Annotated in this window: 91 protein-coding genes, 2 tRNA genes and 1 pseudogene (1 of these 94 running past the window's edge); 32 read left to right on the forward strand and 62 right to left on the reverse strand. The window is 67.7% G+C overall.

Annotated elements, in window-relative coordinates; translation table 11 throughout:
- From ftsY to RMCN_RS16215, 17 genes are all read right to left on the reverse strand, one after another.
- A protein-coding gene (gene ftsY, locus RMCN_RS16135) for a signal recognition particle-docking protein FtsY (protein ID WP_201028851.1) crosses the window boundary here: on the reverse strand, window positions 1–1,134 show its 5' portion. It extends 225 nt beyond the left edge of the window; only the first 1,134 of its 1,359 coding nucleotides appear in the window; the start codon lies at window positions 1,132–1,134; its stop codon lies beyond the left edge, outside the window.
- Between the two features lie 64 nt (window positions 1,135–1,198).
- Entirely contained in the window at window positions 1,199–2,425 is a 1,227-nt protein-coding gene (locus tag RMCN_RS16140; RefSeq protein ID WP_067390887.1) for a glycosyltransferase, read from the reverse strand.
- Window positions 2,426–2,427: 2 nt separating this feature from the next.
- Window positions 2,428–5,616 (reverse strand): ATP-binding protein, encoded by a 3,189-nt coding sequence (locus tag RMCN_RS16145; protein ID WP_067390890.1) that lies wholly within the window; start codon window positions 5,614–5,616, stop codon window positions 2,428–2,430.
- 75 nt (window positions 5,617–5,691) lie between these two features.
- Window positions 5,692–9,279: a chromosome segregation protein SMC gene (gene smc, locus RMCN_RS16150; RefSeq protein WP_201028841.1), complete on the reverse strand. Its 3,588-nt coding sequence runs from the start codon at window positions 9,277–9,279 to the stop codon at window positions 5,692–5,694.
- Window positions 9,280–9,305: 26 nt separating this feature from the next.
- Window positions 9,306–9,590, reverse strand: coding sequence for an acylphosphatase (locus RMCN_RS16155; protein WP_064351211.1), 285 nt, complete (start codon window positions 9,588–9,590; stop codon window positions 9,306–9,308).
- Entirely contained in the window at window positions 9,574–9,990 is a 417-nt protein-coding gene (locus RMCN_RS16160; RefSeq protein WP_067390897.1) for an OsmC family protein, read from the reverse strand. The genes RMCN_RS16155 and RMCN_RS16160 overlap by 17 nt, the downstream gene beginning before the upstream one ends.
- Window positions 9,991–10,069: 79 nt before the next feature.
- The gene (gene mutM, locus RMCN_RS16165) at window positions 10,070–10,927 is read right to left on the reverse strand and encodes a DNA-formamidopyrimidine glycosylase (protein ID WP_067390900.1); all 858 of its coding nucleotides are present in this window, start codon (window positions 10,925–10,927) and stop codon (window positions 10,070–10,072) included.
- Complete coding sequence (gene rnc, locus RMCN_RS16170) at window positions 10,920–11,618, reverse strand: ribonuclease III (protein ID WP_064414826.1); 699 nt, start codon at window positions 11,616–11,618, stop codon at window positions 10,920–10,922. The genes mutM and rnc overlap by 8 nt, the downstream gene beginning before the upstream one ends.
- A complete protein-coding gene (locus RMCN_RS16175) occupies window positions 11,611–12,213 on the reverse strand; it encodes a YceD family protein (protein WP_067390903.1) in 603 nt (200 codons plus the stop codon). The genes rnc and RMCN_RS16175 overlap by 8 nt, the downstream gene beginning before the upstream one ends.
- Window positions 12,214–12,257: 44 nt before the next feature.
- Complete coding sequence (gene sepIVA, locus RMCN_RS16180) at window positions 12,258–12,995, reverse strand: cell division protein SepIVA (RefSeq protein ID WP_064351119.1); 738 nt, start codon at window positions 12,993–12,995, stop codon at window positions 12,258–12,260.
- A 340-nt stretch (window positions 12,996–13,335) separates the two neighbouring features.
- Complete coding sequence (locus RMCN_RS16185) at window positions 13,336–13,902, reverse strand: hemerythrin domain-containing protein (RefSeq protein ID WP_064402771.1); 567 nt, start codon at window positions 13,900–13,902, stop codon at window positions 13,336–13,338.
- 83 nt (window positions 13,903–13,985) lie between these two features.
- Window positions 13,986–14,465, reverse strand: a complete 480-nt coding sequence (coaD, locus tag RMCN_RS16190; protein WP_067390906.1) for a pantetheine-phosphate adenylyltransferase — start codon at window positions 14,463–14,465, stop codon at window positions 13,986–13,988.
- Between the two features lie 11 nt (window positions 14,466–14,476).
- Complete coding sequence (rsmD, locus tag RMCN_RS16195) at window positions 14,477–15,055, reverse strand: 16S rRNA (guanine(966)-N(2))-methyltransferase RsmD (RefSeq protein WP_067391225.1); 579 nt, start codon at window positions 15,053–15,055, stop codon at window positions 14,477–14,479.
- The gene (locus tag RMCN_RS16200; protein ID WP_064416711.1) at window positions 15,052–18,447 is read right to left on the reverse strand and encodes a pyruvate carboxylase; all 3,396 of its coding nucleotides are present in this window, start codon (window positions 18,445–18,447) and stop codon (window positions 15,052–15,054) included. Before RMCN_RS16200 ends, rsmD begins: the two co-directional genes overlap by 4 nt.
- 35 nt (window positions 18,448–18,482) lie before the next feature.
- The gene (locus RMCN_RS16205) at window positions 18,483–19,115 is read right to left on the reverse strand and encodes a vitamin K epoxide reductase family protein (protein ID WP_064414822.1); all 633 of its coding nucleotides are present in this window, start codon (window positions 19,113–19,115) and stop codon (window positions 18,483–18,485) included.
- Window positions 19,112–19,888 (reverse strand): DsbA family protein, encoded by a 777-nt coding sequence (locus RMCN_RS16210; RefSeq protein ID WP_064414821.1) that lies wholly within the window; start codon window positions 19,886–19,888, stop codon window positions 19,112–19,114. Before RMCN_RS16210 ends, RMCN_RS16205 begins: the two co-directional genes overlap by 4 nt.
- 35 nt (window positions 19,889–19,923) lie before the next feature.
- Complete coding sequence (locus RMCN_RS16215) at window positions 19,924–21,012, reverse strand: alpha/beta hydrolase (RefSeq protein WP_064414820.1); 1,089 nt, start codon at window positions 21,010–21,012, stop codon at window positions 19,924–19,926.
- Between RMCN_RS16215 and RMCN_RS16220 the strand changes: the two genes are divergently transcribed.
- A complete protein-coding gene (locus RMCN_RS16220; protein WP_067390909.1) occupies window positions 21,011–21,841 on the forward strand; it encodes an aldo/keto reductase in 831 nt (276 codons plus the stop codon). The genes RMCN_RS16215 and RMCN_RS16220 overlap by 2 nt on opposite strands.
- Window positions 21,842–21,846: 5 nt before the next feature.
- Window positions 21,847–22,698, forward strand: coding sequence for an aldo/keto reductase (locus tag RMCN_RS16225; RefSeq protein WP_064414818.1), 852 nt, complete (start codon window positions 21,847–21,849; stop codon window positions 22,696–22,698).
- 13 nt (window positions 22,699–22,711) lie between these two features.
- Here the strand turns inward: RMCN_RS16225 and RMCN_RS16230 are convergent, their stop codons facing one another.
- The 3 genes from RMCN_RS16230 to RMCN_RS16240 are packed head-to-tail and all read right to left on the reverse strand — an operon-like array spanning window position 22,712 to window position 27,305.
- The gene (locus tag RMCN_RS16230; RefSeq protein ID WP_064414817.1) at window positions 22,712–23,419 is read right to left on the reverse strand and encodes an HNH endonuclease family protein; all 708 of its coding nucleotides are present in this window, start codon (window positions 23,417–23,419) and stop codon (window positions 22,712–22,714) included.
- On the reverse strand, window positions 23,416–25,668 hold the full coding sequence (gene recG / locus RMCN_RS16235; protein WP_067390912.1) for an ATP-dependent DNA helicase RecG: 2,253 nt from the start codon (window positions 25,666–25,668) through the stop codon (window positions 23,416–23,418). The genes RMCN_RS16230 and recG overlap by 4 nt, the downstream gene beginning before the upstream one ends.
- A 2-nt stretch (window positions 25,669–25,670) precedes the next feature.
- Window positions 25,671–27,305 (reverse strand): fatty acid kinase ATP-binding subunit FakA, encoded by a 1,635-nt coding sequence (locus RMCN_RS16240; protein WP_064414815.1) that lies wholly within the window; start codon window positions 27,303–27,305, stop codon window positions 25,671–25,673.
- Window positions 27,306–27,552: 247 nt separating this feature from the next.
- On the opposite strand from RMCN_RS16240, the gene rpmB reads away from it, so the two are divergent.
- Window positions 27,553–27,747, forward strand: a complete 195-nt coding sequence (gene rpmB / locus RMCN_RS16245) for a 50S ribosomal protein L28 (protein ID WP_064351131.1) — start codon at window positions 27,553–27,555, stop codon at window positions 27,745–27,747.
- A 44-nt stretch (window positions 27,748–27,791) separates the two neighbouring features.
- The gene (locus tag RMCN_RS16250) at window positions 27,792–28,127 is read left to right on the forward strand and encodes a hypothetical protein (RefSeq protein ID WP_064414814.1); all 336 of its coding nucleotides are present in this window, start codon (window positions 27,792–27,794) and stop codon (window positions 28,125–28,127) included.
- A 2-nt stretch (window positions 28,128–28,129) separates the two neighbouring features.
- Here RMCN_RS16250 and RMCN_RS16255 read toward each other — a convergent pair whose 3' ends face one another.
- From RMCN_RS16255 to RMCN_RS16265, 3 genes are read right to left on the reverse strand one after another with little or no spacing between them, the layout of a single operon-like run.
- Window positions 28,130–28,813, reverse strand: a complete 684-nt coding sequence (locus tag RMCN_RS16255) for a uracil-DNA glycosylase (RefSeq protein WP_067390915.1) — start codon at window positions 28,811–28,813, stop codon at window positions 28,130–28,132.
- Window positions 28,810–29,100 carry a DUF1330 domain-containing protein gene (locus tag RMCN_RS16260; RefSeq protein WP_067390918.1) on the reverse strand — a complete coding sequence of 97 codons (291 nt, stop codon included), beginning with the start codon at window positions 29,098–29,100 and terminating at the stop codon, window positions 28,810–28,812. Before RMCN_RS16260 ends, RMCN_RS16255 begins: the two co-directional genes overlap by 4 nt.
- A gap of 15 nt (window positions 29,101–29,115) precedes the next feature.
- Window positions 29,116–30,069 carry a thiamine-phosphate kinase gene (locus tag RMCN_RS16265; RefSeq protein WP_067391228.1) on the reverse strand — a complete coding sequence of 318 codons (954 nt, stop codon included), beginning with the start codon at window positions 30,067–30,069 and terminating at the stop codon, window positions 29,116–29,118.
- 119 nt (window positions 30,070–30,188) lie between these two features.
- On the opposite strand from RMCN_RS16265, the gene RMCN_RS16270 reads away from it, so the two are divergent.
- Both RMCN_RS16270 and RMCN_RS16275 read left to right on the forward strand, forming a co-directional pair.
- On the forward strand, window positions 30,189–30,431 hold the full coding sequence (locus tag RMCN_RS16270) for an Lrp/AsnC family transcriptional regulator (protein ID WP_067391232.1): 243 nt from the start codon (window positions 30,189–30,191) through the stop codon (window positions 30,429–30,431).
- Between the two features lie 9 nt (window positions 30,432–30,440).
- Window positions 30,441–31,004 (forward strand): DUF3515 domain-containing protein, encoded by a 564-nt coding sequence (locus tag RMCN_RS16275; RefSeq protein WP_067390921.1) that lies wholly within the window; start codon window positions 30,441–30,443, stop codon window positions 31,002–31,004.
- Window positions 31,005–31,053: 49 nt separating this feature from the next.
- Here the strand turns inward: RMCN_RS16275 and RMCN_RS16280 are convergent, their stop codons facing one another.
- The 3 genes from RMCN_RS16280 to RMCN_RS16290 form a co-directional block, all read right to left on the reverse strand.
- Window positions 31,054–32,208: a D-alanine--D-alanine ligase family protein gene (locus RMCN_RS16280; RefSeq protein WP_067390924.1), complete on the reverse strand. Its 1,155-nt coding sequence runs from the start codon at window positions 32,206–32,208 to the stop codon at window positions 31,054–31,056.
- Between the two features lie 62 nt (window positions 32,209–32,270).
- Window positions 32,271–33,374, reverse strand: coding sequence for a cystathionine gamma-lyase (locus RMCN_RS16285; RefSeq protein WP_067391235.1), 1,104 nt, complete (start codon window positions 33,372–33,374; stop codon window positions 32,271–32,273).
- Between the two features lie 2 nt (window positions 33,375–33,376).
- Window positions 33,377–34,375: an NAD(P)H-dependent glycerol-3-phosphate dehydrogenase gene (locus RMCN_RS16290; RefSeq protein WP_067390926.1), complete on the reverse strand. Its 999-nt coding sequence runs from the start codon at window positions 34,373–34,375 to the stop codon at window positions 33,377–33,379.
- 44 nt (window positions 34,376–34,419) lie between these two features.
- Here RMCN_RS16290 and cofC point away from each other — a divergent pair, with 44 nt between their 5' ends.
- From cofC to mutT1, 3 genes are all read left to right on the forward strand, one after another.
- Window positions 34,420–35,064, forward strand: coding sequence for a 2-phospho-L-lactate guanylyltransferase (gene cofC, locus RMCN_RS16295; RefSeq protein ID WP_067390930.1), 645 nt, complete (start codon window positions 34,420–34,422; stop codon window positions 35,062–35,064).
- 54 nt (window positions 35,065–35,118) lie between these two features.
- Window positions 35,119–37,308, forward strand: a complete 2,190-nt coding sequence (locus RMCN_RS16300; RefSeq protein ID WP_064414807.1) for an RNA degradosome polyphosphate kinase — start codon at window positions 35,119–35,121, stop codon at window positions 37,306–37,308.
- 78 nt (window positions 37,309–37,386) lie between these two features.
- The gene (gene mutT1, locus RMCN_RS16305; protein WP_067390933.1) at window positions 37,387–38,310 is read left to right on the forward strand and encodes an 8-oxo-(d)GTP phosphatase MutT1; all 924 of its coding nucleotides are present in this window, start codon (window positions 37,387–37,389) and stop codon (window positions 38,308–38,310) included.
- Between the two features lie 127 nt (window positions 38,311–38,437).
- On the opposite strand, the gene RMCN_RS16310 is transcribed toward mutT1, so the two are convergent.
- The 3 genes from RMCN_RS16310 to leuC form a co-directional block, all read right to left on the reverse strand.
- Window positions 38,438–39,070, reverse strand: coding sequence for an HU family DNA-binding protein (locus RMCN_RS16310; protein WP_064414805.1), 633 nt, complete (start codon window positions 39,068–39,070; stop codon window positions 38,438–38,440).
- Between the two features lie 189 nt (window positions 39,071–39,259).
- On the reverse strand, window positions 39,260–39,856 hold the full coding sequence (gene leuD, locus RMCN_RS16315; RefSeq protein ID WP_067390936.1) for a 3-isopropylmalate dehydratase small subunit: 597 nt from the start codon (window positions 39,854–39,856) through the stop codon (window positions 39,260–39,262).
- 14 nt (window positions 39,857–39,870) lie between these two features.
- Window positions 39,871–41,331 carry a 3-isopropylmalate dehydratase large subunit gene (gene leuC, locus RMCN_RS16320; protein ID WP_067390939.1) on the reverse strand — a complete coding sequence of 487 codons (1,461 nt, stop codon included), beginning with the start codon at window positions 41,329–41,331 and terminating at the stop codon, window positions 39,871–39,873.
- Between the two features lie 38 nt (window positions 41,332–41,369).
- Between leuC and RMCN_RS16325 the strand changes: the two genes are divergently transcribed.
- Window positions 41,370–42,071, forward strand: coding sequence for an IclR family transcriptional regulator (locus RMCN_RS16325; RefSeq protein ID WP_064414803.1), 702 nt, complete (start codon window positions 41,370–41,372; stop codon window positions 42,069–42,071).
- 33 nt (window positions 42,072–42,104) lie between these two features.
- On the opposite strand, the gene RMCN_RS16330 is transcribed toward RMCN_RS16325, so the two are convergent.
- The 4 genes from RMCN_RS16330 to RMCN_RS16345 form a co-directional block, all read right to left on the reverse strand.
- A tRNA-Glu gene (locus RMCN_RS16330) sits at window positions 42,105–42,177 on the reverse strand.
- Window positions 42,178–42,239: 62 nt separating this feature from the next.
- Window positions 42,240–42,314 (reverse strand) — tRNA-Gln (locus RMCN_RS16335).
- A gap of 118 nt (window positions 42,315–42,432) precedes the next feature.
- Window positions 42,433–43,908: a glutamate--tRNA ligase gene (gene gltX, locus RMCN_RS16340; RefSeq protein ID WP_067390942.1), complete on the reverse strand. Its 1,476-nt coding sequence runs from the start codon at window positions 43,906–43,908 to the stop codon at window positions 42,433–42,435.
- On the reverse strand, window positions 43,908–44,717 hold the full coding sequence (locus RMCN_RS16345) for a fumarylacetoacetate hydrolase family protein (protein ID WP_067390945.1): 810 nt from the start codon (window positions 44,715–44,717) through the stop codon (window positions 43,908–43,910). The genes gltX and RMCN_RS16345 overlap by 1 nt, the downstream gene beginning before the upstream one ends.
- A 116-nt stretch (window positions 44,718–44,833) precedes the next feature.
- On the opposite strand from RMCN_RS16345, the gene RMCN_RS16350 reads away from it, so the two are divergent.
- Window positions 44,834–46,039 (forward strand): MFS transporter, encoded by a 1,206-nt coding sequence (locus RMCN_RS16350; RefSeq protein ID WP_067390950.1) that lies wholly within the window; start codon window positions 44,834–44,836, stop codon window positions 46,037–46,039.
- 333 nt (window positions 46,040–46,372) lie between these two features.
- On the opposite strand, the gene RMCN_RS16355 is transcribed toward RMCN_RS16350, so the two are convergent.
- Together RMCN_RS16355 and serA are read right to left on the reverse strand one after the other, a co-directional pair.
- Window positions 46,373–47,383: a 3-isopropylmalate dehydrogenase gene (locus RMCN_RS16355; RefSeq protein WP_067390953.1), complete on the reverse strand. Its 1,011-nt coding sequence runs from the start codon at window positions 47,381–47,383 to the stop codon at window positions 46,373–46,375.
- Window positions 47,384–47,391: 8 nt separating this feature from the next.
- A complete protein-coding gene (serA, locus tag RMCN_RS16360; protein ID WP_067390956.1) occupies window positions 47,392–48,978 on the reverse strand; it encodes a phosphoglycerate dehydrogenase in 1,587 nt (528 codons plus the stop codon).
- A gap of 78 nt (window positions 48,979–49,056) precedes the next feature.
- On the opposite strand from serA, the gene RMCN_RS16365 reads away from it, so the two are divergent.
- The 10 genes from RMCN_RS16365 to RMCN_RS16410 all read left to right on the forward strand — a co-directional run bounded on the left by RMCN_RS16365 (window position 49,057) and on the right by RMCN_RS16410 (window position 58,358).
- Window positions 49,057–50,487: a phytoene desaturase family protein gene (locus RMCN_RS16365; RefSeq protein WP_067390959.1), complete on the forward strand. Its 1,431-nt coding sequence runs from the start codon at window positions 49,057–49,059 to the stop codon at window positions 50,485–50,487.
- A gap of 193 nt (window positions 50,488–50,680) precedes the next feature.
- The gene (locus RMCN_RS16370) at window positions 50,681–51,745 is read left to right on the forward strand and encodes a polyprenyl synthetase family protein (RefSeq protein ID WP_067390962.1); all 1,065 of its coding nucleotides are present in this window, start codon (window positions 50,681–50,683) and stop codon (window positions 51,743–51,745) included.
- Window positions 51,745–53,253: a phytoene desaturase family protein gene (gene crtI / locus RMCN_RS16375; protein ID WP_067390965.1), complete on the forward strand. Its 1,509-nt coding sequence runs from the start codon at window positions 51,745–51,747 to the stop codon at window positions 53,251–53,253. Before RMCN_RS16370 ends, crtI begins: the two co-directional genes overlap by 1 nt.
- Complete coding sequence (locus RMCN_RS16380; RefSeq protein WP_067390969.1) at window positions 53,250–54,197, forward strand: phytoene/squalene synthase family protein; 948 nt, start codon at window positions 53,250–53,252, stop codon at window positions 54,195–54,197. Before crtI ends, RMCN_RS16380 begins: the two co-directional genes overlap by 4 nt.
- A 2-nt stretch (window positions 54,198–54,199) precedes the next feature.
- Window positions 54,200–54,544, forward strand: a complete 345-nt coding sequence (locus RMCN_RS16385; protein ID WP_067390972.1) for a lycopene cyclase domain-containing protein — start codon at window positions 54,200–54,202, stop codon at window positions 54,542–54,544.
- A complete protein-coding gene (locus RMCN_RS16390; protein WP_067390976.1) occupies window positions 54,541–54,870 on the forward strand; it encodes a lycopene cyclase domain-containing protein in 330 nt (109 codons plus the stop codon). The genes RMCN_RS16385 and RMCN_RS16390 overlap by 4 nt, the downstream gene beginning before the upstream one ends.
- Complete coding sequence (locus RMCN_RS16395; RefSeq protein WP_234787674.1) at window positions 54,867–55,598, forward strand: class I SAM-dependent methyltransferase; 732 nt, start codon at window positions 54,867–54,869, stop codon at window positions 55,596–55,598. The genes RMCN_RS16390 and RMCN_RS16395 overlap by 4 nt, the downstream gene beginning before the upstream one ends.
- Complete coding sequence (locus RMCN_RS16400) at window positions 55,595–57,106, forward strand: FAD-dependent oxidoreductase (protein WP_067390979.1); 1,512 nt, start codon at window positions 55,595–55,597, stop codon at window positions 57,104–57,106. The genes RMCN_RS16395 and RMCN_RS16400 overlap by 4 nt, the downstream gene beginning before the upstream one ends.
- The gene (locus RMCN_RS16405; protein WP_067390982.1) at window positions 57,103–58,110 is read left to right on the forward strand and encodes a Rieske (2Fe-2S) protein; all 1,008 of its coding nucleotides are present in this window, start codon (window positions 57,103–57,105) and stop codon (window positions 58,108–58,110) included. The genes RMCN_RS16400 and RMCN_RS16405 overlap by 4 nt, the downstream gene beginning before the upstream one ends.
- Window positions 58,111–58,148: 38 nt before the next feature.
- Entirely contained in the window at window positions 58,149–58,358 is a 210-nt protein-coding gene (locus RMCN_RS16410; RefSeq protein WP_067390985.1) for a hypervirulence associated TUDOR domain-containing protein, read from the forward strand.
- Window positions 58,359–58,400: 42 nt separating this feature from the next.
- On the opposite strand, the gene idi is transcribed toward RMCN_RS16410, so the two are convergent.
- Together idi and RMCN_RS16420 are read right to left on the reverse strand one after the other, a co-directional pair.
- The gene (gene idi, locus RMCN_RS16415) at window positions 58,401–58,964 is read right to left on the reverse strand and encodes an isopentenyl-diphosphate Delta-isomerase (RefSeq protein WP_067390988.1); all 564 of its coding nucleotides are present in this window, start codon (window positions 58,962–58,964) and stop codon (window positions 58,401–58,403) included.
- A 65-nt stretch (window positions 58,965–59,029) separates the two neighbouring features.
- A complete protein-coding gene (locus RMCN_RS16420) occupies window positions 59,030–59,863 on the reverse strand; it encodes a MerR family transcriptional regulator (RefSeq protein WP_067390991.1) in 834 nt (277 codons plus the stop codon).
- A 132-nt stretch (window positions 59,864–59,995) separates the two neighbouring features.
- Between RMCN_RS16420 and RMCN_RS16425 the strand changes: the two genes are divergently transcribed.
- The gene (locus RMCN_RS16425; RefSeq protein WP_067390994.1) at window positions 59,996–60,421 is read left to right on the forward strand and encodes a hypothetical protein; all 426 of its coding nucleotides are present in this window, start codon (window positions 59,996–59,998) and stop codon (window positions 60,419–60,421) included.
- A gap of 61 nt (window positions 60,422–60,482) precedes the next feature.
- On the opposite strand, the gene ilvC is transcribed toward RMCN_RS16425, so the two are convergent.
- The 3 genes from ilvC to RMCN_RS16440 form a co-directional block, all read right to left on the reverse strand.
- A complete protein-coding gene (ilvC, locus tag RMCN_RS16430; RefSeq protein WP_174523747.1) occupies window positions 60,483–61,484 on the reverse strand; it encodes a ketol-acid reductoisomerase in 1,002 nt (333 codons plus the stop codon).
- Between the two features lie 86 nt (window positions 61,485–61,570).
- A complete protein-coding gene (gene ilvN / locus RMCN_RS16435; RefSeq protein WP_064351164.1) occupies window positions 61,571–62,080 on the reverse strand; it encodes an acetolactate synthase small subunit in 510 nt (169 codons plus the stop codon).
- Window positions 62,080–63,948, reverse strand: coding sequence for an acetolactate synthase large subunit (locus RMCN_RS16440; RefSeq protein WP_067390997.1), 1,869 nt, complete (start codon window positions 63,946–63,948; stop codon window positions 62,080–62,082). The genes ilvN and RMCN_RS16440 overlap by 1 nt, the downstream gene beginning before the upstream one ends.
- A 258-nt stretch (window positions 63,949–64,206) precedes the next feature.
- On the opposite strand from RMCN_RS16440, the gene RMCN_RS16445 reads away from it, so the two are divergent.
- The gene (locus tag RMCN_RS16445) at window positions 64,207–64,602 is read left to right on the forward strand and encodes a PH domain-containing protein (protein ID WP_409366053.1); all 396 of its coding nucleotides are present in this window, start codon (window positions 64,207–64,209) and stop codon (window positions 64,600–64,602) included.
- On the opposite strand, the gene RMCN_RS16450 is transcribed toward RMCN_RS16445, so the two are convergent.
- On the reverse strand, window positions 64,599–65,426 hold the full coding sequence (locus RMCN_RS16450; protein ID WP_067391244.1) for a DoxX family protein: 828 nt from the start codon (window positions 65,424–65,426) through the stop codon (window positions 64,599–64,601). The genes RMCN_RS16445 and RMCN_RS16450 overlap by 4 nt on opposite strands.
- 139 nt (window positions 65,427–65,565) lie before the next feature.
- Here RMCN_RS16450 and RMCN_RS16455 point away from each other — a divergent pair, with 139 nt between their 5' ends.
- Window positions 65,566–66,687 (forward strand): PQQ-dependent sugar dehydrogenase, encoded by a 1,122-nt coding sequence (locus RMCN_RS16455; RefSeq protein ID WP_067391000.1) that lies wholly within the window; start codon window positions 65,566–65,568, stop codon window positions 66,685–66,687.
- A 21-nt stretch (window positions 66,688–66,708) separates the two neighbouring features.
- Here RMCN_RS16455 and RMCN_RS16460 read toward each other — a convergent pair whose 3' ends face one another.
- Together RMCN_RS16460 and RMCN_RS16465 are read right to left on the reverse strand one after the other, a co-directional pair.
- Window positions 66,709–67,026, reverse strand: a complete 318-nt coding sequence (locus RMCN_RS16460; RefSeq protein WP_067391003.1) for a DMT family transporter — start codon at window positions 67,024–67,026, stop codon at window positions 66,709–66,711.
- 6 nt (window positions 67,027–67,032) lie between these two features.
- The gene (locus RMCN_RS16465; protein WP_067391006.1) at window positions 67,033–67,773 is read right to left on the reverse strand and encodes an SDR family NAD(P)-dependent oxidoreductase; all 741 of its coding nucleotides are present in this window, start codon (window positions 67,771–67,773) and stop codon (window positions 67,033–67,035) included.
- Between the two features lie 99 nt (window positions 67,774–67,872).
- On the opposite strand from RMCN_RS16465, the gene RMCN_RS16470 reads away from it, so the two are divergent.
- Window positions 67,873–68,478 (forward strand): TetR/AcrR family transcriptional regulator, encoded by a 606-nt coding sequence (locus tag RMCN_RS16470; RefSeq protein WP_067391009.1) that lies wholly within the window; start codon window positions 67,873–67,875, stop codon window positions 68,476–68,478.
- 73 nt (window positions 68,479–68,551) lie between these two features.
- Here the strand turns inward: RMCN_RS16470 and gatB are convergent, their stop codons facing one another.
- The 4 genes from gatB to gatC all read right to left on the reverse strand — a co-directional run bounded on the left by gatB (window position 68,552) and on the right by gatC (window position 72,965).
- On the reverse strand, window positions 68,552–70,054 hold the full coding sequence (gene gatB, locus RMCN_RS16475) for an Asp-tRNA(Asn)/Glu-tRNA(Gln) amidotransferase subunit GatB (RefSeq protein ID WP_067391012.1): 1,503 nt from the start codon (window positions 70,052–70,054) through the stop codon (window positions 68,552–68,554).
- Window positions 70,055–70,077: 23 nt separating this feature from the next.
- Window positions 70,078–71,109: an ATP-dependent 6-phosphofructokinase gene (locus RMCN_RS16480; RefSeq protein WP_064414780.1), complete on the reverse strand. Its 1,032-nt coding sequence runs from the start codon at window positions 71,107–71,109 to the stop codon at window positions 70,078–70,080.
- 78 nt (window positions 71,110–71,187) lie between these two features.
- A complete protein-coding gene (gene gatA, locus RMCN_RS16485) occupies window positions 71,188–72,651 on the reverse strand; it encodes an Asp-tRNA(Asn)/Glu-tRNA(Gln) amidotransferase subunit GatA (protein WP_067391247.1) in 1,464 nt (487 codons plus the stop codon).
- Window positions 72,652–72,665: 14 nt separating this feature from the next.
- On the reverse strand, window positions 72,666–72,965 hold the full coding sequence (gene gatC, locus RMCN_RS16490) for an Asp-tRNA(Asn)/Glu-tRNA(Gln) amidotransferase subunit GatC (protein ID WP_064414778.1): 300 nt from the start codon (window positions 72,963–72,965) through the stop codon (window positions 72,666–72,668).
- A gap of 80 nt (window positions 72,966–73,045) precedes the next feature.
- On the opposite strand from gatC, the gene RMCN_RS16495 reads away from it, so the two are divergent.
- A complete protein-coding gene (locus tag RMCN_RS16495) occupies window positions 73,046–73,702 on the forward strand; it encodes an ACT domain-containing protein (protein ID WP_067391250.1) in 657 nt (218 codons plus the stop codon).
- 34 nt (window positions 73,703–73,736) lie between these two features.
- Here the strand turns inward: RMCN_RS16495 and RMCN_RS16500 are convergent, their stop codons facing one another.
- Entirely contained in the window at window positions 73,737–73,991 is a 255-nt protein-coding gene (locus tag RMCN_RS16500; protein WP_064351170.1) for a metallothionein, read from the reverse strand.
- 80 nt (window positions 73,992–74,071) lie between these two features.
- The gene (ligA, locus tag RMCN_RS16505) at window positions 74,072–76,183 is read right to left on the reverse strand and encodes an NAD-dependent DNA ligase LigA (RefSeq protein WP_067391015.1); all 2,112 of its coding nucleotides are present in this window, start codon (window positions 76,181–76,183) and stop codon (window positions 74,072–74,074) included.
- A 52-nt stretch (window positions 76,184–76,235) separates the two neighbouring features.
- Here ligA and RMCN_RS16510 point away from each other — a divergent pair, with 52 nt between their 5' ends.
- Window positions 76,236–76,640 (forward strand): MmcQ/YjbR family DNA-binding protein, encoded by a 405-nt coding sequence (locus tag RMCN_RS16510; RefSeq protein WP_067391018.1) that lies wholly within the window; start codon window positions 76,236–76,238, stop codon window positions 76,638–76,640.
- A gap of 37 nt (window positions 76,641–76,677) precedes the next feature.
- Window positions 76,678–78,279, forward strand: coding sequence for a 4-coumarate--CoA ligase family protein (locus tag RMCN_RS16515; protein WP_067391021.1), 1,602 nt, complete (start codon window positions 76,678–76,680; stop codon window positions 78,277–78,279).
- Window positions 78,280–78,282: 3 nt separating this feature from the next.
- On the opposite strand, the gene RMCN_RS16520 is transcribed toward RMCN_RS16515, so the two are convergent.
- From RMCN_RS16520 to RMCN_RS16535, 4 genes are all read right to left on the reverse strand, one after another.
- On the reverse strand, window positions 78,283–79,149 hold the full coding sequence (locus tag RMCN_RS16520; RefSeq protein WP_067391024.1) for a hypothetical protein: 867 nt from the start codon (window positions 79,147–79,149) through the stop codon (window positions 78,283–78,285).
- Window positions 79,150–79,273: 124 nt separating this feature from the next.
- Complete coding sequence (locus tag RMCN_RS16525) at window positions 79,274–79,606, reverse strand: ArsR/SmtB family transcription factor (RefSeq protein WP_067391026.1); 333 nt, start codon at window positions 79,604–79,606, stop codon at window positions 79,274–79,276.
- Window positions 79,603–80,097 (reverse strand): SRPBCC family protein, encoded by a 495-nt coding sequence (locus RMCN_RS16530; RefSeq protein ID WP_067391030.1) that lies wholly within the window; start codon window positions 80,095–80,097, stop codon window positions 79,603–79,605. Before RMCN_RS16530 ends, RMCN_RS16525 begins: the two co-directional genes overlap by 4 nt.
- A gap of 153 nt (window positions 80,098–80,250) precedes the next feature.
- Entirely contained in the window at window positions 80,251–81,261 is a 1,011-nt protein-coding gene (locus RMCN_RS16535) for a uroporphyrinogen decarboxylase/cobalamine-independent methonine synthase family protein (protein WP_067391032.1), read from the reverse strand.
- A 60-nt stretch (window positions 81,262–81,321) separates the two neighbouring features.
- On the opposite strand from RMCN_RS16535, the gene RMCN_RS16540 reads away from it, so the two are divergent.
- Entirely contained in the window at window positions 81,322–81,966 is a 645-nt protein-coding gene (locus RMCN_RS16540) for a sensor domain-containing protein (RefSeq protein ID WP_067391035.1), read from the forward strand.
- Here the strand turns inward: RMCN_RS16540 and mnmA are convergent, their stop codons facing one another.
- The 8 genes from mnmA to RMCN_RS16580 all read right to left on the reverse strand — a co-directional run bounded on the left by mnmA (window position 81,967) and on the right by RMCN_RS16580 (window position 89,445).
- On the reverse strand, window positions 81,967–83,034 hold the full coding sequence (gene mnmA, locus RMCN_RS16545; RefSeq protein WP_067391038.1) for a tRNA 2-thiouridine(34) synthase MnmA: 1,068 nt from the start codon (window positions 83,032–83,034) through the stop codon (window positions 81,967–81,969).
- A complete protein-coding gene (locus RMCN_RS16550; RefSeq protein WP_067391041.1) occupies window positions 83,034–84,230 on the reverse strand; it encodes a cysteine desulfurase family protein in 1,197 nt (398 codons plus the stop codon). The genes mnmA and RMCN_RS16550 overlap by 1 nt, the downstream gene beginning before the upstream one ends.
- A gap of 44 nt (window positions 84,231–84,274) precedes the next feature.
- Window positions 84,275–85,099, reverse strand: a complete 825-nt coding sequence (locus RMCN_RS16555; RefSeq protein ID WP_067391044.1) for a lysophospholipid acyltransferase family protein — start codon at window positions 85,097–85,099, stop codon at window positions 84,275–84,277.
- Window positions 85,096–85,947, reverse strand: a complete 852-nt coding sequence (locus tag RMCN_RS16560) for a GNAT family N-acetyltransferase (RefSeq protein WP_067391047.1) — start codon at window positions 85,945–85,947, stop codon at window positions 85,096–85,098. Before RMCN_RS16560 ends, RMCN_RS16555 begins: the two co-directional genes overlap by 4 nt.
- 95 nt (window positions 85,948–86,042) lie before the next feature.
- Window positions 86,043–86,714 (reverse strand): nitroreductase, encoded by a 672-nt coding sequence (locus tag RMCN_RS16565; RefSeq protein WP_067391049.1) that lies wholly within the window; start codon window positions 86,712–86,714, stop codon window positions 86,043–86,045.
- On the reverse strand, window positions 86,711–87,454 hold the full coding sequence (locus RMCN_RS16570; protein WP_064414764.1) for an SDR family oxidoreductase: 744 nt from the start codon (window positions 87,452–87,454) through the stop codon (window positions 86,711–86,713). The genes RMCN_RS16565 and RMCN_RS16570 overlap by 4 nt, the downstream gene beginning before the upstream one ends.
- 195 nt (window positions 87,455–87,649) lie before the next feature.
- Window positions 87,650–88,606: an electron transfer flavoprotein subunit alpha/FixB family protein gene (locus tag RMCN_RS16575; RefSeq protein ID WP_064351183.1), complete on the reverse strand. Its 957-nt coding sequence runs from the start codon at window positions 88,604–88,606 to the stop codon at window positions 87,650–87,652.
- A gap of 47 nt (window positions 88,607–88,653) precedes the next feature.
- The gene (locus RMCN_RS16580; RefSeq protein ID WP_064414763.1) at window positions 88,654–89,445 is read right to left on the reverse strand and encodes an electron transfer flavoprotein subunit beta/FixA family protein; all 792 of its coding nucleotides are present in this window, start codon (window positions 89,443–89,445) and stop codon (window positions 88,654–88,656) included.
- A 195-nt stretch (window positions 89,446–89,640) separates the two neighbouring features.
- Between RMCN_RS16580 and RMCN_RS16585 the strand changes: the two genes are divergently transcribed.
- The 3 genes from RMCN_RS16585 (at window position 89,641) to RMCN_RS16595 (ending at window position 93,282) form a co-directional block, all read left to right on the forward strand.
- Window positions 89,641–90,411 (forward strand): class I SAM-dependent methyltransferase, encoded by a 771-nt coding sequence (locus tag RMCN_RS16585; protein WP_067391052.1) that lies wholly within the window; start codon window positions 89,641–89,643, stop codon window positions 90,409–90,411.
- Window positions 90,408–91,940, forward strand: a complete 1,533-nt coding sequence (locus RMCN_RS16590) for a 1,4-alpha-glucan branching protein domain-containing protein (RefSeq protein ID WP_067391055.1) — start codon at window positions 90,408–90,410, stop codon at window positions 91,938–91,940. Before RMCN_RS16585 ends, RMCN_RS16590 begins: the two co-directional genes overlap by 4 nt.
- A 100-nt stretch (window positions 91,941–92,040) precedes the next feature.
- A complete protein-coding gene (locus tag RMCN_RS16595) occupies window positions 92,041–93,282 on the forward strand; it encodes a glycosyltransferase family 4 protein (RefSeq protein ID WP_084377442.1) in 1,242 nt (413 codons plus the stop codon).
- A gap of 88 nt (window positions 93,283–93,370) precedes the next feature.
- On the opposite strand, the pseudogene RMCN_RS16600 reads toward RMCN_RS16595, so the two are convergent.
- A pseudogene (locus RMCN_RS16600) lies at window positions 93,371–93,782 on the reverse strand (IniB N-terminal domain-containing protein); the annotation flags it as partial.

The raw sequence follows: 93,782 nt of genomic DNA on the forward strand, positions 1-93,782 counted from the left end.
GTCGAGCACCAGCAGCACCTCGTCGACTTCGGCACGGCGGCTGACGACGCGCTTGACCTTGCCGAGCTCGTCCATCAGCCCGGTCTTGGTGTGCAGGCGTCCGGCGGTGTCGATGACGATGACGTCGGCGCCGTCCTTGATGCCCTCGTCGACGGCGTCGAAGGCCACCGAGGCGGGGTCGGCGCCCTCGGCGCCGCGCACCACGTGGGCGCCCACCCGCGACGCCCACGACTGCAACTGGTCGGCCGCGGCCGCGCGGAAAGTGTCGGCCGCCCCCAGGACGACGCGGCGGCCGTCGGCGACCAGGACGCGGGCCAGCTTGCCGACCGTGGTCGTCTTACCGGTTCCGTTCACCCCGACGACCAGCAGCACCGAGGGTTTGTCCGCGTGCGGCAGAGCCCTGATCGAGCGGTCGAGGTCGGGCTGCAGTGCATCGATGAGGACCTCGCGCAGTACCCCGCGGGCGTCGGCCTCGTTCCGCACCCGGCTGCTGGCCATCCGGGAGCGCAGCGCGGCGACCACCGACTCCGTCACCACGGGCCCCAGGTCGGCGATCAGCAGCGTGTCTTCGACTTCCTCCCACGACTCGTCGTCCAGGTCGCCGCCGCCGAGCAGCCCCAACATGCTGCGCCCGAGAGTGTTCTGCGACTTGGCGAGCCTGCCGCGCAGCCGCTCGAGCCGTCCTTCGGTCGGTGCGATCTCGTCGAGGACGGGCGCGGGTTCATCGACGACGGTCGCCGATTCATCGACGACGGGCGCCGGCTCCTCCACGACGGGGGCAGGCTCCTCGACGACGGGCGCCGGTTCGGGAGGCGCGGGAGCGGGGCGCTCCTCGACCGGCGGCTCGGGTAGTTGCACATCGGCGATCGGGCGCTTCGGTGCATCACGCGGAATCGTGGCGTCGTCGCCGACGGCGGGCAGGCCGGTGGTGTCGATCCGCTCGGCAGGCGCGGTCGGCGCAGATTGCGAGAACGTGATCCCTGATGAGGCGGTGTAGCCACCCGAACGGTCGATCTGCGTCGCCGTCTCGGTCTTCGACAGCCGGATGCGCCGGCGTCGATACCGCACCAGCCCGACGACGAGCGCGACGACCAATAAAACGGCGATGACCGCGATCGCGATCCACAAACCCATCGAGCCCACATCAGTCACGGCGCCATTGTCTCAGGATGGGTTGGGGGCTGGGGTTCACCCCGGCTCAACCGAATACACGTTGCTCAACGAGATCCGCTCCGCGTGCGACTCCGCCGGCGGCTTCGAACCCATCGGCCACCCGGCGTGCTCCGTCGGTCATCTTCATCGCTTGACGCACCTTTTCGCGCAGTCGCGGAGGCGATAGTCGCCTCGCAGGGAGGCGAGTGCCGCACCCCGCGACCTCCACCCGACGGGCAACTTCGAATTGATCACGCCCGTATGGGACCGCACACACCGGAACACCGCGAGCCAGCGCCTTTTGGGTCACACCCATTCCGCCGTGGGTTACCGCGCATACGGCACGGTCGAGGATCACTCCGTGCGGCAGAACCTCAGACAGCGTCGCGTTATGCGGTACTGCAACCCCATCACGTTGACCGGCCGGCATCGTCGCAATGACATGGACGGGCTCGTCTGCCAACGCACTCAATGCGGTGGGAACAAGATCGAAATCCGCTTGCTTCTCGCTCGATGAGGTGACGAGCACGATCGGCCGCTCTATGGCGGCCAGCCAATCCGGCTCCGTATCCTCGACGGGATCGAGGTCGCAAGGTCCGATCATCTGCACACCACCTCCCCAGACTGTCTGGGGGTATTGAAAGGGCTTGGCGGTCGTGATCATCATCAGTGGTGACCGCCTAAGAAACTCGTCGACCGACGCGATCGGAGCCACGCCGACATTCGTCCGGACCGCATTGATGCGCGGCAGCATGACGTTCTCGACTCCACTGAACACGAGAGCACGCACCGCGGCATCGCGGATTGCGCCGAGCGGACCCGCGAGCGGTCGGAGTCCGAGACCGAACGGAGGAACTCCTTGTGATCGCAGCGGCGGGATATAGGGCGACACACACGCCCACCGAACGTCGCCCGCTTCGGCTGCCGAGAATGCTCCCCAACTGTTCACGTCGACGATCAAACCGTCGGGCTTGACCAGCGCCACGGCCTCGGTCAGATCGTCGACTTCGAGCGCGGCACGCCGCGCGAAAGCCGCGGCCGAGAGCTTGAGCGCGGCAATCGGATTACGGCCTTTCCAATCGTCCATCTCGATCGCTTCGATCCGCGGGTCGATCGCGTCGGCGGTGAATCCCAGGCGTTTGGCGATGGCCACGCCTCCGGACAGCGTGCGCATGTGCACCGTGTGCCCACGGCTGCACAGTTCCGCCATCAAAGCGCCGATCGGCAGCAGGTGCCCAAGGGCGGGTGAGGTGTAGGCCAGCACCGTCGCCACGATCAACCCGCAGACCGCTCGACCGACTCGTTCACCATTCGCCGCGCATCCGCGATTCTCCCTTGAGCACTCAGTGTCTCGCACAACGCCAGGTATTCGGACGCGAACCCGGCGTAGCCGGCCGGGTCGCGGTGTGCCCTGGCCAACAGCGCGCGCGACCGGAGGCCCCAAAGATCCGCCGCGGGAAAGCCCGGATGCCAAGACCGCGAATCGGCCAGGAATCGACGTACCTCGTTGAGATCGTCAGCCGAACCCCGATCAATGAGCAATTCGACGAGAGCTTCCGCCGTCCGACAAGCGATGAGCCGGGATCCGTCGTTGATGTGAGCGGCGACCAGGGCGCGCAGATCGTCGATGGCTTCGTCTCGCTGCCCATTGCGGTAAGCGCCCACCGCCAGGTCCGCCCCGATCGTGCCGTCAACAATCGTGAACACCGAATACCTTCGCATGTTGGTTCGGGCTTGTCGGAGCAATGTCATCGCCTCATCACGCATCTCTTTGCCGGTGCGCAACAGCACAGTGCCGCAGGCGCTTTCCGCACAGATGATGCCGCAGATGCCACCGAACGATTCCGCACGCCGCAGGGCGTCAGACACCTCGTCGACAAGTTCGTCTGCGCGTAGCATGCCGACGGCGACCAGAATGCCGAGATAATTCAAGATGATCGCGTAGTTGGCAGGGTGAAGCGAGCGTGCCGTGTCGAGACCCTCTTGGAGAAGTGATCTTCCTCGCCGGTGTTCACCACGACAGATCGCGATGTACGCCGAGATCGACTTTGACACAGCTAGTTCCATTGTTGGCTCTTCTCGAGTCAGCGACACCATCTCCTCGATGACCCGCAGAGCGGCGTCGAAATCACAGTCTGTGAACCGCGCGAAGGCCACCGCTACGAGGATGATGCTCCGAGTGGCGGGGTCACAGTCCACCAGCGCCACCATCGCCTCTAGCTCGTCCGCCAATACCGCGGCGTCCCTGACGCATTTGTTGTTCAGAATCAGTGACATCACTCGACCGGCCGTTGCAAGCGCCAGCGACGTCACATCTCCGATGCGCGTCGTCAGGTCCCTTAGCTCTTGATACCGCTCGCCAGCGTCGTCGTCGCCCACGTAGAGCGCCGTCGAGATCAGCATGGTTCGCGGCGTGATCCGCATGGCGACGATGTCATCATCGTCCCCGGCCAACCGGTCGGCGATCCGTTGCGCGCTGTCCCACTCCGCCCGTGCGGCGGGAAGATCGCGGTATCGAAGCCATTCGGCGGCGCGCAGATGCCAGCGGTAAGCCCGGGTGAGCTCGCCGGCCGCCTCGAGGTGGGTAGCGATGAGCGTCGCGTTCTCACTGACACCTGGGTCGCGCTCCTCGATCGCGGTAGCCAGCCTGGCGTGCGCCAGCGCGCGTGTCGAGCCCAGCTGCGACTCGTATGCGACCGTCCTCACAAGTGGGTGTCGGAAGCAAAAGCGTTGACGGGGAACGAATTCCGTTTGATCAATCAACTCCGCGGAGACCAGATCGGCCAACTGGCGGGAATCCATCTCCGGAATCAGGATGTTCAGCGTCTCCGGATCGAAACGGGTGCCGATCACGGCCGCCGCGTTGAGGATCGCTTTGGACTCGGCGGACAATCGGTCGATACGAGCCGCCAGCACTGCCTGGGCTGTGGCCGGGACGGCGATCTCCTCGGCCGTGCTCGCGAGTCGGTAATCGCCGCGACTTCCCGACAACACACCGCGTCCGGCGAGATCGCGCACGATCTCCTCAGCGAAGAACGGATTACCTGCGGCTGCAACAGCGATCCTCTGCGCCATGCCCTCCACGGAAGGATCTCGACCGAGCAGTTGCCTGACCAGGCGAGCGGTGGTCTTGTCCGTGAGCGGTTGCAATGCGATGGTTCGGTGCGAATGGTGTCGCAGCGCGCCAGCATATTCCGGGCGGTACGTGATGACCATCGTCGTTGTCGTTGTTCCGAGCCTGGCCGCCACGTCCGCGAGAACGGCGTCGCTCGGCGCGTCGATCCAGTGCACATCGTCGACGAACAGAACGGTGCGCCATTTGAAGGCCCGTAGTGCGCCACAAATCGACGCGGCAAGCCTGCGCCGCCTGCCGTCGACACTGACGTGGATCACGTCCGCGGTCGGTTCAGCGATACCCATTGCTTCGAACAGGATGTTCGCGTCGGCGGAGTCCGGGGCGAGTTGGCCGTTGTACTGAGCGATCGTCTTCTGCCGCGCCTCGGAGTCACTCGCCTCCTGCACATCGAACAACGCGCGCAAAAGTCGGGCGAGCACGCGGAATGCGACGGCCGTGATGTGGGCCTCGCACCGAGCAGTGACAACCCGTACCGCCGGGCCCGCGACGACGGCACCGAACTCGCTGATCAGGCGACTCTTGCCGACACCCGGGGCGCCCACAATTCCAACCAGGGCGCCGCGGCTGGAATCGACGACGTCTCGAAGAAGGCGCAAATCATCATCGCGGCCGAGCATGAGGCCCTCGTTGCGGCCGACCACCCGGCGATCGGACTCGATAGCGAGAAGCCGGCGCGCCGGAACGCCCTCGCCGGCATTCTTCACGGCGATCGTTTCGACGGCCCCGAACCGGGCGGCGCCTTCGACCATCCGTGCCGTTGTCAGTGAGCACATCACACCCCCCGGTGGGGCCCCGGCCTCCATCCGCTGTGCCAGCCCGACGGGATGGCCGACCGCCGTATATCGACCTGGCCCCAAACCGATTTCGCCGACGATGGCGGCGCCCGAATTCAGCCCGATACGGAGTTTCAGGTCCACACCGTCCCGGCGATGGACCTCGTCCGCGAGACGTTCGGCGACCACTTGGATCTCCAGCGCCGCGATACACGCACGCAACGCATGGTCCTCCAGCGCCAGTGGGGCACCGAAAAGCGCCATCAGCCCGTCGCCGGTGAACTTGTCGACGGTGCCCTGATAGCGCTGGACCACCGCCGATGCTCCATTGAACAGCGAGTTCATGACTTCCTGTAGTCGCTCGGCGGTGAGGGTCGCCGCAAGGTTCATCGAGCCGACCACGTCGGCGAACAGTACGGTTATCTGTTTGTGCTCGCGCTTCGCGGCTGAGGGTGCGACCGGCGCGCCACACGCGTCGCAGAAGCGCGCAGTGGTCCGAAGGTCGTTGTCACACGCCCCGCATCGCTCACTTGCCGCAGTGGCCCGATCCGCCATCCCCCGAACCTTCAAGACCGTCAATTAACCATATGATGGTGCATCCGGCCGCTGTGCGGTTCGTAACGTCGAAACCTAGTTGGCCGCGCCGACCAGTTCCTGCCCCCGCATGCGCTGGCTGATGACCGCGGTGATGCCGTCGTCGCGCATGGTGACCCCGTACAGCGCGTCGGCGACCTCCATCGTCGGCTTCTGGTGGGTGATCACGATCAGCTGGGAACGCTCACGCAGCTGCTCGAACAAACTGATCAGCCGGCGCAGGTTCACATCGTCGAGCGCCGCCTCGACCTCGTCCATCACATAGAACGGCGACGGCCTCGCGCGGAAGATCGCGACGAGCATGGCCACGGCCGTCAACGACTTCTCACCGCCGGACAGCAGCGACAACCGCTTGATCTTCTTGCCCGGCGGACGCGCCTCGACCTCGATGCCGGTGGTCAGCATGTCGTTGGGGTCGGTGAGCAGCAGCCGGCCTTCTCCGCCGGGGAACAGCGTCGAAAACACCTGGGTGAACTCACGTTCCACGTCGGCGTAGGCCTCGGTGAATACCTGCAGGATGCGGGCGTCCACGTCCTCGATCACGTCGAGGAGGTCCTTGCGCGCCCCCTTGACGTCCTCGAGCTGGGTGGATAGGAAGTTGTAGCGCTCCTCGAGCGCGGCGAACTCCTCGAGCGCCAGCGGATTGACCCGGCCCAGCTCGTTGAGCTCTCGCTCGGCCTTCTTGGCGCGCCGTTCCTGCGTCGCCCGGTCGAACGGCATCGGGGCGGGCGCGGTGACCTGTTCGCCGCGCTCGCGCGCCTGCTCATACTCGGCCATCTCCAATTCCGTTGGCGGAAGCGGCACGTCGGGTCCGTACTCGGCAATGAGGTCGGCGGTCGCCATGCCGAACTGCTCGAGAATCTGCTCCTCGAGCTGCTCGATCCGCAGAGCGGCCTGCGCCTTGGCGACCTCATCCTTGTGCAGCGCCTCGGTGAGGCCGTTGACCTTGGCCGCGAGCTCGTTGACCTCGTCACGTGTCTTGGCCAGCGCGGCGGCCCGGTGCTGCCGTTCGGCGGCCACCTCGTCGCGGGCGCGCGAGGCCACCGCCACAACGGCGCTGAGCCGTTGCGCCACAACGCGACCCGATTCGGCCACCGCGGCGGCCACGGCCGCTGCATGCCGACGAGCCTCGCGGGCACGCGTGGCGCGCAGTCTGGCCTCACGTTCGGCGGCAGCGGCTCGGCGCAGCGAATCCGCCTTCCCGCGAACGGCATTCGCGCGCTCTTCGGCGGTGCGCACCGCCAGCCGGGCCTCCACCTCAGCGCCGCGGGCCGCCTCTGCCGCTGCCGTCGTCTCCTGCCGGTTGACGGGCTCGGCTTCGAACGTCGGCTCCTGCTGTGCGTTGTGCAGCCTCTGCTCGAGTTCGGTGAGTTCATCGACGGTGCGGGAACGATTGGCTTCCAGCTCATTTCGCTGCTGGATCAGCCGCTGCCATTCGTCGTCGGCCGAACGGGCGTCCTGACCGAGTCGACCCAACTGCTCGTAGATCGCCGAGATCGCCGCGTCGGATTCGTTGAGCGCGGCGAGCGCCTGCTCCGCGGCATCCTGACGGCTGGCCTGTTCGGCCAGCGCACCGGACAGCGCCGCCGACAGCTCGTTGACCTGCTTCTCGGCCTCGGCGAGCTCGGCGCGAGCCTTTTCGACCTCCGATGCGATCTCGAGCGTGCTGGGTTTGCGGTCGGACCCGCCGCTGACCCAGCCCGGGCCCACGAGATCGCCGTCGGTGGTGACCGCCCGCAGCGTCGGATGCGCTGCGACCGCGTCCAGCGCAGCCGCCAGGTCCGAGACCACCACGACGTCGGAGAGCATGGCCCTGACCGCGCCCTGCAACCGTGGCGGCGCCTCGACCAGGTCGACCGCGCGCACCGCGCCGTCGGGCAGCGACTGTGCCTGCGGTACTTCGCGGTTCGGCCAGTCACTGAGGACGATCGCCGCGCGGCCGCCGTCGAACTCCTTGAGCGCCGCGACCGCTGCGCGGGCGGCCCCCGGACTCTCGGCGGCCACCGCGTCGGCCGCGGCACCGAGCACCGCCGCAACGGCCACCTCGTAGCCGTTGCGCACCTTCAGCAGGTTGGCGACCGAACCGAGAAGCCCTGCGCCGCCGCGGTTCTTCTGCAGCCAGGCGGCACCGTCCTTGCGGTCGAGGCCGACCGACAGGGCTTCGATACGCGCGCGCAGCGAGGCCACCTGACGTTCGGCGCCGCGCTCGGCTGCTTGCAGTTCGGCGACCCGTTCGTCGGCGAGCCGCAGCGCGGCGACCGTCCGGTCGTGGTGTTCGTCGAGACCGACCTCGCCGGCGTCGAGTTCACCGACGCGGCTCTGCACGGTTTCGAACTCGGCCTGGGTCTGCTGCGCGCGGGTGGCGGCCTCGTCGATGCTGCCGGTGAGGCGGGCGACGGTTTCGTCGATCGATTCCACGCGGGTGCGCATCGTGTCGACCTGGCCGGAGAGCCGCGCCAGACCCTCGCGGCGATCGGCTTCGGCCCGCGCCGCGGCCAGGTGCGCGCGTTCGGCCTCGGCGGCGACGCGCTCGCGTTCAGCGAGTTCGGCGCGGGCCGCCTCGAGCTTGCCGCGCGACTCGGTCAACTCGCCGAGCAGCCGGCGCTCCTGTTCGGCGACCTCGTCGGCCTGGGCGTCCAGGGCGTCGGGATCCGGGCCCGTCGACGCCTCGGGCTCGGTGTCGAGATGCTGTGCGCGCTCGCTGGCGATGCGCACGGTCGCGCTGACGCGTTCGGCCAGGGCGGACAGCGCAAACCAGGTCTGCTGCGCCGCGTCCGCGCGTTCGCTGAGGCTGCTCACCGCCGCCTCGTGCGCGGCCAGCTCGGCGGTCTTGGCCTCCAGCCGCGTGGCGATCTCATCGTGTTCGCGCCGCAGCGTGGTCTCGGCCTGGTTGGTGTTCTCGAACTCAGCGCGGCGGGTGACGAGGTCGTCGGCGGCCAGCCGCAGCCGTGCGTCGCGCAGATCGGCCTGGATGGTCTGTGCGCGCCGGGCCATCTCGGCCTGCCGCCCGAGGGGTTTGAGCTGACGACGCAGTTCGGTGGTCAGGTCGGTCAACCGGTTGAGGTTGGCCGACATCGCGTCGAGCTTGCGGACCGCCTTTTCCTTGCGCTTGCGGTGTTTGAGGACGCCGGCGGCCTCCTCGATGAACGCGCGCCGGTCTTCGGGTCGCGACTCGAGGATCTCGGAGAGCTTCCCCTGTCCGACGATGACGTGCATCTCGCGGCCGATACCGGAGTCGGACAGCAGTTCCTGGACGTCCATCAGCCGGCAACTGCTGCCGTTGATCTCGTACTCGCTGCCACCGTCGCGGAACATCCGCCGGGTGATCGAGACCTCGGAGTACTCGATCGGCAGCGAGTTGTCGGAGTTGTCGATCGTCACCGTCACCTCGGCGCGGCCAAGGGGCGGGCGCGAGGACGTGCCCGCGAAGATGACGTCTTCCATCTTGCCGCCGCGCAACGTCTTGGCGCCCTGCTCCCCCATCACCCAGGTGAGCGCGTCGACGACATTGGACTTGCCCGACCCGTTGGGCCCCACCACGCACGTGATGCCTGGCTCGAAGCGCAGAGTCGTCGGCGAAGCAAACGACTTGAAGCCCTTCAGGGTCAGACTCTTGAGGTGCACGACGTGCCACACTACCGCCGCGGCGGCTATCGCTCGGTGAACCCTTGTAGCGAGTCGCGAGGTTCTGTGAAGTCGGCGACGACGTTGTCGACCCGACCCGGCGTTTCTCCGCTTTGCAGCAGGTCAAGCAGCTTCTGGCAGGATTCGCGTGGGCCCTGGGCGACCACCTGAACGCGGCCGTCGGGCTTGTTCGCCGCGAATCCCGTCAGCCCCAGTTCCAGTGCACGGGCGCGCGTCCACCACCGGAACCCGACACCTTGCACATGCCCGTGCACCCATGCCGTCAGGCGTACCTCAGCTAACTCCTGCATCATCTACCTCAAATGTCACTTCCGTCCCAGACTTGAGAGTGCGGCCGACGGTGCAGACCTGGTCGATGGCGCGCTCGACCACGGTCAGCACCCGCGCCCGCTCCTGCTCGGACAGCCTGGACAGGTCGAGTTGCATCCGCTCTTCGAGCAGCGGGTAGCGCTCCTGCTCGCGGTCGGCGTCCCCGGAGACGCGGATCGTGGTGCGGTACTGCTCGCCGAGGCGCCGCTGCAAGGGCACGTCGCTGGCCATCCCGCTGCAGGCCGCGAGCGCGATCTTCAGCAGTTCGCCCGGCGTGAAGACGCCGTCGACGTCCTCGCCGCCGACGAGCACCTCCGCGCCGCGCGAGCTGCGGCCGGTGTAGCGCCGCGCCCCCGTCCGCTCAACCCACAGTTCGGTCATGACTCCTCTTCTCCGCGAGCGACCGCAAAATGCCAAATTTCTGCGGCGTGTCGCGTGCAAACACGGTCCCTCGCGCAGCTTATTCCCGTCGAACTCGCGGCCGCGGCTGGCAGCGCGGGCAGTAGAACGACGAGCGGTTCATGAACTTCTCGCGCCGCATGATCGCCCCGCAGCGTCGACACGGTTCGCCTTCGCGCCCATAGGCATCAAGCGACCGGTCGAAGTAGCCCGACTCGCCGTTGACGTTGACATACAGCGAGTCGAACGACGTCCCACCCTGATCGAGCGCCTCGCGCATCACCGCGGCGGCCGCGTCGAGCAGTTCGGCCAGCTTCGGCCGGCTCAGAGACGACGCCAGCCGGGCGCCGTTGACCTTGGCGCGCCACAGCGCCTCGTCGGCATAGATGTTGCCGATTCCCGACACCACAGTCTGGTCGAGCAGTTGGCGTTTGATCTCGGAGTGCTTGGCGCGCAACACCTTCACGACGCCGTCGCGGTTGAACTGCGGATCGAGTGGGTCACGCGCGAGGTGCGCGACGGGAACCGGAACCTCGGTCCCGTCGACGGTGACCATATCGGTGAGCATCCATCCGCCGAACGTGCGCTGGTCGACGAAGCTCAGCGTGGTCCCGTCGTCCAGCAGGGCGGCGATGCGCAGATGGTTCGCGTTGGGTACCTCACCCAAGAGCATCTGCCCGCTCATGCCGAGGTGCACCACGAGAGCGGAGCCGTCGTCCAGCGTCAGCCACAGATACTTACCCCGTCGCCCGGTGCCGACGACGCGCGAATCCAGCAGCCGCGCAGTCAGATCCGCGGGGCCCGCCTCGTGCCGGCGCACCGCGCGCGGATGATGCACGCGCACAGCGGTGATGGTCTTGTCGACGACGTGTGCGCCCAATCCGCGGCGGACGACTTCGACCTCGGGAAGCTCAGGCATCTACCTCGGCGGTCAGCGCGTTCCACGCCGCCGCGGCCGCCTTGAGTTCGGCCTCCTTCTTGGTGCGCCCGACGCCCCTGCCGTATTCGGTGTCGGTCACCACGACGGTCGCGGTGAACTCCTTGTCGTGGTCCGGGCCCGTCGAGGTGACGAGATAGGTGGGCGCGCCAAGGCCGCGCGAGGCGGTCAACTCCTGCAGGCTGCTCTTCCAGTCCAGCCCGGCGCCCAGCGTGGGCGCGGTGTCCAGCAGCTTGCCGAACAGCCGCAGGATCACCTCGCGGACGATCGCGTTGCCATGCTCCAAATAGATTGCGCCCAGCAGGGATTCGACGCCGTCGGCCAGGATGCTGGCCTTGTCCGCACCTCCCGAGTTCAGCTCGCCCTTGCCGAGCAACAGATGCGCACCGAGCCCGTCGTCGGACAACTGACGACCGACGTCGGCGAGCGCCTGGGTGTTGACGATGCTGGCGCGCAGCTTGGCCAGATCGCCCTCGGAGCGGTCGGGGTGCCGGTGGTAGAGCTCCTCGGTGATGGTCAGTCCGAGCACGGCGTCGCCGAGGAACTCCAACCGCTCATTGGTCGGCAGGCCTCCGTTCTCGTACGAGTAGCTGCGATGGGTGAGCGCCATGGTGAGCAGTTCGTCGGGCAGATCGACACCCAGCGCCGCCAGCAGCGCAGCGCGGTCACTCACGCGTGTCCTCAGTGGGATCGTCGGCTCCGCCGACAGTGTCGAACATGCCGGCCAGCTTCGCCCAGCGCGGATCGATCTGTTCGTGGCGGTGACCGGGTTCGGCGGTGGCCAACGCCACACCGCAGTCCGGGCACAGGCCCGCGCAGTCCGGACCGCACAGCGGCGCGAACGGCAGCACCAGCCCGACCGCGTCGATGATCGGCTGCTCCAGGTCGACGGTGTCGTCCACCACGCGACCGACCTCGTCGGCTTCGGTCGTCTCGTCGGTGGCGCTGTCGGGATAGGCGAACAGTTCGGTGAGGTGGATCTCGACGTCCCCCGTGACCGGCGTCAGGCATCGCGCGCAGTCGCCCGTCGTCGGCGCGGACACCGTCCCGGAGACCAGGACGCCTTCCGACACCGACTCGACGCGCAGGTCGAGGGTCACCGGTGCTCCTTGGTCGATCCCGATCAGGTCCAGTCCGATGCGTGACGGGCTGGACACCGTCTCGGAGACGGCCATCATCGACCCGGGCCGCCTACCGAGCCGGGAAATGTTGATCACGAGCGGCGATTGTGACGCGCGATGCGCCGCCGCTTTGGCATGCGTCGCCATAAGTATCGAGTTTACGGCGACGGGTTATTGGCGGCCCTCCGCGCTCAGCGGGCCGCGTAGTCGTGCGTGCCCGCGGCCGTGCGAAGTTGGTGCCGACCTCGACCGACGGAGCGCAACGTGCCGTTGAGGAAGTCCTCGAACTCGGCGAGCTTGCTGTCGACGTAGATGTCGCACTCGCCGCGCAGTCGATCGGCCTCGGCGTGGGCCGAGTCGATCAACCGGGTCGCCTCGGCGGTCGCGGTCTGCACGATTTCGGTCTGCGACACCAGGCGCTGCTGTTCCTTGATGCCCTCCTGCACAGCCTTCTCGTAGGCGAGGTTGCCGCTCTCGATGAGCCGGTCGGCTTCGGTCTTGGCCCGTCCGGTGCTGGCCTCGTACTCGCGCTTGGCGGTGGCGGCGACGCGGTTGGCCTCCTCGCGGGCCTCGCCGACCATCCGCTCGCTGTGCTGGCGAGCCTCGGCCACCATGCGATCGGCCTGCGCCTTCGCGTCGGCAAGCAGCCGGTCCGCCTCCGCGCGGGCGTGGTTCAGAACGGAGTCCGCCTCGGCGGTGGCCGTGGACACCATCGAGTCCGAGTGGTCCTTGGCCTCGCGCAGCATCCCGTCGCGGGCATCGAGGACGTCCTGCGCATCGTCGAGCTCACCGGGAATCGCGTCCTTGATGTCGTCGATCAGCTCGAGGACATCACCGCGGGGCACGACGCAGCCTGCCGTCATCGGCACGCCGCGGGCTTCTTCCACAATCGCGCTCAGTTCGTCGAGCGCCTCAAAAACTCGGTACACGGCAACACCCTCCAGGCGTAGTTGACAGTTACTAGTGTGCCTGGTGTTACCCCTGTGACTCAGCTTCCGGCCCGGTGTGTCGCCCGGGACCTCGGAAATTCGTGGATTGCTGAGTCCCTCCACTCCCCAGGCCGCAACTCCCGGCTGAATTGCTGCTCGCATTATGTCAACCCGCATCAGAGGGGTCGAATTCAGCGGAAAAACCCGCCCCCGGTCGCCGTCACGCCGATGGCGTCCGGCCGGCCGGGGGCGGGCGAGTTCTCGTCGAAACTGAACGTGTGCGCGAGAAAATCTACGATTCGTCGAACACAGGTTCAGAATCGGCGGCGGATGAGGGCGGCTATTTCACCGCCGCGCCGATGAGGTCACGAGCCCGGTCGAGCATCGAGGCGAACGGCCCGAGCGCGAAATTGGCCTTGGCCGACTCGACGCCGGCGTGCGGGTGGGTCGGCGCGATCGCCTCGGCGGCCTGCACTGCGCCCGCCATCCGTTTGAGGTCGTCACCGTCGAGGTTCTTCTGCAGGTGGCTGAACTCCTCGCGCTCCTCGAGCTCGGCGTGCTCGATCACGTCCTCGCGGAACTTCTTGAGCTCGTCGATGAACTCCTTGGACCCGATGTCCATCTTCTCCAGCCGCGAGAGGAACTCCTTGGCCTCGTGCTCTTCCTTGAGACGGGCGTCGACGATCGCCTCGCCGTCGGCGACCTCCTTGCGGGCGCGCGGGTGGACCACCATCTCCTCGGCGGTCTCGTGGACGGCCAGCAGCTGCCGCAGGTCGGCGAACGCCTTCTCACGCGCTTCGGTTTCCGACGCGTTCAGCACTTCTTCGAACAGGTCCTTGATCAGGTTGTGTTGATCGGTCAGAAACTTCACGACGTCATCGGTGTTCTGGACGAACGTTTCAGCCATGGCAGAAACCTCCTGCATTCTCGGTAGTGGTGTGGGCGCGAATGGGCTGTGCGCCTGAACCTGACTACCCCGGCTGGGGCGGATTAACCCTGGCTGAGCTTGGCCTGCAGACGCTTGTTGACCGCGGCGGGAAGTAGTTCGGAGACATCGCCACCCATCGACGCGACCTCTTTGGCCAACGACGACGACACGAACGAGTACTGCGGTGTCGCGGCCACAAAGAAGGTGTCGACGCCGGCGATGTGCTTGTTCATCTGCGCCATCTGCAGTTCGTATTCGAAGTCGGTACCAGAGCGCAGTCCCTTGACGATCGCCGTCACGCCACGCTGCCGGGCGAAGTCGACCACCAGGCCCTGACCCGATTCGGCGCGCAGGTTCGGCAGGTGCTCGGTGGTCTCCTCGATCATCGCGATGCGCTCGTCGAGGGTGAACATGCCCTTCTTGTTCGGGTTGATCAGGACCGCCACGATCACCTCGTCGAACTGCGCGGCCGCGCGTTCGAAGACGTCGACGTGCCCGAGGGTGACCGGGTCGAAGGATCCGGGGCATACCGCGCCGCTCATGAGCGATGACGCTAGCAGGGCCGTTCCGGCGCCTCGGCAAGCTCCAGGCGGGTGTCGCCGTAGGCGCGCGGCGGCCATGCCCGCCAGCCCGGCGGCCACGTCAGCGGGGGTCCGCTTGCCGCACGCTCCACCACGACGACGGTTCCCGCACCGGCCCAACCCCGTTCGGCGAGCAGCATCAGGACCGACTCGACCTGCTCGGCGGTGACGTCGTACGGCGGATCGGCGAGGACCAGGTCGACCGGTCGCGAGCTGCCCGCGGCCAGCACCTCGGTGACGCCGCCGCGCCGCACGCTGGCCCCGGTGACACCGAGCGCCGCGATGTTGTCGGCGATGACGCCCGCGGCACGCCGGTCGGACTCGACGAACGTCGCTTCGGCCGCACCGCGCGAGAGCGCCTCGAGCCCAAGCGCGCCCGAGCCGGCGTACAGATCGAGCACCGCGATCCCCCCGAAGTCGATGCGCGCAGCCAGCACGTTGAACAACGCTTCTCGCACCCGGTCGGTGGTGGGACGGGTCACTCCCCCAGACCTGCTCTGGGGCACGGTGATTCGTCGACCGCCCAACGCGCCGGCGATGATGCGGGTCAGCTGACCACCACCAGCAGATCGCCGCCTTCGACCTGCGCCGTCTCCGAGACCGCGACCCGGTTCACCTTGCCCGCTTTGGGTGCGGTGATGGCGGCCTCCATCTTCATGGCCTCGATCGTGGCGACCGTCTGACCGGCCTGCACCTCGTCGTCGACGGAGACGGCGACGGCGACCACACCGGCGAAGGGTGCTGCGATGTGGTCCGGATTGGACTTGTCGGCCTTCTCCGCGGTCGGGATATCGCTGGCGACGTTGCGGTCCCGCACCAGTACCGGCCGCAGTTGGCCGTTGAGGATGCACATCACGGTCCGCATGCCGCGCTCGTCGGGATCGGAGATCGCCTCGAGCCCGATCAGCAGTTCGACGCCCCGCTCCAGCCGGACCCGGTGCTCCTCGTCGCTGCGCAGCCCGTAGAAGAACTGGTTCGCCGACAGGCTCGACGTGTCGCCGTACTGCTCGCGGTGGGCCTCGAGTTCCTTTGTGGGACCGGGAAACAGCAACCGGTTCAGCGCGGCCTGCCGCTTCGGGCCCGCCTGGGCGAGCACCGCTTCGTCCTCCTCGCTGAGTTCCTCCTGCGACTTGGCCGGCGCACGACCGGCCAGTGCCTTGGTGCGCAGCGGTTCGGGCCATCCGCCGGGCGGATCCCCGAGTTCGCCGCGCAGGAATCCGACCACCGAATCGGGAATGTCCAACCGCGCTGGGTCCGAGGCGAATTCATCGGCGCTGATACCCGCCCCGAGCAACGCCAGCGCGAGGTCGCCCACCACCTTCGACGACGGGGTCACCTTCACAAGCCGGCCGAGCACCCGATCGGCAGCAGCGTAGTTGGCTTCGATCTCCTCGAAGCGGTCGCCGAACCCGAGCGCGATCGCCTGCTGGCGCAGGTTCGACAGCTGACCGCCGGGAATCTCGTGGTGATACACCCGCCCCGTCGGAGAAGGAGGCCCAGACGCCACAACATCGAACGGCGCGTACACCTTTCGCAGCGCCTCCCAATACGGTTCGAGGTCGCACACCGCTTGCAGCGACAACCCGGTGTCGAACTCGGTGTGCGCGGTCGCGGCGACGATCGAACTCAGCGCGGGCTGGCTGGTGGTGCCGGCCAGCGGTGCGGATGCTCCGTCGACGGCGCTCGCGCCCGCCTGCCACGCGGCCAGATACGTCGCCAACTGGCCGCCCGGGGTGTCGTGGGTGTGCACATGCACGGGCAGATCGAAGCGGCTGCGCAGAGCGCTGATCAACGTGTGCGCGGCGTGCGGGCGCAACAGCCCGGCCATGTCCTTGATCGCCAGCACGTGGGCGCCCGCGTCGACGATCTGTTCGGCGAGCTTCAGGTAGTAGTCCAGGGTGTAGAGGTTCTCGCCGGGGTCGGACAGGTCCCCGGTGTAGCTCATCGCGACTTCGGCGATGGCCGTGCCGGTTTCGCGGACCGCGTCGATGGCCGGGCGCATGGATTCGACGTTGTTGAGCGCGTCGAAGATGCGGTAGATGTCGATGCCCGTCGCCGTCGCTTCGGCGACGAAGGCGTGGGTGACGGTTTCCGGGTACGGGGTGTAACCGACGGTGTTGCGGCCACGCAGCAGCATCTGCAGGCAGATGTTCGGGACGGCCTCCCGCAGCACGGCCAGCCGCTCCCACGGGTCTTCCTTCAAGAACCGAAGCGCCACATCGTAAGTCGCCCCGCCCCAGCATTCGAGAGAGAGCAACTGCGGGGTCATGCGCGCGACGTAGGGCGCCACCATCGACAGTCCGGTGGTGCGCACCCGGGTGGCCAGCAGCGACTGGTGGGCATCGCGGAATGTCGTGTCGGTGAGGCCCAACGGTTTGGAGTCGCGCAGCCAGCGGGCGAACCCCTCGGGGCCCAGTTCGGTCAGCAGTTGCTTGCTGCCGGCGGGCGGCGGCGCCTCCAGATCGATGTCGGGCAGCTTGTCCTGCGGGTACACCGACGCGGTTCGCGGGCCATGTGGCTGGTTGACCGTCACGTCGGCCAGGTAGTTGAGGATCTTGGTGCCGCGATCGGCGGGTGTTCTGGCGGTCAGCAGATACGGGCGTTCGTCGATGAACGACGTGGTGATGCGTCCGGCCCGGAAATCCGGATCGTTGACCACCGCCTGCAGGAACGGGATGTTCGTCGACACCCCGCGAATGCGGAACTCGGCCAGCGCGCGGCGCGCCCGCGCCACCGCGGTGCCGAAGTCGCGTCCGCGACACGTCAGCTTCACCAGCATCGAGTCGAAATGCGCGCTGATCTCCGCGCCCAGGTGGGTACCGCCGTCCAACCGGATGCCCGCGCCGCCGGGGGTGCGGTATCCGGTGATGCGGCCGGTGTCGGGCCGGAATCCGTTGGCGGGGTCCTCGGTGGTGATCCGGCACTGCAGCGCGAAACCACGCGGCGACGGCAGCGCCTCCTGGCTCAAGCCGAGGCCCTCCAACGTCTCCCCATCGGCGATGCGCAACTGGCTGGACACCAGGTCGACATCGGTGATCTCTTCGGTGACCGTGTGCTCGACCTGGATGCGCGGATTGCACTCGATGAACACGTAATGGCCGCGCTCGTCGAGCAGGAATTCCACGGTGCCGGCGAACGTGTAGCCGATCTGCCGGGCGAACGCGACCGCGTCCTGGCAAATCCGTTGCCGCAGTTCGTCTGAGAGGTTCGGGGCGGGCGCGAGCTCGATGACCTTCTGGTGCCTGCGCTGCACGCTGCAGTCCCGTTCGAACAGGTGCATCACGTTGCCGTGGGTGTCGGCCAGGATCTGCACCTCGATGTGGCGGGGGTTGAGCACGGCCTGTTCGAGATACAGCGTCGGGTCGCCGAACGCCGACTCGGCTTCGCGCGCCGCGGCATCGATCGCGTCGGCAAGCGAGTCGATGTCGGCGACCCGCCGCATCCCCCGGCCGCCGCCCCCTGACACGGCTTTGACGAACAACGGGAACTCCAGGCCGTCGGCGGCGGCCATCAGCTCCTCTGCCGACGCCGACGGTGCCGACGAGTTGAGCACCGGCAGCCCGGCCGAGCGGGCCGCGTCGATCGCCCGCGACTTGTTGCCCGTCAGCTCGAGCACATGAGCGCTCGGCCCGACGAACGTGATCCCGGCCTGCGCGCACGCCGCCGCCAAGGCCGGATTCTCCGACAGGAAGCCGTATCCCGGATAGACCGCGTCGGCTCCCGCGTGCTTTGCGACCCGGATGATCTCCTCGACCGACAGGTAGGCGCGCACGGGATGGCCGGTCTCGCCGATCTGGTAGGACTCGTCGGCCTTCAGCCGGTGCACGCTGTTGCGGTCCTCGTACGGGTAGACCGCGACGGTGTCGATCCCCATCTCGTAGGCGGCCCGGAAAGCGCGGATCGCGATCTCGCCACGATTGGCGACCAGGACTTTAGAGATCATGGGCCATCACGCACGTACTTTAACCTCCGGGCGGATCAGATCAGCGTGGACCAGTAGCTCCAGAAGCGCACGAGGATCAGCAGGAGCAGGCCGGTGAACCACAACGTGACCAAAGACCACCGCCACGTGTGCAGCACTCGCGCAACGGTGTTTCCGCGTTGGGGCGCGAGCGCGATGACCGCGACGACCACCAACAGCGGGATCGTCACCGCCCACACCACCATGCAGTACGGGCACAGCGCGCCGATGCGGTAGAGGCTCTGGAAGATGAGCCAGTGAACGAAGGCGGCACCCAACAGCGTGCCGACGGCCAGTCCGGCCCAATACCAGCGCGGCAACTCGACCTTGGCGAGCGCGAGCACACCGGTCACCACCACGATCGTGAACGAGATGATGCCGATCAACGAGTTGGGGAATCCGAACGCGGACGCCTGCGGCGTGATCATCACCGAGCCGCAGGACAGCACCGGATTGAAGCTGCATGACGGGACGTACTCCGGATCGATCAGCAGCTCGATCTTCTCGACCGTCAGCGCGAGCGCGGCGGCAAGCCCCAGCACACCCGCGATGAGGATCCACACCGCGCTCGGACGTCCCACCGACGGGCCCGCCGGCTCATGCGCCGTGGGTTCGGACGGCTGGACGGCCCCGGGCGCGGCGAGCGTCACGGCCTCGCCGGCTGGGTCGGATCGGGGTTGGGCGGCGGCGCGCCGGCGTCCAGTGCAGGCACCTCGCCGACGATCTTCTCGATCTCGGCGATCAGCGCGTCGGGTGTCGACGGCGAGTAGTCCTCACCGTTGATCCGGATGGTCGGCGTCGAGTTGACCCCGCTCGCCTTGGCCAGGCCCTTGACCATGTCGTTGAAGCGTCCCCCGTTGATGCAGGCCGGCACCTCACCGGTCACCCCCGCCTGACGGGCGACCTCGATCAGCCGGGCGTTGTCTGGGAAGGGGCCCACACCCTCGGGAGGCTGTTGCGCGAAGAGCGCGCCGTGGAACCGCCGGAAGGCTTCCGTGTCCGCTTCGGCGACGCAGTAGCCGGCGTTGGCCGCGCGGGTCGAGTAGCCCTGCCCCGCCCGGTCGAGGATGGACACCATGTTGTAGTCGACGGCCACCGCACCGCTGTCGATCAGCCGGTTGATCGTCGGGCCGAACTGCCTCTCGAAGTTCCCGCACGCCGGGCACAGGAAATCCTCGTAGAGCGCCAGCACCGCTTTGGGCTCGGATGTGCCCTCTTGGGTGATCACGTTGCTCGACGCGACGCGGACCGCCCTGGTCTCGCCCTCACCGGGTTTGTCCTCTTTGGTCATCACGATGTAGAGCACCAGCGCGACCGCGAAGATCACGACAACGGAGGTCAGGCCGATCTGCACAGCCCGGTTCCGCTTGCGGTCGGCCGCCTTCAGGTCGTAGCGCGGGGTCTTCTTGGGTTTCGAGGCCACGCAGGTAAGAGTACCGGCGCGATTCCGCCGCCCCGTCAGCCGCGGGCCAGATGCGCGCGCAGTGCCGAGATGACCTCGGCAATCGCGGTGGCGCTGTCACCGCCGAACGGGAAGAAGTTCGCGAAGCCGTGGATCAGCGATCCGAACTCCCGGTGGTCGACGCGGACGCCGGCGGCCCGCATGGCCTCGGCGTACTGCCTGCCTTCGTCGCGCAGCGGGTCGAAACCGGCGGTGACGATCAGCGTCGGCGCCAAGCCCGACAGGTCGTCGGCGAGCAACGGTGACACCCGTGGGTCGCCGGCATCGATCCCGCCGCTGAGGTATTTGTCGCGGAACCAGTCGATGTCGTCGCGCGTGAGGAAGTAGCCCTCGGAGAACAGCACCTGCGACCTGGTCGTGTCGCGGTAGTTGACGACCGGATACAGCAGGAACTGAAGGGCGGGTTGCGGTCCCTCGCTGCGGGCGCGGTGCGCGACGAGCGTGGCCTGGTTGCCGCCCGCGCTGTCACCGCCCACGGCGACGCGTTCGGGGTCGGCACCCAGTTCGGTGGCGTGTTCGCACGCCCAGCGGAAGGCGGCGTAGGCGTCGTCGGTGCCCGCGGGGGCGGGATGTTCGGGCGCCAGGCGGTAGTCGACGGACAGCACGTGCATCTGGCCGCGGTGGCAGATCTCACGGCACAGGTCGTCGTGCGATTCGATGCTGCCGATGACCTGCCCGCCGCCGTGGAAGAAGACCAGCAGGGCCCCGTCATCGTCGATGGGCCGGTAATGACGCGCGCGGATGGCCCCGACGGGTCCGGGAATCGAGAGATCTTTCACCGACGCGACCGGGATGTTCTGTTTGAAACCCACGGCCAGCGTTTCGAGTTGGCCGCGGGCGGCGGCGACGTCGTCGGCGTTGACCAAACCGTCGATCCCGGTGAGTTTCTGTCCGGCGAGCATCAACTGCAGCGTCGTGTCCAGCGTGTTGCCGTCGATGCTGACCGTGCGGCGCCCGAGCAGGAGACGCTTGACCCCCTCGGGGATTCGGGGCAACGCGCGGAGGGTAACGCCCGCTGCGGTGTTGACCAGGGTCTCCTTGCGGGTCGGCCGCCACTGGTCATGGGCTGGCAGACTTTGGGTCATGGCTTCTCCCTCGATCACGTTGAACGACGGTAATTCGATACCTCAGGTTGGGCTCGGAGTTTGGCAGACCCCGCCCGAGGACACCGAACGCGCGGTCGCGACCGCGCTGGAGGCCGGCTACCGCCACATCGACACCGCCGCCGCGTACCGGAACGAACGTGAGGTCGGCGAGGCACTGAAAAAGTCGGGTCTCCCGCGCGATCAGGTGTTCATCACCACCAAGCTGTGGAACTCCGACCAGGGCTACGGCAGCACGCTGCGCGCCTTCGACAAGAGCATGGACCGGCTGGGGCTCGACTCCCTCGATCTGTACCTCATCCACTGGCCGATGCCGGCCAACGGCGCGTTCGTCGAGACGTTCAAGGCCTTCGCCGACCTGCGTGAGCAGGGGCGCATCCGGTCGATCGGGGTGAGCAACTTCGAACCCGAACACCTGCGCGAACTCGTCGACGCCACCGGGATCGTGCCGGCGGTCAACCAGATCGAACTGCATCCGCTGCTGCAGCAGGAGGAGCTGCGCGAGATGCACGCCCAGATGGGCATCGCCACCGAGGCGTGGAGTCCGCTCGGCCAGGGTTCACTGCTGTCGAACGACACCGTGGTCTCGGTCGCCGAGGCGCACGGGAAGACACCGGCCCAGGTGTTGATTAGGTGGCATATGCAGCTCGGCAATATAGTCATCCCGAAGTCGGTGACCCCCGAGAGAATCGTGAGCAACTTCGACGTGTTCGATTTCGAGTTGAGCGAGCAGGACATGGCGTCCGTCTCGACGCTCGGCGACGGCACTCGGTTGGGCCCCGATCCGCGAACATTCGAATTCACGGGGTAGGTGAAATGACCGAATCGCCGGGCAACGCTGCTGCGGTTCCGACCGTCACGCTCAACGACGACCACACGATGCCGGTGTTCGGACTCGGTGTCGGCGAGCTGTCGGACTCCGAGGCCGAGCAGGCGGTGCTGGCGGCGTTGTCCGCCGGCTACCGGCTGATCGACACGGCCGCTTCATACGGCAACGAGGAAGCGGTCGGGCGGGCCATCAAGGCCTCCGGGGTGCCTCGCGACGAGATCTTCGTCACCACCAAGCTCGCCACTCCCGATCTGGGTTTCCAGTCGTCGCAGGACGCGCTCAAGGCAAGCCTGGACAGGCTCGGGCTCGACTACGTCGACCTGTACCTGATCCACTGGCCCGCCGGCGAACAGGGCAAGTACGTCGACAGCTGGGGCGGGTTGATGAAGCGCAAGGAGGTCGGCGACACCAAGTCGATCGGGGTCGCCAACTTCCACGCCGAGCACCTGTCGGACGTGATCGACCTGTCGTTCTTCACCCCGGCGGTCAACCAGATCGAGCTGCACCCGCTGCTCAGCCAGGCGGAGCTGCGTGAGGTAAACGCCGGGTACGGCATCGTCACCCAGGCGTATGGCCCCCTGGGCGTCGGGCGCCTGCTGGAAAACGAGACGGTGACGTCGATCGCGCAGGCGCACGGCAAGACCGCCGCGCAGGTGTTGATCCGGTGGAGCGTTCAGCTCGGCAACGCGGTCATCGCCCGCTCGTCGAAACCGGAGCGGATCGCCGCCAACCTCGAGGTGTTCGACTTCGAGCTCACCGACGACGAGATGGCCTCACTCAACGGCCTCGACGAGGGCACCCGGTTTCGCCCGGACCCCGAAACCTACACCGGCACATAGCTCTTAGAGGAGCTCAGCCCGTCGGGCAGGTGGCGGCTGCGTCGCGCAGCACGGTGGCCGAGGGCGCGTCGATCGGCAGTCGGTATCCGCGGAGCACCGCGATGAACTGCATCGCGTACTGGCAGTGAAACGCCGCATTGGGTGGCATCCAGGTCGCGGGCTCCTGGTCCCCTTTGTCCTGGTTGGCGTTTCCGGCCACCGCGAGGAGATTCGCCGGATCGTTGGCGAACCGGACGCGCAGGTCGTCGGGCCAGTTGCGCGCCCCGAGATCCCAGGCAAGCGCCAACGGCACGATGTGGTCGATCTGCACTGCGGCGCCCGTCTTCTCGCCGCGGGTGAAGGCGACGACGGCGTTGGTGTACGGGTCGTGCAGCGTGCCGGTCGCAACGGCGTCAGGGCAACGCTTGATCGACACGAACGTCTTGTCGTCGAGGTCGCGGTTGAGGATGTCGTTGCGGGTGTCGCAGCCGTTGTGCCCGCCCGGGGCCGAGTTGTCGTCGGTCCAGCTGTCCCCGAAAGCGGCTCTGCGATAGTCGTATCCGCGAATTCGCAGCGGTATGACGGGGACGCCGGCGAGAACGTCGACGCCTGGAGCCACGGTCGGGATGTCGGCGCGTGCGATGAACTGTGCCCGGTCGCCTGCCGAGTTGACCGCCTGCACGGCGACGATCACGGCGAGGGCGACGATCGCCGTCAGCCACAGCAGATGCCCACGCTTCATGCCTTGTCCAGGAATTCGACGCGGTCATCGCTGACGAACGGGGCCGCCAACGCCGCCATACCCGCATTGTCGGGATCGTTCTCGTACAGCCGTGCGCAGAAGTCGCGGGCCGTCACGATGATGTCGAGGTGCTCCTGCAGCGACAGGAACCGCAGCGTGATTGCGCGGCCCGATTGGTTGAATCCCAACACATCTCCCTCTTGCCGTTCGTAGAGGTCGAGGTCGGCGAGCTTGAACCCGTCCAATGTGGATGCGACGGCGGTCAGCCGGGCGCCGGCCTTGGAGCCCTGCGGGAGTTTGGTGACGAGCAGGCACAGGCTCGGATGCTGTCCGCGGCCGATCCGCCCGCGCAACTGGTGCAGTTGGCTGATGCCGAACCGGTCGGCGTCCATCACGACCATCACCGTCGCATTCGGCACATCGACGCCCACTTCGATGACCGTCGTGCACACCAGCACGTCGATCTCACCCGCGCGGTAAGCCGCCATCACGGCGTCCTTCTCGTCGGCGGGCAGCCTGCCGTGCATGAGCCCGAGCCGCAGATCGGCCAGCGGACCGCGGCTCAGTCGGGCGAACAACTCGACGACCGTGATCGGCGGCGGACCGCCCTCCTTCTCGTGGGCCTCCTTGTCGTTGGCCGACTTGTCGTTTTCGTCGATCCGCGAGGCCACCACGTACGCCTGCCTGCCCTGGCTCACCTCTTCGGCGATGCGCTGCCAGACCCGGTCCAGCCAGCGCGGGTGTTCGTTGAGGAAGACGGTGTTGGTGGTGATCGGTTGCCTGCCCCGCGGCAGCTCACGCAGCGTCGAGGTCTCCAGGTCACCGTAATAGGTCAGGGCGACGGTGCGCGGTATCGGGGTGGCCGTCATCACCAAAAGATGTGGTGTGATGCCCGCAGGTGCCTTGCCGCGCAACCGATCCCGTTGCTCGACGCCGAACCGGTGCTGCTCGTCGACGACCACCATGCCGAGGCGGTGGAACTCGACTGCGTCCTGAAGCAAGGCGTGCGTGCCGATGACGATGCCCGCCTCACTGCCGGCGACCTCGTCGCGTACCGCGCGTTTCTGTTGCGCCGTCATCGATCCGGTCAGCAGCGCGATGCGGGTGGCGCCGTCCACACCACCGAGTTGACCCGCCATCGCCAATGGACCGAGAACGGCGCGAATGGAGCGGGCATGCTGTGCGGCAAGAACTTCGGTGGGTGCGAGCAAGGCGCACTGATAGCCGGCGTCGACCATCTGCAGCATCGCCAGCACCGAGACGATCGTCTTGCCCGAACCGACCTCGCCCTGCAGCATGCGGTTCATCGGTCGGGTGCTTGTCAGTTCGCCCGAGATGACGTCGAGCACTTCCTTCTGGCCGTCGGTCAATTCGAACGGCAGCTGTTCACTCATGGCGGCGACGAGCCCATCGTCACGGCGCTCGGCGACCGGACCGGACTCGCTGCGCTCACCGTGGCGTCGGTCGACCAGCGCCCACTGCAGACCGATGGCCTCGTCGTATGTCAGCCGCTGCTGCGCGCGCTCGCGTTCGAGTTTGTTCTCCGCGATATGGACGGCACGCAACGCCTCGTCCTCGGTGATCAAACCATGTTGTCGCAGAAAGGATTCCGGTAGTGTTTCGGGGATGGGATCCAACACGTCGAGCACCTGACGGACACAGGCGTAGATCTCCCACGTCTGAACCTTGGCGCTCGCCGGGTAGATCGGAAAGAACTCACGCTCGAACGCCACGAGCAGATCGTCGCCGGTCGCTCCGGATGTCGACGCTATCGTCTTGAGCGACTTCGTCCCGAACGTCTTTCCGTGCGGTGACTCCAACACGAGAAACGCCGGGTGCGTCAACTGCAACGACCCCCGGAAGTATTTGACCTCTCCCGACAGCATCAGCCGAGTTCCTTCCGTGAGGCCGTCGATCATCCAGTCCGCGTTGAAGAACGTCGCACTGACCGTGCGCCCTCGGCGACCGAGCGTGACGCGCAACCATTTGCGCTTCCTCATCTTCTTGGTCTTCTTGTCGAACTGCGGCTTCATATCACCGGTTCGGGTGCCGGTGATGGTGTCGATGAACGTGACGTGCTCGCCCTCTTCGAGCTCCTCGCCTTCGTCGAGCACGGTCATCCCGTCGCTGTACTTGCGGGGATAGTGACGCAGCAGATCGTTGACCGTGTGGATGCCGAAGTGCTCGGCGAGCGGGTCCGCGGCCTTCTTGCCGAGCACGAAGTCGAGACGGTCGGACAACGTCGCCACGGCTATTCGACCCCGATCAGCAGCGCATCGCCGCGGTGGCCGGTGTGGTAGGTCACCAGTTCGATGCCGAGGTGCCGGTCGTGCACGTGCTCGGAGAGTGCGGCGGCGACACCCTCGTCGACCCCGGCGCCGGTGAGGACCGTAACGAGTTCACCACCGGCGGCCAGCAGCAGGTCGATCAGCCCCGCTCCCGCCGCGCTCAGATCGTCACCGACGATCAGCACCTCGTCGCCGGAAATGCCCAGGCCGTCGCCCGGCTTGCACATCCCCGCCCAGGTGAGCGCTTCCTCGGTGGCGATCCGCACCGATCCGTGCCGGGCCCCGGCGGCCGCCCTGGCCATGGTGTACCCGTCGTCGACGGCCTGGCGCGAGTCGTCATGGACCGCCAGGGCCGCCAAGCCTTGAACCATGGACGCCGTGGGCACGGGTACCACGTCCACGCCCCAACCCATCGCGGCGGTACACCCGGCGACCAGTTCTTCGGCCGCGACGTATCCGTTCGGCAAGATCATCGCCTGACCCGCGTCGGCGTTGACCAGCGCGTGAAGGAGCTGCTTGGCGCGCACCGGCGCGTCGTCCTCGAGTCGCAACACGTGGGCGCCCTCGGCCGCGAACAACTCCTCGGCGCCCTGCCCGTCCACGACAGCGAGCACCGCCCGTCCACGCGACCACGACCCGACCGGGCGCGCGCCGCCGCCGGTGAGAGCGGTGATCTGGATGCGGCTGGTCGCGCCCACCGCGAGACCGGCCTCGACGGCGGCGCCGGCGTCATCGGCATGCACGTGCACCGAGTAATGGCCCCCGCCGTCCGACGAGGCGGCGATGGCCACCGAGTCGCCCAGCGCGTCGAGGTCGCTGCGCAGTTTCTCCACCCCCGCCCGATCGCATCCACTGAGCAGGTACATCACCTCGAACTGTGGAGCCGCGACGACCCGGGCCGCACCGGAGTCGCTGGGCGGCGGCGCAGAGACGTACTCCGGCCTCCGCGGCGCGCTGTCGGTCAGCGTCGTGCTCATCGCGTCCAGCAGTACCAGCAGGCCGCGCCCTCCTGCGTCCACCACGCCCGCGCGGGCCAATACGTCGAGTTGGCCGGTGGTCCTCTCCAGCGACTGCGCCGCGGCATCCGCCGCCTTGCCCACGACGTCGGGCAGTTCGGCACCGTCGGTCGAAGCCTGCTCGGCGGCCTCGGCCGCGTCCTGGAGGACGGTGACGATGGTCCCCGGCACGGCCTCGCCCATCGCCCGAATCACCAGCACCACGGCGTGGCGAAGTGCGGCGGCGAACAGCGGGCCGTCCACCCGGTCGAGACCACCGCGCAGGTCGGCCGCGGCTTCCGCGGTGACCTCGGCCAGCGCGCGCAGTATCTGGGACAGGATCACACCGGAGTTTCCGCGCGCCCCGTGGATGGCGCCGCGCGCCAGCGCCGCAGCGACCTCGGCGACGTCGCGGGCGCCGGCCAGGGCATCGGCTTGCGCCCACGCCGAACGCATGGTGAACAGCATGTTCGTGCCGGTGTCGGCGTCGGCGACCGGGAACACGTTGAGCCGGTTGATCTCGTCGGTGTGGGTGATGAGGTCACCGACCGCAGTGTGCGACCACTTCTGCAGGGTGAAGGCATCGAGCAGTCGAGCCGACATGCTTAACCTCCGCAGAAATGTGACGCTTGACGCACCCCGCCGTGCCGGTCAGCCTAGCGATCGGACCTGACAGCCTCGGCACAACGTTCTCGCCGCTCGGTAGGCTGGTGCGGGCTCGCGCGCAGCGCGGGACGGCATTTTGGCGTTCGCTGCGGCTCCCGGTATCCTGGTCAGGTTGTCGGGTCGAGCCGCGCCGGTCGCGGTGCCGCGACCCGGACCCCACGTACTGATCTGAGGAGTTCTGCATATGGCTGCCGTGTGCGATATCTGCGGGAAGGGACCCGGCTTCGGCAAGTCGGTCTCGCACTCCCATCGCCGGACCAGCCGTCGCTGGGATCCCAACATCCAGACGGTGCGCGCTGTGACCCGCCCCGGGGGCAACAAGCAGCGCATGAACGTGTGCACCTCGTGCATCAAGGCGGGAAAGGTCTCGCGCGGCTGACCCGCGGGCGATTGCCGCGGTCAGCGACCGGGTAGCCGTGCTGCATGACTTCTCGTGCAGCAGCAAGATCCACCCTCATCGCGCTGGCGTCCGGATGTGCGCTGGCCCTTCTGACCGCGTGCGGCGGCGGTGACTCCGCCGGCGACGAGACCACCACCACGACCACCACGACGCCGACCACCACGACGGTGGAGGTGACGGTGGAGACCAGTGCGCCGGAGACCACCACACCGTCGCCGGAACTGCCGGCCACCACCACCGAGGGCGGGGGCGCTGACGGGGGCACCGTCGAGGTTCCGGTCCCCGACGTGCCGTCACCCCCGGCGATTCCGTCTCCTCCGCCGATTCCCTCGCCGCCTCCGATCCCGGGCGTCGGATAGCTCTAGGGAAGCCGCCAGTCGATCGGCTCGGCACCCATCTTCTCGAGCAGTTCGTTCGCGCGGCTGAACGGTCGCGAGCCGAAGAAACCGCGCGAGGCCGACAGCGGTGACGGGTGCGGCGACTCGATCGCCACGCAGTCGGCGCCGTCCAGCATCGGTTTGAGCGTCGAGGCGTCGCGACCCCACAGCACCGCGACCAACGGCTGCCCACGTGCGACCAGCGCGCGAATCGCACACTCGGTCACCGCTTCCCAGCCCTTACCGCGATGCGACGCCGGGTTTCCAGGTCGAACGGTGAGCACCCTGTTGAGCAGCATCACCCCGCGCTCGGCCCACGGCGTCAGGTCACCGGTGGCCGGTGCGGCGTATCCGAGGTCGCTTCCGTACTCCTTGAAGATGTTCTCCAGGCTGCGCGGCAGGGGCCGCACCTCGGGCGCCACGGAGAAACTGAGGCCCACGGCGTGACCGGGCGTCGGGTACGGATCCTGCCCGACGATCAGCACCCGCACCCTGTCCATCGGAAAAGTGAACGCGCGCAACACGTTCTGGCCCGCAGGCAGATACCCGTTTCCGGCGGCCAATTCGGCGCGCAGGAACTCGCCCATCTGCGCGACCTGACCCGCGACCGGCTCCAGAGCCGTGGCCCAGCCCTGCTCGACGAGTTCGCGCAGCGGCCGCGCCGTCATGCCAAACCCTCGATCAGCATCACCACTGAGTCGGTCCCGGCTCGACGGTCCTTCGAGATCTCCTGGTAGTCGGGCGAGTTGGCCCAGGCCCGAAACGAGGCCTCATCGGGAAACGACATCAACACGACCTTCTCGCGGTCAGACTGGCCCTCCAGGATCTGCGGAGAGTCGTCGGCCGCGAGCAACGTCCCCGAATACCGGTTGAAGACCTCTAGGAAACGGGCTTGGTAGCGGTCATAGGCGGCACGGTCCGTGAACTTCAGCTGGGCGATGACGTACACGGTCACGAGTCGACACCCTAACTAGTCGAACGACTGCCACCCGGGATTCCCCTGCCACGCCGCGCCGTCGACCAAGACCCTTCCGGGACCGTTCTGCACGCGGCCGATCTCCCGCCACCCGGACGGCGGCGGCCCCGGGAAGGTCGCGACCAGCGCATGGTCCTCCCCGCCACCGAGAACCCACGCCCACGCATCGGCACCCACCGCTTCGGCGGCGCCGGCGAGGACGTCGCGGTCACCGGTCAATGCCGCGGTCGACAGGTCGATGCCGACACCGGAGGCCTCGGCGATGTGGCCGAGGTCGGCCAGCAGACCGTCGGACACGTCGGTCATCGCGGTGGCACCGCTTTCGGCGGCGACGCGGCCCTGACCATAAGGCGGCTGCGGCGCGACATGACACTGACGAAGTTCGTCGAAACGCTGAATACCGTTGCGCCACAGGTTGAATCCAGCGGCCGAACGACCGATGCCGCCGACGACGGCCACCACGTCACCGGGTCGCGCCCCGCTGCGGCGCACCGGATCACGGCTGCCGAGGTCACCGAGCGCCGTCACCGAGATCACCCATTGCGGCGCGCTGACGAGGTCGCCGCCGACGATGCCCCCGCCCATCGCCTCGGCTTCGCGCCACATGCCGTCGGCGAGTTGCAGGGCCTGGGCGGCCGGCGTATCCGAGGGTGCTCCGAACGCGACCACGAAGGCGGTCGCGCGTGCGCCCATCGCCTCGATGTCGGCGGCGTTCTGCGCGATCGCCTTGCGCCCCACGTCGTGAGGCGTCGACCAGTCCAGCCGAAAGTGACGCTCGGCCACCAGCATGTCGGTGCTCACGACCGTCTTTCCGTCGGGCGCGAACAGCACCGCGGCGTCGTCACCGGGCCCCAGCGCGACGGCGCCCGGCTGGCGGCGCCCGGACACCAACCGCCGGATCACCGCGAACTCGCCCATTTGCGCCAGGGTTTCGGCATCGGACGCCATGTCACCTCCCGTCGCGGCCGCTTCGTGTCCGTTTCGTGCCGGCCTGAACACCGGCCGCACCTGCGGTACGTTAAGCGCCTGCGGCGTGGAGTCTATGCAGCGATGTGGAGGAACAGCGGGTGGTCGAGGCTTTCATGCTGATTCAGACCGAGGTGGGCCGCGCCGAGGTCGTCGCCAAACAACTCGCCGCGCTTCCCGGCGTGGTGTCCGCGGAGTCCGTGACGGGACCGTATGACGTGGTCGTGCGGGTGGGCGCCGACACCTTGGCCGATCTCAAAGCCACCGTCGTTCCCAATGTTCAACGGGTGACCGGTATCACTCGAACACTGACCTGTCCGATCGCCAACGGGGCTCCTCTCTAGAGTTGGGCCGTGGCTTCGCAGACCGGTGACGGGCCCCCGCGGGCGCTGCTGATCGCCGCTCTGGTGGTGGCGGTCGCGGCGATCGTGGCGATTCTGGTGATCGCCGCGCTGCGCCAGAATCCCGAGCAGGAGCAGCCGGTGCCGTTGGTGACGGTGCCCGCCCCGCAGGCCACGAGCTCCGAATGCGCCCATCTGGCCGCCGAACTGCCGGAGAAACTCGGCGAGCACAGCCGCGCGCCGCTCGCCGATCCCGCACCCCCCGGTGCGGCAGCCTGGCGGGCAGAGGACCGGGGTGAGCCGATCGTGCTGCGCTGCGGCGTGGAACGGCCCGCGGAGTTCGTCGTCGGTGCGCCGGTGCAGGTGGTGGACGACGTGCAGTGGTTCCGGGTGAGTGAGGTCGGTGACGACGCGGGCGCCGACCAGGCGCGTAGCACGTGGTACGCCGTCGACCGCGGCGTGTACGTCGCCCTGACATTGCCGCAGGGCTCGGGCCCGACGCCCATTCAGCTGCTGTCCACGGTCATCGCCGAAGCGCTTCCCGCCAAGCCCGTGGTTCCTGCGCCGGTGCGTTGATCCTGCGCGCAAGCGCGCCGTCGACGCAGTCTCGACGAAACAGCGCCCGTCAGCGCAGACCGGTACCGCGTTTGAGCGCGGTTTCCACCATCGTGGCCAGCAGGGCTGGGTAGTCGACACCGCTGGCCGCCCACATCTGCGGAAACATCGAGATGGTGGTGAAACCCGGCATCGTGTTGATCTCGTTGATCAGGGGCCCGTCATCGGTGAGGAAGAAGTCGACGCGGGCCAGCCCCTGACAGTCGATCGCATTGAACGCCTGAATCGAGAGCCGTCGCACCGCGTCGGCCACATCGTCGTCGACCTTGGCGGGCACATCGAGTTCGGCGGCGTCCTCGAGGTATTTCGTCGCGAAATCGTAGAAGCCGTCCTCGCGCCCGCGCACGCCGGCGACCCGGATCTCGCCGAGCGCACTGGCCTCGACCCGACCGTCGGGGAATTCGAGCACGCCGCATTCGAGTTCGCGGCCCGGCACCGCGGCTTCGATGATGACCTTCGGGTCGTGGCGGCGGGCCTGTTCGATGGCCGACGGCAGCTGATCCCACGCCGTGACCCGGCTGACGCCGATCGACGACCCTCCCCGCGTCGGTTTGACGAAGACGGGCAGGCCCAGCCGCTCCCGCGCCTCGAAACTCAAGGTGTCCTGGCGGGGTCGCAGCACCTCGTGATCACCGATCGGCAGTCCGGCGGCGCCCAGCAGCTTCTTGGTGAACTCCTTGTCCATGCCCACGGCGCTGGCCAGTACACCCGCTCCGACGTACGGCACCCCCGCCAGCTCGAGGAGCCCCTGGATCGTGCCGTCTTCGCCGTACGGACCGTGCAGCACGGGGAACACCACGTCGACCGTCGCCAACATCTCCCCTGCACCCTGGCCGAGCGACATCAGTTGCCCGCCTCGGCCGGGATCGGCGGCCAATGTCAGTTCGGTGCCCGACGAGGCGGTCACCTCCGGCAGGCGGCCATCGGTGATTGCGAGGCTGTCCGGCTGCGCGTCGGTCAGCATCCACGCGCCTTCTGGTGTGATGCCGACCGGGACGACGTCGAACCTCTGCGGATCGAGATTGCGCAGGATGCTGCCTGCGGATACGCAGGAAATCGCGTGTTCGGAGCTGCGACCGCCGTAGACGACGGCAACCCGGACGCGTCCGGTGCTCCGGCCCGATGTCGCCGGCCGGGCGGCTCCGGGATCATGGCGGGCAGTCACAACCTAGAGAGGCTACCGTCCGCGTCGCCGGCCGGTTGGTCCGGCGATGCCCGGCCCCGGTGTCAGCCCAGCGCGTGCTCGATGTCGGCGACCAGGTCGTCGGTGTCTTCGATCCCGAGGGAGATGCGCGCGAATCCGTCGCTGACGTCGTCGCCCCAGCGGGCGCGGCGGTCCACCGACGTGTGGATTCCGCCGAAGCTCGTCGACGCGATCAGCAGCGCACTCCGTTCGACCAGACGGTGTACCGCCGCAGCGTCGGCCAACTCGACGGCGATCAGTCCGCCGAACCGTTTCATCTGCGCGCACGCGATACGGTGCGCCGGATCATCGGGCAGGCCGGGATAGCGCACGGCACGCACGGCGTGGTGTGCACGCAGCGCCACGGCGAGCGCCGCCGCGTTGTGGCATTGTCGTTCGAACCGCAGGCCCGCGGTGCCCAGGCTTCGCGACAGCAGCCACGCCTCGAAGGCGCCGAGGATGGCACCGGAGTGCAGCCGTTCACGCTCCACTTTTGCCATCAGGTCGGTGTGCGCGCTCGCGACATAACCGGCGAGGAGATCGCTGTGGCCCGACAACGCCTTGGTGGCACTGGCGACGACCACGTCGGCGCCCAGCGAAAGCGGTTGCTGGCCGAAGGGGGTGGCGGTGGTGTTGTCGACGACGAGCGTGGCGCCCCGGCTGCGGCACTGCAGCGCGAGGTGGTGCAGGTCCACGACGTCCAGGCCCGGATTGGCCGGGCTTTCGGCGAGAACGACATCCGCGTCCGCCGATGCCGCGCACATCTCGCCGCTGGCGGCGGTAACTACGGTAACCCCTTGTCCAGCAAGGTATTCAGAGGCATACCGACGGACCTGATAGTAGCCGTCGGCGGGTACGACGAGCTTGTGCCCCGGCTTGGCCAGCACCCGCAGGACGGAGGTGATCGCGGCCATCCCCGACCCGAATGCCAGTGCGGACGGGGCACCCTCCAGCTGTGCGAGTGCCGACTCGAGGTGACGCCAGGTCGGATTCGAGCTGCGCCCATAGGAGTCCTGCAGGTCCGAGGGATCGGACGACAGGTGGAAGGTGGACGCCGGAACCGGTGACGGCGCCACCGCCTGTCCCGGAACGACTTCCGAAGCAACGGATTTGACGCTGCGAGTGGAATCGCCGTACTGACCGTCCACGGTCACTCCGGTTTGGTGCTGCGCCCGAGCAACAAGATGACGGCCTCGTCGACCGAGAGCCCCCTGTGGCACACCCGGAATACGGCATCGGTCAGCGGCATCTCGACGTCGTAGCTCTCGGCCAACGCCAGCACCGATTGGCACGAGGCGACGCCTTCGGCGACGTGGCCACCTGTGGCGAGCATGGCCGATTCCATCGTGCCGCCCTGGCCCAGACGCAGCCCGAAGGTGCGGTTACGTGATTGCCCGGATGTGCACGTCGCGACGAGGTCACCAACCCCGGCCAAGCCGGCGAGGGTCGCGGGCTTGGCGCCCAACGCGATTCCCAACCGCATGATCTCGGCAAGCCCGCGGGTGATGATCGCGGCCGCGGTGTTCTCCCCCAGTCCGACCCCGGCCGCCATACCGGATGCCAGCGCAATCACGTTCTTGCACGCACCACCGACTTCGGCGCCGATGACGTCGGCATTGGTGTACGGCCGAAAGTACGGCGTGGAAAGGGCCCGTTGCAATGCGACGGCCCGTCCGGAGTCGCTGCAGGCGACCACGGTGGCCGCCGGTTGCTCGTCGGCGATCTCGCTGGCGAGGTTCGGGCCGGAGACCACCGCGACGCGTGCCGGATCGGCGCCGGTCACCTGGACGATCACCTGGCTCATGCGCATGAGGGTGTCGAGTTCGATGCCCTTGGCCAGACTCACCAGCGTGACTTCGTCGTCGATGCGCCCCGACCACTGTTCGAGATTGGCCCGAAGCGTCTGTGCAGGCACCGCGAACAGCACCGTGCATGCGCCGTCCAGCGCCTCGGCCGCATCGGTGGTCGCCCTTATGGTCTTGGGCAATTCGGTGTCACCGAGGTACCCGGTGTTGCGATGGGTGTCGTTGATCTCGTCGGCGACTTCTTGATGACGCGCCCACAGCATGACCTCGTTGCCCGCGTCGGCAAGGACCTTCGCCAGTGCACTCCCCCACGCACCGGCCCCCATCACCGCCGCCTCGACCACGCCTTCAGCGTAACCCGCCCCCGGCTGCTGGCAGGATGACGCACATGAGCGGGTCACCGGATGGCGAGATCGCATTGGTGATCGCCGTGAAACGCCTCGCCGCGGCCAAGACCCGGTTGGCCCCCGTCTTTTCCGCACCCACCCGCGAGAAGGTCGTGCTGGCGATGCTGATCGACACGATCACCGCCGCGTCGGCGGTACCGGCGATCCGCTCGGTCACGGTGGTCACACCGGACGAAGCCGCCGCCGAGGCCGCGGGCCGCCTCGGCGCGCGCGTGCTCACCGACCCGACGCCCGAAAACCACCCGGACCCGCTGAACAACGCGATCGCCGCCGCCGAAGCCGAAGTCCGGCATGAGACATCGAACGTCGCTGTGTTGCAAGGCGATCTGCCCGCTTTGCAGACCCACGAGCTGACGGCGGCCGTCGCGGCGTCCCGCGAACACCCGCGCAGCTTCGTCGGTGACCGGCACGGCACCGGCACGTCGGCATTGTTCGCGTTCGGGGTCGCCTTGGACCCGCACTTCGGCGCCGACTCCGCTCAACGCCACCGGCGCTCCGGCGCGCTCGAGCTCACCGGCGCGTGGCCGGGGCTGCGGTGTGACATCGACACACCCGATGACCTGCTGGTGGCGCGTCGGCTCGGTGTCGGTGCGGCGACGGCGGCGGCCATCACCGTTTCGAGATGAACCGTTCAATTGCGCGCTGGCACGAAGACCGTTGGATAGGGGATCATCGCAGGCATGACGAAAGCCGGGATCCAGGTTCGTGACAGCGACGGCGAACCACCGTCGGCAAGCGTCCGAACGATGCGGTCGGACTCCGGTGACTCGGCGCCCGAAGCCCCACCGGCGGCAACCGCCCCCGCCGTCGAGAACGCGCTGCCCGAAGACCGCTACCTGAACCGCGAGTTGAGTTGGCTCGACTTCAACTCCCGCGTGCTGGCGTTGGCCGCCGATACGTCGCTCCCCTTGCTGGAGCGGGCGAAGTTCCTTGCGATCTTCGCGTCGAATCTCGATGAGTTCTACATGGTCCGGGTCGCCGGACTGAAGCGTCGCGATGAGATGGGTTTGTCCGTGCGCTCTGCCGACGGGCTCTCCCCCCGCGAACAGTTGCGTCGCATCAACGAGCGAACGCAGCACCTCGCCAACCGGCACGCCCATGTGTTCCTGGATTCGGTGCGTCCTGCGCTGGCCGACGAAGGCATTGTGATCGTCACGTGGGCCGAACTCGACGAGGCCGAACGCGCGCGGTTGTCCACTTATTTTCACGAGCAGGTGTTCCCGGTACTGACACCGCTCGCCGTGGACCCGGCCCACCCGTTCCCATTCGTGAGTGGCCTGAGCCTGAATTTGGCGATCACGGTCAAGCATCCCGACGACGGTGGGCAGCACTTCGCCCGAGTCAAAGTGCCCGACAACGTAGAACGGTTCGTCGAACTGGCCGCCCGCGAAAGCGATACGAGGATCGTTCGCTTCCTGCCGATGGAGGAACTGATCGCGGCGTTCCTTCATGTCCTGTTCCCCGGGCTCGAGATCGTCGAGCACCACGCGTTCCGCATCACGCGCAACGCCGATTTCGAGGTCGAAGAGGACCGCGACGAAGACCTGCTGCAAGCGCTCGAAAGGGAGCTGGCCCGACGTCGATTCGGTTCCCCGGTCCGGTTGGAAGTCTCCGACGACATGACCGAGAGCATGCTCGAATTGCTGCTGCGCGAACTCGATGTCGCGCCGGGCGATGTCATCGAGGTGCCCGGGTTGCTCGACCTGTCCTCGCTGTGGCAGATCTACGATCTCGATCGCCCCGCCCTCAAAGACCGGCCGTTCGTGCCGGCCACCCCGCCGGCGTTCGGCGAGCGGGAGACACCCAAGAGCATCTTCTCGACACTGCGCGACGGCGACGTGCTGGTGCACCACCCGTACGACTCCTTCTCCACCACCGTGCAGCGGTTCATCGAACAGGCCGCGGCGGATCCGAACGTATTGGCGATCAAGCAGACCCTGTACCGCACCTCGGGTGACTCACCAATCGTCAACGCGCTCATCGACGCTGCGGCCGCGGGTAAGCAGGTCGTCGCACTCGTCGAGATCAAGGCCCGGTTCGACGAGCAGGCCAACATCAAGTGGGCACGCGCATTGGAGCGTGCCGGCGTGCACGTCGTGTACGGGCTCATCGGACTCAAGACTCACTGCAAGACGTGTCTGGTGGTGCGTCGGGAGGGGTCGCTGATCCGGCGTTACTGCCACATCGGCACCGGCAACTACAACCCCAAAACTGCGCGGCTGTATGAGGACATCGGACTGCTGACGGCCGCGCCCGACATCGGCGCGGATCTCACCGACCTGTTCAACTCGCTGACGGGATACTCGCGCAAGGACTCCTACCGCAACCTTCTGGTGGCCCCCCAAGGTGTCCGGCGGGGCATCATCGAACGCATCGAACGCGAGATCGTCGCCACCCGCGACGGCGCCGAGGGGCGGATCAGGCTGAAAGCCAACGCGTTGGTGGACGAGCAGGTCATCGATGCGCTGTACCGCGCGTCGCAGGCCGGTGTGCGGGTCGAGGTGGTCGTCCGGGGTATCTGCGCGCTACGACCACATGCCCCTGGGTATTCGGACAACATCGCCGTCCGCTCGATCCTCGGCCGGTTCCTCGAACACTCGCGGATCATCCACTTCCGCGCGATCGACGAATTCTGGATCGGCAGCGCCGACATGATGCATCGCAATCTCGATCGGCGCGTCGAAGTGATGGCCGAAGTCAAAGATCCGCGGCTGAAGGCGCAACTGCACGAAATCTTCGAGTCGACGATGGACCCCTCCACCCGGTGTTGGGAGTTGGGCGTCGACGGTAAGTGGACGGCGTCGCCGCAGGCGGGTCACACGGTTCGCGACCATCAGGTCTCATTGATGGAGCGCCACCGGCAACCATGACGGACTTCCTCACCGCCAGGGACTTTCACAATCGTCGTCGTGGGCCGCGGGTGCCCAGAATGATCTGCAGGAGTTGAGGTGCCGAAGCGGATATCCGAGACCGCCTCCGATACGGAGACGATCCTGGCCGCCGGGGCGGTGTTGTGGCGGCCCAACGGCGCACCCGATGCGCCGGAAGTCGCGCTGATCCATCGCCCTCGTTACGACGACTGGTCGCTGCCCAAAGGCAAGGTGGACCCCGGGGAGACCGAGCCCGTGACCGCCGTGCGCGAGGTGCGCGAAGAGACCGGGTACGCGGCGCATCTCGGCCGACGCCTCAGTTCGGTGAGCTATCCCGTCGAGGACGGCAAGAAGAAGGTGCGCTACTGGGCGGCGCGTGTGGTCGGCGGCGAGTTCCACCCGAACGACGAAGTCGATGAGCTCAAGTGGTTACCCCTGCCGACGGCGATCAAACAACTAAATTATCCACACGACCGAAAGGTGCTGCGCCGCTTCGCGAAGCATCCGGCCGACACCAAGACGGTGCTGATCGTCCGCCACGCCACCGCCGGCAGTAAGTCCCGGTTCAAGGGCGATGACCGCAAACGGCCCTTGGACAAGAACGGCCGCGCGCAGGCGCAGTCACTGGTCGCGATGCTGCTCGCCTTCGGCGCCGACCAGTTGTTCGCGGCGGACAGAGTGCGCTGTGTGTCGACATTGGAGCCACTGGCAGAAGAACTCGGGAAGACGATCCGAAGCGACGAGCTGCTGACCGAGGAGGCGTACGCCGACAACCGCAAGGCGGCCCGGCAACGCTTCCTCGAGATCGCCGGCACCCCTGGCACGCCGGTGATCTGCACTCAGGGCAAGGTGATTCCGGACCTCATCGAATGGTGGTGCGAGCGCGACGGTGTGCGGCCCGACAAGTCGCGCAATCGCAAGGGCAGCACCTGGGTGATGTCGCTTCACAACGGCCGGTTGATCGCGGCGGACCACATGGGCAGCCCACTCGCCGTGAAATGACGTCCACACGTTGAATGCAAATTCCGGGCGGACACCCGCCCGGAAAGATTGAGCCGTAGATGTTTTGGTGGGCGCAAAACGCGAACACGCCGTGGGTCGCGCAGACCCACGGCGTGTCCGGTCGATACTACTTGCGGCCGCGCTTGGTCGCGGCCTTCTTGGCCGGCGACTTCTTGGCGGCGGTCTTCTTGGCTGCCGTCCGCTTGGTCGCGGCCTTCTTGGCCGGAGCCTTCTTCGCGGCCGACTTCTTGGCCGGCGACTTCTTGGCGGCGGTCTTCTTGGCTGCCGTCCGCTTGGTCGCGGCCTTCTTGGCGGGCGACTTCTTGGCAGCGGTCTTCTTGGCTGCCGTCCGCTTGGTCGCGGCCTTCTTGGCCGGAGCCTTCTTCGCGGCCGACTTCTTGGCCGCCGACTTCTTGGCCGCCTTGCGGGCACTTCCCGCCGTAACGCCTCTCTTCACTGCTGGTCCTTCCGCCGGGAGGCGCTGCGCCCCAGAGACAACGGCTTTGAACTGAGCGCCGGGCCGGAATGCCGGCACGGAGGTGGGCTTCACCCGGACGGTCTCGCCGGTGCGCGGATTACGCGCGACGCGTGCTGCGCGGCGGCGCTGTTCGAAAACGCCGAAGCCGGTAATAGTGACGCTGTCACCCTTGTGCACCGCACGCACGATGGTGTCAACGACATTCTCCACCGCGGCGGTGGCCGACCGACGATCCGAGCCCATTTTCTCCGTGAGTACGTCGATGAGCTCTGCTTTGTTCATGCATAACCTCCGGAAACCAGTGGTCCTCTTTGGACCGACTAGAGGACACGGTAAACCCATTCCCCATTGATTTCCAAGAGCCACGCGCAGTTTCAGGCGAAGCCAGCGAACTTTCTTGCCCCCCTTGACCTCCAGAGGGGCCCCGGAGAACCGGGTTCACAGACGGTGATTTCGGCTCACCGACCGCCCTTATCCGGTCGGCAGAGTCCGCGGTTTCCAGTCCGGCCTGCGCGCTTCATAAGCCGCGATATCATCGCATTTGCGCAGCGTAAGGCCTATATCGTCGAGTCCGGAGAGCAATCGCCAGGCCGTATAGTCGTCAATTCTGAACGGCACCATAACCGTTCCGGCGGCGATGGTTCGATCTTGAAGATTCACAGTGATTTCCAGGCCTGGCTGCTCCTCGATGAGCTTCCATAAAATTTCCACATCGTCTTGCGGAATTTCGGCCGCCAGAAGCCCGGCCTTGCCCGCATTGCCCCGAAAGATGTCGGCGAAGCGGGACGAGATGACGACCCGGAAGCCGTAATCCATAAGCGCCCACACGGCATGTTCGCGTGACGAGCCGGTGCCGAAATCGGGGCCGGCGACCAATACCGAACCTTTGTCGAACGGGGGCAGGTTCAAAATGAACGACGGGTCGTTGCGCCAGGCGGCGAACAGTCCGTCCTCGAAACCCGTTCGTGTAACTCGCTTCAGGTAGACCGCCGGGATGATCTGATCGGTGTCCACATTCGACCGACGCAGTGGGACGCCGATGCCGGTGTGGGTGTGGAAAGCCTGCATGCCCTGTGCTCCTATCAGTCGGTCAGGTCCGTGGGCGAGGACAACGTGCCGCGCACCGCGGTGGCCGCCGCGACGGCGGGAGACACCAGATGCGTACGACCGCCCTTGCCTTGCCTGCCCTCGAAATTCCGGTTGGACGTCGATGCACAACGTTGACCCGGGGACAGCTGGTCGGGGTTCATCCCCAGGCACATCGAACAACCCGCCTGTCGCCACTCCGCTCCAGCGGCGGTGAAGATCTCTCCGAGCCCTTCCGATTCGGCCTGCAGCCGCACGCGCATCGATCCGGGCACGATCAGCATGCGCACCCCGTCGGCGACCTTGCGACCGCGCAGCACGTCCGCGGTCACCCGCAGATCCTCGATGCGGCCATTGGTGCACGAGCCGACGAAGACGGTGTCGACCGCAATGTCACGCATTGCGGTGCCGGGTCGAAGGTCCATGTAGGCCAACGCCTTTTCGGCCGCTTGCCGTTCCCCCTCGTCGAACATCAACTCCGGGTCGGGTACCGAATCGGACAGCGGCACCCCTTGGCCCGGATTGGTACCCCACGTGACGAACGGGCTCAGGGTCGAGGCGTCGATGTAGACCTCGGTGTCGAATTCGGCACCCTCGTCAGTGCGAAGGCCGCGCCAAGCGGCGACCGCTTGGTCCCACTGTTCGCCCTGCGGGGCGTGCGGACGCCCGCGAAGAAACTCGAACGTGGTGTCGTCCGGTGCCACCATGCCGGCCCGCGCACCCGCCTCGATGCTCATGTTGCAGATCGTCATCCGGCCTTCCATCGACAGCGATTCGATGGCGCTGCCGCGGTATTCGATGACGTGGCCCTGCCCTCCGCCGGTACCGATCTTGGCGATCACGGCGAGAATGATGTCCTTGGCGCTCACTCCGTCGGGAAGCTCACCGTCGACGTTGACTGCCATGGTCTTGAACGGGCGCAACGGCAGGGTCTGCGTGGCGAGTACGTGCTCGACCTCCGATGTGCCGATCCCCATCGCCAGCGCGCCGAACGCTCCATGCGTCGAGGTATGGCTGTCGCCACACACAACCGTCATACCGGGCTGCGTCAATCCGAGTTGCGGTCCGATGATGTGCACGATGCCCTGTTCGGCATCGCCCATCGGATGCAACCGGATGCCGAATTCTTCGCAGTTGCGCCGGAGGGTCTCCACTTGTGTGCGCGACACCGGGTCCGCGATCGGCTTGTCGATGTCGACCGTCGGCACATTGTGGTCCTCGGTGGCGATGGTCAGATCCGGTCTGCGCACCGGACGCCCGGCCAACCGCAGCCCGTCGAACGCCTGGGGGCTGGTCACCTCGTGCACGAGATGCAGGTCGATGTAGATCAGATCGGGTTCGCGCGCAGCGCCTTCACCGCCGCCCTCGACGACGACGTGGTCGGCCCACACCTTTTCGGCCAACGTGCGCGGTGTGTCACCGCGCCCGCGGGCAGCACTGGAAACATCGGTCGACATCTTGACTATCTCACAATCTGGGACGTTAGTATCTCCTTGTGAGACAGGATAGCGGCATCGGCGTATTGGACAAAGCCGTGGGGGTGCTGCACGCGGTCGCCGATTCGCCCTGCGGGCTGGCCGAACTGTGCGAGCGCACGGGCTTGCCGCGCGCCACGGCGCACCGGCTTGCCGCGGGCCTGGAAACCCACCGCCTGCTGGCGCGCAACGGCGATGGCCGTTGGCGGCTCGGTCCCGGCCTGACCGAGTTGGCCGGACAGGTCAACGATCCGCTCGTGGCCGCGGGCGCGGTCGTCCTGCCCCGGTTGCGGGAGATCACCGGCGAGAGCGTGCAGCTCTACCGCCGCGAAGGCACCTCACGGATCTGCGTGGCGGCGCTGGAACCTCCTGCCGGGCTGCGGGATACCGTGCCGGTCGGCAGCACGCTGCCGATGACGGCGGGCTCCGGCGCCAAGGTTCTGCTGGCGTACGCCGACGCGGCCACCCAGCAGGCCGTACTCCCGAACGCGAAGTTCACCGATCGCGCGCTGGCCGAGGTGCGCAAGCGTGGATGGGCGCAGAGCGCCGCCGAACGCGAGCCGGGTGTGGCGAGTGTCTCGGCTCCGGTGCGTGACGGACGCGGCGTGGTCATCGCCGCGGTATCGGTGTCCGGGCCGATCGACCGGATGGGCCGGCGGCCGGGGGCGCGGTGGGCCGCCGATCTGTTGGCCGCTGCCGACGCCCTGGCGCGACGCCTGTGAGAGTGACGCAATTCGCAGAGAACGCGAAATCTGTACCCCCGATGGGATTCGAACCCACGCTACCGCCGTGAGAGGGCGGCGTCCTAGGCCGCTAGACGACGGGGGCTAGAACTGGTTTCCGGATGGCCAGCATATCTCAGCGAGATTTGTCGGCCTAATCACGGTCATTGGCTGGGGTACCAGGACTCGAACCTAGAACGGCTGAACCAGAATCAGCTGTGTTGCCAATTACACCATACCCCATTGGCTGTCCGTAACCGCAGGTCACGGGCCTATTTGGCCCCCCTTGCGCGGCCGGTGGAAGCCTTCGCGCGCGGTATCGGACCGACGTGCAGACTACCAAAGATTTTCAACGCGCTTTTCACGCCTCGGCTTCCGCAGCGGCGTGCTCGCGGCCGGCCCGCAGTCGGGCCAGGCTGCGTTCGCGCCCCAGCAGGTCGAGCGATTCGAACAGCGGCGGGCTGACCGATGAGCCCGTCGCGGCGACGCGGATCGGGCCGAACGCCTTACGCGGCTTGAGCCCGAGGCCGTCGAGCAACGCCTCCTTCAGCGCCGCCTCGATCACCGGGGTGCTCCAGTCGCCGACGTTCTCCAGGGCGCCCAGCGCGGCGTCGAGCACCGCCACCGCCTCGGCCTTCAACTCCTTGGCCGCCGACTTCTCGTCGAGCGTGAACTCCACGTCGTTGAGGAACCGCAACAGGTCCCACGCATCGCCGAGCACCACGATGCGGGTCTGCACGAGCGCGGCGGCTTCGGCGAAGCGGTCATCGTCGAGGCCGGTGTCGTGACCGTGCTCGGTGAAGTAGGCCCTCAGACGGGCGGTGAACTCCTGTTCGCTCAGCATCCGGATGTGTTCTGCGTTCAGCGCGTCGGCCTTCTTCTGGTCGAACCGGGCCGGATTCGAGTTGACGTCGGCGACGTCGAAGGCCGCCACCATCTCGTCGAGGCTGAAAACGTCGCGGTCCTCGGCGATTCCCCACCCCAGCAGGGCCAGATAGTTCAGCAGGCCTTCCGGGATGAAGCCCCGTTCGCGATGTAGGAACAGGTTGGACTGCGGATCGCGCTTGGACAGCTTCTTGTTGCCGTCTCCCAGAACGCTTGGCAGGTGCGCGAACTCGGGGATCCGGTCCGCTACGCCGATCCGCATCAGAGCCTCATACAGCGCGATCTGGCGGGGCGTCGATGACAGCAGGTCCTCACCGCGCAGCACGTGGCTGATCTTCATCAGCGCGTCGTCGACCGGATTCACCAAGGTGTACAACGGCTCCCCGTTACCGCGGGTCAGCGCGAAATCGGGTACCGATCCGGCCGGGAACGTCGTTTCCCCGCGCACGAGATCGCGCCAGCCGATGTCCTGGTCGGGCATTTTCAACCGCACCACGGCGCGCCTGCCTTGGGCGCGCAACTCCGTCCGCTGCTGTTCGGTCAGGTCGCGGTCGAAGTTGTCGTAGCCCAATTTGGGATTCCGCCCCGCGGCCAGATGACGCGCTTCGACTTCCTCAGGTGTGGAGAACGACTCGTATGCGTCGCCGGCTTCGAGAAGCCGGGCGATCACATCGCGGTAGAGATCGAGTCGCTCCGATTGCCGGTATGGCCCGTAGGGACCACCGACTTCGGGGCCCTCGTCCCAGTCGAGTCCGAGCCATCGCAGCGCATCGAGTATCGCGCGGTAGCTCTCCTCGGAATCGCGCGCCGAGTCGGTGTCCTCGATGCGGAACACGAAGGCGCCGCCGGTATGGCGGGCGTACGCCCAGTTGAACAGCGCGGTGCGGATCAGGCCGACGTGCGGCGTACCCGTGGGTGACGGACAGAACCGCACCCGGACATCACTTGTCATCACTTCCCTTTGCGCACAACCGGATTCGTCAACGTTCCGATGCCTTCGACGGTGATGCTCACGGTGTCGGAGTCCTCGATCGGGCCGACACCCTCCGGCGTCCCGGTCAGAATCAAATCGCCCGGCAACAATGTCATCACCCGGGATATCCATTCCACGATCGCACCGACGTCGTGGATCATCAGCGACGTCCTGCTGTTCTGCTTGACGACACCGTTGACTTCGGTGCGGATCTGCAGGTCCGAGGGATCGACGTCGGTGACGATCCACGGCCCGACCGGGCAGAACGTGTCATGCCCCTTCGCGCGGGTCCATTGGCCGTCCTTCTGCTGCTGATCGCGTGCCGAGACATCGTTGGCGATGGTGTAACCCAGGATGTTCTCCGCCGCGCGGGCGGCCGATACGTCCTTGCACGGCCTGCCGATGACCGCGGCGAGCTCGCCCTCGAAATGCACGGGATCCGCGTCGGCGGGCAGCTGGATCGGCACGTTCGGACCGATGATCGCGGTGTTGGGTTTCATGAAGATGATCGGGTCGTCGAAAGTGGCAGGCGCCGAACCGTCGCCGGCGCGTGCGGCCATTTCGGCGATGTGGGCGGCGTAGTTCTTACCCACGCACACCACCTTGGTCGCGAGGATCGGGGCGAGCAGGCGCACATCGGCCAGCGGCCACTGCCGACCCGTGAACTGGGGATTGCCGAACGGGTGCTCGGCGATTTCCCGCGCGATCGCCTGAGCGGGGTCGTCGGGTGGACCCTCGACGCTGACGAAGGCGACACCGTCGGGGCTGGCGATTCGGCCAAGGCGCATGGCGTTCAGCCTAGTAGCCGGCCTGGTAGCGGCCGCCGACCGCTCCCACGACAGCCTTGTCTCGGCATATGAGAACACGATTCAGCATGGTGAGATCGCTGTGCCACGATGGTCCGATGTCCGCCGAGCCGCTCACCACCGCCCGTCGATGGTCGTTGCTGTGTATCGCGCTGGCGGCGACGACGAGCGCCAACGTGTTCACCAATGGTGCGGCCTTCCTCATTCCGACGCTGCACAGCGAAAGGGGCCTGGACCTCGCGGCGGCCGGTCTGCTCTCTGCGATGCCGGGCTTCGGGCTGGTGACCACGTTGATCGCGTGGGGTTATGTCGTCGACCGCTACGGCGAGCGTATTGTGCTGACGGTCGGCTCGGTGCTGATATCCGCGGCCGCCTTCGCCGCTGCCTTCTCCGAATCCCTGGTCGGCGCGGGCGCTTTCCTGTTCCTCGGCGGTATGGCGGCTGCGAGCAGCAACTCGGCCAGCGGCCGGTTGGTGGTCGGCTGGTTCCCGGTCGAACAACGCGGCCTGGCCATGGGGATCCGGCAGACGGCCACCCCGTTGGGCGTCGGGTTGGGAGCACTGGTGATTCCGCGGCTGGCCGAAAGCCATGGTGTGACCGGTGCGTTGCTGTTTCCAGCGGGGGTGTGCGCGGTGTCGGCGCTGGTGTGCCTGGTCGCGGTGATCGATCCGCCACGGCCGCCGCGTTCCGAGGCGCCGATCGAACATCTCACGAACCCCTATCGAGGCTCTTCGGTGCTGTGGCGTATTCACGCCGTCTCGGTGTTGCTCGTCGTGCCCCAGGCGGTGGTGTGGACATTCACGCTCGTGTGGTTGATGTCCGAGCACGGCTGGTCGGCCGGCTCGGCCGGCCTACTCGTCATGGTGGCCCAATTGCTCGGTGCCGGAGGACGTATCGCGGCGGGGCATTGGTCCGACCGGTTGGGTCAACGGCTTCGCCCGATCCGTGCGATTGCCGCCGCCGCGGCGCTCAGCATGGCGGCACTCGCGTTGTCGGACTGGTTGAAGTCCCCCGTCGCGGTGGCGGCGATGGTGGTCGCCTCGGTGATCACGGTGTCCGACAACGGTTTGGCGTTCACCGCCATCGCCGAGATTGCCGGGCCGTTCTGGAGCGGTCGTGCCCTGGGCACCCAGAACACCAGCCAGCATCTCGCATCGGCCGTCGCGGCCCCCACGTTCGGTGCGTTGATCGGGGTTGCCGGTTATCCGGCGGCGTTCGCCATCTGCGCGTTGTTCCCGCTGGCGGCGATCCCGCTCGTGCCCCCTGACCCCTCGGGTTCGCCGGAGCCTGCGCGGGGGCTGTGATTCGGTGGCCGAGTTCGGGGCGGGGGCTGTTCACGCCGGCGTCCTCAGTCTCCCCCTCCCCGGGACCACTTCTGCCATTGCCCGCCTACGAGCGAATAATTCGCTGGCAGCGAATTATTCGCTGAGAGCTGGGCAGTACGGGGACGTAGTCGCCGGGGGTAGTGAGCGTCCGGAGTGCCCGGGCACCCGAGGTTCTGGGCGGCCAAAGCACCTGAGTGTCCGGAGTGCCCGGGCACCCGAGAGGTTCTGAGGCCGCCGTGGCACCTGAGCGCCCAGGGGTATATGGAGCGGTGTGCCCGCCGAAATCGATAACGTCCTGTTTATAGGCCTTGCCTATAGATAGCCCGCGATCCGGTCGCCGACAGCGGTGGTGGACAGCTTCTGGTCACCGCGCGTGGCCAGATGCTGCTCGACGGCTTTGTCGACGCGCGCGGCCGCATCCGTCTCGCCGACATGGGCCAGCAGCAGTGCGACCGACATGATCGCCGCAGTCGGGTCGGCGATCCCCCGGCCCGCGATGTCGGGCGCGCTGCCGTGCACGGGTTCGAACATCGACGGATTGGTGCGCGTGGCATCGATATTGCCGCTGGCCGCCAGCCCGATACCCCCGCACACCGCGGCCGCGAGGTCGGTGACGATATCGCCGAACAGGTTGTCGGTGACGATCACATCGAAACGGCCCGGGTCGGTGACGAGGTGGATGGTCGCGGCGTCGACGTGCTGGTAGGCGACCTCGACGTCTCCGAAGTCGGCGGCGACCTCCTGAACGGTGCGCCACCACAACGCGCCTGCGAAGGTCAGGACGTTGTTCTTGTGCACCAGCGTCAGATGTTTGCGACGTTTCTGGGCGCGGACGAACGCGTCCTCTACGACACGGCGCACACCGAAAGCGGTGTTGACGCTGACCTCGGTGGCGACCTCGTGCGGTGTCCCGACACGGATCGCGCCGCCGGTACCGGTGTAGGGACCCTCGGTGCCTTCCCGCACGACGACGAAGTCGATGTCGGGGTTGCCCGCCAGCGGGCTGTTCACGCCGGGATAGAGACGGCCGGGCCGCAGGTTGACGTGGTGGTCGAGTTCGAACCGGATGCGCAGCAGCAGACCGCGTTCGAGCACGCCGCTGGGTACCGACGGGTCACCGATCGCGCCCAGCAGGATCGCGTCATGCCCGCGGAGCTCGTCGAGCACGGAGTCGGGCAGCACCTCCCCGGAGGCGTGGTACCGGCGGGCGCCGAGGTCGTAGGGCGTCTTGTGCACGCCGGGAAGCACCGCGTCGAGAACCTTGACGGCCTCCCCGACGACCTCCGGGCCGATCCCATCGCCCGCGATGATCGCCAGCTTCATGGCCGAACTCACGACAGATCAACCACTTCCAGCATCTTCGCCCCGACTTCTTCGGCGATGGTGGACCGGACATCGGCGGGAACGTCGCGGTCGATACGCAGCAGGATGGTCGCGCCGGGACCTTCGGCGTCCTCGCTCAACTGGGCGGCGTGGATATTGATGCCCGCCGACCCGAGGACGGTGCCGATCTTGCCGAGCGTGCCCGGCTGGTCGACGTAGTTGACGATCAGGTAGATGCCCTCTGCACGCAGGTCGAAATTGCGCCCGTTGATCTGGACGATCTTTTCCACCAGGTCGGTGCCGGTCAGCGTGCCCGCGACATTTGCGGTGGAACCGTCGGCGTAGACGGCCCGCACGTCCACCACGCTGCGGTGGTTGGGACTCTCGCTCGCGGTGCTGATCTCGGCCTGCACGCCGCGCTCGGCGGCCAGCGCGGGCGCGTTGACGAATGTGACGGGATCTTCGATGATCGCCGAGAACAGTCCGCGCAACGCCGAAAGCCGAAGCACCTCAACGTCTTCGGCGGCGAGCTCACCCTTGACCTGTATCGCCAGCGACACCGGCAGCTCGTCGCACAACGCTCCGACCAGCAGGCCGAGCTTGCGGACGAGATCGAGCCACGGTGCGACTTCCTCACCGACCACTCCCCCGCCGACGTTGACCGCGTCGGGAACGAACTCCCCGGCCAGCGCGAGCTTCACGCTGGCCGCGACATCGGTGCCCGCCCGGTCCTGCGCCTCGGCGGTGGACGCGCCGAGATGCGGGGTCACCACGACCTGCGGCAGCTCGAACAGGGGGCTCTCGGTCGTGGGCTCGGTGGCGAACACGTCGATGCCGGCCGCGCGCACATGACCGGAGCGCACCGCTTCGGCCAGTGCGTCCTCGTCGATCAGGCCGCCGCGCGCGGCGTTGACGATGATCACGCCGGGCTTGGTCTTGGCCAGCGCCTCCTTGCCGATCAGTCCCGCGGTCTCCGGCGTCTTCGGCAGGTGCACCGAGATGAAGTCCGCGCGCTCCAACAACTCGTCGAGGCTCAGCAGCTCGATGCCGAGCTGTGCAGCGCGGGCCGCCGACACGTACGGGTCGTACGCGACGACATGGGTGCCGAACGCGGCCAGCCGCTGAGCCACCAACTGACCGATGCGGCCCAGACCGACCACGCCGACGGTCTTGCCGTAGATCTCGGTGCCCGAGAACGACGAGCGCTTCCAGGTGTGCGCGCGCAGCGACGCATCGGCGGCCGGGATCTCGCGCGCCGCGGACAGCAGCAGGGCCAGGGCGTGCTCGGCCGCGCTGTGAATATTCGAGGTCGGCGCGTTGACGACCAGCACACCGCGGGCGGTGGCGGCGTCCACGTCGACGTTGTCGAGCCCCACTCCGGCACGGGCGACGATCTTGAGCTTGGGCGCGGCGGCGAGTACCTCGGCGTCGACGGTCGTCGCGGAGCGCACCAGCAGCGCGTCAGCTTCGGCGACCGCCGCCAGCAGCTTGGGCCGGTCGGGACCGTCGACCCAGCGGACCTCCACCTGGTCACCGAGGGCGGCGACCGTCGATTCGGCCAATTTGTCGGCGATCAATACAACGGGCAGACTCACGCGGTCAGCCTAATGGGCTTGAATGTTCGGGTGGTGGGTGGGAGAACCGCAAGCGTGGTGAGTGGGAGAACCGCAAGCGTGGATGTCACCGTCGTCGGCAGTGGACCCAACGGTTTGGCGGCGGCCGTCATCTGCGCCAGGGCCGGGTTGTCGGTGCAGGTGCTCGAGGCGCAGCCGACCCTCGGAGGCGGCGCGCGCACACTTGCCGACCCGGAGTTTCCCGGCGTTTCCCACGACATCTGTTCGGCCGTGCACCCGCTCGCGCTGGCGTCGCCGTTCCTGGCCGACTTCGACCTGCCCGCCCGTGGCGTGGACTTGCAGGTGCCCGAGGTCTCATACGCCAATCCACTTCCCGGAGCACCCGCCGCGATCGGCTACCACGACCTCGACCGGACGGTCGCGGAGCTCGAGCACGGGCACTCGTGGCGCAGGTTCTTCGGGCCCATGGTCGAACGCGACGGCGCCGTTCTCGACCTGCTGCTCGGCGACAAACGCTCGGTGCCGAACAACCCGATCGCCGCTGTCCAGGTGGCCAGCCGGCTGCTCGAACAGGGCACACCCGCGTGGAGTGCGCTCAAGGGTGTCGATGCGCGCGCATTGTTCAGCGGCGTTGCCGCACATGTGATCTCGCCTATGCCGTCGTTGGTGTCGGCGGGTGGCGGCCTCATGTTGGCCACGCTCGCGCACACCGTCGGCTGGCCCATCCCCGTCGGGGGTAGTCAGGCCATCGTCGATGCGCTGATCTCCGATCTGCGCGCTCACGGCGGCGTGATCACGGCCGGTCACGAGGTCACCGAACCACCCGAGGGTGTTGCACTTTTCGACACGGCACCCACCGCACTGGCTCGCATCTACGGCGACAAGCTGCCCCGCCGTTACGCAAAAGCGTTGCAGCGGTATCGATTCGGCCCCGGCGTCGCCAAGGTCGACTTCGTGCTCTCCGAGGATGTGCCGTTCACCGACGAGCGTCTACGGCGGGCCCCCACGCTGCACATGGGCGGCACCCGTGAACAGATGGCCCACGCCGAACGCGAGATCGTCGCAGGGCGGCACCCGGAGTGGCCGATGGTGCTCGCCGCGCAGCCGCACCTGGAGGATCCGAGTCGCGTCGACGCCGCGGGCCGTCGACCGCTGTGGACCTACGCGCACGTCCCGAACGGGTCGACCGTCGACCAGGCCGGGCGGGTCACCGACATCTTCGAGCGCTTCGCGCCGGGCTTCCGCGACATCGTGGTGGCCGTCCGATCCGTTCCCGCCGCGCGCCTGGCAGAACACAACGCCAACCTGGTCGGCGGCGACATCGGCGTTGGCGGCAACACCCTCATGCATGCGCTGACGGGGCCGACTCCTCGCTTCAATCCATGGACCACACCCATCCCCAAGGCGTATCTGTGCTCGTCGGCCACGCCACCCGGCGGCGGAGTGCACGGCATGGCCGGTTATTTCGCCGCACGCACCGTGTTGCGACGCGAGTTCGGCATCAAGACGATGCCCGCATTGTCTCCCTGAGCCGAAGGCGGCTTACGTATCGATGCAAATTCGATGCATAGGTGCGGTGAGAAGGGGTACCCCGATTGAGTTCGGCCGATTCGGGTACTTGCATCGCATCGAGTGAAGGGGACGCTGCTTGCGCGGTATCAACGGAAACACGCAGACCCCGCTCCTGTCGGTGTCAGACCTCGCCGCTCCGCCAAGAGGGCTGATGACCAGAGCCTTCCCCGAATGGCGCGACGCCATACGCGATGAGGTGCTTCGGTCACTCAACGAATTCGTCAAAACGCGCTGCGCCGATGATCTCAAGGCGGCCGGCGTCGATATCGCCGCTGACGTCCTGCAGGATTTCGTCGACGGTGGAAAGTGCGTCCGCTCGACGTTCGCCTACCTGGGCTGGTTGTCCAACGCCGACGACGATCCCGGTGCGCTGCGGGCCGCGGCGAGCTTCGAATTACTGCACGCGTTCGCCCTGTTGCAGGACGACGTGATGGACGGCTCCGCACTGCGGCGCGGGCGCCCGTCGGCTCACGTCAGATTCGCGCAGTGGCACCGCGAGCGGGCAATGTCGGGCTCGCCCGAGCGTTTCGGCGAGGCCGCGGCCGTCCTGCTCGGTGATCTGTGCCTGGTGTGGGGCCAACAGATGCTGCGGGAAAGCGGCGTCGACGAGGCTGCCCTGGCGCGCGGCTGGCAGAGATACGACGCGATGCGCACCGAACTCGCCGTCGGCCAGTTCGCCGACCTGGTCAACGACGCCGCCGAATTCCCGGAATGGGAACGGGTTCTCGACGTGCTGCGGCGTAAGTCCGGCAACTACACCGTGCGCAGACCGCTCGAGATCGGCGCCGACATGGCCGGATGCCCGCCCGGGGTTTTGATGTTGCTCGGCGAGTACGGCGAAGCGGTCGGCGAGGCGTTCCAACTGCGCGACGACGTCCTCGGCATCTTCGGCTCTCCTGAGATCACCGGTAAGCCGGCGGGCAGCGACCTCTTCGAACACAAAGCGACCAGCGTCGTGGTGGCCGCCTACCGCCTCGCCGACGCGACTTGTCGCCGCGACCTCACCCGTCTGATGAGCGCCTCCGATCTCGACGACGAAGACATCCGCCGGTGGCGCGAACTGATCGTCGCGACCGGCGCACTGGAATGGGTTGAACAGCTGATCGATTCGCGGCTCACCCGCGCACTCGAGCTGATCGACACCCGGCAACTGAATCCGTTGATCCGCACCGCACTTGCCGACATGGCCGTCGCCTGCACCGAACGGGCCGCATGATGCGCACCGTCGCGGGCCGCACCGACCACGTCGTCGTGGTCGGCGCAGGGTTGTCCGGGCTGTCGGCGGCGCTACAGCTCGCCGGGCGAGGTCGACGCGTGACGGTCCTCGAACGCGGACATCACCCGGGAGGGCGCGTCGGCCGCGCCGATATCAACGGGTACCGCCTCGACACCGGCCCGACCGTGCTGACGATGCCCGACATCATCGACGACGCATTCGCCGCCGTCGGCGAGACCGCCGCGGACCGACTGGAGCTGATGAACGTCGACCCCGCCTACCGTGCCTCGTTCACCGACGGCAGCTCACTTCACGTCCGCGCCGAAGCGGGCGCGATGGCCGCCGAGATCGAGGGCTTCGCCGGTCCCGACCAAGCGGAGGGTTATCTGCGCCTTCGCGATTGGCTGACCAAGCTGTACCGCGTCGAGTTCGACGGGTTCATCGCCGCGAACTTCGACTCACCGCTGTCGCTTCTGACACCGCAGCTCGCCCGGCTGACCGCCATCGGCGGCTTCCGGCGGTGGGACAGGATGGTGCGCCGATTCATCAGCGATGAGCGACTGCAGCGGGTGTTCACCTTTCAGGCGTTGTACGCAGGTGTGCCGCCGCACCGGGCGTTGGCGGTGTATGCGGTGATCGCCTACATGGACACGATCTCCGGCGTGTACTTCCCCCGCGGTGGTGTGCGCGTGTTGCCCGATGCACTGGCCGCGGCCGCCTCCGACGCCGGTGTCGAATTCCGTTACGGCTCTGCGGTTTCGGCGTTGGAGCGCACCGGCGACCGGGTGGTCGCAGTGCACACCGAGGGCGGTGAGCGGGTCACCGCCGACGCGGTGGTGCTGACCACCGAACTGCCCGACACCTACCGGTTGCTCGGTCGCACGCCGCGACGTGCGCTGCCGCTGCGGCCCGCCCCGTCGGCGGTGGTGGCCCACGTCGGCTGCCGCGCAGTGGGTCCGGACGTCGGACACCACACCATCGTTTTCGGCGACGAGTGGGAGAAGACGTTCACCGACATCATTGACGACGGACGCGTGATGTCGAACCCGTCGCTGCTGGTGACGCGACCCACCGCCGGGGACCCGTCGCTGGCACCCACGGGCCGGGATCTGCTCTACGTCCTGGCTCCCGCCCCCAACCTCGCAGTCGGCCATATCGATTGGGCGTCGGCGCGCGAGGACTACGTGCGGCACATGATGGACGTGGTGAGCTCGCGGCTCCCGCAGGTGGGGCTCGACCCCGAGGTGCTGCACGTGGTGGATCCCGCGGACTGGGCACGCCAGGGGATGGCCGCGGGAACCCCGTTCGCGTTGGCCCACACGTTCGGCCAGACCGGCCCGTTCCGTCCCGCCAACACCGTTCGCGGCGTCGCCAACGTGGTGTTGGCGGGTTCGTCGACCGTTCCGGGAGTCGGCGTGCCGACCGCGCTGCTGTCCGGGCGGCTGGCGGCCGACCGAATCACCGGCCTGCCAGTCCGGCGGGCCCGAAGCCAGGTGGTGCAAGCATGATCGGTTCCGAACTCGACGCCGCGGGCGTACACGACCCGGCACTGCGCGAGGCCTATCGCCGTTGTCGCACGATCAACGCCGAACACGGCCGCACCTTCTTCTTGGCCACCCGGCTGCTCGCACCCGAACAGCGCCCCGCCGTGCACGCGCTGTACGGGTTCGCCCGCCGCGCCGACGACATCCTCGACGACTTCGATCCCGTCATCAGCATGGACGAACGCGCCGATCAGTTGCAGCGGCTGGCCACACAGCTGTTCAACCGGCTCGCGCAGGGCAGCACCGACGACGGTGATCCTTGTCTGGCCGCCGTGGTGCACTGCGCCCGTCGGTACGGCATCCCGTGGGAACTGTTCGACGACTTCCTCGGCTCCATGCGCATGGACCTGACCGTCACCGACTACCCCGACCGCGCCGCCCTCGATCGCTACATGTACGGCTCGGCGGAGGTCATCGGTCTACAACTGCTCCCCGTACTGGGCACCGTCGGCCCGCTCGAAGAGGCCGCGCCGTATGCGGCAGCACTCGGAAAAGCGTTCCAGCTCACGAATTTCCTGCGCGACATCGACGAAGACCTCGAGCGCGGCCGGGTCTATCTGCCCGCCGACGAACTCGCCGCCCACGGGGTCGACCGGGATGTGCTGACCTGGTGCCACGAGAACCGGCGCACCGACGCGAAGGTGCGCCGGGCGCTGGTCGAACAGCACGCCATCAACCGGCGCGTGTACGACTTCGCGCGGCGCGGCATCGCCCACCTGAGCCCGCGGTCGCGCCCCTGCGTGTCGGTCGCCCTCACCCTGTACTCCGAAATCCTGGACCGTATCGAGCAAATCGACTTCGCCGTGTTCAGCCAGCGCGCCACCGTCGGCACAACTCGCCGCATCCGCGTCGGGTGCGCCGGACTACTCAAGGCGTGGAGGGCACGGCGACAGGTACCGAAGGCGTGACGATGGACAACTGGCACTACCTGTTGGTTCTGGCCGCCTGCCTGCTGATCACCGCGCCGTTGGAGATCTTCGGCGACGGCGTGTACCGGCAGGCGCGCCGCGCCGCGGCCGCGATCATCCCCGTGGCAGCCGTATTCGTGCTCTGGGACGTGATCGCCATCTTCGCCGACGTGTGGACGTACAACTCGAAGTACGTCACCGGAATCGAGATCCCCGGCGTCATGCCGATCGAGGAACTGCTGTTCTTCATCGTGATCCCACTGTGCGGATTGTTGACCTACAACGCCGTCACCACGATCCTGACCTGGATGCAACGGGCGCGGGATCGTGTGGAGCAAGCCAAATGACCGGACTCGGATACACGGTGCCCGCCGTGCTCGCGGTGATCGCCGTGTGCGTTCTGGAATTGGGCGCACTACGCACCGGACTGTTCCGTAAGCCCGCGTACTGGATCTCGATGGCGATCGTCCTCGGATTCCAGATACCGGTCGACGGTTGGCTCACCAAGCTCAGCGCGCCCATCGTCATCTACGACGAACGGCACACCAGCGGTATCCGATTCCCGTTCGACATACCGGTCGAGGACTTCCTTTTCGGCTGGGCGATGGTCACCGCGGTGTTGTTGCTGTGGGAACGCCAGCGGTTGCGCACACAGAGGAGGAACGTGTCGTGAATGTCAATGCGGGTCGTGACGCCGGTGACCCCGTGGATGTTCCCGCCGCCTTCGACGAGGGGGCACCGGCCTACGACACGCTGGTCGACTCCAATCCCGGATACCATGAGCACCTGCGAATTTCGGCGCAGCGGATGCGGTTGCCCGATGAGGGTCGCGGGCTGCGCCTGCTGGATGCCGGATGCGGCACCGGCGCATCGACCGCGGCGCTGCTTTCGGTGGCTCCGCACGCGGAGATCGTCGGTGTCGACGGCTCGGACGGCATGCTGGCCGAGGCGCGGACCAAACAATGGCCGCCGTCGGTGCGGTTCGTCCACAGCCGGATCGAGGACCTCGCCGCCGCAGGCGTGAGCGGACCGTTCGACGGCATCTTCGCCGCCTACCTCATCCGCAACCTCCCCGACCCCGACGCCCAACTGCGTGAGTTCCGCGCACTGCTGCGCCCGGGAGCGACGCTGGCCGTTCACGAGTACTCGGTGCGCGACTCGCGGCTCGCGACCGCTGTGTGGAACGCCGTGTGCGCCACCATCATCATCCCCAGCGGACATCTCCGCAGCGGTGACGCCTCGCTGTACCGGTACCTGCGGCGCAGCGTGAACCGCTTCGATGGTGCCGCCGACTTTCGTGATCGCCTGCGCCGCAGCGGCTTCACCGCCGTGCACAGCGAGACGATGCCGGGCTGGCAGCGCAACATCGTGCACACCTTCCTCGCCGAGGCCCCGCGATGACCGATCCGCACCGCATCACGCACTCCGCACCGCCGCCCGACCAGGGAGTGCCGTTCGACAAACCGCACGTGGTCGTGGTCGGCGGGGGGATCGCGGGCTTGGCCGCGGCCACCGGTCTGGCCGAACGTGGTGTGAGCGTCGACATCCTCGAGCGCGAGACGTATCTCGGCGGTCGCGTCGGAGGATGGACCGATTCGCTCGACGACGGCTCCCCCGTCGCGATGAACCGCGGTTTTCACGCCTTCTTCCGGCAGTACTACAACCTGCGAAACCTGTTGCGGCGCATCGATCCGGCGTTGGGCATGCTCACCGCGGTCTCCGACTACCCCCTGGTCGACGCGCACGGCCGACGCGACACGTTCCGCGGTCTGCCGCAAACGCCACCGTGGAACGCGGTGGCCTTCGCGCTGCGCAGCCCCACGTTCCGGTTTCGTGACCTGATGCGGCTCAACGCACGCGCCGCGGCGCCCCTGGCCGCGGTGTCGGTCCCCGAGATCTATGACCGTCTCGACCACGTCGACGCCGATACCTTCCTGCGTGACATCAACTTTCCCGAACCCGCTCGCCACCTGGCCTTCGAGGTCTTCTCGAGGAGCTTCTTCGCCGAACCGACCAACCTCTCGGCCGCCGAACTGGCGACGATGTTCCACATCTACTTCCTGGGCTCCAGCGAGGGCCTGGTCTTCGACGTGGCGGTTTCGAACTTCGATACGGCGCTGTGGGATCCGCTGCGCGCCTATCTGCAATCGCTGGGAGTCGGTGTACACACCGGCGTCGCGGTGACCGAGATACGCGCCGGTGACCGCTTCGCGGTGCACTCCGACGGTGGCGATCGCATCGAGGCCGACGGGGTGGTGCTCGCCACCGATGTCTCGGGCCTGCAGCACATCGTCGGCAATTCGGCGTCGCTCGGCGATGACGAATGGCGGTCCCGGATCGCCGCGATGGGTACGGCCGCGCCGTTCGTCGTGCAGCGACTGTGGTTGGACCGGCCCGTCGATCCAGACCGTGCGGCCTTTCTCGGGACGGGCGGTCGACCGCCGCTGGACAATGTGAGTGTGCTGGACAGATACGAACGGGAGGCGGCGACGTGGTCGCGCCGAACCGGCGGCTCGGTGGTGGAGCTGCACTCGTATGCGGTCACCGGCAGTACGGACGATGTGCTCGAGCGGTTGCCGGTGCGGATGCGCGAGCTGTATCCAGAAACGGTCGGCGCCAAGGTCGTCGGTGAACGGGTGCTGTGCCGGCAGGACTGCCCGCGCTTCGCCCCCGGTGACTTCGCGCACCGCCCCACGGTCTCTACCCCGCAGGCCGGCCTGGTACTGGCCGGTGACGGTATCCGCATCGACCTGCCGGTCGCGCTGATGGAGCGGGCCGCCACCACCGGCTGGTCGGCGGCCAACCTGCTGCTGAAGCGCTTCGGCCTCACCGGTCACGACCTCCAGACGGTACCCACCCAGGGTCGCTTCGCGCCCCTGCGTCGGCTGGCCGAAAGGCAGTACGCATGACCATGCTCTCCGAACTCAAGGCGCGGTTGGCGAAAACCACGCCGTTCGAACTACTTCCACGCACCACGTGGTCCGGCCAACGGCCGACGTACGACGACGCCCAGCCGTCGTTGATACACAGCGCCCTGCGCCGCTCGCAGCGCAGGCCCAGCGGCAACTGGTACGCGTTCGCGGCCAGCGACACCATCGGCAAACGACCGGTCAGCGCCACGGTCGGCGGAATCGAACTGGTCGCCTGGCGCGGCAACGACGGCAGTCTCGCGGTCGGCCCGGCGTCCTGCCCGCACCTCGGCGCGGACCTGTCCACCGGGACCGTCGAGTGCGGCACCTTGATCTGCCCGTGGCACGGCCTGCGCTTCGACGGCGACCGGACCTGGACCTGGCGACCCTACCCCGCCCACGACGACGGTGTGCTCGCATGGGTGCGGCTCGACGCGCTCGGCGGCGAAACCCCCACGGAGGCACCGATACTGCCGAGGCGGCCCGACACACCGCGGCTGTCGGCAGTGACGCGGTTGGTCGGCACCTGTGAGCCCAGCGACGTGATCGCCAACCGGCTCGATCCGTGGCACGGGGCGTGGTTCCACCCGTACTCGTTCACGCGGCTGGACGTGCTGTCGGCCCCGGCCGCCGACGACAATCTCCCCGAAGACGCCGACCGCTTCCTCGTCGCGGTCACCTTCCGCATCGGGCGACTCGGCGTCCCGGTGATCGCGGAGTTCACCACACCGGAGCCGCGCACCATCACCATGCGCATCATCGACGGCGAAGGTGCGGGAAGCGTGGTCGAGACGCACGCGACACCCCTCGGTCCCGACCGGGACGGCGCTGCGCGCACCGCGGTCATCGAGGCGGTCATCGCACACTCCGACCGTCCCGGATTCGCGCACGCACTTCGGGGCGCGCCGTTGATCACACCGTTCATGCGATATGCGGCCACCCGCTTGTGGCGTGACGATCTGGCCTACGCCGAACGGCTCTACCGGCAACGCTCGCAGCTCTGAGCTGTTTTGCGTGGCGGCGCCCGGGTATACCGCCACAGATGAGCAAGGACATCCACAAAGGCGACAAGGTGCAGTGGAAGAGCCACGGCACCAACGTGACTGGCACCGTCGAGGAGAAGATCACCTCGGACACGCAGGCCGCGGGTCGCACGGTGCGCGCCGACGCCGACAACCCGCAGTATCGGGTGCGCAGTGACAAGAGCGGCCGCGACGCGGTGCACAGGCCGGAATCGCTGAAGAAGAAGTAGTCACTCCGCCCAGCGTCCGAGCCAACGGGTGGCGTTACGCGCTCATGAACCGGGACCCGGCCCCTGCGCGTAGGGCTCGTCGAGAAGCGGTATCTGCTCCATCGCCCACGGGCTGATCGACCAGGGCAACCCGACCGCCGAGCGCAGTTGTTCCCAGGAGACCCACATCCACTCCATGACCTCGGCTGGATCCGGCCGCAGCCGCCCGTCGCACCGGGCGAAGAACACCGGACAGATCTCGTTCTCGACCGTGCCGTCGGCCGCGACCGCGCGGTACCGGAAGTGCGGTAGCACGCACTGCGGCGATTGGATCGATACGCCCAACTCCTGGACGGCGCGGCGGCGCACCGCATCCTCCACCTGCTCCCCCGGCGCGGGGTGACCGCAGAAGGAGTTGGACCACACACCCGGCCACGTCGTCTTGTTCAGTGCGCGACGGGTCAGAAGCACGCGACCGTCCTCGTCGAACAGGTAGCAGGAAAACCCGAGGTGCAGCGGTGTCGCGGCGTGGTGCACGGTCGTTTTGGCTGCGCTGCCGATCTCGCGCCCCTCTTCATCGAGAAGGACGACACACTCGTTGGCCGTGGCCCTGCTCGTCGTGGTCACTGAAGACACCTCATGTGTGTACCCAAATCCGCCGGACTAACCGACGCACAGTCGATGCAACCCGGTCATCGGGTGCCGACACACCATTCGAGAGCCTCACGCAGGCTGTGCACGCGCGCGGCCCCGTCGACGCCGGCGGCCTCCCACCCGGTGCCGCCGAGTACGACGTCGGCCTCCGCGGTGGCCGCCGTGACCATCTCCATGTCGGCGGTCTCGGGGGTGTGTGACCACAGCACCACCCGCGCGGACGGCCGCACGCGGCCGATCGCCTCGGTCAGCGCCGATATCGGAACGTCGGCACCGAGCATCACCGCACCGCGTCCCCGCTCGGCGAGGGCGGCGCGAAGAGCCTCGAGCGGCAACACATGCGCTTCGCGCGCGGTGCACGCCAGGATGAGCGCGGTTGATGCGTCGCGGCGCATGAGCGGCGCCGCGTGCAGTGAGCGCGACACCGCCCACGACAGGGCGTGCTCGACGTCGACGCAGCCGCCGTCCTCGTCCTGTCTGCTCACGATCGCCGCGAACGCCGGCCGGACCAGCAGGTCCCATGTGTCGACCACTCCGAAGTGACGCAGGTGGGCCTCCAGGAGCCGACCCAGCGAGGCGAGGTCGAGTTCGAATGCGGCCGACAGCAATGCGTCCGCGTCTCCGCGGCGCGGCGCTACGGCCCCGGTCGCGACTCGGGCAGCGCTGCGGGGGCTGGTGCCCTGCCCGATGAGCTGGTGCATGTGCTGCACGGCGGCGACGTCGTTGTCGCTGTAGAGCCGGTGTCGACCCGGGTGGTGCTGCGACGTCCCGACGCCGTAGCGCTGGCTCCAGCTGCGCAGCGTCGCGGTCGGTACGCCGACGCGTTCGGCCACCACGCGGACGGTGTACCGCGGTGTGTCAGCGTCATCCATGGGGCCTGCTAACTGGGGTTTCGGCCTAGCGAGGGTTCACCGATAGCACTACGAGCAAACCATCAATGCGGAAGCGATGCACAGTTCGTTATCTGGATATGGTTGCGGTCGGAACCGGGTACTTCTAGCCCCATGACCCAGAAGGACGAACAACACAGCCGACCCGAAGGAGTCGACGACGCGACCGTCGAGGCCGTCGGCGAAGTCTCGGAGGCATTGGAGTGGGTGGAACGCGCACGCGGTCATCTGTATTCGTTCCACCAGCTGATGGGTCGCGCCGACCTTCAGCTCGGCGAGGCGTGTGACAAGCTGCGCGACGCCGGCCACGACGGCGTCGCGCAACGTCTGGAGTCCGAACTCGTCGGCCGCAACGTGCTTTACGGTCGCTGGACCTTCCAGATCGTCGAGGACTTCGACGACAACTACTGGTCGGTGTTCCGCGACCATGAACGCCAGGTGCGCGACGAACTACAGCAGGGCCGCAGACACGTGTTCGAGTCCGAGATGAAGGAGCGGCGCCGCACCCAGGGTCGCCCCGGGCACGAGCACCGCCCCTGATCCGTGTGACTTGTGGAGCGGTAGCGGCGGTGAGCGCCGCCGCGACTCCACAAATCGCGGCTTAAGCCGTCTCGGTGATGGGCCGGTCCACCCAGCTCATCAGGTCGCGCAGCTTCTTGCCGGTCACCTCGATCGGATGCTCGGCGTTCTTCTTGCGCAGCGCCTCGAGCTCCTTGTTACCGCCCTCGACGTTGGCCACGAGTTTCTTGACGAAGGTGCCGTCCTGAATCTCGGAGAGAATGGCGCGCATCCGCTCCTTGGTGTCGGCGTCGATCACCCGCGGCCCGGAGAGGTAGCCGCCGAACTCCGCGGTGTCGGACACCGAGTAGTTCATCCGCGCGATGCCACCCTCGTACATCAGGTCCACGATCAGCTTGAGCTCGTGCAGCACCTCGAAGTACGCCAGCTCCGGCGCATACCCGGCCTCGACCATGACGTCGAAACCGGTCTTGACGAGTTCCTCTGTGCCGCCGCACAACACGGCCTGCTCACCGAACAGGTCGGTCTCGGTCTCGTCTTTGAACGTGGTCTTGATGACGCCTGCGCGGGTGCCGCCGATGCCTTTGGCGTACGACAGTGCGAGCGCCTGCCCCTCACCCTTGGGGTCCTGATCGATCGCGATCAGACACGGCACGCCCTTGCCGTCGACGAACTGCCTGCGCACCAGGTGGCCCGGACCCTTCGGGGCGACCATGCCGATCGTGACGTTGGCCGGCGGCTTGATCAGGTCGAAGTGGATGTTGAGGCCGTGCCCGAAGAACAGCGCGTTGCCGTCTTCGAGGTTGGGTTCGATGTCGCCTGCGAAGATCTCGGCCTGTGCGGTGTCGGGCGCGAGCAACATGATGACGTCGGCCCACTTGGCGACCTCGGCGGGCGTGTCGACCTCGAGGCCCTGCTCGGTGACCTTCTCGCGCGACTTCGACCCCTCCTTGAGGCCGACCTTCACCTGCACGCCGGAGTCGCGCAGGCTCAGCGAGTGCGCGTGACCCTGGCTGCCGTAGCCGATGACGCCGACCTTGCGTCCCTGGATGATCGACAGGTCCGCGTCGTCGTCATAGAACATCTCTACTGCCACTGAATTTCCTTATCTACTCACTTGATTGGGGACTGGTCGGGTTGAGTTGTGGGCTACTCGTCTCGATCCTGCGCTTACTTCGTGGTCCCGATACTTCGTGGACCGCGCGACAGGGACACCACACCGGACTGCACAATCTCGCGGATTCCGAAGGGCTCCAACACCCGCAGCAGCGCCTCGAGCTTCTCGGGTGTACCGGTCGCCTCGACGGTCAACGACTCGGTCGATACGTCGACGACCTTCGCGCGGAACAGGTTCACCGCCTCGATGACCTGCCCGCGGGTCGACGCGTCGGTGCGCACTTTGATCAGCGCGAGCTCGCGCGAGACCGAGTTCTCTTCCTCCTGCTCGACGATCTTGATCACGTTCACCAGCTTGTTGAGCTGTTTGGTGATCTGCTCGAGCGGCGCCTCGTCGACGCTGACGACGATCGTCATCCGCGACATGTTCTTCTGCTCGGTCGCACCGACGGCCAGGGACTGGATGTTGAAGCCGCGCCGGGAGAACAGCGACGCGACCCGCGCCAGGACACCCGGCTTGTCCTCAACCAGAACCGACAACGTCTGCGTAGCGGCGGTACTCATCAGGCGTGCCCTTCTTCTGGATCGTCGAACAGCGGGCGGATGCCGCGCGCGGCCTGGATCTCGTCGTTGCTCGTGCCCGCCGCGACCATGGGCCACACCTGAGCGTCTGCGCCGACGATGAAATCGATCACGACCGGGCGGTCGTTGATCTCGCGGGCCTGGCGGATCACGTCCTCGACGTCTTCGGCTCGCTCGCAACGCAATCCGACGCACCCGAGCGCCTCGGCGAGCTTGACGAAATCGGGGATGCGATGCGAGTGCGTGGCCAGATCCGTTTGGCTGTACCGCTCTTCGTAGAACAGCGTCTGCCACTGTCGCACCATGCCGAGGTTGCCGTTGTTGATCAGCGCCACCTTGATCGGCGCACCCTCCACGGCACAGGTGGCCAACTCCTGGTTGGTCATCTGGAAGCAGCCGTCGCCGTCGATGGCCCACACCTCGGCCTCCGGGCGGCCGAACTTGGCCCCCATCGCCGCGGGCACGGCGTAGCCCATGGTGCCCAGTCCGCCGGAGTTGAGCCATGTCTTGGGCTTCTCATAGGAGATGAACTGCGCGGCCCACATCTGGTGCTGACCGACGCCTGCGACGTACACCGCGTCGGGCCCGGCCATCTTGCCCAGCGTCTCGATGACGTACTCCGGAGAAAGGCTGCCGTCGCTCTGGGGGCCGTAGCTCAACGGGTAGGTCGCCTGCACACCGCTCAGGTACTCCAGCCAGTTGTCGATCTTGATCGCGTCGGCGGTGCCGTCGCGGCGTAGCGCCACGACCAGCTCGGCGATCACGGCCTTGACGTCACCCACGATCGGCACGTCGGCGTGGCGGTTCTTGCCGATCTCGGCCGGGTCGATGTCGGCGTGGATGACCTTGGCTTCGGGTGCGAAGGAGTCCAGCCGCCCGGTCACCCGGTCATCGAAACGGGTGCCCAGCGCGATCAGCAGGTCGCTGCGCTGCAGGGCGGCCACCGCGGACACCGTGCCGTGCATCCCCGGCATGCCCATGTTCTGCGGATGGCTGTCGGGGAACGCCCCGCGCGCCATCAGCGTGGTGACGACGGGAATTCCGGTCAGCTCGGCCAGATCCAGCAGTTCCTCGCTGGCCTCACCGCGGATCACCCCGCCGCCGACGTAGAGCACCGGCTTGCGAGCGGCGGCGATCAGCTTGGCGGCCTCGCGGATCTGGCGGTTGTGCGGTTTGGTGTTCGGCTTGTAGCCCGGCAGGTCGATGCGCGGCGGCCAGCTGAACGTGCACTGCCCCTGCAGAACGTCCTTGGGAATGTCGACGAGCACCGGCCCGGGGCGGCCCGAGGACGCGATGTGGAACGCCTCAGCGATGGCCTGCGGGATCTCGTCGCCGCTGCGCACCAGGAAGTTGTGCTTGGTGATCGGCATCGTGATGCCGGAGATGTCGGCCTCCTGGAACGCATCGGTGCCGATCAGGCCGCGTCCGACCTGGCCGGTGATCGCCACCACCGGAATGGAGTCCATGTGCGCGTCGGCCAGCGGCGTGACGAGGTTGGTGGCACCGGGTCCCGAGGTGGCCATCATCACGCCGACCTTGCCGGTCGCGTGAGCGTAACCGCTGGCCGCATGCCCGGCGCCCTGCTCGTGGCGGACCAGGACGTGGCGCAGCTTCTTGGAATCGAACAGCGGGTCGTAGACCGGCAGGACCGCGCCGCCGGGGATCCCGAAGATGGTGTCGACGTCGAGTTCCTCCAGCGACCGGATGACCGCCTGCGCACCCGTCATCTGTTGCGGCGCAGTGCGTTTGGCCGGTGCGGGCGCAGACTTGGCCGCCGGTCGCGTGGCATGTCCGTCGTCGGGCACGGTTGCCGCCACCTGCTCCAGCGGTCGGGTTGTTGGTGCGCTCACGGTGTTCGTTCTCCTAAATCCTTCTTCGGATCCGTCTCTAGGGTCTCAAATTCGGTGGTCGGGCAAGAAAAAACCCCCGTCAGCTGGGTCGCTGTACGAGGGTCGCGCGTTGATGCCGGAGTTATGCCCGAGTAAGGGCGAGCGCGGCATCAACGCGCTTCCCGATTACTACGAGCAACCCCAGGGCCTGCATAACCGTCGACGGTAGCCTCTGCACTGGTCACAGGTCAAATTGCGGCACGGTGCGAAGATGGCGGGGTGAGTTCGAAGGCCGCACCCGCTCCCGTCGTCATCCGCATCTCCCCCATGGCGCATTTCGCCGTCGCCTTTCTGGCGTTCAGCATGCTTTCGCTGGTCCTGGCGGGCCTCACCTGGGTGGCGGCCCTGCTGATCATCCCGATCGTGTTGTCCGTGTTCGTCGCGCGCTACCGCACCGTCGCCGACCGCGACCACGTGACGGCACGCACGCTCTGGGGTAGCGAGACCGTCGACTGGAGCGATATCGACGGCCTTCGGTTCGGCAAAGGGTCATCGGCCTACGCCCACCTGAAGGACGGCAGGGACGTGCGGTTGCCCACCGTGACGTTCGCGACGTTGCCGCTGCTGACCGAGGCCAGCGGCGGGCGGGTGCCGAATCCGTATTCGAGGGATTAGGCGAACGGATTGCCGCCGTTGAGCAGCACCCAGATCGCCACACCCGCGCCTGCGCCGAGGACCAGCGCGCCGAGCGATCCGAGGAAGGGCCGGCGCGCCCAACCGCGTCCGGCGTCGAATCCGTACCTGCCGGGCCCGGTCAACACCAGCGCCGCCACCGCGCAGGCCAGGAACACCTTGTACTCGTGTCCATCGGTGAGGAAGTCCGACAGCCGCGCCTCCTCGTGCGCGACCATCGCCTCGGCCAGCACGCCGGTCACCAGATACGCCAGCGCGCCGGCGGCGGCCACGGGCGTGAAGAGACCCAGGACGAGTAGCACCCCGGCGGCGATCTGTCCGAAGGCGCCGACGTAGGTCAGGATGTCGGCATAGCGGAAGCCCATATCGGACAGCTCCGCTTCCCAACCGTTGAGCCCGGGGCCACCCCACAGGCCGAACGCCTTCTGCAGGCCGTGGCCGATGAACAGGGCGCCCACCGCGAGCCGCAACAGCAGAAGGCCGAGGTCGATGGTGCCGCGCCGCTCGGGCGCGACGCGGAACGGATCGGGGCCGACCTCCGCCGGTTCCGCCGAGTAGTCGAGTGCATGCCGTCCGCCGGGCTGCACGTACGGCAGCGGCTCGGGATCGTTGAGCAGTCCGAAGCCGGTGGAGACCGGCGCTCCGGTGTTCGAGTCGTAGTGCGGGATCGCGGTGGTCTCGAAGTCGCCGGCGTAGTTGGCCGACGGGAGATCGTCTTCAGGGTCGACCAGGCTCGCCGACACGGGCCGCCCGGGCGCGTCGTCGGGCCGTTGCCAGGCGCGTGGGTCATTGGAATGACTGGTCACCATGCCAGCGTAAGTGCTTGTCACCCGGTAGCCGGGTATTGGCGCGGTGCTTTCGGGGCCTTAATTCGCCGACGGTTCGCGGTGCGCTCCAGCGGGTGCGCGTGGCGAACACCTCCGAATGATCCGTAACCTGGCTCGCATGAAACTGCGCCGGCCGATGCGGGGTGTGCTCGCCGTGGCGTGCGCGGCGTTGCTCGTCGGGTCGGGGTGCGCACGATTCGACGATCTGCAGTCGCAGCCGTTCACCACTGAGCCCCAGCTCGAGCCCGGCCCGACGTCGACACCTCCGCCACCGCCGCCGCTGCCCCCGACGCCGTTTCCGAAGGAGTGCCCGGCGCCCGGCGTCATGCAGGGCTGCCTGGAAAGCACCAGCGGCCTGATCATGCTGCCCGACAGCCAGTCGGCCCTGGTCGCCGAGCGCACGACCGGTGTGGTCAAGGAGGTCTCGGTACGGGCAGAGCCCAAGGTCAAGACGACGCTGCCGGTCGACGGCTCGGGCGACGGCGGGCTGATGGACATCGTGCTGTCGCCGACGTACCAACAGGACCGGCTGATGTACGCCTACGTCAGCACCCCGACCGACAACCGCGTCATCCGCATCGCCGACGGCGACATCCCCAAGCCGATCCTGACCGGTATACCGAAGGGCGCCACCGGCAACACCGGCGCGTTGATCTTCACCAGCCCGACGACGCTGCTCGTGCAAACCGGCGACGCGGGCAATCCCGCCGATGCCGCGAACCCGGGGTCGCTGGCCGGTAAGGCATTGCGGATCGAGCAGCCCACCACGGTCGACCAGGCCCCGACGACCACGGCGCTGTCGGGGTTGGGCGCCGCGGGCGGTATGTGCCTCGACCACTCGGACGGATCGCTGTACATCACTGACCGCGCCCCCTCCGGTGACCGGCTGCAGCGCATCACCAAGGATTCCAAGACGTCGACGGTGTGGACCTGGCCCGACCGGCCCGGTGTCGCGGGCTGCTCCGCGCTCGACGGGTCGGTCCTGGTCAACCTGGTCAACACCAAGCAAACCGTCGCCGTGCGGCTCGCACCCGAGACCGGCGCGGTGACCGGCGATCCCGAGGTGGTGCGCCAGGACCAGCACGGCCACGCCTGGGCGCTGGCGATGTCGCCCGACGGCAACATCTGGGGCGCCACGATCAACAAGACGGCCGGCGATGCCCAGAAGCTCGACGATGTCGTCTTCCCGCTGTTCCCGCAGGGCGGCGGGTTCCCGCGCAGTCCCGCGGACAACACGTAACCGCCTGCGCGGCAGACGGTTTCAGCTCTCGACGATACGCAGGCCGATGACGCCCATGACGATGGCGGCAAGACACGCCACGCGCGCCGCGCTGGCCGGCTCACCGAGCAGGAACACCCCCGCGACCGCGACGCCGACCGCGCCGATGCCCACCCAGACCGCATAGCCGGTGCCCGCGGGCAACTGACGGAGCGCGAGCGTCAGCAGGATGAAGCTGAGCAGCGCGACACCGACGCCGATCACGCTGGGGACCAGCCGGCTGAACCCCTCGGACTGTTTGAGCGCGATCGCCCAGACGACCTCGAGCAGCCCCGCGGCAACCAGGATCAGCCAGGCCATCGCGGGTCACGCATTCGTCCCACCGTCGACGGTGAGAACCGCCCCGGTGATATTCGATGCACCCGGACCCGCAAGGAACGCAACGGAATCCGCGATGTCGTCGGCGGTGGCATACCGGCCGAGGGCACTGAGCGCGCGCTGCTCGTCGGCTCCGGCGCCGTCGGCGGGATTCATATCGGTGTCGGTCGAGCCGGGCTGCACGAGGTTGACGGTGATGTCCCGTCCCCCGAGGTCGCGCGCGAGACCTTTGGTGAACCCGATGAGCGCGGCCTTGCTCATCGAGTAGAGCGTGACCCCGGCATGCGGCACCCGTTCGGCGAGATTGCTTCCGATGCTGATGATCCGGCCGCCACCGGGCATGTACCGCACCGCGGCCTGACTGGCCAGGTACACGGCACGGGCGTGGATGGCCAGCGTGCGGTCGATCTCCTCGACCGATACCGCCTCGATCGGCCCGTAGGGAAAGACGCCGGCATTGTTGACCAGGATGTCGAGCTTGCCGAAGTGGGTACTCGCCTGCTCGACCGCGGCGGGCACGTCGGCCGCGGAGGCGCTGTCCGCGCGGATCGCCAGGCCGCGCCGACCGCGGGCCTCGATTCCGTCGACGACCTCGTCGGCGCGCTCCTTGGACTGGGCGTAGGTGATGGCCACGTCCGCGCCCCGTTCGGCAAGGCGAGCGGCGATGGCAGCCCCGATCCCGCGACTGGCGCCCGTGACCAACGCCGCCTTCCCCGTCAGGTCCGTCATCCCGGCCTTCTTTTATGTATCGTTCGATACATAATTAACTTTCCTGCGTATACTTGTCAACAATTTCTTTGACGTTCGATACAGAAGGGGTGCGAGTACATGGCGTCACGCGGCCGGCCGCGCACCTTCGATCGCACCGAAGCCCTGGAACGCGCCATGGAGGTGTTCTGGCAGCACGGCTACGAGGGCACGTCGATGAGCGACCTGACCGCGGCGATGGGCATCAATTCGCCGAGCCTGTATGCGGCGTTCGGTTCCAAGGAGGAGTTGTTCCGCGAAGCCGTCGCCCGCTACGACCAGACCCTGGGGGCCACCGCGGCAGCCGAGTTGCGCGATCGGCCCACCGCACGGGAGGCCATCGCCGCGGTGCTGCGACACCACGCGGACGTGTTCTGCGATCCAGACAAACCTCGCGGCTGCATGATCGTCCTCGCCGCCACCACCTGTACCGAACGCACCCGCTCAGTGCACGAACACCTCGCCGAGTGGCGGGTCGCCACCGAGGATGCGTTCCGCGCTCGGGTCGAACGCGGGATCGCCGACGGCGACGTCCCGGCCGGAGCCGACGCCGCGACCATCGCCGCGTTCTACAACACCGTGAACCACGGGATGGCGATACAAGCCCGCGACGGCGCGGACCGAACGAAGTTGTCGTCGATAGCCGAAGCTGCCATCGCGGCCTGGAACGGCGTCGTCTCGGGATAACCGTCTCCGCGCTCGAAACTGCAACTACTGCTGTGAATAAGCGTCGAGCACGACCCTGTGTGCAGTTTCGGCGCTAGCTGCAGGCCGCCAAGACCAACTCGCGCACCCGCGCCGCGTCGGCCTGACCCTTGGTGGCCTTCATGACCGCGCCGACGATCGCCCCCGCGGCCTGCACCTTGCCGCCCCGAATCTTCTCGACGATGCCGGGATTGGCCGCCAGCGCCTCGTCGACGGCGGCCTGCAGCGCCGAATCGTCGCGCACGACCTCGAGCCCGCGGTCCTTCATCACCTGCTCGGGTTCTCCCTCGCCGGCCAACACACCCTCGACCACCTGCCGAGCGAGCTTGTTGGACAGCTTGCCGTCGTCGACGAACTTCACGACCGCGGCCACCTGCGCGGGCGTGATCGGCAGCGCATCGAGTTCCACCCGGGCTTCGTTGGCCTTCTGCACCAGGAAGTTTCCCCACCATGCCCGGGCCGCGTCGCTGGATGCGCCCTGTTCGACGGTGGCGGCGATCAGGTCGAGGGCGCCGATGTTGACGAGGTCGCGCATCACCTCGTCGGAAATCCCCCATTCTTCCTGAATCCGCTTGCGGGACAGCCACGGAAGCTCGGGGATCGTCGCGCGCAACCGCTCGATCCACTCCGCGTCCGGTGCCACCGGCTCGAGGTCCGGCTCGGGAAAATACCGGTAATCCTCGGCGGTTTCCTTGCTGCGACCCGGTGAGGTGTAGCCGTCCTCGTGAAAATGCCTCGTTTCCTGGGTGATTCGCCCACCAGAGTCGAGAACCGCTGCCTGGCGGCGCATCTCGTAGCGGACGGCGACCTCGACGCTCTTGAGCGAGTTGACATTCTTGGTTTCGGTTCGGGTGCCGAACTCCTTCTGCCCCACCGGTTTCAGAGATACGTTGGAGTCACAGCGCATCGATCCCTGATCCATGCGGACATCGGAGACGCCCAGACCACGCAGCAGATCGCGCAGCGCCGTCACGTAGGCACGGGCGATCTCGGGCGCACGCTCACCGGCACCCTCGATGGGCTTGGTGACGATCTCGATCAGCGGTACACCCGACCGGTTGTAGTCGATCAGCGAGGTCGTGGCGCCCTCGATGCGACCGGTCTCGCTACCGAGGTGGGTCAGCTTGCCGGTGTCCTCCTCCATGTGGGCCCGCTCGATCTCGACCCGCCAGGTCGAACCGTCGTCGAGCGGCACGTCGAGGTGACCGTTGATCGCGATCGGCTCGTCGTACTGCGAGATCTGGTAGTTCTTCGGCATGTCCGGATAGAAGTAGTTCTTGCGGGCGAACCGGCACCACGGGACGATCTCACAGTTCAGCGCCAACCCGATCCGGATCGCCGACTCGACGGCCTTCTCGTTGAGCACCGGCAGCGATCCGGGCAGCCCCAGGCAGACGGGGCACACCTGGGTGTTGGGTTCGGCGCCGAACCTGTTGGCGCAACCGCAGAACATCTTGGTCGCGGTGGACAGTTCGACGTGGACTTCCAGCCCGAGCACGGGCTCGTAGCGCGCGACGACGTCGTCGTAGTCCAGCAGGTCGGCGGTCGCAGCAGTCATGACCCCGATCCTAGTAAGCGGGCTCAGCCGAAGAACTCCGCGGCGTCGTCGTACCGGCTCTGCGGGACGAGCTTCAACTGACGGGTGGCATCGGCGAGCGACACACGGCCGATCTCCTGGCCGCGCAGCGACACCATCATCCCGTACTCGCCCGCGTGTGCGGCGTCGGCGGCGTTGACGCCGAAGCGGGTGGCCAGCACGCGGTCGAAGGGCGTCGGCGTTCCGCCGCGCTGCACGTGCCCGAGCACGGTGACCCGGACCTCCTTATTGATCCGCTTCTCCACCTCGAGGGCGAGCTGCTGGGCGACGCCGGTGAAGCGCTCATGGCCGAACTCGTCAACCCCACCCTGGCGCAGTTGCATCGACCCCTCGGCCGGCTTCGCCCCTTCTGCCACCACGCAGATGAAGTGCGAATCGCCGCGCACGAAGCGCTGTTTGATCAGGCGGCAGACCTCTTCGACGTCGAAGGGCTGTTCGGGGATGAGGGTCATGTGCGCCCCCGACGCCAACCCCGCATTCAGTGCGATCCAGCCCGCGTGGCGGCCCATCACCTCGACGAGCATCACGCGCTGGTGCGATTCCGCGGTGCTGTGCAACCGGTCGATGGCCTCGCTCGCCACCCCCAGCGCGGTGTCGTGGCCGAACGTGACATCGGTGCAGTCGATGTCGTTGTCGATGGTCTTCGGCACGCCGACGACGGGAACGTTCTCCTCGGAGAGCCAGTGCGCGGCCGTGAGCGTGCCCTCGCCGCCGATCGGGATCAGCACGTCGATGCCGTTGTCGTCGAGCGTCTGCTTGATCTGATCCAGCCCGGCGCGCAACTTCTCCGGATGCACGCGGGCGGTACCCAGGATCGTGCCGCCCTTCGCCAGCAGCCGGTCGTTACGGTCGTCGTTGGCCAGCTGTATGCGGCGGTTCTCCAGCAGACCGCGCCAGCCGTCCTGAAAGCCGACGACCGACGATCCGTAGCGCACATCGCACGTGCGCACCACGGCCCGGATGACCGCGTTCAGTCCCGGACAGTCACCGCCACCGGTCAGCACTCCGATCCGCATGGCTACATCCTCCCCGAGCGCGCACATGTTTGCGCCCTCACTCGGCGTTTGCGTCCGATTAGCGTGCGCTCGCGGCGACTAAACCGCCGTCGACAGCGGTCCGCGCGCCGCCTCGTAGGCCGCACCGACGCGGTACAGCCGGTCGTCGGCCAGCGCGGGCGCCATGATCTGCAGTCCGACGGGCAGGTTGTCGTCCGGTGACAGCGCCGCAGGCACCGACATTCCGCAGTGTCCGGCCAGGTTCAGCGGCAGCGTGCACAGGTCGAACAGGTACATCGCCAACGGGTCGTCGACCTTCTCCCCCAACGGGAATGCCGTGGTCGGCGTCGTCGGCGAGATCAGCACGTCGACCTTCCGGTACGCCTCGTCGAGATCGCGCGCGATCAGCGTGCGCACCTTCTGCGCCTGGTTGTAGTACGCGTCGTAGTAACCCGCCGACAACGCATAGGTGCCAATCATGATGCGGCGTTTGACTTCCGGGCCGAATCCGGCGGCGCGGGTCAATGCCATGACTTCCTCGGCGCTGTGTGTGCCGTCATCACCGACGCGCATCCCGAAGCGCATCCCGTCGAACCGCGCGAGATTGCTGGAGACCTCCGAGGGAAGGATCAGGTAGTAGGCCGGCAGCGAGTAGTCGAAGTGCGGGCAGTCCACCTCGCTGACCTCGGCGCCCAGCGCGGTCAACTGTTCGACGGCGGCGTTGAACGACTCCAGCACACCGGACTGGTAACCGTCGCCGCGCAACTGCTTCACCACCCCGATCCGCACACCCGCCAGGTCGCCGGCCGCCCCTGCCCGCGCGGCGGCGACAACGTCGGGCACCGCGGCGTGCACCGACGTGGAGTCCTTCGCGTCGTGCCCGGCGATCACCTGGTGCAGCAGTGCGGTGTCCAGGACGGTGCGCGCGCACGGGCCACCCTGGTCGAGCGAGGACGCGCAGGCGACCAGCCCGTAGCGCGACACGGTTCCGTAGGTCGGTTTGACGCCGACCGTGGCGGTCAGCGCGGCCGGCTGGCGGATCGAGCCGCCGGTGTCGGTGCCGATCGCCAATGGCGCCTGGAACGCCGCCAGCGCTGCGGCGCTGCCTCCGCCCGAGCCGCCGGGGACGCGCTCGACGTCCCACGGGTTGCGCGTCGGCCCGTACGCGGAGTTCTCCGTGGACGATCCCATCGCGAACTCGTCCATGTTGGTCTTGCCCAGTATCGGCAGGCCCGCGGCGCGTAGCCGCATGGTGACGGTCGCGTCGTAGGGGGACGTCCAGCCCTCGAGGATCTTCGATCCGCAGGTGGTCGGCATGTCGGTGGTGGTGAACACGTCCTTGAGGGCCACCGGCACCCCGGCCAGTGGCGAGGGCAGGTCTTCTCCGGCCGCGACGGCCGCATCGACGCGTGCCGCGGCCGCCAGCGCGCGTTCCGCTGCGACGTGCAGGAACGCGTGGTAGCGGTCGTCGGTCGCCGCGATCTGCTCCAGATGCGCCTGGGTGACCTCCGTCGACGACACTTCGTTGGCGGCGATCTTTTCTCCGAGCGTCGCCGCGTCCATCCGGGTGAGATCGCTCACTGCGCCTCCCCGAGGATCCGGGGCACCGCGAACCGGCCCTCGGCCGCCTTGGGCGCCTGGTCCAGCGCCTCCTCCTGCGTCAGACACGGCTCGACCGTGTCGGGCCGGAACACGTTGACGTCGGTGAGCGGGTTCCCGGTCGGCGTGACCCCTTCGACGTCGACGGACTGGATTTGGCTGACGTGACCGAGGATGGCGTCCAACTGGCCGGCATAGCTGTCCAGCTCGTCTTCGGTCAGGGCGAGGCGGGCCAGACGCGCCAGATGGGCTACCTCGTCTCGGGAGATCTGCGACACGACAAGCAAGCCTAGTCATCGCCGTCGCGGCCGCCGAGGCCGGAATGCCTGCCCCCATTCTCTGTGCGACAGTGTTGCGCGTGCCTACGTACCTGCTGCGGGTCCAGCTTGAGGACCGGCCCGGCAGCCTCGGCTCACTGGCCGTGGCGCTCGGGTCGGTGGGCGCCGACATTCTGTCGCTTGACGTGGTGGAACGCTCGGCCGGTTACGCCGTCGACGATCTGGTGGTCGAGCTGCCCGGGGGCGCGATGCCCGACATGCTGATCACCGCCGCCGAGCAGATCAAAGGCGTCTACGTCGACTCCATCCGTCCGCACACCGGGCTGCTCGAGGCGCATCGCGAACTCGAACTCATCGACCACATCGCCGCGGCGGACCGCAAGAAGAGGCTGCAGGTGCTCGCCGACGAGGCGCCCAGGGTGCTGCGCGTGGGCTGGACGTCGGTGGTGCGGCTGACCGACAACGGCCCGGAACGCCTCGTCGGTAGCTCCGGGGCCCCCGAGACCCAGGTGGAAGAGGCGCCGTGGCTGCCGCTCGACCACGCCGAGGCGCTCGACGGTGACGCCGCGTGGGTGCCGCAGGTGTGGCGCGACATGGCGACCACCCTGGCCGCCGCCCCACTCGGTGACCCCCGCACCGCGGTGGTGCTGGGCCGCCCCGGCGGGCCACAGTTTCGGCCGTCCGAGGTAGCCAGGCTGGGCTACCTAGCGGGAATCGTCGCGACGATTCTGCGCTGACGGTCGCAGAGCCGTTGCGCCGGAACGGAACTCGTCAGCCGCCGGCGGGTACCGGCCAACGGTCGTTGACGTCGGCGTTGGTGTCCTTGCGGGCACAGTGCGCGCAACAGAAGATCGCCTCTTCGGTCTCGATGCCGTGCCCGAGGATTCGGCACCCGCAGTGCGCGCACTCCGGGGCCAGCTGGCCCGCCGCGCACTCGACACTGTCGAACGTCGCGCTGCGGCCGTCGGGCCACGTCACGGTGAACGCCTTGTCGTAGTCGTTGCCACAGGTATCGCAGATCGCCATCACAACTCCTTGTCGATTCGCCCAGTCGGGTGCCCGGTGAGCGGGGCGAACAAACGCGGCAGCAGTCAGAGAACCGCGACTCAGACTCCGTCGGGCCCGTTCTGCAGCAACCGGGCGAACCCGTCCTCGTCGAGAATCGGCACCCCCAGTTCGACGGCCTTGTCGTACTTCGAACCCGGCGAATCACCGGCGACCACGTATGCCGTCTTCTTCGACACGGAGCCGGCAGCCTTGCCGCCGCGAGCGACGATCGCCTCCTTGGCCTCGTCGCGCGAGTAGCCGGTCAGCGACCCGGTGACGACAATCGACAACCCCTCCAAGGTCCGTTCGATGCTGGCGTCGCGTTCGTCGGCCATCCGCACGCCCGCGGCACGCCATTTGTCGATGATCGCGCGGTGCCAGTCGACGGTGAACCACTCGGTCACCGCGGCGGCGATCGTCGGGCCCACACCTTCGACGACCGACAGCTCTTCTTCCGACGCCGCCATGACCGCGTCGAGGCTGCCGTACTCGGTGGCCAGGGCGCGCGCCGCCGTCGGCCCGACATGCCGGATCGACAACGCGACCAGCACCCGCCACAGCGGTTGGGATTTCGCCTTGTCCAGGTTGGCCAGCAGACGTTTCCCGTTCGCCGAGAGCTGCCCGGTCTTGGTGGTGAACAGGTCGGTGCGCAGCAGGTCCTCTTCGGTCAGCGTGAACAGGTCGCCCTCGTCGGTGATGACGCCGGCCTGCAGCAGAGCCGTACCCGCCTCGTAGCCCAGTCCCTCGATGTCGAACGCGCCGCGGCCGGCGACATGAAACACGCGCTCGCGCAACTGCGCCGGACACGACCGGGTGTTGGGGCAGCGGATGTCGGCGTCGCCCTCCTTTGCGGGGGCGAGCTTGGTTCCGCACTCGGGACAGTGGGTCGGCATCACGAACTCGCGTTCGGAGCCGTCGCGCAGATCGACGACCGGACCGAGAACCTCGGGGATCACGTCACCCGCCTTGCGGATGACCACCGTGTCACCGATGAGCACGCCTTTGCGCTTGACCTCCGAGGCGTTGTGCAGCGTCGCCTGGCTGACCGTCGAGCCGGCCACCTTGACCGGTTCCATCCACGCGAACGGCGTGACGCGGCCGGTGCGCCCGACGTTGACCCTGATGTCGAGCAGTTTGGTCTGCGCCTCCTCGGGCGGGAACTTGTAGGCGATGGCCCAGCGCGGCGCCCGCGAGGTGGAGCCGAGCCTGCGCTGCAACGCGACATCGTCGACTTTGACCACCACACCGTCGATTTCGTGTTCGACGTCGTGGCGGTGCTCGCCCCAGTAGGCGATGCGTTCGGTGACCGCGTCGATTCCCGTCACCTGGGCGGTGTGCTCGGAGACCGGCAGCCCCCAGGCCGCCAGCGCGCGATAGGCGTCGTGCAGCGTCTTGGGCCGGAACCCCTCGGCCCGCCCTATGCCGTGGCAGATCATCCGCAGCTTGCGACGCGCGGTGACGGCGGGGTTCTTCTGCCGCAGCGAACCCGCGGCGCTGTTACGTGGATTGGCGAACGGCGGCTTGCCTTCGGCGACCAGCCCGGCGTTGAGTTCCTCGAAGTCGGCGACCCGGAAGAACACCTCGCCGCGTACTTCGAGAACCTTCGGTAGCGGGAATTCCTTGCTGTCGGTGAGCTTTTGGGGCACATCGCCGATAGTGCGGGCGTTCAACGTGACGTCTTCACCGGTGCGGCCGTCACCGCGGGTGGCCGCGCGCTCCAACCGGCCGTCGCGGTACACCAGTGAAAGCGCCACCCCGTCGATCTTGAGTTCGCACAGGAATTGCGCCTCCTGCAGCACGTTCGGTCCGATCTCGCCCTTGAGTCGCCCCGCCCACGCGGCCAGTTCATCGGGGGTGAACGCGTTGTCCAGGCTCAACATCCGCTCGAGGTGCTCGGCGGGGGTGAAATCGGTGGCGAAGCCCGCCCCACCGACCAGCTGCGTCGGCGAATCCGGGGTCCGCAGTTCCGGGTGCTCGTCTTCGAGCGCTTCTAGTTCGCGCAGCAGCGTGTCGAATTCGGCGTCGGTGATGATCGGCGAGTCACGCACGTAATAGCGGAACTGATGCTCACGCACCTCATCAGCGAGCTCTTGCCAGCGGCGACGCGTGTCGGCGTCGGGGGCGTCGTCAGCCTGTGCGGCCAGCGCGTCTTCCGCACCCTTGGAGGTCACCTTCGCAGGCTAACCGAGCGGCCCGACAGCACCGCACCGTTACCCTGACCCCATGCCGCACCCGATCATGTTCCGCGACGACGACCCGGTGCTGGCCCGGGTACGGACGGTGGCGTTGGCGTTCCCCGAGGCTCACGAGAAGGTCTCGCACGGACGGCCCGCGTTCTTCGTCGCCAAGATGTTCGCCATGTACGGCGGCAGCGTCAAACCACCGACCAAGGGCGACTACATTCAGTACCCGCAGTCGATCCTGGTCAAAGTCGACGAGAGCGAACGGCAGGCACTGCAGCAGGACCCCCGATTCTTCGCTCCCGCCTACCTCGCACCCTCGGGATGGCTCGGGCTCGACCTGTCGGCTCGCAAGAAGGTCAACTGGGATGAGGTGCGCGAGCTGATCGATGCGTCGTTTCGGTTGACCGCGCCCAGGAAACTCGTCAAGCAACTCGACGAGGTCTGAACAGGTACCGGCAGGCCATGATTCGATCGGAGACGCCATGAGTTTCGCGAGCCCCTTCCCCGAGGTCGACATCCCGTCCACCAGCGTCTACGACTACCTGTTCGGCGATATCGCCGAGGCCGACCTCGACCGCGTCGCACTCGTCGATGCGAAATCGGGGCGGCAGACCACCTACCGCGAGACGATCACGCGCATCGACGCGTTCGCGGGCGCGCTCGCCGGGCGCGGGATCGGCGTCGGCGATGTGGTCGGTCTGCTCTCGCCGAACAGCTCGGGGTTCGCCGTCGCATTTCACGGCATTCTGCGCGCGGGCGCGACGGCCACGACCATCAACGCGCTGTTCACCGCCAAGGACATCGCCAAGCAGTTGACCGACTCGAAAGCCAGGATGCTCGTGACGGTGTCGCCGCTGCTGGCGCAGGCCGAGGAAGCCGCCGCGGCGGTCGGCATTGCCGACGACGGGCTCGTCGTGCTCGACGGACCCGGCCTGGCCGTCGACGGGCATCCCAATGCCGACGACCTCATGGGTCCGGGCCATCCGGCACCGGAGGTGAGCTTCGCGCCCTCGTCGCACTTGGCAGTGCTGCCCTACAGCTCGGGGACGACCGGAAATCCGAAGGGCGTCATGCTCACCCACCGCAACCTGGTGGCCAACGTCGCCCAGATCAGACCGCTGCACGGCATGGTCGCCGACGACACGGTGCTGGCCGTTCTGCCGTTCTTCCACATCTACGGGATGACCGTGCTGCTGAACGCAGCGCTGCACGCCCGGGCCCGTCTGGTCATCATGCCGAGCTTCGATCTCGGCGACTTCCTGGGCAACATCGCGAACCACGCCTGCACCATCGCCTTCATCGCGCCGCCCGTCGCCGTTGCGCTGGCCAAGCATCCGCTGGTCGACGAGTACGACCTGTCGTCGTTGAATGTCGTGATGTCGGGAGCGGCCCCCCTGGACGCCGACCTGGGCCACGCCGTCGCCGAGCGCCTGGGGTGCCGCGTGCTTCAGGGTTACGGCATGAGCGAGCTCAGCCCCGTCAGCCACATCACGCCGTTCGACGGCGGCCGACACGAGATGAACATGGAGGCCCCGCTCAGCTCGGTCGGCTGGACGGTATCGAACGCCGCGTCCAAAATCGTCGACCCCGAGACCGGCGACGAGATCGACCCGCCCACAGAGGGTTTGAGCAAAACCGGCGAACTGTTGTTCAAGGGACCCAACGTGATGGCGGGGTACCTCGGCAACGAGAAGGCCACCAAGGAGACCATCGACGACCAGGGCTGGTTACACACCGGTGACCTCGCGCAGGTCGACGCCAATGGCTGCGTCTACATCGTCGACCGGCTCAAGGAGCTGATCAAGTACAAGGGTTATCAGGTGCCGCCCGCCGAACTGGAGGCCGTGCTGCTGACCCACCCCGACATCGCCGACGCAGCGGTGGTCGGAGTCGTCGACGCCGAAGCTGAAGAGGTGCCGAAGGCGTTCGTGGTCAAGCGATCCGGCGCTGAGTTGACCGAGCAGCAGGTGATCGAGTTCGTCGCGGGCGAGGTGGCTCCCTACAAGAAGGTCCGCCAGGTGGCTTTCATCGATGCGGTGCCGAAGTCGGCATCCGGCAAGATTCTCCGCAAGGATCTGAAGTAGCGGTCAGGGCCGGCCGATCCGTTCGGCGGCCTGCGCCGCCCGCGCCTGCCGGTAGCCCAGCGCGGCTCCCGCCACCGGGATGAGCAGCAATCCGGCCAGACCCCACAGCGGGTCGTTCGTTCCTGCGCCGGGTGCGACGACGAACTGGCCCACCACCGCGGGCGGAGTGCCCACCCGGTCCAACGGGGCTGGCGCCGGCGGGGCCGGTACGAGCGGCGGCGGGAGGACCGGTTGCGCGGGCACCGGCCCTGCAGGCGCCAGTGCGGTTGACGGCCAACGGTTTTCGGATTGTGGGCCACGGCTCTCCGGGGCGCGGCCGTTGCCGATCGTCACCTGGGGCGGTTCGAACGCGGCGGCCGGTGCGCTCGCGACACCGGAGCCGCCAGAGGCAACCGGGCCACCCGTCACCGCGATGGTCGCGGGCGCTTCGACGGGAGGCGCCGCGACGGCCGACCGGTTCGCCGATGCGTCAGGCGTCGCCGCGCGGCTGGCCGATGCTGTGCGGTTGGCCGATGGCCCGGGCGACGCGGTGCGGCCAGCCGATTCCGGATCGACAGCTGCCGACCGGTTCCCCGGCGACGGATTCGGGAGGTCTTCGCGGCCCGATCCGACCCGCGACGACGGGGCCGCGCCTGGCCCTTTGGCGTCCCCGCCCCGTTTGCTGTCGGCGGGGCGCTTGCTGTCGCGACGGTCGTTGCCGTGCTTGCCGTTGCCGGATCCGCCTCCGTGGTCGCCGCCACGATCGGCGCTGTGTCCCCGGTCCGAGCCGCGCGAATCACCGGGATGGGCGTATGCGACTGCCGCACCTGATCCGCTCACCAGGAGAAATACGGACACCACGCCGGCACCTGCGGCGAGGCGCGGGTTCATCCGGACACCGTTCCCTTCTCGGCAAAGGCGATCGACGCCGCCTGCGAAGAATTCTCGCACGCGGACGCCCTCAAAACGAGGTGTCCAGCAGGAATGCCCGCAAATTGTTCAGCGAATCGCGTCCTCAGTGATCCTCGACGTGCGCCCGCAGCCGGTCGAGGGCGCGGTCCCACCGCTGGGAGAGCTTCGAAAGGTACTCGCTGGCGTCGGCGAGGGGCGCGGGACGCATCCGCCAGATGCGTTCACGGCCACTGCGCTGGCTGCTCACCAGGCCCGCCGATTCCAACAGCAGGAGGTGTTTGGTGGTTGCCTGCCGACTGACCGGGATCACCTCGGCGACTTCGCTGGTCGAACACGGCCCGCCGTCGCACAGTCTCGTGACGATGCGCAGGCGGTTCGGATCGCCCAGGGCGTTGAACAACGACGACACCGGCGCGTCCGCCGTCGATGTGCTCACACTGCCTCGCTGACGGCGAGGTACTTGCGCACCAGTTCGGTCTGCGTGGCCCAGCCCTCGCTGTTGCCCTCGAATGCCGACGTCCGACGGTGTGGGGGCAGCGCGTCGAATCCGGACTCGACGATGCGCAGCAGCACACCCTCGGCCACCTCTTCGAGCGTGAACTCGACCAACGTCGTCGGTTCCTCGGAAACGTCAACGCCCTCCTCGACCCCGTAGGGGTGCCAGCGGAACGCCAGTCGTCGTGGCGGTTCGACCGCCTCGATGTGCCATGGGTCGGCGGTGCCGGCGTACGGTTCCTGCTGCTTGGCGACGTCGGCGTCGACCGCCGTCGGCGTCATGACGCCGGTGATCGAGGTGCCGGCCACGAAGGGCCCGTCGAAACGCACTCCGAACCATTGGCCGAACTCGTCGGCGTCGCTGATCGCCCGCCAGACGCGGTCGAGCGGTGCCTTCAGCAGAACTTGCTTCTCGATCCGATCCGTACTCATATGCAACCTCCTGGTTGCTCCTCAATGTAGTGAGGACGACCCGCTAACGCAACCTTTTGGTTGCTCTTTCTGTCGGTTGCGCCGAATTCTGCCGAGGGGGAGCGGTTTTCGACTGGGGGGCGAGCGAGCCTGGCGCAGAGTTGGTAACGCGACCTAGATCGCGTCGGGGTCCTCCGCGAGGGCGTCCGCCGCTTTCTGCGCCAATCCGATCGCGGTGCGCGCCCATTCGGTGGTGGCGCCCGCCAGACCGCACGCGGGCGAAATGCCGGTCCTCTCCCTGAGCACGGACCGGGCGAAGCCGAGTCGGTCGGTCAGCGACACCGCGGCCTTGGCGATCTCCTCGGCCGAAGGACGGCTTTCCGGTGCCGTCGTGGGCACCACGCCGAACACCACGGTGCGACCGGAGTCGACGAACTCCCCCGCACCGTCGAGATCATCGGCCACCAGTGTGGACACATCGATGGAAACCGCATCGATGCGACTGCGCTGCAACACCTTCCATGGCACATCCGACGCGCAGCTGTGCACGGCCACCGGGACGCCCACTGCCGCGACACATTCGTCGAGCAAGCCGACGGCCACCGCCTCGTCGACGGCGTGCACCGGCGTCAGGCCGGTCACCCCGCTCAGCCGGCCCTCGAGCGCGGCGGACAACAGTGGTTCGTCGAATTGGACGACGACCGCGGCGTCCAGACGTCGACCGACATCCGCGCGGTGCGCTGCAACACCTTCGGCCAGCGAGGCGGTGAGGTCACGCACCGCGCCTCGATCGGTCAGCGCGCGATGGCCGTTGGCGAGCTCGAGCTGCGCCGCCAACGTGACCGGTCCCGGCGACTGAACCTTGACGGTGCGGCCACCGCCGCGCAAACCTGCCTTCTCCCAGGCCTCTTCGAGCGCATCGAGGTCCTCATCGAGCAGGCTCTTGGCGCGCTTCAGCACCGCTGTGCGGCCCGCCGCGATCCGATATCCGCGGGGCACGGTGTCCATCCCGATGTCGACCAGAATCGCCCCGGCCCGGCCGATCATGTCGGCGCCCACGCCGCGGCCGGGCAGCTCCGCCAGATGCGGCAAGGTGTGCAGTTCGCCGACGACGACCTCGGCGGCCTCGCGCGCCGACGTTCCGGGCCATGACCCGATGCCGGTGGCTGTGGCGAAAGCACTCACTCGTTTGACAGTATTCGATCGGGCTAGTCTCATCTCAAAAGGGTTGGGGAAGGACAGGCCATGCCCGCAGCGCTTCGGTCGCTCGCGCCGTGGTGCGTGGCGGTCGCGATCACGTCGGGATGCACTCAGGTCATCGACGGGCACGCGCTGCGGGCGACACCCGGCATCGACGACGGATCGCTGTCGCCGGTCGATGTGGAGACCATCATGCTCGACCAGTCGCAGATGCGCGCAATCACCGGCGCCGGCGAGGATCTCACGATCATCCCGACCATGGACGGCAAGATCCCTGTCGACATCGAGCCGCTCGCCGAGACCACTCCCCTGCAGTGCCAATGGATCTTCGCCGAGACCCAGGTCTTCGGGCCCGACGTCGAGGAATTCCACAAGACCACGTTCCAACACCCGCCCGAAGGCGGATTGATCTCCGAGGGCGCGGCGGCCTATCGCGACACCGCCGCCGCCCGGCGGGCGTTCGACTCGCTCGTCACCCTCGTCGACGGTTGTGGTGCAACGCCTTTGGGTCCGATGTTCGTCGGCGAGTGGACGGTGGGCACCGACACGCTGCAGACCCGGCCATCGAATGACTGCGGTCGCGACTACCGCGTGAAGTCGGTCGTGCTGGTGGAAGTGACCGCGTGCCGGTTCCCGGAGTCGGTGCCCGAGATCGTCATGTCCAACATCTTGGCCAACGTTCCCGGATAGTCACCGGGTGATCGTCGCGCTGCCCAGCACCTCGTCGCCGGCCGGGTCGGGGCGGTACAGCACCATCGTCTGCCCGGGAGCCACCCCGCGCAGGGGCGCGCGCAGCTCGACGACGATCCGGCCGTCGCGCAGTTCGGCCACGCCGTCTCCGAGACCGCCGTGCGCGCGGACCTGCACCTGGCATTCGATCGGGCCCGAAGGCGCGACACCGGAGGTGAAGACCGGCCGCTCGCCGGTCAAGGTCCACACGTCGAGGTCCTCGGCGCCACCGACCCGCACGGTCGCGGTCTGCGGGTCGATCCCCGTCACATAGCGCGGCTGTCCGTCAGCCCCCGGTCCGGCGATGCCCAGACCCTTGCGCTGCCCCACCGTGAACCCGTGCACGCCGTCATGCTCGGCGAGGACCGTGCCTGCGGCGTCGACGACCGAACCGCGTCGCACGCCGATCTTGGCCCCGAGGAACGCGCGAGTGTCCCCCGACGGGATGAAGCAGATGTCGTGGCTGTCCGGCTTTTCGGCGACCGCCAGCCCGCGACGCGCTGCCTCCTCACGAATCTGCGGCTTCGGGGTATCGCCCACCGGGAACACCGCGTGCCGCAACTGCTCGGCGGTCAGCACCGCGAGCACATACGACTGGTCTTTTGCGGCATCGACCGCACGTCGCAGTCGACCACCCGACAGCCGGGCATAGTGCCCGGTTGCCACGGCGTCGAAACCCAGCGCCAGCGCGCGGGCGGCCAACGCGGAGAACTTGATCCGCTCGTTGCACCGCACGCACGGGTTCGGGGTCTCCCCACGGGCGTATGACGACACGAAGTCGTCGATGACCTCCTCTTTGAACCGGTCGGCGAAATCCCAGACGTAGAAAGGGATGTCCAGAATGTCGGCGACCCGGCGCGCGTCACCGGCGTCCTCTTTCGAACAGCAGCCACGCGAACCGGTGCGCAGTGTGCCCGGAGACGGCGACAACGCCAGGTGGACACCGACGACGTCGTGGCCGGCGTCGACCATCCTGGCGGCCGCGACCGAGGAGTCCACGCCGCCGCTCATGGCCACGAGTACCCGCACTACTCGATCACTCCCGAACTTGCCAGCGCCGCCTGCCGGGCGCGTTCGACCGCGGCGGGCAGCACCGCGAGCGCGGCATCGACGTCCGCCTCACTGCTGGTGTGCCCCAACGAAAGCCGCAGCGAACCCCGCGCACTGGCCGGATCGGCACCCATCGCGATCAGCACATGCGAGGGCTGCGCGACGCCGGCCGTGCAGGCCGAACCCGTCGAGCACTCGATTCCCTTGGCGTCCAACAACATCAGCAACGAGTCACCCTCGCAGCCGCGGAAGGTGAAGTGGCAGTTACCGGGCAGCCTCGCGGCCCCCGTCGCCCCGTTCACCTCGACGTCGCCGATGGCGGGCAACACACCCTCGATCAGGCGGTCACGAAGCGCCGACACCCGCGCGCCGTTCGCGTCGAGCCCTTCGACCGCGACCCGCGCCGCCGCGGCCATCGCGACGGCACCTGCCACATACGGTGTGCCCGAGCGGACGTCGCGCTCCTGGCCGCCGCCGTGCAACAGCGGGACGCAGGCCGTGTCGCGGCGCAGCAGCAGAGCACCGATTCCGGTGGGGCCACCGAACTTGTGGGCGGCGATGCTCATCGCCGAGAGCCCACTCGAGGCGAAGTCGACCGGGATGTGGCCGACGGCCTGAACGGCATCACTGTGCATCGGCACGTCGAATTCCGCTGCCACGGCGGCGAGCTCGGCGATCGGCATGATCGTCCCGACCTCGTTGTTGGCCCACATCACCGACACCAGAGCGACGTCGTCGTGGTCCTGCAATGCCTGTCGCAGCGCTGCCGGCGAGACCGAACCGTCCCTCTCGACAGGCAGCCAGGTCACCTCGGCGCCCTCATGCTCGACGCACCACTCGACCGAATCGAGCACCGCATGGTGCTCGACGGGGGTGGTCACGATCCGCCTCCGGCGCGGATCGGCGTCGCGACGGGCCCAGAAGATGCCCTTGACCGCGAGGTTGTCGCTCTCGGTGCCGCCCGCGGTGAAGATCACCTCCGACGGGCGGGCGCCCAGCAGATGGGCCAGCGTCTCGCGTGACTCCTCCATCCGTCGCCGCGCTGTGCGGCCCGTGCCGTGCAGCGACGAGGCGTTGCCGACCGTCGCCATCGCGGCCGTCATCGCCTCGATGGCAGCGGGGTGCATCGGGGTGGTGGCGGCGTGATCGAGGTAGACCGGCTGATCCGAGGTCATAACCAGTCCAGAATAGCCGCCGGGCCGGGGCTCCCCCGATTCGCTCAGGCCACGAGCGCGTGACCCGAGGGGCGACTCGTCGTATCGCCCCGCACCGCGGTCTCGCAGCGATACGCCAGGTCGCGGCGGTCGGTTCCCGGTAGCTGCAGCGACCCTACGTGCACCCGTGCGACCGTGCGCTTCGTGGTGACCAGTCGCCGGATCGAGGCCGACAGTGTGTCGTCGCCCACATAGGCGGCCACGGTCGAGGCGGCGCCGTCGGGGTGTTGGTACGCCAACCGCAACGGCTGGACCGGCCGGCCTGCGTCGATGGCGGCCTGGAACATGGCGGGACGGAAGCGGCCGTACGCCAGTCCGCAGTAGGTGGTGCCTTCCGGAAAGGCGACCACGGTATGGCCGGCACTCAGGTTGCGGGTCACGGCACCGACCACCTCGGGCAGGCGCCGCAGATTCGACCGCTCGATCGGGATCACTTTCAGCAGTCGGGCCAGCAAGCCGAGGCCCGGCCAGCTGACGAGTTCGGATTTGGCGACGAACCGGCCGGGCAGCACCGAGCCGATCACGAAGACGTCCACCCAGGAGACATGGCCGCTGACCACCAGAACGCCGCTCAGGTTGCGGATCGGGCCCCCCGACAGTCTGATCCGCACGCCCAGGCAGTACAGCAGCAGCCGACAGTAGCCGCGCTGAAGATGGGAGCGGCCGGGAGCGGGGACCGCCAGCATGGGCGCCAGCAGCAGAAGCAGCACGGCCGCGGTGACGCGTACGGCGACCCGGCAGGCGATGACCGCCCGACGCCCGGAGAGTCCGGCGCCTGCGCCGACGCAGCTCGCATCGCAGGACGCCTGCGGCACCCAGCGTGTGCTCACGACGCCATTCCGCCGGTCACCGCGGCGGCCGCCTCCACGGATCTCAGCCTGCGCAGGTAGCGCGTGTCGGCCCGGCGTTTGTCGAGCAACGCCGGAAAGTCGCCCACACCGAAGTCGGGGTCGTGCGCAGGCTCACCGCACACTTGGGCGCCGAGCCGCAGATAACCACGCATCAGCGCAGGCACGGCGAGCCGCTGCGGCGGGTCGATGTCGTCGAGCACCTTGCCGTCGACGGTCACCGGCCGGTACGGGTGCACGGTGTAAAGCGCCGGCGCGGCGTGGCGACGACGGACGAAATCGCGGACTCCGCGGATCTGTGCGCCCGGCGGGTGACCGTCGGGTCCGCGGACGGGCACCGACACGCAGCCGGTGACGTAGTCGTACCCGCAGCGATCGAGGTAGGCCAGAATCCCGGCCCACATCAGGAGTACGACGGCTCCGTTACGGTGATCGGCCCGCACCACAGCCCGGCCCATCTCGACCAGTCCCGGCCGCAGTGGATCGAATGCGCGTACATCGAATTCGGTTGCGCTGTAGAGGCTTCCGGCGGCAACGGCACCCGCGGGCGGCAGCATCCGGTAGCAGCCGACGAGTTCGCCGGTGACATCCTCGCGTACCAGCAGGTGGTCGCAGTGCTCGTCGAAGCGGTCGGCGTCCAGACCGCCGGCCGAACCGGCCAGCGCAAATCCGGGCTCAGCGGTGAACACCTCGTGGCGCAGCCGCTGCGCCGCCTCGATGAGCGTGGCGTCCGTCGTGAGCAGCAGGGTGTAGCGCGGGGCGGGCCCTGCAGAACCGGTCCGGCCGCGGTCGATCTCCTCGGGGGCGATGAGTACAGAAGCAGTGCTCATGGCTGCACGGTCGCCCAGCCGCCTCTCCGGGCGGCATCGGATGCATGACGTGTCGATGAGCGCCAGGTGACGAATTGCCCCGCCTGGCCGAGCGCTCAGTCGCGCAACACCACGACGTTGTCTGCGACCGCGTTGCGGGGTGTGCGCACGTGGTTGGCCGGGAAGTCCGGGTCGGCGTACCCGATCGCGAGTCCGCACAGCACCCGCAGGTCTGCGGGGATGTCCAGCTGTTCGCGCAGTACCTCCGGGAAGTGCGCGACCGAAACCTGCACACAGGTGTCGAGACCGCGCTCGGTCAGTGCGAGCACCAGCGTCTGGAGGAACATCCCGACCGCGAGGCTGTCGGCGTGTCCGAGATCACGGTGCATACAGACCACTCCTGCCACCGGGGCGCCGAAGAACTCGAAGTTGCGCAGCTGTGCGAGACGCCGTCCTTCGGCGTCATGGCGGGCCACCCCCATCGAGCCGTAGACCAACGCGCCCAGTTCGTGCCGTAGCGGAGCGAAACTCTCCGGGATGCCCATGGTCGCGGGAAAACCGGCGGAAGCGCGGCCCAGCAGGGCCTCGACGAGTTGGTCGCGACGCGCGCCGGTGGCCAGGAAGAGGCGCCACGGCTGAATGTTGGAGTTCGACGGCGCACGCATCGCCAGCTCGAGTGCCTCGTCGAGTAGTTCACGCGGTACGGGCTTGTCGGGCAGGAACTTTCGCGTGCAGTGCCGCTCCCGGATGACCCGGTCCAGGCTGTTCTCGGGCACTGCGGGGGTCATCGTCGCGCCAGCCAATCCGCGAAGTGCGTTCCGGCGATGACGGCGGCCTCGCCGGTCACCAGGCTCTGCTGGTCCAGCGGGGTGCCGAAATAGGTTGCTTCGGTGCTGATCACGACGGGCCGCTCGTCACCGCGTTTGGCCAGCACCGCACCGGCGAGCTCGGCGAACGGGATCTTGTCGGGGCCGCCGACGTCGATGTGACCCTTGCTCGGGGCCGCGACGGCTGCGCGGGCCACCTCGGCGGCGACCTCGTCGGCCGCGATCGGCTGGATCAGCGCATCGGGTGCCCGCACTTCGTCGTTGTCACTCAGCGAATCGGTGATGGCCTCGGCGAATTCGTGGAACTGCGTGGCGCGCACGATGCTGTACGGCAACCCGGAGTCTCTGATGATCCGCTCCTGCGCGACTTTGGCCCGCAGATAACCGCTTTCGGGGAGGCCGTCGACGCCGACGATGGACAGCGCCACGTAGTGACCCACCCGAGCGGCCGCCGCGGCGCGTACCAGGTTCGTCGTCGACCGCGTGAAGAAGTCCATGACCGCGTCGTCCTCGAACGATGGCGAATTGGTCACGTCGATCAACACATCCGCGCCCGCGACCGCGTCGGCCACCCCGGCGCCGGTCAGCACGTCCAAGCCGGTGGAGCGGGCCGCGGCGACCACCTCGTGGCCTCCCGCGGTGAGCAGCGAAACCACCTTCGACCCGATGAGTCCGGTCGCGCCGATCACGGTGATCTTCATGTCGGAACCTTTCCTCGTGCCTGTTATCACCACACTGGCACTCCGGTGGCGGTGACTGAACCCTTGAAAGTCCGTAGTCCTGAACGCCGAGCGCTCACCCTTGTACGCCCATCGGCCCGCGGCTGGACATGGCTGAGCGCTCGCGGCACGCAAAAGGCCCCCGGACAGCGTCCGGGGGCCTCGTGCACGAAAAAACTAGCCCTTGCGAGCCTTGACCGCCTCGGTCAGCTGCGGCGTGACCTTGAACAGGTCGCCGACGATGCCGAGGTCGGCGATCTCGAAGATCGGCGCCTCTTCGTCCTTGTTCACCGCGATGATCGTCTTGGACGTCTGCATACCTGCGCGGTGCTGGATCGCGCCGGAGATGCCCAGGGCGATGTAGAGCTGCGGCGACACCGTCTTACCGGTCTGGCCCACCTGGAACTGGCCCGGGTAGTAGCCGGAGTCGACGGCGGCACGGGACGCGCCGACGGCGCCACCGAGCGAGTCAGCCAGTTCCTCGACCACGCTGAAGTTCTCGGCGCTACCCACACCGCGGCCACCCGAGACGACAACCGTTGCCTCGGTCAGCTCCGGGCGGTCGCCGGCGACGGCGGGCTCGCGCTTGGTGATCTTCGTCGCGTTCTCGGCCTGAGCGGGCACCTCGACGGTGACGACCTCGCCCGCACCGTCGGCGGGTTCGGCGTCGATGGCTCCGGCGCGCAGCGTGATGACCGGAACCTCACCGGTGGACTCGGCCTCGACGGTGAACGCACCACCGAAGATCGAGTGCACGGCCTTGCCACCCTCCTGGACGTCGACGACGTCGGTGAGTACACCGGAGCCGGTGCGCGCCGCCAACCGGCCGGCAATCTCCTTGCCGTCGGCGTTGGCCGACAGCAGAACACCGGCGGGCGAAGCCGACTCCACCAGCGATGCCAGCACGTCGACCTGCGGGGTGATCAGGTAGTTCTCCGCGTCGTCGGACTCGGCGACGTAGATTTTGGCCGCGCCGGCGGCCTTCAGGCCGTCGGTGAGCGGTTCTGCGGTTCCCGGCGCGCCGACGACGACGGCCGAGGGCTCGCCAAGCTTGCGAGCCGCGGTGATCAACTCCGAGGTGACCTTCTTCAGTGCACCTTCGGCGTGCTCAACGAGCACGAGTACTTCAGCCATGAGTTCTTCTCTCGTCTCTATGTTCTTCGCAGTATCGGTCTTGGGACCTAGATGATCTTTTGAGCGACCAGGTACTCGGCGATCTTGGTTCCGCCGTCGCCTTCATCGGTGACCTTCTCGCCGGCGGTCTTGGGCGGCTTCGGCGTCGACGACAGCACCTTGGAGCCGGCGTTTCCAAGACCGACCTCATCGGCCTCGACACCGATCTCGGCGAGCGTGAGCTTGGTGACTTCCTTCTTCTTGGCGGCCATGATGCCCTTGAAGGACGGGAAGCGGGGCTCGTTGATCTTCTCGTTGACGCTGACCACGGCGGGCAGCGCCGCCTCGACGAAGAACACGCCGTCGTCGGTCTCCCGCTCGCCGCTGACCTTGCCGTCCTCGACGGTCACCTTGCGCAGATGCGTCAGCTGCGGCAGGCCCAGGTACTCGGCGATGATCGCGGGGACCGCGCCGCCGGTGCCGTCGGTGGCCTCGTTGCCGGCGATGACCAGCTCGGTGCCCTCGATGGTGCCCAGCGCACGCGCCAGAGCCCAACCGGTCTGGACCATGTCCGAGCCGTGCATGCCCTCGTCGACGAGGTGCACGGCCTTGTCGGCACCCATCGACAGAGCCTTGCGGATGGCCTCGGTCGCGCGCTCGGGACCGGCCGTCAGCACGGTCACAGTGCTGTCGCCGCCTTCCCTCTCCTTGATGAGCAGCGCTTCCTCGACGGCACGCTCGTTGATCTCGTCGAGCACCGCGTCGGCGGCCTCGCGGTCGAGAGTGAAGTCGCCGTCGGTGAGCTTGCGCTCCGACCAGGTGTCAGGGACCTGTTTGATCAGGACCACGATGTTCGTCATGAGTCTGGTTCGTCCTCCTCGAAGGGACCGATGGTCGGCCCGCAATAACACGCTTTGAGCAACAACCACCATGTTACTCGCGGGTAACTTATGGCGGTTCGCAGGAACACTGTAGCGGGTCGAAGTTCGTGTTCTAGCAGCACGTAGGGGGTGAACCATTCGTCTGTGGGCCGTTTCACGTTAGCCTGCCTTCCAATGAGCGCTTTTGTTACTGATGGACCGGACCTCCCCCTGACCGGGGAGCGCACGGTTCCGGGACTCGCGGAGGAGAACTACTGGTTCCGCCGCCACGAGGTCGTCTACGAGCAGATGGCCGACCGCTGCGCGGATCGCGACGTGCTCGAGGCGGGCTGCGGCGAGGGCTACGGGGCCAACCTGATCGCCGACGTGGCCCGCCGCGTGATCGGCCTGGACTACGACGAGTCGACGGTCGCTCACGTCCGTGCGCGGTATCCGCGGGTGGACATGCGCCACGGCAACCTGGCCGAGTTGCCGCTCGCCGACGGCTCGGTCGATGTGGTCGTCAACTTTCAAGTCATCGAACACCTCTGGGATCAGGGGCAATTCGTGCGCGAATGCCTGCGGGTACTGCGACCGGGTGGGTGTCTGCTGATGTCGACGCCGAACCGGATCACGTTCTCCCCCGGCCGGGACACGCCGATCAACCCGTTCCACACCCGCGAACTCAACGCCGCCGAGCTGACCGAACTGCTCGCCACGGAAGGTTTCGCGGTGGAAAGCGTGTACGGGGTCTTTCACGGGCCCCGGCTCGTCGAACTCGACGCTCGGCACGGCGGGTCGATCATCGACGCCCAGGTCGCGCGGGCGCTGGCCGACGCCCCGTGGCCCGAGGACCTGCTCGCCGACGTGGCGTCCGTGCGCAGCGACGACTTCGATCTGGTCGACGCGCGCGAGCGAAACATCGACGACAGCCTCGATCTGGTCGCGATCGCGGTGCGGCCGTGACTTCCCCGGAGCCCGCCGACCCCGTACCGGGCCTCTTCACCCTCGTTCTTCATACCCACCTGCCCTGGCTGGCCCATCACGGCCGCTGGCCCGTCGGCGAGGAATGGCTCTATCAGTCGTGGTCGGCGTGCTATCTGCCGCTCATGCGGGTGCTGCGCACGCTGGCCACCGAAGGCCGTCGCCACCAGCTGACGCTGGGCATGACGCCGGTTGTCACCGCACAACTCGACGACCCGTACTGCCTGACGGGCATGCACCACTGGCTGGCGAACTGGCAGCTGCGCGCACTGGAAGCAACAACTCTTGGGGATCCGTTGCGGCAGTTCGGTGTTCGCGAGCACGCCGAGGCCGAGCAGGCCCTCGAGGACTTCGCCACGCTGTGGGCGCACGGAGGCAGCCCGTTGCTGCGCGAGGTGATCGACGCCGAAACCATCGAACTGCTCGGCGGCCCGCTCGCGCACCCGTTCCAGCCGCTGCTGAACCCGAGGCTGCGGGAATTCGCGCTGCGCGAAGGGCTGGCCGATGCCCGCTTGCGGTTCGCGCATGCGCCCGTCGGTATCTGGGCCCCGGAATGCGCATATGCGCCCGGCATGGAGAACGACTACGCCGCAGCGGGTGTCGGCCACTTCATGGTCGACGGGCCGTCCCTGCACGGCGACACCGCGCTCGGCCGTCCGGTCGCATCCTCGGACGTGGTGGCCTTCGGCAGGGACCTTCACGTCAGCTATCGGGTGTGGTCGCCGAAATCGGGCTACCCCGGTCACGCCGCCTACCGCGACTTCCACACCTACGACCACACGACCGGACTCAAGCCTGCCAGGGTCACGGGTCGCAACGTGCCGTCCGAAGCCAAGGCGCCATATGACCCCGAGCGCGCCGACCGCGCGATCGACGCGCACGTCGCCGACTTCGTCGCGGTCGTCCGGCAGCGACTGTGCGACGAGAGCGAACGCATCGGGCGCCCCGCACACGTCATTGCTGCCTTCGACACCGAGTTGTTCGGCCATTGGTGGTACGAGGGCCCCGTGTGGCTCGAACGGGTGCTGCGCGCGCTGCCGCAGGCCGGTGTGCGCGTCGGCACGCTGAGCGACGCCAAGGCCGACGGCTTTGTCGGCTCCCCCGTCGAACTACCGCCCAGCTCTTGGGGTTCCGGTAAGGACTGGCAGGTATGGGCCGGTGAGCAGGTCGCTGACCTGGTGCAGCTGAACACCGAAGTCGTCGACACTGCGCTGACGACCGTCGACAAGGCGCTCGGCGAGACCGACGTTCCGCCGGCACGCAACTTCGTCGCCGACCAGATCCTGCGCGAGACGTTGCTGACCGTCTCCAGCGACTGGCCGTTCATGGTCAGCAAGGACTCAGCGGCGGACTATGCCCGCTACCGTGCGCATCTGCACGCCCACGCCACCCGCGAGATCGCCGACGCCGCGGCATCCGGTCGCCACGAGCATGCGCAGCGTCTCGCCGAAGGCTGGAACCGCGCCGACGGTCTGTTCGGCGCGCTGGACGCGCGGCGGTTACCGCGATGACCCCGAGCCGTTCTGTGTCAGCTGCGAGCGACCGTGTTTGCACACCGACACGCCGCGAAACCACACCACTGTGCGGTCGCTCGCGCCGAGGTGAGCGACCGTGAAAATCCTCATGGTGTCGTGGGAGTACCCGCCGGTGGTCGTCGGCGGGCTCGGTCGGCACGTGCATCACCTCGCGACCGCGCTCGCCGAAGCGGGCCACGAGATCGTCGTGTTGAGCCGGCGACCGTCGAACACCGACCCGAGCACGCATCCGACCACCGACGAGATCGCCGAAGGCGTGCGCGTAGTCGCCGCGGCGCACGATCCTCACGAATTCGACTTCGGTTCCGACATGATGGCTTGGACGTTGGCGATGGGCCACGCGATGGTCCGCGCCGGTTTGACGCTCAAGTCGCAACGCGGCCGTCCCTGGCGCCCCGACGTCGTGCACGCACACGACTGGCTGGTCGCACATCCCGCGGTCGCTCTGGCCGAATACTTCGATGTGCCACTGGTATCCACGATCCACGCCACCGAAGCCGGTAGACATTCCGGATGGGTGTCGGGGCGCATCAGCCGGCAGGTTCACGCGGTGGAATCGTGGTTGGTGCGCGAATCCGACTCGTTGATCACCTGTTCGGCATCGATGCGTGATGAGGTTTCGGAGCTCTTCGGGCCGGGACTCGCCGAGTCGTACGTTATCCGTAACGGAATCGACTGCGGCCGCTGGCCGTTCGCCCGACGCAAGGTACGTACCGGTCCGGCGCAATTGCTGTACCTGGGGCGGCTCGAGTACGAGAAGGGCATCCACGACGCGATCGCCGCGCTGCCCCGAATCAGGCGCACCCACCCCGGTACCACGCTGACTGTCGCCGGCGAGGGCACCCAGCTGGACTGGCTCGTCGAGCAGGCGCGAAAGTACAAGGTGCTCAAGGCGACCGCGTTCGTCGGACATCTCGACCACGAGGCGTTGGTGGACCTGTTGCACACCGCCGACGCCGCCGTGTTGCCCAGCCATTACGAGCCGTTCGGCATCGTCGCCCTGGAGGCTGCGGCGACCGGAATCCCCTTGGTGACCTCGAACGTCGGGGGGTTGGGCGAAGCGGTCATCGACGGTGAAACCGGAATGTCCTTCCCGCCGCGTGATACCGCGCGCCTGGCGGCGGCCGTCCGCTCGGTTCTCGACGATCCGCATGCCGCCCAACAACGGGCGATCGCCGCCCGCGAGCGGCTCACCTCCGAGTTCGAATGGCACGCGATCGCGGAGGAAACCGCTCAGGTGTACTTCGCCGCCAAACGCCGTGAGCGCGAACCACATCGGCGCCGCCCCATCATCGAACACGCCCTACCCGGCCGCTGACACGCGGTAGACGTGCCGACTGGCGGGGATCGTGGATTGATCCCCGCCAGTGGCGTTGTGTGGTTGGGCTGGCGTTGTGTGGTTGGACTCAGAACAGGCCGGTGTCGACGGTGGTGCTCACATCGACGTCGGTGTTGACCTGACCGGAGTTGTCAGTCGAGTTGTCCTGCCCGGAGTTGTCCACCGAATTGTCCACCGAGTTGTCCACCGAGTTGTCCTCGATGCTCGTCCCGCCCGAGATACCCCCAGACACGCTGCCGTCGATATCGCCGACGGTGGTCTGGTTGCCCTCCACGGTGGTGGTGGTCGTGTCGTTGTCGTTGATCACGATGCCCCCACCAGAACCGCCGGCCCCACCGGTGGCGTTGCCGCCGTCGTTGCCCACACCGATCAGACCGCCGCCGCCGTCACCGCCGACCGCGCCTCCACCGTTGCCTCCACTCATGTCGACATCGTTGATGACCGGGCCCTCGTTGTCGGAGATGATGTCCCCACCGGCG

The sequence above is a fragment of the Mycolicibacterium novocastrense genome, assembly GCF_001570485.1.
Taxonomy (GTDB): Bacteria; Actinomycetota; Actinomycetes; order Mycobacteriales; family Mycobacteriaceae; genus Mycobacterium; species Mycobacterium novocastrense.

Excerpts from the sequence above, each read along its gene's own strand:
- RMCN_RS16250 (WP_064414814.1), top strand. The coding sequence starts at position 27,792 with ATGACTTCTCGTGCAGCAGCAAGATCCACCCTCATCGCGCTGGCGTCC.
- RMCN_RS16500 (WP_064351170.1), bottom strand. The coding sequence starts at position 73,991 with ATGGCGATCTGCGATACCTGTGGCAACGACTACGACAAGGCGTTCACC.
- RMCN_RS16540 (WP_067391035.1), top strand. The coding sequence starts at position 81,322 with ATGCCCGCAGCGCTTCGGTCGCTCGCGCCGTGGTGCGTGGCGGTCGCG.
- RMCN_RS16160 (WP_067390897.1), bottom strand. The coding sequence starts at position 9,990 with ATGACCGAACTGTGGGTTGAGCGGACGGGGGCGCGGCGCTACACCGGC.
- RMCN_RS16385 (WP_067390972.1), top strand. The coding sequence starts at position 54,200 with ATGGACAACTGGCACTACCTGTTGGTTCTGGCCGCCTGCCTGCTGATC.
- RMCN_RS16465 (WP_067391006.1), bottom strand. The coding sequence starts at position 67,773 with ATGACGGACCTGACGGGGAAGGCGGCGTTGGTCACGGGCGCCAGTCGC.
- gatA (WP_067391247.1), bottom strand. The coding sequence starts at position 72,651 with ATGGACGCGGCGACGCTCGGAGAAAAGATCGCCGCCAACGAAGTGTCG.
- crtI (WP_067390965.1), top strand. The coding sequence starts at position 51,745 with ATGCGCACCGTCGCGGGCCGCACCGACCACGTCGTCGTGGTCGGCGCA.
- RMCN_RS16240 (WP_064414815.1), bottom strand. The coding sequence starts at position 27,305 with ATGTCGGCTCGACTGCTCGATGCCTTCACCCTGCAGAAGTGGTCGCAC.
- RMCN_RS16400 (WP_067390979.1), top strand. The coding sequence starts at position 55,595 with ATGACCGATCCGCACCGCATCACGCACTCCGCACCGCCGCCCGACCAG.
- RMCN_RS16145 (WP_067390890.1), bottom strand. The coding sequence starts at position 5,616 with ATGGCGGATCGGGCCACTGCGGCAAGTGAGCGATGCGGGGCGTGTGAC.
- RMCN_RS16215 (WP_064414820.1), bottom strand. The coding sequence starts at position 21,012 with ATGACCCAAAGTCTGCCAGCCCATGACCAGTGGCGGCCGACCCGCAAG.
- RMCN_RS16460 (WP_067391003.1), bottom strand. The coding sequence starts at position 67,026 with ATGGCCTGGCTGATCCTGGTTGCCGCGGGGCTGCTCGAGGTCGTCTGG.
- RMCN_RS16230 (WP_064414817.1), bottom strand. The coding sequence starts at position 23,419 with ATGAAGCGTGGGCATCTGCTGTGGCTGACGGCGATCGTCGCCCTCGCC.
- ilvC (WP_174523747.1), bottom strand. The coding sequence starts at position 61,484 with ATGTTCTATGACGACGACGCGGACCTGTCGATCATCCAGGGACGCAAG.
- RMCN_RS16565 (WP_067391049.1), bottom strand. The coding sequence starts at position 86,714 with ATGACCCCCGCAGTGCCCGAGAACAGCCTGGACCGGGTCATCCGGGAG.
- RMCN_RS16220 (WP_067390909.1), top strand. The coding sequence starts at position 21,011 with ATGGCTTCTCCCTCGATCACGTTGAACGACGGTAATTCGATACCTCAG.
- RMCN_RS16560 (WP_067391047.1), bottom strand. The coding sequence starts at position 85,947 with ATGAGCACTGCTTCTGTACTCATCGCCCCCGAGGAGATCGACCGCGGC.
- RMCN_RS16510 (WP_067391018.1), top strand. The coding sequence starts at position 76,236 with ATGCCGCACCCGATCATGTTCCGCGACGACGACCCGGTGCTGGCCCGG.
- RMCN_RS16420 (WP_067390991.1), bottom strand. The coding sequence starts at position 59,863 with ATGGATGACGCTGACACACCGCGGTACACCGTCCGCGTGGTGGCCGAA.
- RMCN_RS16405 (WP_067390982.1), top strand. The coding sequence starts at position 57,103 with ATGACCATGCTCTCCGAACTCAAGGCGCGGTTGGCGAAAACCACGCCG.
- RMCN_RS16390 (WP_067390976.1), top strand. The coding sequence starts at position 54,541 with ATGACCGGACTCGGATACACGGTGCCCGCCGTGCTCGCGGTGATCGCC.
- RMCN_RS16350 (WP_067390950.1), top strand. The coding sequence starts at position 44,834 with ATGTCCGCCGAGCCGCTCACCACCGCCCGTCGATGGTCGTTGCTGTGT.
- RMCN_RS16300 (WP_064414807.1), top strand. The coding sequence starts at position 35,119 with ATGACGAAAGCCGGGATCCAGGTTCGTGACAGCGACGGCGAACCACCG.
- mutM (WP_067390900.1), bottom strand. The coding sequence starts at position 10,927 with ATGCCTGAGCTTCCCGAGGTCGAAGTCGTCCGCCGCGGATTGGGCGCA.
- RMCN_RS16425 (WP_067390994.1), top strand. The coding sequence starts at position 59,996 with ATGACCCAGAAGGACGAACAACACAGCCGACCCGAAGGAGTCGACGAC.
- RMCN_RS16265 (WP_067391228.1), bottom strand. The coding sequence starts at position 30,069 with ATGGCGTCCGATGCCGAAACCCTGGCGCAAATGGGCGAGTTCGCGGTG.
- RMCN_RS16520 (WP_067391024.1), bottom strand. The coding sequence starts at position 79,149 with ATGAACCCGCGCCTCGCCGCAGGTGCCGGCGTGGTGTCCGTATTTCTC.
- coaD (WP_067390906.1), bottom strand. The coding sequence starts at position 14,465 with ATGAGCGGCGCGGTATGCCCCGGATCCTTCGACCCGGTCACCCTCGGG.
- gltX (WP_067390942.1), bottom strand. The coding sequence starts at position 43,908 with ATGACAAGTGATGTCCGGGTGCGGTTCTGTCCGTCACCCACGGGTACG.
- RMCN_RS16480 (WP_064414780.1), bottom strand. The coding sequence starts at position 71,109 with ATGCGGATCGGAGTGCTGACCGGTGGCGGTGACTGTCCGGGACTGAAC.
- RMCN_RS16410 (WP_067390985.1), top strand. The coding sequence starts at position 58,149 with ATGAGCAAGGACATCCACAAAGGCGACAAGGTGCAGTGGAAGAGCCAC.
- RMCN_RS16585 (WP_067391052.1), top strand. The coding sequence starts at position 89,641 with ATGAGCGCTTTTGTTACTGATGGACCGGACCTCCCCCTGACCGGGGAG.
- rpmB (WP_064351131.1), top strand. The coding sequence starts at position 27,553 with ATGGCTGCCGTGTGCGATATCTGCGGGAAGGGACCCGGCTTCGGCAAG.
- RMCN_RS16455 (WP_067391000.1), top strand. The coding sequence starts at position 65,566 with ATGAAACTGCGCCGGCCGATGCGGGGTGTGCTCGCCGTGGCGTGCGCG.
- RMCN_RS16255 (WP_067390915.1), bottom strand. The coding sequence starts at position 28,813 with ATGACGGCGCGGCCGCTGCGCGAACTCGTCGAGCAGGGCTGGGCCACG.
- RMCN_RS16200 (WP_064416711.1), bottom strand. The coding sequence starts at position 18,447 with ATGATCTCTAAAGTCCTGGTCGCCAATCGTGGCGAGATCGCGATCCGC.
- ilvN (WP_064351164.1), bottom strand. The coding sequence starts at position 62,080 with ATGAGTACCGCCGCTACGCAGACGTTGTCGGTTCTGGTTGAGGACAAG.
- RMCN_RS16470 (WP_067391009.1), top strand. The coding sequence starts at position 67,873 with ATGGCGTCACGCGGCCGGCCGCGCACCTTCGATCGCACCGAAGCCCTG.
- leuC (WP_067390939.1), bottom strand. The coding sequence starts at position 41,331 with ATGTCGACCGATGTTTCCAGTGCTGCCCGCGGGCGCGGTGACACACCG.
- RMCN_RS16550 (WP_067391041.1), bottom strand. The coding sequence starts at position 84,230 with ATGACCTCGGATCAGCCGGTCTACCTCGATCACGCCGCCACCACCCCG.
- leuD (WP_067390936.1), bottom strand. The coding sequence starts at position 39,856 with ATGCAGGCTTTCCACACCCACACCGGCATCGGCGTCCCACTGCGTCGG.
- RMCN_RS16575 (WP_064351183.1), bottom strand. The coding sequence starts at position 88,606 with ATGGCTGAAGTACTCGTGCTCGTTGAGCACGCCGAAGGTGCACTGAAG.
- cofC (WP_067390930.1), top strand. The coding sequence starts at position 34,420 with ATGAGCGGGTCACCGGATGGCGAGATCGCATTGGTGATCGCCGTGAAA.
- RMCN_RS16515 (WP_067391021.1), top strand. The coding sequence starts at position 76,678 with ATGAGTTTCGCGAGCCCCTTCCCCGAGGTCGACATCCCGTCCACCAGC.
- RMCN_RS16570 (WP_064414764.1), bottom strand. The coding sequence starts at position 87,454 with ATGAAGATCACCGTGATCGGCGCGACCGGACTCATCGGGTCGAAGGTG.
- RMCN_RS16380 (WP_067390969.1), top strand. The coding sequence starts at position 53,250 with ATGATCGGTTCCGAACTCGACGCCGCGGGCGTACACGACCCGGCACTG.
- RMCN_RS16185 (WP_064402771.1), bottom strand. The coding sequence starts at position 13,902 with ATGGCTGAAACGTTCGTCCAGAACACCGATGACGTCGTGAAGTTTCTG.
- RMCN_RS16580 (WP_064414763.1), bottom strand. The coding sequence starts at position 89,445 with ATGACGAACATCGTGGTCCTGATCAAACAGGTCCCTGACACCTGGTCG.
- RMCN_RS16530 (WP_067391030.1), bottom strand. The coding sequence starts at position 80,097 with ATGAGTACGGATCGGATCGAGAAGCAAGTTCTGCTGAAGGCACCGCTC.
- RMCN_RS16175 (WP_067390903.1), bottom strand. The coding sequence starts at position 12,213 with ATGGCGACGCATGCCAAAGCGGCGGCGCATCGCGCGTCACAATCGCCG.
- RMCN_RS16355 (WP_067390953.1), bottom strand. The coding sequence starts at position 47,383 with ATGAAGCTGGCGATCATCGCGGGCGATGGGATCGGCCCGGAGGTCGTC.
- RMCN_RS16225 (WP_064414818.1), top strand. The coding sequence starts at position 21,847 with ATGACCGAATCGCCGGGCAACGCTGCTGCGGTTCCGACCGTCACGCTC.
- RMCN_RS16310 (WP_064414805.1), bottom strand. The coding sequence starts at position 39,070 with ATGAACAAAGCAGAGCTCATCGACGTACTCACGGAGAAAATGGGCTCG.
- RMCN_RS16345 (WP_067390945.1), bottom strand. The coding sequence starts at position 44,717 with ATGCGCCTTGGCCGAATCGCCAGCCCCGACGGTGTCGCCTTCGTCAGC.
- RMCN_RS16370 (WP_067390962.1), top strand. The coding sequence starts at position 50,681 with ATGACCAGAGCCTTCCCCGAATGGCGCGACGCCATACGCGATGAGGTG.
- RMCN_RS16155 (WP_064351211.1), bottom strand. The coding sequence starts at position 9,590 with ATGCAGGAGTTAGCTGAGGTACGCCTGACGGCATGGGTGCACGGGCAT.
- gatB (WP_067391012.1), bottom strand. The coding sequence starts at position 70,054 with ATGACTGCTGCGACCGCCGACCTGCTGGACTACGACGACGTCGTCGCG.